This is a genomic window from Flavobacterium gillisiae, from assembly GCF_900107635.1.
Classification (GTDB): domain Bacteria; phylum Bacteroidota; class Bacteroidia; order Flavobacteriales; family Flavobacteriaceae; genus Flavobacterium; species Flavobacterium gillisiae.
On record NZ_FNRD01000013.1, the window covers coordinates 1 to 115,343 of the forward strand.

Sequence of the window (115,343 nt, forward strand, 5' to 3'; positions counted from 1 at the left end):
TGGCACAAATCGAACCGGAATAGTGGCACAAATTGACCGAAATGGGTGGCACGGTCTAACCGAAATCAGTGGCACAAATCGAACCGAGATATCCATCCATAAATTTCATCGTTAAACTCTTTAAAGAAAGTAAATCTTTCCAATGCAATACCGCCTGAATACAAATCAATAATATAGTCGTAATATTCATCTCGTAATTCAGGTATAGGTGTAAAATTTCTTAGTGGAGGCCTTCTATCTCTTAATCCGCTAATTATAGTACGTGGTTCACTAATTGTAAATAATTTCGAATCTAAAAAAAAATCATCTGGGGTTAAATTTGACTGCTGGTATGTTGTAAAGTCAAGATAGCCGAAATATTTCATTTAAAATGTTTTTGAATTTTCCTGTTAGAGGATAGGATTTGACATTGAAGTCCTTCCGTTCGATTCTCTTCCTGTTTTGTGGCAATAGTTCTCTCTGTAATTCCAGTTTTCAAAAATAGCCCAAGTTTGATAAGCCTCATAACAGTAAGGACGTCTAGGGTCAAATGGTATTTGTTCACCTGTTCTTATACAAAAACCTGATTCTGCCTGTTGATTTCTTCTGTTGTAGTTGTTCTTAGGGGTATAACTAGAATATTGTTTTTTTTCTACAGTTTTCTCCTCAGGAACAAACTCTTCTCTCGATGGTTTATTGTCAGACTCTATTGTGTCAAAATCATTAAAATATTTTTTTTCAAAATCCCTGTTCCTATATAATGCATCAGTCATATCATATAAAATTCTTGACTCAACGTATTTTCGCGATAATCCTAAATTTGTTTTTTTGAATATTGGAAGTTTCACAAATACACATGGGTTATCAGTTATAACGCTATTTGTGTACTGGTAAGAATCAGTATAGAGTTTGTCTAAATTGAGTTTAGAGTTTTGAAAACAGATTCCATACTCGACATTTCCTGTCATAGATTTGCCTAAAAGATTAAGTGAAGTTAAAAGCGCTTCACTTTCATTGGCATAATATTTTGCGTGTAAGTTGTTGCAATAAATAATAGTAATATTGCTGAATTCTTTGAATATCTCTAAATCAGATGGAGTTAAACTTCTTTGAGTTTCACCTTCATTTTTACCAAAAACGATAATCACTTCTAGTTCAGGATTGTTTTTTAATTTTTTAAATATGCTTTTGCAATAATCATCAAGCCTTATGAAAGGGGAAAGAATGATAAGTTCTTTTTTTGCCTCCCAAATAATATCAGTTAATTTTTCATCTAATGCTTTGCCTGTAAGAAATTCTGCCATTGTTAAAGAGTAAAATAATAGTTTTTAATTTTTTGAGCCATAAGTTTTCTACGTTGAATCAAGAAATCTTGATAATCTTCGATTTCCATATTCATTATAGACTCAGGTATACAATTTGATTTTAAATTTTCGAAAAGTTCTGTGTGATTAGAAATTCCGCTTACTAATTTGTTATCGTCTTCAATTTGTTTATTGATTAATTCAAAGTAATTTTTAGGAGGTTTATTACCAACTTTAATATTAATTTCAGATTGCATATAAACATAGTTAGCAATTTGATTGTATTTTCCTCTTTCTAGACCATTTTTTCTTAAATAATCTTTTGGGAATAGGTGATGAATATCACCTCTCAAAGAAATTAGATCACCAACTAAAACATCTTTAGATAGAAAACCTTTATCGTTTGCTTTTACTTGCGACGCTAGGAAAACATTAAAATAAGGACTACTCGCTACAGAAGTATCAAGACTTTGTGGTAATGAAGCATTCCAGAAAGCATCTGATAATTCTCCTTCTTCTTTTTCTTTCAAATATTCATCAAACGGTCTATTATTGATCTGTTTAATGTCAAAATCAAAAAAGGATTCAGCAGAACCAGAATACCTTCCTGTTAATACCGAATACACGAACCAGCGTCTCACATAGCTTTCTATCGCAACAGAATTTACATTAAGTTCTTTCAGTTTCAAATAAAGAATGTAAGCAAAGTTTAAAGCATTTTGTGAACGTATTAATTTTGGGGAGATAAAACCTGCCGACTTGATTATCATCAAGAATCGTTTAAAATTGGTTTCATTCATAAAATTCATAATACCCACTTTAAATTTTGCAAAGGATTGTTCAGCTATTGCGTCTTCAAAGGTTCTGGTTTCAAAGTTCCTGCCTGAAAGCAAACTGACCAAATCTGAAAGTTTACCTCTGTTAAATTGCGAAGTAAAAGCAACACGAATCATATCAGTATAACTTGGATCGTATAAGTCTTCACTTTCAGATTTTAACCATTTCATTTTTTGAAAGAATTCCGTTTTTGCAAATTCTTTGTCGTTGTCTTCAATGTGTTTGTAAAAGTCTGGAGAGATCGCCAGATGACAGAAGTAATCAATTGCTTTTCTTAAGATATTCCCATTGTAATCTGTATTAGAAGCAATTTTACTCATAGCAAAATCTGCCTGACTTAAAACAACACCTTTTGAGTTGATCCGGATAAATATCTCCGTTACTGTTTCAATATCTAAATCGTGAGCCAGTTCAATAATACCAATTTGTTTTTTTGGAATATTGATAAGATTGGTAAATGATTTTTCAACTAAATCTTCATCAGCTTCGGGATTTTGAGCTAAATATTGACGTACTAATTTCAAAATACTAACTTCACCATTAATAGCTTCTGAGATATTGGGTAACCAACTGTTATCTTTTAAAATAGCTGGATTTTGCACTTCGAATTTTTCCAATAATGGATTGAAAGCAATTTTAATTTTTACTCTTTTATAGGTTTTATCAATAACATACTCACCAAGAATTGCAGCTGTCAAAGCGGTAACCCTTTGCTGACCATCTATTAGAATTTTCTTACCCTCGCTCATACTGCCATCCTTCAAGCGGACATTGGGATTTCGCCAAGCGATAACGTAGCCAATAGGAAAGCCTTGATATAAGCTGTCCATTAAATCTCTTACTTTTGAACTGTCCCACACAAAAGGTCTTTGTATTTCTGGTATGGCGATTTCTCCTGATTTTACCCAAGTTAAAAGCGTTTCTATTAAATGTTGATTGACTGAATATTTTTGCATTATTTATTTTTTATTTAAATCGTTTGCTAGTCGTAGTAAATATTTAGTTTACTGTTTTTACGATAATAATTCTCAAAGAATTCACATTCTGACCATAAAATCTCCCCATTATACTATCTATTTCAATTCTGTCTTTAGTAATCCTATTTTCAATGAGTTCATAATCGAAATTTCGTCCCAAAAGCATTTCATTTTCCAAGTCACCGAATTGTGGATTTGATTGCAAAGGTGCCATATTGGTGTTCGGGACACATTGAAATTGAATATATACTGGGTTGTTGACATTGGTAAAATGACTTTCAATACTTTCAAGATCGGTTGCGGTAGATAGAAATTCTGGATTGGTATATAAATTATCATTTAAAAAAGGCAATATTAATTCCTCAATTGTTGCTCTATGAAGAACAATTTCATCATTATAGGTATATTTTAATATAATTTTATCAAGAATTTTAGTTTGAGTTAATTGCTCATTAGTCAAAGTGTTTGATCGTAAATTGTCGTTTAGATTATAACAGAATGAGTTCTCATTTGATTTATATTTGTTGAATATAATTTTTTCTTCTTGTGTAAGTTGTGTATAGAAATTTTCTTTGTCCATTATTGATTTTTTTGCTTATTACTGTTAGCTATGACATCTTTTTAAATTGTAATTTATATTTCAATTATCTCCCATTTATCCCTATCTATGCCTGATAAATGATTATTGAATCTAACTTTATGTATAGCAATACAAAGAAAATTAGTAGGTCTTGAAAAACCTACATATGCCATTTTTGTTGATTGAATTATTTTATCGTGACTGTTTGGTATTGTTGCGAGTGTTTGGGTAATTGTTTGAGTCCCTATAAATTGATTACGTAACCTTTCAGACTCATAATTCCCGTAACCCCTGTCAAAAAAAGATTCTAAATATAATGTTGCACAGTGTGTCTGTCCTTTTACAGCGTGTACACTTGTTATCTCGATCTCTAAATCGGCCTCTTTATAAATGTTTGTAGTTTCTGGTTCTTCAACATTTTCCATTAAAATATCTTCTACATCTGCGGATATAAAATTCAAGCTGGTTGAAAGAGGAGTAGGTGAGAAAATATTTGAAAAAGTAGGAGCAAATTCTTTTATCTCATCCCAAACACCATTCGTTTTTCCTTTTATTATACCAATAGACCAATTGTAGATATTTAGACTAAATTGTTCATAAAAAGTAAAGTCTTTTTGCTTAATAAAATCTATTAATTTTTTCTTTGTATAGGTTCTCCCATCTTCACTATTTAAATTTTCTAAACGCAATATTTTTAAAAAAGCATTTAGTATATTTTTACGAATAGGTTCTAATGTCAGTTTATTTTTATCATAAAATAAAAGATAGCTTTTTAGACAATTGTAATCTTGTTTAGGTTTTTGATTATCTTTTTTGAAGCCATTAAAATAATCCACAAGTCTTAGTTTAGTAATATTATCTAAATCAGCTTGTGTTTTCCATTCAGTATTCCACGCTATTACTTTAGTAGGGTATTTATCAAAATCAATTAAACTGCCATCTTCTTTAAAAGTTCTCAATAGTTGAGTGAAATGTGGAATAATGTCTTCAATTGATGAATTATCAAAAACTAAAATATGAGGTTTTATTTCACAGTCATTCAATCCAACAATTTCAAATTCATCAGTGGTATGTAATGCAAAATTGCACACTATATCTGATATTGGCTTGCTTAGTCTTTGACTTCCACTTAATCTTAAAATTTCTAATCTATCACTCCAAATTTCACTAGCTTTAACAGAGTTATAAATTGCTTGATTTTTATCGCCTATTCGTTGAAAAATTGAAAGACTATTTCCTTGATCAAAAAATAACTTTTCTAATAAATCATATTGATGCGTATCCATATCTTGCATTTCATCCACATAAACATTGGAAAAACGTTTTTGTAAAATATTCTTTATATCAGGAAAATATTTTAAGTAAAGTTCAGCTAAAAAATATGCATCATCATAATGTAGAAACCCTGATTTTAATATCTTAGTTTTAATTGTAGTGAACGTTTTATATGTTTGGGAATTATTTTCACGACTTAGACAAATTTCTCCGTTCATTCCTTTTATTAAATTTAGGTTTACATCAAATCTTAAATTTTTAAAAAAGTCTTCTGGGTTGTGCTGTTGATTTAGCCAATTTTTAGCTCCTGAATTTGGTAAATTTCTGTAATAACTACCTGCTATTTCATCAAAAATCTCACTATCGATTCTAATAGGTTTCTTCTTAAATTTAGATGTATAGAAAGGAATCGCTAAAAAATCATCAACAAAACTTTGAATTGTACCAATGAAATTTGGGTAAGAAAATAATTTTGGGCAATGCTTTTGTATTTTATATTTTATTTCATCAATTGCGGCGTTTGTGTGCGATAAGACAAGTATTCCTGATCCATCAGCAAATGGTAATTTTCTTTCTAGTATTAAGAGTTTTGCCAATAAAACCGTGGTTTTACCACTTCCCGGCACAGCTTGTAAATCTAAGGTGTTAAGATTGCGAATAAAATCCTTTCTTTCATCGTCAAAAGTTTTTCCTTCCGGAAGAAGAATCTTTTCAGAATATAAAATGTCGTCATCAGTAATACTAATTTCCTGTAACATAGTTTATAGCTTTTACAAGATAATTAATACTGTCTTCTTCGTCATTAGTTGCAATATTTATTGTTTTTGCATCTATTTTTTTCTCTTCAAAGTTTTTTAAATCTTCATCAATTGCATTTGCAATTCTGTAAGCAATTTCTGTTTTTTTTAACCCTTTATTAATCAGTTTTTCAGCTAATGATTTTTCAAAATCAGTTTCCCAATCTGTTCCTGTATGAATTGATTTAGCATTAATTTGTAATGTACTTGTTAAGCTATTTGATTTAAATAATGAATATTCTAAAGTCCAATTGGGAGCAATAAAATATAGTACATTATTTTCTGATTTAGCTTTTAACTCAATGATTTTCTGGTCAGTTTCTGCTTGTATTGTTGCTAAATCTCTCTTTTGATATACTGCTTCACCCGCAATTAATACTTTCTGATATTCCCTAATATCGGAATCGGTAAGAATAGCTATTGGTATGGACATAAAAGGACCTTGCTTTCTAAGAAAAATATTTGCATATCTATTATATGCAAGACTTCCAACATTAACAATTGAAATTCCTTTCTCAGTTAAATTAACACCTATATTTTTTGAAATACTTGGAATAAGTATTTCTTCCGCCCATCCTTCAACTAAAATAATTCCTTTTGCAAAAAATAAATTAGCCTTTGTAGTGTCAAGAAATTTTTCCAAAAACTTATAATCAGCTGGATTAAGTTTTGTATAGTCTGCGCCCATTGGAAAAGCATTACCATTATTGCAAATAATTAGGTTTTCGAGTTTTAATTTAGATGCTAAATTAGGGCTATGTGTAGTGAGAATTAATTGTATTGCATTTTGTTTTTGAAGGGATTCTATAACTTGCATTTGGGCTTGTGGATGAAGGTGCGCTTCCAATTCTTCTACTAAACCTAATCTTAAACCACTCCAATTTGATTTGTTCAAGTGAAGTAATTCAGCGGCCATAAATAACCTATTAAGCGTTCCTAATCCAGGATTTAATTCGTCTTTCAAGAATAAAGTTAATTTTTCAAGAATACTTTTTATATCATTTGATGAAGCAATAAATTCAGTTTCATATTCATTACTATAAAAGTCTTTAATATATCCGTCGATTTTATTCTTAATAATCTTTCCTTCTTGTGGTAAAAATAGCACTTCTTCACCTTCATTGTTATTTGTTGAAACTTCAAATTGACCTTTAAAATATTTATCAATTTCTTTACTTAAGTTTTCAAATATAATGACAAGTTCATGGTCATTCTCTTTTCCTTTAAATGCTGAATCTCCCAAAAGAATTTGAGATAATCTTGAATTGCGTTTTGCAATCAATTCGTTTTCTGCATCCCTAAGCGGTTTTAAATACGTTGCTTTAAGATATTCTCTAGCTTCTGCAGTTAATTGATATCCATCTTCATCTGCACCTGCCTTTAAATCAGTTGGTAAAATTTTTTCCCCTTGTCTTTTTACATCGTAATTTATTTTCAAATATGGCTCCGCATTTTCTCCTATGCCATTCCATCCAAGCCATTCAGTAAAATTTTTTGCTTCATCTGGAATTAATCCATTAAAAAGCAGTTCAATTCTAAAACGATTTGAATTGCTAAAAAAGTCTTTATCCTCAACCCTAATGTAATCATAGCTATGTGTTTTAAGAGCAAGTTTTATAGCATCTATTATTGCTGTTTTTCCTGAATCATTTTCACCAATAATCACATTTAGACCTTTTGTAAAGTTTAAATTTAAATTAGGGTTTTCTATATCAAATTCTACATCGGAACCAAATCGTCTAAAATTCCAGAGTTTTATATTTTGTAAATACATATAAAATAATAGTTTTGTTCAATAATCTTTATCTCTTTCTTACTGAAATCATAAACCATTTAATTATTTTTCTTCATCGTTTTTAGGTTTAACTATAATCTTTGGCTTCAAAGAGTTTGATGGTGTAGGAACAACTCTTCCGGCGGTAATTTTAGCGCCCAAATGTTCTATATTTTCTACTTTTTTTGATGCGTCATTTAAGAGACTATTTATTTTTTTTTCCATCTTGTTTTATTTTTTCGGATTATAGGTAGGTCCGTTCTGTGGCGGAGGAGGAATTGTTCTTCCTTTTTCTTCTGTTTGAGGTTTTGGTTGCTGCGGAGTCGGGCTGTTACCTTTGTTTGTATTATCCATACTATAAATATTAATTGTTACAAATGTTATTAATGATACTATCCCAATAATTAGTGACCAAATTGACACTCTATTTAATCTGTTGATTATCCTATTTCTTACTTCAATATTCCTAAAAATTGTTTCGAATTTTTCATTATCGATCTCTTTAATCGTCGAATCAGAATCTAAGATTGATTTATGATGGGAATAAAGATTAGAAAGTAAGGTTACAACCATTAAAAACATCCCTGTTATTACAAATGGTTTATAGATTGCTTTATCTAATGGAACTATTTTTTCAAAAAAAGTTAATGAAAGAACAAGTCCTCCCGAAGCTAATATGTTAATATATTTCTCGAAATCATCTTGACTTTTGCTTTTGTTTTCTGTTACTGCATTTCTATACTCAATCCATTCTTGACGAATAGTTTCCTTTCTAATTTCTTCTTCTGGATTTTCCATATTTATTAACTCCCCTCCACAATTTTTATTTCTTCCTCACTCAAACCATACAACTCATAAACCATTGTGTCGATTGCTGCCTCTAAATCGCTGGTGTCGGCTTGTGGATTTTCGGATTTCAATAAAAGAATTTCATTGACTCTTTCTATAAAGGGTTGTTGATTTGAAATAGATATTTTTTTTATAGGTATCAGTGCTAGGTTTACACCTTTCACTTGAGCAAATGTACGTCCAGCCTCACCAACTAATTTTTGATAGAAAAAATTAATTATTTTAGAATTTATCAAAGCCAGTAAATAATTTAGGTGAAAAATATTTTCATTTGACAAAAGAACGAATACACTTTTCCAAGCATATAGTTTATTTTCATCAATTGTAGAAATTATACGATCTCCTGTTTGTCTTATTAAAATTTTTCTTGGTTCTATGAATAATCTTTCTTCTCTAGCTCGATGTAATAATTCTCTTTTATATTCAACGTATTTAGGGTCATTTTCAAATTGAATTGAATATTTATTGAAATTCCTACCACGAACTAATGGTTTGCTAAATTCAGTAATTGGTTTGTCTGAAATGAAATTAGGTGTGCATTCTATCCCTATTTTTACTTCGCAAATTTCATTTAATTGTGATGAGTAATTTTTAATTTTTTGTATAATCGCTCTCTCATCAGCATTTATTTGAATATTAAATGATAAATTTTCATTTTCTTTAAATGATTCTTGGCTAATTTGTTTGTAATCTTGATTTAAATTATCTGGTCTGAATAAAAAATTAACTAAATGATTTGTATTCTGTTTCTTCACAAGAACAATAATTACAGTTGGTACAACTGCTTCTTCAAAGGCTCCAAGTCCTAAGTCTATTATGAATTCAATACTATAATCTTTTAGTATAAGTTCTCTAATTTTTTTTCCAAACTTTTGAATTAATAAATTGTTTGGAACAATAAATGCTAATCTTGAATTTGATTTTAAAAGCGAAAATGATTTTTCAAAAAAATATATATATGAATCAAAATCACCTTCCATTGAATAATAATTTGATTTAATGAATGATTTTTCTTCTTGTCTGAAATTAACCCCATAAGGCGGATTCCCAATCACGACATCAAATCCTTCAAAATCCCCATTATCATTCAATACATCAGGAAATTCAAACCGCCATTCAAAAGCATTTTCATAAATGGCATTGCTTCTTATTTCTTCAATTTCAATGTCTAAAGTTTTAATATCAGTGGCGAGAACAGTTACTTTTTTGTTCCAATCGGTTTGCTCTTTTTTGCTTCGCTCAAAAAGTCCCGTTTGTTGGGTTTGGTTAAAGAGTTCGCCTTTTAGCTTTTCGAGTTTTAGTTTCTTCGGGTCGTTTGTGCCAATTTCGCTTCTAAAATTTCCTTTTATATCACTAATCAAGCGTTCCATTTCTTTTTTTTGCTCTTTGCTTTCGGCATTTCTATAGGTTGAAACCGCAAGTTTGTAGCTTTCAATATTCCATTTGCTTTGCTTCAATGCTTTTTTCAAATTGGCATCCAATCCAAAACGAGAAATTAAGGAGTTGCCACATTTTATATTGATATCAATGTTAGGTAAGGTTTCCAGTTCATTGCTGTCGGTTTTGTAATAAGCATTTTTCAATAATTCAATCCACAATCGCAAACGGCAAATTTTCACGGAATTTGGGTTGATATCCACACCAAACAAACAGTTCTCGATAATGGTTTGCTTTTCGTTAAATAAAGTTTCTTGTATGCGTTGGCTTTCTTTATTCTTTGGATTATACTGAAATGGTATTCCATCTTCGTCAGTAACAATCAATTCATCATTGACTACTTCAAAATGATATTCTTTCAGTCGGTTGCCATTATGGTCTTGCAAAACCCGTAAATCATTTTTAATAGCAACAATTTCATTCAGGGCAGACACTAAAAAGTGTCCTGAACCTACAGCAGGATCACATATTTTCAGGCTATTAATAATGGTATTGGCTTCTTTTCTGTCCTCAATTTTATCATAAAGGGAATCAAAATCTTTACAATCCCAATTTTTGGTTTCGTTGAATTTTTGAACTACCGCTCTCCGAATCGTTTCTTTACACATATACATTGTAATAAAACTAGGAGTAAAGAATGAACCGTCTTTGTAGCCATTTATTTTTTCAAAGATTAATCCAAGAACAGAAGCATTAATCAATGTTTTATTGTCTTCCTGTATGTCTTCACTTCCTTCGCTTGCAAAATCATAAGCATCAAGGAAAGAGAAGAAATAGTTCAAGGAATCTTTTGTTCCTGTTTCCTTCTTGCCTGTTGCGTTTTTAATTACGGTCGAGCTTAATAATTTTAAGGGAATATGATCTTCTAATTGAGAAACAAATAAGGTATCATGTTCTAAATCTGTAGGTTCAAATAACGAGCTATTCAAGTAAGGAACTTTTGCAAAATCAGCGGTAACTCGGTCATTACGTTCACTTGGTTTCTTTGCCAAAACTTGAAAAAACAAACTGTTTAAACTATCATAATCGGCAATTAAATTGGCATTAAGGAAAGAATAACTCTTGTCTCCCTTATGGTAAGTAATAAGTTGTGCTTCGAGTAATTTTAAAAACAAAATACGATTTACCCAAGTAATAGTTAGTTCTAGAGCTACTGTAAACAATCGTTCCTCATTAGTATCGCCATATTGTTTAGGGTTTTGCAAACGCGAAATTTTATCTAGACTGTCCAATTGGATAATGGCATTCTCTAGTAACGAGCCTGAATTTCGATCTTCTTTTTTATGCCGTTCTATTAGTTTTTTTCCACCTTGCTTTACTTCGGTTAAACCAATAATGTGCAACAACTCACTGTAAAAATTTTTGTCTAATGTATTACTGTCATTTGCAAAAGATAATTTGAGTAAATGCTCAGGAGAAAGTAATTTGTACAAAGCAACAAGTTTTCTGTCGTCTTCTTTATCTTCATTTCGTAATGGTTTGTCATATTTGCGTATGTCAAAATGGGTGAATTCGATTGTGGTAACGATGGAAGCTATAAAGGGTTTAGCAATTTCGTTATAGAAATAATCAGTTTTATGTCCCGACGAACGTTTTTCTTCAAAATCAATAAATTTCTTTGTAAAGGATTTGTCTTCGGCAAATAACTTATTGAATAATTGTGCGTCAAAAACAAACCACTCATAAATATTGGTAACTACAAGGTGTTTTAATTCGGTATTTTTATGTGTAATACGTTCTCTCATGTAATACAAAACCAATTCCTGTAATGCTTTACCGTTTAAGTTAGCAACGGTAATCATTTCGGACTTGTTTGTGAGGCTTTTTGCTTCTATAATAACACCTACATTGGTTTTGGCATCTTTACCGTTATGTATAACTAAATCATTTTTCCCTTTAGTATTTACAAAATAGTTAGGATCGTAATAAGTTTTTTTTAGAAAATCAATCACTAAGTTTTTATGAAACTCTTCACCTTCACCTTCGTTAATAGCATCTAAAATTTTTATCAAATTGGTTTTGAAATTCTCAATATCAGAACGATTAGGTTTAATTTTTAAAAAGGCTTTATTTAGTGCTTTACGAGGTTCAAGAAGTAGTGTATTCATATTCTTATATTGAAAAATTCTTTGTTTATCAAACCTACCACTAAAAAACGACATCTACAATTGTAAGATAAGTTCACTTGGATATTTGTTTAACGCACAAATTTAGAAGTTAGCAATGAATCTTTTTTACGGTTTTCCTCAATTTAAAAGGTTTGTTTATTAGGGGGCATTTATCAATATTGAAATTACTATATTGTTTTACAATGCATTTTGCAAAGCTGTTACAAATGTTTAATTCAACAAATGAGAGTAATCTTCAGGTAAAGCAGCATCAATATCTCTTAAATATTTTTCTAAGGCTTCCATAGTTTGATGTCCTGTTATTTGCATCAATCTACTCTTTGTTTCATAAGGTGTCAGTGTTCTAGAAAACTCTTTATACAAGTTGGTTATAGAAGTGTGTCTGAAACTATACAGCCCGTAATTCTTGTCTAAATTAAAATGGTCTTTGACCTCTTTAAATCGTTTAGAGAAGTAATCTCTCCTGTTATTCTCTTCGGTTTCCCATTCACCTCCAATTTCAGTTGGTGTAAAGAGAAAATGGTCTGGTCTAGCATTACATAAGTCGGGAAGTAGGTCAATTAATTTCTGCGGTATGATTTTTACTTTAACGGCTTTGTTTTTAGCTCGGACAAATAATTTCTTTCCTTCTAAATCTAAATCCGAAATTCGTAGTCTACAAACTTCTACTGGGCGTAGAAAATTATAAGTGATAAATTGGATGAATAGAAGCAGTATTTTGTCATTGGCTTCTAGATAGCTCAATATGTCTGTTTCTTGCGTTACAGAGTAGGTCTTGTTTCTCTCAGGAGCTGATTTCAAAGTATTAATACTCGAGACGAAGTTTTCCTTCATCAATTCATTATCTACTAATGTTTGGATTAATGAACTTAAGTCGGCTTTGGTATTATTACGATTACGTGCACTAGAGTTTATTAGTACAAAATTCAAGTAGTTGATGATTGATTTTTTAGATAAAGTGGAGATAGAATTAGCCGATGCTCCATTGTCTTCATCCATCCAAGTTAGAAAACGTTTAATGCGTCCTTGTAATCCACTATAAGAAGTTTTACCTATGGAACTCTTTTTTAATTTCAAGCCAAATTCAAATGCTTCCCTAATACATAGTATATTTTCCTGCGTTTCTGCAACGTCATTTTCTTTTTTTGGGATAGATTCTTCAATACTAATTGTAGATCGAATAGGTTCTGACTGTTCATTTGTCGATTTTCCGAATATTTTTGCTTCTAAATCTTCATTTTCAGTGTAAGGGTTGAATCCTTTCTCTAATAAATAAACAAGATCAATTTTAAGTTTTTCGAGATAATTAAAACGTTCCGCAGCAGTCTTTAATTTGTTTACTCCGTTCTTAATATTTGGTTGGCGAACTAAAAAACCAGTTTTTGGGTTTCTACAGGAATAATAAAGATACCAGCTTTTGCTAAGAGCAATCTCTTGTTCTTTTTTAGAGAGCTTATTCCATTGTCTTACGTCGACACCACCAGTAAATATTGTAGGTTGAGAAAAATGAGGTTTCATTGGCAAATCGTGTACTCTAGCGTGTACTGTTTGTAAAAGTAGAGAAATTTTTGACATAAAAAAACGGATTAGTGTAGACTAATCCGTGATTTTCAAAACTTTAAGTTCGTAGCGAAGACGGGAGTTGAACCCGTGACCTCAGGGTTATGAATCCTGCGCTCTAACCGACTGAGCTACCTCGCCAAATGTTCAAAGAATAACAATCCCTGAACGCGGGTGCAAATATAAAAATTATTTTAGAGCAAACAAGCAAAAATCAAAGAAAAAAAAATATTTTTAAAAACGTTTTTTTTATGGCATTATATTCTATATATTCGAAAAAAATATAAATGTAGCTCATGGATTTAAAAGTACGTTACGAAATAGAGTTCCCCATAAACTCTTCTCCTCAATTATTGTATCAATATATTTCGACTCCATCTGGATTGTCGGAATGGTTTGCAGATAACGTGAATTCTCGAGGTGAGTTTTTCACTTTCATATGGAATGATTCAGAGGAGAAGGCTAGGCTTGCCTCAAAGAAATCAGGCGAAAAAGTGAAGTTTAAATGGGTGGACGGTGACGGTAAGGATACAGAGTATTTTTTTGAACTTCATATTTTAGTTGATGAATTAACCAAAGATGTTTCGTTAATGGTAGTTGACTTTGCTGAAAAAGATGAAGTTGATGAAGCAACGCAGTTGTGGGAAAATCAAATATCAGACTTAAAACATCTAATTGGATCTGTATAGTAAAATTGTATATTATAACTTACATTTGCCCTAAACTAAATTTAGGGCTTTTTTTATGATTAATTTTAATGGAACTATAGTATCTCAGGATAGTAATATATTGACACAGAATCGTGCTTTTTTATATGGCGATGCCGTTTTTGAAACGGTTAAAATCGTAAACTCTAAAATTCTTTTTTTAGAAGACCATTATTTCAGGTTAATGGCGTCCATGCGTGTCGTTAGAATGGAAATTCCGATGAATTTCACTATGGAATACCTTGAGGAGCAAATTCTCTCTTTAGCGGCTAATAATTCGTTGTCGAACTCCTCGCGTGCTAGAATTACTGTTTTTAGAAATGATGGCGGGTATTATTTGCCACAAATAAATACAGTCTCTTATTTGATTCATACAATCGGAATAGAAGAAAAGCTCTATTCATTCAGTCAGCAGAAATATGAAGTAGATTTGTTTAAAGATTTTTATGTGACTAAACAATTGCTTTCTTCAATAAAAACAACAAATAGAATTCTAAATATTACCGCAAGTATTTTTGCTAGTGAAAATGGATATGATAACTGCTTACTATTAAACGATAGTAAAAATGTTGTAGAAGCAATTCAAGGGAATATTTTTATGCTAACGGGCAATAAATTGATTACTCCGCCAGTTTCTGAAGGTTGTTTAAATGGCGTTATGAGAAAACAGATTTTGGAATTCGCTAAAAAGGTGGGCAACTTAGAGGTGGTAGAAGAGGTGATTTCCCCTTTTGATTTACAAAAAGCAGACGAGTTGTTTATTACAAACGTGATAAAAGGAATACAGCCTATAACAAAATACAGAAAGAAAGACTTTGATGTTGTCTTGGCAAAAGTATTATTGGAAAAATTAAATGAAGTGGTAAGTGCGACTTAATTTAAATAGGGGTTTTCTGGAGCGTTAGACCAAATCATGTAGTCGCCTCCTAATTCTAATATTTGTTCTTTCCAGAAATGTGCTGAGGACTTGCCGATGATTTTGTTTTTATAACTATTTGGAGCAATAATCCATGAGTTTGACATCATTTCCATCTCTAATTGATTCTCTTCCCATCCTGTGTAGCCTAAAAAGAAACGAATATTATTTTTGTTTATTTTTCCGTTATTGATTAGTGCCTTAGTAGACTCAAAATCTCCTCCCCAATAGATGCCATTAGATATTTCTATGCTATTTGGTATCAATTCTGGGATATTGTGGATAAAATAAAGGTTGTCTTGCTCAACTGGTCCTCCGTTATAGATTTTAAAAGAGGCATTAATTTCTGGAAGTAGATCATTGATCGTGTATTTCAGTGGTTTGTTTATGATAAAACCTACTGATCCGTCCTTATCGTGGTCTGCTAATAAAATTACAGATCTATTAAATGATAGATCTCCAATTATAGAAGGCTCTGCTATAAGTAGTTGTCCTTTTATTAATTTTTCTGAAATCATAATACCGTAATTTTTTTAATAAATTTAAGAATAAATAAGAGAAAAAACCAAATAAAATCGTTTAAAGACAAAAAAAAACCCCCCATCAGGAAGGTTTTTATTATAATAGGTTTTAAAACTTACAATTAGTTTACTGCACCTTCTAATTCTGCACCTGCTTTGAATTTTACAACGTTCTTAGCTGCGATTTGAATAGTTTTTCCTGTTTGAGGATTTCTACCATCTCTTGCTGCTCTTGCTGAAACTGACCATGATCCGAAACCTACTAGAGATACTCTACCGCCTTTGTTCAAAGTTCCACTTACATTTCCTAGAAATGACTCTAAAGCTAATTTTGCAGCTGCTTTTGTGATTCCTGCATCAGCAGCGATAGCATCGATTAATTCTGATTTGTTCATAATAATAGTTATTAATTGTTGGTTATAAAAAATTGTTAATACACAAATTTAGCAGGAAATCCCTTCCTCGCAAGTGTTTCAGTGGATTTTAGTACGTTTTGTTGATAACTTATTTTTTTTGTTCATAAAACCACTGTTATTTGTTGTGATTTGTAAAAACCACCCTATTTTATTGAGGTTAATAGACTTTTGCGTCGGCAGAAAACGTGATTCCATTGAGGAATTCAGGTGTTGTCATCTTCTTTTTGCCAGGAAACTGTAAACTTAGAACCTGAATAAAGCCATTTTCTACTGCAATTTTCATTTCTTTCTTGGTGCAAACCATACTACCGGTATTTAAATCATGATCTTCAAGTAGTATTTTAGCATCATAGATTTTTACATTCCATTCTTCATTTTTGTCTGAAAACACACACCATGCAGTCGGATACGGACTCAATCCTCTAATTAGGTTATTGATTTCTGAAGTTGATTTTGTCCAATCGATTTTACAGTTTTCTTTGTTAAGTTTAAATGCTGATTTGATATCAGAGGAATCTGTCTGAATGGTGGTTGTTACATTTCCTTTTTCGATCAACTCTAAAGTGCTGATAACAGTTTCGCTTCCCAAATGCATTAAACGGTCGTGTAATTGTCCCGCATTTTCATTTGAATCAATTTCAATTTCTGAGCTCATAATCATCGCGCCGGTATCAATCTTGTCGTCAATGAAAAAAGTTGTAACTCCTGTTTTAGTTTCACCATTAATTATTGCCCAGTTTATTGGCGCAGCCCCACGATAATTGGGTAGAAGAGATGCGTGTAGGTTAAAAGTTCCTAATTCGGGCATTTCCCAAACTACTTTTGGTAGCATTCTAAAGGCAACAACAATTTGCAAATTAGCATTCAGAGATTTCAATTCTTCTAAGAACGATTCCTCTTTAAGGTTTGTTGGTTGTAATAGTCTTAAATTGTTAGCTAACGCATATTCTTTTACTGCTGAATATTTTAATTTTTGGCCACGACCTGCTGGTTTATCGGCGGCAGTAATGACGCCGACAACTGTATATTTGTTTTTTATTATAGTATCCAAAATGCCAACGGCAAATTCTGGTGTTCCCATAAATACGATTCTTAATTTTTCCATTATAGTTTTAAGGTATATTTATTATTTGACTTTATCAGTATACGTTCATTTTCTAAAAGCTGTTGCAGCACAAAGATAATATCGTCTGATTTTTTATTTGTTTTATTTTCAATCTCTCTCGAATTTAAATCGGCAATTTTTAGTAAACTGATTATTTCTTTAGAAAGACTGGAACTATCTGTTTTCTTGTTTTTTTTAGTAATGCAGTAGGAGCAAATGCCGCAGTCAGTATTTGTTTTTTCGCCGAAATAGCTCAAAATCAATTTGCTTTTGCAGACTTTTTCTTCACTAATGTAATGCAATACTGATTTAAGTTGGTCTTTTTTAAGTTGATTTTGGTTTTCTAAATATTTAGAAACTCGGGAAATAGTTCTTTCGTCTTCCCTAATCTCATTAAAAATTAAAGAGGCGTCATTGTTCTTTGATTGGTAATCAACAATGTCTTTTTCTTTTAATTTTTGTAAAACAGCCAGTACTTGAGCTTCAGTATGCTTTGATTTTTTTGCTATTAATTCTAAGTTAAAGGCAGTTTGCGTTTCGTAAATTCCGGCGTAGGTTCTGAGAATGGCCAAAATGATTTCCTCATCGTTGCGATTCAAACTCATGTATCGAATTAGCTCTTTAGAAGGGATAATGAACTGTAACAAAATCTTTTCTGAAAATTCTTGTGACAGTGTAATGATTCCTTGTCGGTCTAAAAACTGCATTGCGTTGTATGTTTTTAGAACTGGAAATTTATATTTTAAACAAAAATGATTCAAATTAAAAGAGAATCTTTCATTGATTCCTTCTCCGTATGCAATCTGGAAAAAATTACATAGTTTGTTATACATTTCATTTAGAAACTTTTTGTCAGGGAGAATGTGGATAAACTGATTTTCGGCCTGTTTAATATCTGAAGGGTTTGTGAGTAGCACGGCAAATGCTTTTTCTCCATTTCTACCAGATCGTCCTGCTTCCTGATAGTAGTTTTCAAGATTTTCAGGTAGCTGAATGTGAATTACGGTCTTGACGTCTGCTTTGTCAATTCCCATCCCAAATGCATTTGTAGCGACAATAACTTGTGCTTTGTCTTCCATCCAAAGCTGCATATTCTTATCTTTCTCTCTTGAGGTCAGTCCGCCGTGATAATAAGTAGCTTTAAATCCTAAGGATTGTAATTGTGATGAAATTTCGATACAGGATTTTCTGTTTCGAACATAGATTATTGAGGATTGCGGATTTTTCTTTAGAATTTGCTCGATTCGAAAGAGTTTATCCTCCACTTCAAAAACCATATAAGCAATGTTTTTCCTTGCAAATGATTTTTCAAAAAGCTGCGGCTCTTCTAAACCGAGTTCCGTGATAATGTCTTCTTTTACTTTTGGTGTTGCGGTTGCGGTTAAAGCTAAAAAGGGAACTGTAGGGAAATGTGTTTTTAAGTTGGAAATTTTTAAGTAGGCTGGCCGAAAATCATGTCCCCATTGCGATACACAATGTGCTTCGTCGATGGTTATCAAATTGATGGGCAGATTTTTTATTCTGTCCAAAATCCAGTCTGACTGCAGGCGTTCAGGAGATAAATAGAGAAATTTATAATTTCCAAATTGGCAATTATCTAGCAGGTCAATCATTTCATCTGATTTTATTCCGCCTGTCAATGCGATTGCTTTGATGTTTCGCTTTTGCAAATTGGCAACCTGATCTTTCATTAAAGCTACCAAAGGAGAAACTACTAAACAAATTCCTTCGTTCATCATCGCAGGAATCTGAAAACATACTGATTTACCTCCGCCAGTTGGCATCAATGCAAAGGTATCCTGACCGCTTAAAACGGAATCGATGATTTCATTTTGCAGCGACCTAAAGGAATCGTGTTTCCAGTATTTTTTTAGGATTTGTAATGCTTCTGACATCAATTATGAATTTTGATTACAAATTTCGAATTACAAATCAGAGATTCATAGTTCCTAACTCAAACAACTAATTACTTAGAAATTTCATCTAATATAAAAAGAATTCTGTTATCTATAGTGTCTTTGGGAACTTCTGTAAGAGAATAACCATAGCCTTCATAGGTTTCTATCAGGTGATTTTGGATTAATTTAGCTTGTTCGTAGTTTTCATAGCGGGCTTCATCACTCACGTAAATTTCTTCCCAGGGAGGAAGAATGAAAATTTTACTATAAACATGTTCTCTGCAAATCGCATCAAAAGAAGCAGGGTAACTGTCTCCAATATAATGCATATATGCCAAAACATCAGGAATTCCGCGGTCAATAAAAACAACATCATGCGGTTCATTCTGTGCATCAACGAATTGTTTTTTTCTTCCTTCAAGAAGTAGTTCGCTGAACAATAATGGCTTTTCGAGAAATAATTGCTCGATACCTTGTTTTTTTGCCTCTAAGGTTACTTCTCTGGAAATTTCTGGGTAACAACAAAAGCCTTTGTCTATTAATCCATCGATAATAGTACTTTTTCCTGTTCCCGGACCGCCGATAATTACTATGATTTCTTTCTGCACTTTTTGGAAATAAGGCGCAAAAGTACTCAAACTTATTGGAAATCGAAAAAATCATTACCATTAAAATAATAGTTTTCGGTAAAATTTAATAATTGATAATTCGTAATTTACATTTGAAACCGTATATTTGCTATTATTATTTTAAATATAAAATGGATAAAAATACCGAAGAATTTTATACTAGATTAAAAGTGGAGTTGGATATGAGTAATACTTGGCCTGCTTTATATTTGTTTAAATTTATTGTGCCTTCTGAAAATGATAACATTGTTCGAGTAGAACAGGCTTTTGACTGTATGGGCGCCGTTATTAAAACGACAAAATCCAAAACAGGAAAGTTTACCAGTATATCAGTTGATGTTCAGGTTAAGGATTCTCAAGAAATAGTTGATAAATACCTAGAAGTTTCTACAATTAAAGGTATCGTTTCCTTATAGATAGGGAAGAGACTGATTAAAGCAAATACAAACACTTAATTTGTTCTTTGTTTATATCAGGCTGTAACATAGATTCAAAATTAAATTCACTTATGAATTCAAAATACCAAAAAGAAATCGCGAACGATGTCGTTCACCATTTAGAATATAATGCAGAGCGATCGCATTTAATTATTCCTGAATATGGTCGTCATCTACAAAAACTTATTGAGCAGGCAACTGCAATTGAGGATGCAGAAGAGCGAAATAAAGCTGCAAAATATATCATTCAAGTAATGGGTAGTTTGAATCCCCATCTGCGTGATGTATTGGATTTTCAACATAAATTATGGGATCAACTTTTTATTATGTCTGATTTTAAATTAGATGTAGAGTCACCGTATCCTATACCATCACGTGAAGTTTTACAGCTAAAACCGGACGTGTTACAATACCCTCAGAATTTTCCGAAATACAGGTATTATGGTAACAACATTAAGTACATGATTGATGTTGCCAATAAATGGGATGATGGAGACATGAAAAATGCGTTGGTTAAAGTGATTGCAAATCACATGAAAAAATCGTACTTAAGTTGGAATAAAGACACCGTTAAAGATGACGTGATTTTTGAGCACTTATATGAACTTTCGGATGGTAAATTAAATATGATTCAAAGTACGGAGGAATTGATCAGTACATCTGATTTATTGCGAACGAACAAGCGAATATCTAATAAGATTTTGCCGGTTGGCCAACCAAAAATTCAAAGCAATAAAAACACAAAAACGGGCAAATCAAAAACATATACAAAAAACAATAATAATCAGAAATAGTAGTGCTTTAAAATAGGGCACGGATTGGGGAGCATCTCTTTCATTAAATTCGAGCAGTTTTAAATGTATTACATAAATCTTACTACAATCATATGGGAATTTTCAAAATAGAAGGAGGCATTCGACTAAAAGGTGAAATCACTCCACAAGGAGCAAAAAACGAAGCATTACAAATTTTATGTGCTGTTCTTTTAACCCCTGAAAAAGTAATAATTAATAATATTCCAGATATTATTGATATCAATAAATTGATAACACTTCTAGGCAATTTAGGTGTGAAAATCCAAAAAAATGGTCCTGGTTCTTATACTTTTCAAGCTGACGATGTTAATGTTGACTATCTTGAAACAGAAGCATTTAAGAAAGAAGGAGGATCACTACGTGGTTCTATCATGATTGTTGGTCCGTTTTTGGCCCGTTTCGGAAAAGGGTATATTCCTAAGCCGGGTGGTGATAAAATTGGAAGAAGAAGATTAGATACACACTTTGAAGGTTTTATTAACTTAGGTGCAAAATTCCGTTACAATAGAGAAGATCATTTTTATGGTGTTGAAGCTCCAGATGGTTTGACAGGTACTGATATGCTTCTTGACGAAGCTTCAGTAACTGGAACTGCAAATATTGTTATGGCTGCTGTACTGGCAAAAGGTATAACAACGGTTTATAATGCTGCTTGCGAACCTTATTTGCAACAGCTTTGTAAGATGTTAAACTCTATGGGTGCTAAAATCACTGGAGTTGGATCAAACTTATTAACTATTGAAGGCGTTGAAAGCCTTGGTGGATGTGAGCATAGAATTCTCCCTGATATGATTGAAATTGGGAGTTGGATTGGATTAGCCGCAATGACCAAAAGTGAAATTACTATTAAAAATGTAAGTTGGGATAACCTGGGAGTAATTCCAAGTACATTTAGAAAAATTGGTATTACATTAGAACGTAGAGGAGATGATATTTATATCCCGTCTCATGAAAATGGATACGAAATTAAAACAGATATTGACGGTTCTATTCTTACCGTTGCAGATGCACCTTGGCCAGGATTTACTCCTGACTTACTAAGTATTGTTTTAGTTGTGGCAACGCAAGCTAAAGGAGATGTTTTAATACATCAAAAAATGTTTGAAAGTCGATTATTCTTTGTCGATAAATTAATCGATATGGGGGCAAAAATTATGTTGTGTGATCCACATAGAGCTGTAGTTATGGGGCATGATTTTCAATCACAATTGAAAGCGACAACCATGTCTTCACCAGATATTCGTGCGGGGATTTCTTTATTGATTGCAGCGCTTTCAGCAAAAGGAACAAGTACGATACAAAATATTGAGCAAATTGATCGTGGTTATGAAAGAATTGACGAACGATTAAGAGCTATTGGTGCTAATATTGTTCGTGTTGAATAAAAAAATGTAACAACAAGTAATGACGAATGAACAAACTGCTGTAAAAGCAACTTACTTTAGTATCATTGGAAATGCCTGCTTAGCCCTTATTAAAGGGATGGCAGGCTTTTTTGGCAATTCATATGCCTTAATTGCTGATGCTATTGAGTCTACGACAGATATTTTTGCTTCGTTTTTGGTATTGTTTGGAATCAAATATTCTAGCAGACCAGCGGATAAGAATCATCCATACGGGCATGGTCGTGCCGAGCCATTAATCACCTTTATAGTGGTTGGCTTTCTAATAACTTCGGCTACTATTATTGCTTATGAAAGTATTTCAAATATTCGAACGCCTCATGAATTACCACAGTCTTGGACACTTCTGGTTCTGGGAGCAATTATTATTTGGAAAGAATATTCTTTTAGGTTAGTGATGAGAAGAAGTATAGAAACTAATAGTTCATCATTAAAAGCAGATGCCTGGCATCATAGGAGTGATGCAATTACTTCTGTTGCCGCGTTTGTTGGGATTTCTATCGCACTATTATTAGGAAAAGGATATGAGTCGGCAGATGACTGGGCTGCACTTTTTGCTTCAGGATTTATTCTGTTTAATGCGTATCTTATTTTTAGACCAGCTCTCGGGGAAATAATGGATGAACATGTATATGATGATTTAATTGAAAATATTAGAGAAGTGTCAACTCAGGTTGAAGGGGTTATCGATACTGAAAAATGTTTCATCAGAAAAGCCGGCATGAAATATCACGTAGACTTACATGCGATTGTAAGTGGCAATATTTCAGTTAGAGAAGGACATGATATATCTCATAAGTTACAAGACAGACTCTTAAAAGAACTTCCTGAATTAGGACATGTCCTGATACATGTGGAACCGGATAAATACAAGTAAGGATTTTCTTGAAATGATTAAAGACCGAGCCCTATTTTTAAAATGGAACTTGGTTTTTTATTTATCCAAAAGTTTTTTTTTTATTTTAATACATCCAGAGATTTCAATCCAAAAACTACTCCGTCTCCATTAACCCCATTTAGATACGAGCTTCTATAATCAACTATAAATATTTTAAACTTACCAAAACCAAGATTGTCAAGACCAACTGTGAATTCAGAATACGGTTTTGTGTTTGGTATGGCTAGTGCATTAATTATTGTTAAATATTTATAGGATTTTTTTGATACTTACTACAGAAACGAGTGTACAGCTAATTCGTAACTTTGTAGTCCAAACCCTAGGATAACTCCTTTTGCATTTCCTGAAATATAAGATTGATGTCTAAAACTTTCACGTGAGAAGGTATTTGAAATATGTACTTCGATAACAGGAGTCGTGATAGCTTTAATAGCGTCACCAATGCCAATTGAAGTATGTGTATAGGCACCAGCGTTTAAAATAATTCCGTCATAGCTAAAGCCATATTCCTGAATTGTATCGATTAGCTCTCCTTCAATATTACTTTGGAAATAGCTAAATTCTATAGTTGGAAATTTTATCTGTATTGTGGTGAAATATTCTTCAAAAGTAAGACTGCCATAAACTTCAGGTTCTCTTTTTCCTAATAGGTTTAAATTTGGGCCATTAATAATGCAAATTTTCATCGTTCTTGTTTTTGTAAAAATAAAAAAACCGTTCTAATTATAGAACGGTTTTTTGAAAATTGTTTTAATTCTTTTAGAAAAGGAATCCAGCTGAAACTTGTACTACTGAATTTTTTACCTGTGCGTCCTTAGAAGCGTCGGTCAATCCTAAGCTATAACGACCTTCAAGGAAGAAACTCTTAGTAATTTTGAAGCCAAGTCCCGCATTAGCAGCAAAGTCAAATGTACTGGCATCCTTCACATCAAAATTATTTCTTTCGCTCAATAAAAAGGAAGCTTGTGGTCCTAATTCAAGGCTGACTACTTTATTCAAATAAATTTTGGCCATAACCGGAATCGATAAATAGCCTAGTTCGTTTTGAAATTCTTCTACAGCATTTTTGTAGGTAGCTCCTTGTGTAGAGTACAATAGTTCAGGTTGTATTGAGAAGCTGTCTACCAGTTTAATTTCCGCCACTAAACCCGCATGATAACTAGTAATTGCAGATGTTTGATAATTAGTGCTGTTGATGGTGATATCTGAACCATTTTGATTAGCGTAATTTAATCCGCCTTTAATTCCAATTTTCACTAATTGGGCTTGAACGGAAGCAGACATAGCGAGTAACACTACGGCAGCAAAGATTGTTTTTTTCATAAAATTGTATTTAAGTAATAATTTCTAATTTGAAGCTGCAATTTATAACACTTTAATAATATAAATATTGCCTTTCACTTTTCTTTATTTTTTTGTTGTTATAACAGTGTCGCTAAATCAAATACTGAGCCGTAAATTAAAAAAGGATTGTACTATAGTTTTTCAAATGACTGTTTCGGTATTGTAAAAATGGTTGCTAGGAATTGTTAGTTGTTGGTATCTAGTGTTTTATGATGTAAAAATAAAATTTATATTTTTTAGGTTGCTAAATTTTAAATTATTAAAAATATGCTGAGTAGTAGGTTGAAGAGGTAAATTGTTTTTGGTCGTGTAAGTTTCATTTATCGAAATCTTAAACGCTATAAGCATTGTAAATAAAGTTGTATCAGCATTTATAATTCCCTTTCGATTATTAATTCGTTTTTTGGATTAGTTATTTAGTCGCCTCTATATTTGGTTGGTTTTTTTATGTGTAAAAAAGGCTTTACTTTGTAATATGAGTTGGAGTTCCTATATTAAAAGTTATCAGTCCTATTTGAAGATTGAACGAGGTTTGTCAAAAAATACGATAGAAAATTATTCTTTTGATGTCGAAAGGTTGTGCTTATTTCTCAGTGAAAATAAAATAGAAGTTTCGCCACTTAAGATCGGGGAGGAAACGGTGCAGCAATTTATATATGCAGTTTCAAATCAAGTTAACCCGCGCTCTCAAGCTCGGATTATATCAGGTCTAAAAAGTTTTTTTGGCTACTTGATTTTTGAAGATTATCGAATGGACAATCCTTTGGAATTAATTGAATCACCGAAAACGGGTAGAAAGTTACCAGATACATTGTCTATTGAAGAAATTGATGCCTTGATCAAGGCAATTGATTTAACTTCAAATGAAGGAGAGCGCAATCGCGCGATGCTAGAAACTCTTTATGGTTGTGGTCTTCGAGTTTCAGAATTAGTGTCTTTAAAGATTTCCGATTTATTCTTTGACGAAGGTTTTATTAAGATCACAGGGAAAGGAAATAAGCAGCGTTTTGTGCCTATTGGTGCCTTAGCACAAAAATACATTCATATCTATAAAGACACCATTAGAATTCATCTGAATGTAAAGAAAGAGCATGGGGATGTTTTATTTTTGAATAGAAGAGGAAGCCAACTCACAAGGGCCATGATTTTTACAATTATCAAAGATTTGGCGGTTAAAATAGACTTACATAAAAAAATAAGTCCACATACCTTTCGTCATTCTTTTGCGACTCATCTTCTTGAAAACGGTGCCGACTTGCGTTCCATTCAGTTGATGCTTGGGCATGAATCAATTACTACAACAGAGATTTATTTGCATCTGGATAGGAAATTTTTAACGGAAGTGATTAATAACTTTCACCCCAGAAAATAAAAAATTCCAAAAACCATTTGACTGGAATTTGGAATTTTGATATTGGAAATTAAAGTTTTACTTAGCAATATTTACTGCTCTTGTTTCTCTAATTACTGTTACTTTAACCTGACCTGGATAAGTCATTTCTGTTTGAATTTTTTGTGAAATTTCAAAAGATAGTGTCGCTGCATTATCGTCAGATACTTTTTCACTTTCTACAATAACTCTTAGTTCTCTACCAGCTTGAATTGCATAAGCATTTTTAACACCAGTGAATCCGTAAGCTACTTCTTCTAAGTCTTTCAAACGTTGAATATAAGAGTCTAATACTTGTCTTCTTGCACCCGGTCTTGCACCTGAAATGGCATCACAAACTTGGATTATTGGAGACAATAGAGATTTCATTTCTATTTCATCGTGGTGCGCTCCGATAGCATTACATACTTCTTCTTTTTCACCATATTTTTCAGCCCATTGCATTCCTAATAATGCGTGAGGTAAATCACTTTCTGCATCTGGCACTTTACCGATATCATGTAATAAACCAGCTCTTTTAGCTAATTTTACATTCAGACCTAATTCTGCTGCCATAATTCCACAAAGTTTAGAAACTTCACGGGAGTGTTGCAATAAATTTTGTCCGTAAGAAGAACGGTATTTCATACGTCCCACTACTTTTATTAATTCAGGGTGTAATCCATGAATTCCTAAATCTATAACGGTACGTTTTCCAACTTCTATAATTTCATCGTCAATTTGTTTGGCTGTTTTAGCAACAACTTCCTCAATACGGGCAGGGTGAATACGTCCGTCTGTTACTAATTTGTGTAAAGCTAAACGTGCAATTTCTCTACGTACAGGATCAAAACAAGAAAGGATGATAGCTTCCGGTGTGTCATCTACAATGATTTCTACTCCAGTTGCTGCTTCTAGTGCTCTAATGTTACGTCCTTCGCGACCAATTATTCTACCTTTAACATCGTCAGATTCTATGTTGAATACAGATACACAATTTTCTACCGCTTCTTCTGTTCCAACTCTTTGTATAGTATTAATGATGATTTTCTTAGCTTCTTGCTGTGCCGTTAGCTTAGCCTCTTCAATTGTATCTTGAATATGAGACATGGCCTTCGTCTTAGCTTCTGCTTTTAGACCTTCTACTAATTGATTTTTTGCGTCTTCAGCAGATAAGCCTGAAATTACTTCAAGTTGTTGTAATTGGCTTTTATGTAGTTTGTCAACTTCTACTTGTCTTTTGTCTAAAACTTCGATTTTAGCAGTGAATTCGGTTGTTTTTGCTTCAAAATCATCGTTGACTTTCTTTACCTTCGATAATTCATTAGAAACTTGTGATTCTTTGTCTCTGATTCTTTTTTCAACTTCAGCTACTTTTTTGTCTCTTGTCAGAATTACTTGTTCGTGCTCTGATTTTAATTCAATAAATTTTTCTTTTGCTTGAAGGATTTTATCTTTCTTTATATTCTCAGCTTCTAGGTTAGCATCTTTTAAGATGGATGAAGCTTCTTTTTTTGCGTTTTTAATAAGATTAGAAATATTGCTTTTTTCTATAATTTTAGCGATTCCAAAACCCGCTGCAATACCTATAATTCCTGAAATAACGATCGTTAATATGTCCATGTTTGTTAAAATTTATATATAAAAAAAGCCTACATTAAGTTGATTGAATAAACTCGAAAATGACAAGTTTTGAGCTAACTCACTGTTCAAGTTTCCTCGCCTAGGCGTGGCATGCTTTAGTAGTGATGATTTGCTCATTCTAAATTATTAGTGTTGAGTTTACCAAATGTGAACTAATGTAGGCAGTATCTTAGTTTCTGTAAAGAACGTTTAATTGTCGAGATATTGATCTAAAAGTGCATTCAATTTTTTAATTCTTTCAATAGTCTCATCTCCATTGATAGTATTATCTATTTGTTTTTGTTCTACTTGAGAAGCAAATTGCAAAGCGCACATGGCTAATACATCTTGTTTGTCTCGTACCGCATAGTTTTCTTCAAATTGCTTCATCATTACATCAATCTTTTTAGAAGCACTTCTAAGTCCTTCTTCCTGAGAAAGGTCTACCGTTAATGGATAGACTCTGTCTGCGATTGATATCTTAATTTTAAGCTTTTCGTCCATATGTTTTACTAATCAGATAGCTGTGCTATACAGTAATCAATTTCCCGAATTAATGAATTTATTTTAAGCTTCGTATCTCTTTTATTATCGTCACTGCCTAATAATGAGTTGGCAATCTTAAGTGTCTCATATTGCGATTTTAACGCTTCAATCTCGTTTGACTGAGTTTGTATGATGTGTGCAGACTTTGTTAATTCGATTTTTAATTCTTGAGTATTTTGATCTAAACGTTTAATTTTTAGAATCAGTTTTTCAACTTTATTTTCAAGAGTATCAATTATTTCTACAATTACACTCATTATTTATCCTATTCATTACTTAATATTACAAATTTAGTATTACTTTTTATTATTACAATATATTATTCGTTTTTTTATTAGAAAATAATCAAATTGTTGTAATGTAAATGGTTACAAAATGTATTATTTTATAAAGAAGAACAAATTACTTTTTTTATCTTAGCAAAAATGAATACCATGAGATTTTTACTTTTTTTTCTGTTGTTTTCGGGCGCTATTCTGGCACAAACAGAGTATCCCAAGGACTATTTTAGCCCTCCATTAGACATTCCTATGCAGCTTTCAGGTAATTTTGGAGAATTGCGGCCCAATCATTTTCATGCGGGTTTTGATTTTAGGACTTTGCAGCGAGAAGGCTTGGAAGTTCACGCTGTTGCTGACGGCTATGTATCTCGAATAAAGATTTCGACCTACGGGAATGGTAAAGCAATTTATATAACGCATCCAAATGGATTTACATCTGTTTATTGTCATCTTCAAAAAGGTGTTGGTGCCATCGAAAATTATATTGAAAAAGCACATTATAAAGAAAAATCATTTGAGATAGAAATGTTTTTGAAACCGAATGAGTTGGTTGTCAAAAAAGGACAAACCATTGCGTTGACAGGTAATACTGGATCTTCAGAAGGGCCTCATTTGCATTTTGAATTTCGCGACAGCAAAACAGAGAAAATTATCAACCCGATGCTGTTTGGTTTTGATAAAGATGTAAAAGACACTAAAAAGCCATCGGTTTCAGCCGTTTATGTATATCCTGTTGACAGTAAAACTTCGGTAAACCAATCGAAACGCCCGTTATTGTTAAATTTATCTTTGCAAAAGGATGGAAGCTACTTAGCAAATAAGGTGGCGGCTAATGGAAAAATAGGTTTTGGTATCACAGCTGTTGATTATGATAATGTTTCGGGTAATAGAAACGGAATTTATAAATTGCAAACGTACTTGAATGGAAAACCTAGCTTTGGTTATCAACTAGACACGTATTCATTTGACGATATGCGTTATGTCAATGCCTTAATTGATTATTCAAGATATAAAACAACTTCACAAAGGGTGCAAAAACTATTTATGGTGAATCCTTATAAATTGAGTTTTATAAATACAGATGATGCAAACGGTATTGTTACAGTAGTTCCTAACTTAACGTCTGTTTATCGTATTGAAGTTTCCGATTTTCAGGGGAATACAACAAAGATTTCAATTCCTATTAGTTATGACTTGTCGTCAACCATTATTGATAAGGAGCCAGTAGTTTCTAATTATTTCGTAAAGGTGAATAAAGACAACAATTTCACTAAAAATAATATGTCGGTTTTCTTTCCTGCTGGAACATTTTACGAAGATTTTGATATGAATTTTAATGTTAAAGACGATACCCTATATCTTCATGATGAGACGGTTCCAGTTCACTCCAATTTTACAATTACAATCGAGGATAATAAATACACGGAGAGTCAAAAGGAAAAAGTATTCATTGCAGATATTAGTAAAAGTGGACGAGTAGGCTACAATAGTACTTCTAGGAAAGATAATGTATTTACGACCAAGGTGAGATCATTGGGTAAATACACATTAGCAATGGATACTGCTGCGCCTACAATTTCTATTGGAAGCGCTATTGAAGGCAAATGGCTGAGTACCCAAAAAACGATTCAACTTTCAATTAATGATAGCGGTTCAGGAATAAAGAGTTACAATGGTTATTTAAATGGAAATTGGATTTTATTTGAATATGATAATAAAACTAGGCGAATTACGCATAATTTTAGTGATGGTATTGTGGCAGAAGGTGCTAATGATTTAAAAGTGGTTGTCACGGATAATGTAGGAAATTCTACTATCTTTGAAACTCAATTTTTTAGAAGTCAAAAATAATAATATACAGACATCTTGAGTATCAATAAAATAATCATTGTTTTTATTACTTTTTGGATTAGTTTGCCTTTGTTTGCGCAATCCGCACGCATTAAGGGAGTTATTCTCGATGTAAATAATCGACCGGTAGAAAATGTAAATATTACCGCTTCAGGAAGTAGAACACAATCTAATGAAAACGGATTTTATCTTGTCAAGGTGCCTTTAAACCAAAGAGTAGCTATCGTTTTTAGCCACGTTTCTTTAAAGAAAGCAACGGTATATCTTACCCTAAAAACAGATGAGGACTACGAGTTCAACTTGGTTATGAATAATCGGGAAGAGCAAATGGGTGAAATTATAGTAACTACAAACAATAGGAAGCAAATTCAAGGAATTACCACGATCGAACCTGAGGTTATTCGAAAAATTCCCGGAGCCAATGCCGGTATCGAAAATATTTTAAAAACACTTCCTGGAGTTAATTCGAATAATGAATTAAGTACGCAGTATGCTGTTCGAGGTGGAAATTACGATGAGAATTTGGTTTATGTAAATGAAATCGAAATTTATCGCCCTTTTTTAATTCGCTCTGGACAACAGGAAGGGCTGAGCTTTACCAATACTGATTTGGTTCAAAACGTAGAATTTTCGGCAGGTGGTTTTCAAGCAAAATTTGGGGATAAATTATCTTCGGTTTTAGATATTACGTATCGAAAGCCTACGCAATTTGGCGCTACAGTTGAAGCGAGTTTTCTTGGCGGAAGCCTGTCAGTAGATGCTATTTCAAAAAATAAAAAGTGGACAGCAATTACCGGAGTTCGCTATAGAAATAACAGTCTTTTAGTCAATAGCCAGGATACGCAAACTAATTTCACTCCCGCCTTTGTCGACGTGCAAACGAATATCAATTATCAGGCTTCAGCAAAATGGCAGTGGAGTTTTCTAGGGAACATCTCTCAAAATAAATACCAATACCAGCCCTTAACACGAGAAACCAAATTTGGAACCATAGATAACCCGATGGCGCTTACGGTGTATTATGAAGGTCAAGAAAAGGATAAATACGATACTTATTTTGGTGCTTTAAAAACAACATTCAAAGCAGCAGATACTTTTACATTAAAGTTTATTGGTTCTATTTTTCATACCTTGGAACAAGAACATTTTGATATTTTTGCTCAATATCGTTTAGGCGAAGTGGATTCAAATATTGGATCAGATACCTATGGCGACGTAGCTTTCACCCGAGGTATTGGTAGTCAACTTAATCATGCTCGAAATGATTTGGATGCGTTAATCATAAATACCGAAATAAAAGGATTTCACGACTGGAGAAAAAACCAATTGGAATGGGGAGTTAAATATACCCGTGAATCGATTCGGGATAGAGTAGTGGAGTGGGAAGTAATTGATTCTGCTGGTTTCTCTATAAACCCTCCAATTATTGATTTACCTAGAAATGACCAACCATATTCTCCTTATACTGGGCCATTAGTTCCGTACCAAAATGTACGAGCCACCAATTTTAATACAATCAATAGGTTTTCGGGTTACGGGCAATGGAGTAGAAAAGACAAGATAGGCAACAGTGAAGTTTGGTACAATGCTGGAGTCCGAATCCATAATTGGGAAGTTACAGGCGGGAATGTCAATGGGTCTGCTCAAACGACCTTTAGTCCCAGAGCACAATTTGCTATAAAACCAGATTGGGAAAAGGATATGGTTTTCAGGCTTTCAGGGGGTGTGTATCATCAGCCGCCATTCTATAGAGAACTCAGAGATGCTGACGGTGTGGTTCAGCCTAATGTAAAAGCGCAACAATCCATTCATTTTGTACTAAGCAACGATTATAGTTTTAAAATGTGGGAACGCCCTTTTAAACTGGTTTCAGAGTTGTATTATAGGTCACTTACGGATGTAAATACCTATACAATTGATAATGTTAGAATACGTTATGCTGCTTCTAATGTGGCCAAAGGGTACGCACAGGGACTTGATTTTAGGTTGAACGGAGAATTTGTTCCCGGAACTGAGTCTTGGTTTAGCTTTGGTTATCTAAAAACAGAAGAAAACAGCGAGAATAGAGGTTATATCGCTAGGCCTACTGATCAGAGATTGAAATTCGGACTTTTGTTTCAGGATTATATGCCTAATATTCCAAGTGTTAAAATATATTTGAATTTGGTTTACAATACTGGATTGCCGGGAGGTTCTCCTTCTTATGCTGATCCTTATTTGTATCAAAATAGATTAAATGATTATCGTAGGGTAGATGTTGGGTTTTCAAAAGTGCTGTTGGATAATACTATAGGAAAACCAAAAACAAATTGGTTAGGAAATTTTAAAGAGCTTGCCATAGGATTAGAAATCTTTAATCTATTTAATAATCAAAATGCGATTACCAATACCTGGGTGCGTGATGTTTATTCTAAGAACGAATATGCAATTCCCAATTATATGACTACGCGTGTTTTTAATGTTAAGTTGAGTGCTAGATTATAGGGTAGGATGAATAGTCATTAGGATAACCATTCGTTTTATCATATAAAATAGTTATAAATATCAGAACCGTTTTTAAAATTCATTACATTTGGATTTATTTTAATAGTACATCATCATGAAAAAATTACATATAGCATTATTAAGTATCACCGTTTTGCTTTTAGCAAGTTGTAAGCAGGAAGTGGAAAAACCTAAAGTAATTTATGATGCTGCCAATAAAGGAAAAGGAATTTCTAAAGTGGACTCTACTCAAGTAGCTATTTCTGATTTACCTATTCAAATGGAAGGCACTGATTATTTGATTCATCCTGTAGGAGATTTGAGAGTTTATGAAAGAGGAACGAAAGCAAGATATGGCTCTTCGAGTGTGATTGATTTGAGTTTTACGATTTCTAATTATGGAGAAAATGAGATTACGGGCTATTTGCAAAACTTAAAGTTTCAAAAGACTGATTCTGATTCGATACGACCATTAACGGATAAACCAGCTTTAATACAAACAGCTACTTATTTGAAATCTGTTTCTGATAGGGCCAAAAAACAAATTATGGTGTACACCATGTTTGATACGGATACAAATAGGGATGGGAAATTAGATAGTAGTGATATTAAATGCTTGTACTTAAGTGATATTAGCGGCAAGCGCTTTACAAAAGTGTCAGAGGATTTTCAGGAACTGATTGATTGGAATTTAATAGATTCTAAAAACCGTTTGTATTTTAGAACGGTTGAAGACACTAATAAAAATGGACAGTTTGATAAGAATGATGTGGTGCAGTACAATTACATCGATCTGTCAAATAATGAATGGAAAGTAATTAATTACGAGCCAATTTAGAATATAGGTAAACCCCTAAATCAGTATATCGCTCTCTAAATCTGATTTTTCAATAGTAAAATCAAAGCCAAGTTGTTTTACTAAATTGATGACAAGGTCTTTATACCAGTTTTCTGATTTTGGATGGATGTAAATTTTTTCAATCAACTGATCTATGTTTACATTAATTTTAAGTCCATCATTAAGTGAAATGTTGTTTTCGGATACATCAGATAGGATTCGGACTTCACGCTCGTACTGAAAGCTTTTTCGTTTGAATAAAAAAGGGAAAAACATATCGTCAAAAGGGATATATTCTTTTTTATAATCAATATAATTCACCTCGCCAATATACTGTTTGTAATTGTTTTCAGGAGTTAGTGCGTTTTGCAATCGACCAATTGTAGATTGTATGGCTAGTCCCTCACTGTTTTGGGTGAATATTTGCCACATAGCAAAAGATTCATATTCATTGATATGCCAACTGCTGATGGCTACCTTTTCACGGTGTATTTTGTAAAATTTTAAAAAATCAGGATTGTCGATCGATAATTTTCTGATTTCTTCAAAAGTAGGTTCGCTAAAAGTACCTTCATATTGATCCTCAAATTTATCAGAACGTGACATAAAAAGTTTCTGAGACATTAACAAATCCAAAAATTTAGACAAATCCAAATACTTCCAGACAATGGTGTCAGGATCTTCTGGAAGTTTTATATTTTGATTGTCTAGATACATTTTAAATAGATTTCGGAAATCGCATGGAATATTGACCAACAAAAAAAGCAATTAGAATCCAAATTACAATAAATTTAGAAATATACTCTTGTACAATCTGCTCTCCAAAAATATAATCGAAAGCAAATATAAAGCTAACAGAAACTATTATAAACAGCATTCCAAAATATTCTCTTTTCATGTTATTTTTTTATAAGTCTAAAAATAAATTAGTTATGTTTGAATTATTATTCAAATGACTGCAAATTAACTAATTTATTATACATTCCGTTTAAAGCAATTAATTCGTCATGATTTCCTTGCTCTACAATTTTTCCTTTTTGCATCACGATAATAGTGTCTGCTTTTTGAATGGTTGAAAGACGGTGTGCAATGACAATTGATGTTCTGTTTTGCATCATGTTTTCCAAAGCTACTTGTACAAATTTTTCACTCTCTGTATCCAATGCTGATGTAGCCTCATCCAAAATCATAATTGGAGGGTTTTTCAATACGGCACGAGCGATAGAAAGTCTTTGTTTTTGACCACCAGAAAGTTTATTACCACTGTCGCCAATGTTAGTGTGGATACCTTTTGGCAACTCATTTACGAATTCATAAGCATTAGCGATTTTCAGCGCCTCAACAATTTCGTCGTCAGTAGCATCTAGTTTTCCTATTGAAATGTTCGCTTTTATAGTGTCATTGAATAAGATACTATCTTGTGTAACTAGTCCCATTAATCCACGAAGCGACTGCAAGTTCATGTCTTGTATGTTCGTGCCGTCAATAGTAATAGTTCCTTCGTTAACGTCATAAAAACGAGTCAATAGATTAGCAATGGTACTTTTCCCGCTTCCGGATTGTCCTACCAGTGCTACGGTTTGCCCTTTTTTAACTTGAAGTGAAAAGTCTTTCAATACATTTTCATCTTCGTATTTGAAATTGATATTTTTAATTGTGATATCAGACTCAAACGTATTTTTTACAATGGCATTTTCTTTGGATGTGATTTCGTTTTCCACTTCTAGAACTTCAAAGACGCGCTCTGCAGCTGCTAATCCATTTTTTACGGAATACGACGCTTTAGAAATTGCTTTTGCCGGGGTAAGGATGTTAAATGCCAATGTCAGATAGACAATAAAAGCAGATCCATCTAAGGTTTTTTCGATAAGAACTAAATTACCACCATAGAAAAGTAAAACGGCTATGGTTGTTACTCCCAGAAACTCACTTAATGGCGTGGCTAAATTATTTCTACTTCCTATACTGTTCGTTAAGTTTAATAAGCGGGTTACTGAATCATCGAATCTGTTTTTAAAATTAGGTTCGGCATTATAGCTTTTGATTACTTTTAATCCTCCTAAAGTTTCATCTACAATAGAAATCAGGAATCCACTTTCTTTTTGCGCTTCTAGTGATTTAGCTCTAAGGTTTTTGGCTAGTTTTGAAATAATCCATCCTGAAATAGGCATGAAAATTAAAACAAATAAAGTCAGTTTTGTGCTTATGATAAACATCGTTGCTAATGCAAAAATAATAGTAAGCGGTTCTTTTACAACTAATTCTAAAATAGAAAAAAAGGAATTCTGCACTTCGTTGACATCACCAAGCATACGAGCCATGATATCTCCTTTTCTTTTTTCAGAATAGTAAGATATAGGTAATTCTATAATTTTATTATACATTGATTTTCTCAAATCTCTTAAAACACCATTCTTGAGGTGCATAATATGATGTGATGCCAAATAGTTGAATAAGTTTTTAAGTAAAAATGTAGTAATTACCATTAAAACAACAAATAACAAGGCAACTTGAATGCTGTTGTCTTTTGTTAATGATGAAATTTGAAAATACATATAATCAGTACCAAACTGTTTTATATCTCCTATTCCAGTATACACTGGTTTAGCTAGTACTGCTTTTGTTTTACCAAAAAGTACTTCAAGCACTGGGAGAAGGGTAAGCATAGAAATAGTACTAAACAATGCGTATAAAACATTGTAGACTACATTCCAGATGATATGTGACTTATATGGTTTTGTATAAGGAAGTAATTTTAATAAACTTTTATCCATTATTTCAATTGCATTGCAGTAATTATATTTTTAATTTTTTGATCTAAAACAGCTTCTACTTCCTTGAAGTCTGCAACATCATCTAATATTGTATTGACACTGATGTAGAATTTTATTTTTGGTTCCGTTCCACTTGGTCTTGCGCAAATTTTAGATCCGTCTTCTGTGTAATAGATTAGTACATTCGATTTTGGAATGTCCATTGCGCTTTCTGAACCGTCTAATAAGTTCTTAGCTACAGAGGATTGATAATCTTCGACTATAATTACTCTTTGTCCGTTTATTTCTTTTAATGGGTTTTCGCGCAAGTCAATCATCATTTGATTTATTTCTTGCAATCCTTCCATTCCTTTTTTAGTAATAGAGACTAAGAATTCTTTGTAAAATCCATTTTCTACATACAATTGCAGTAGCTCTTTATAAACAGTACTTCCTTTCGCTTTAGCTTGCGCAGCTACTTCACATATTAATAGGGTAGCGGCAACGGCATCTTTATCGCGCACTGCGTCACCTACCATGTATCCAAAACTTTCTTCACCACCACCAATGAATTCCTGCTCTGGGAAATCTTTGATCATTTTTGCAATCCATTTAAAGCCGGTTAAACCCACTTTACATTCTACATCGTAGTTTGTAGCCAGTTCCATCATCATCGGAGTAGAAACAATCGTTGATCCAACAAATTGTTTTCCGTTTATTTTACCTGCATTTTTCCATTTTTCTAATAAAAAAGCAGTCATCAAAATCATGGTTTGATTTCCGTTTAATAAAGTCATTTGACCTTCATTATTTCGAACAGCAATACCTAAACGGTCACAATCAGGATCAGTACCAATAACTATATCAGCATTTGTTTTATCAGCTAAAGCTAACGCCATTGTCAAAGCTTCCGGCTCTTCTGGATTTGGAGACTTTACAGTTGGGAAATCACCGTTTGGAACTCTTTGCTCTTCTACAATATGCACATTGCTGTAACCAGCTTGTGATAAAGTGTCTGGAACTAAAGTTATAGAAGTTCCGTGTAATGAAGTAAAAACGACATTTAAGTTCTCTTTAGCTTCAGCGGGAGTATTAAAACTTGCGTTTTCAATAGATGACTTTATAAAAGCGGCATCGACTTCTGCACCTATATAATGAATTAAATCTTCATTAGCTTCAAACTTAATTTGATTGAAGTTTAGCTTTTCGATACCATTTATAATAGCTTCGTCTTCTGGAGGAACAATTTGTCCGCCATCTTCCCAGTATACTTTGTATCCGTTATATTCAGGAGGATTATGTGATGCTGTAAGTACAATTCCGCATTGGCATCCTAAATGCTTAACAGCAAATGACAATTCTGGTGTAGGTCTCAATTCTGAAAATAAATACACTTCGATACCATTGGCAGAGAAAACATCAGCAACTAGTTTTGCTAAAGTATCACTATTGTGACGACAGTCATAAGCGATAGCAGCTTTCAAAGGCTGGTTAGGAAAAGCTTTGTGTAGGTAATCAGAAAGTCCTTGCGTACTTTTTCCAAGGGTGTATTTATTGATTCTATTGTTTCCTACGCCCATTACACCTCGCATTCCACCAGTTCCAAACTCAAGGTCTTTGTAGAAACTTTCTTCTAGTTCTTTTGGAGAACCAGCTATTAATTCTTTTACTGCTAGCTGTGTTGCTGCGTCAAATGTTGGAGTTAACCATTCGTTCACCGCATTTAAAATGTTTTGTTTAATTTCCATTTCTATATATTTTTAAGTTTTTAGTTCAAATTTAGGAGCTGATCCTGCTATCCGTTACAATCTTTTATGCTGAACCCCAGCATAAAAGGATTCCTACTTCTATCAGGGCTAGGGCAAATTATAAATTAACCTCGCTTGAAATTTTATAACGCTCTTCGTTGCTTTTAGTACGTAAAATTATTTCGCCAAGAAATCCTGCCAAAAATAATTGGGTACCTAATACCATTGTGGTTAAGGCAATAAAAAACCAAGGGTTGTCAGTTACTAAGTTATAGCGCATATTAGTATACATATGGTATAGTTTTGAAACTCCAATGTATCCCGCCAATAAAAACCCAATGATGAACATTAGCGATCCCATGGCTCCAAATAAATGCATTGGTCTTTTTCCAAATCGTGAAAGAAACCAAATCGTAATTAAATCCAGGAATCCATTGATGAAACGTTCCATTCCAAATTTGGTTTCCCCATATTTTCGAGCTTGGTGTTGCACTATTTTTTCTCCGATTTTTCCAAAACCAGCATTTTTTGCCAAAACAGGAATGTATCGGTGCATTTCACCCGAAACTTCAATGTTTTTTACCACTATATTTTTATAGGCTTTTAGCCCGCAATTGAAATCATTCAGTTCTACACCAGACGTTTTTCTGGCTGCCCAATTGAATAATTTTGAAGGAAGATTTTTAGCAACCACTGAGTCGTAGCGCTTCTTTTTCCATCCAGAAACTAAATCAAAATTTTGGGTAGTAATCATATTGTACAAGCCCGGAATTTCTTCAGGACTGTCTTGTAAGTCGGCATCCATTGTAATAATGACATCGCCTTTGGCTTTAGCAAAACCAGCATGTAAAGCCTGAGATTTACCAAAGTTTTTCATGAAACGAATTCCCTTTACATTTGGGTTTTCGGCCGCAAATTCTTCGATAATCGACCAGGATTTGTCGGTGCTTCCATCATCTAGAAAGATGATTTCATAGGAATAATTGTTCGACTGCATCACTTTAATAATCCAAGTATAAAGCTCTTTAAGTGATTCTTCCTCGTTAAGAAGGGGTATAAGTATGGATAAATTCATTAATTACAGGCTTTGAGGATTTTCGTTTTTTACAATTGCACCAACAATCATTGAATATATTAATCCGAAAAACGAATACATCGCAAGTGTTACCGGAAGGACAATTAAAGGGTTCATGAATTTTTTCATCATTGCAATTCCCACTTCCATATCCTTACTAGAAATATTAGGAGTTTGTTTGAGCATCTCATCTTTAGAAATAGAAATCATCTCGTTTATGAATTCTGGAAACATATAGTTGAATATAATGTTAAAGGTACCATAGATAAAAGCAGCGACAAAGGTGATAGAAACGCCTGTTTTTAGACATTCACCAAAGGAGATGAAGCCATTATTTAGGTTCTTTTTGTAATTAGTACATCCCAAATAGATGAATAGAAGGGGTAGTACGAGGTAATTAGCAATATTTACGATCACTCCGGCACTTGTGCCTACTAAGGATCGCATTCCTATTATGTACATAATAACGAATTCCAGAACCATTATAACACCAAACAATACACCATATACTAGTCCAGACTTAGCTGGGGATACACTTTTTTCCATAGAGACTTTATTTATTAATCCACAAATATAACAATTCCCAATATATTGGGCTACAAAAAACAGTTTTTACGATTTAATAAAAAAAATGAAACAAAGATTTGTTTATTGAAAAATAATTGTAAATTTGCACACTCAAAATAATAGTGTAAAACAAAAAGTTATAATGAGTTTACACCTTTTCTGTCGAAAGAAAAGCTTCAAAACAAGTTATAACCAAACAAATAAAAAAGATGAAAAAAGGTACGCACCCAGAAAATTACAGATTAGTTGCATTTAAAGACATGTCAAATGAAGACGTTTTTATCACTAAATCTGCTGCGGATACAAGAGAAACAATTACAGTTGATGGTGTTGAATACCCAGTTGTGAAAATGGAGATCTCTAGAACGTCTCACCCTTTTTACACAGGAAAAAACAAACTTATCGATACTGCAGGACGTATTGACAAGTTCAAAACTAAATACGCTAAACACGTTAAATAATCTTAGCTTGTTTTCAAATACACTAAAGCCTTCCTTATCGGGAGGCTTTTTTTATTTTTATCTATTTGAAAACTTTGTAACTTTGCGCTTTATTTAAAACAAATTAATGTACGGTCAAGTCGAGACTTGATTCTTCACAAATAAATATTTTATGAATTATATACTTTTTGACGGACCCGCCCGAAATGCCTTATTGCCTTTTACATTTACACGTCCTGTAGCTGATATTCTTATTGGGATTATGACGATTCGTCAAAAATGGGAAATGCATTTGGGGTCTACTACCACAACATTAACGGAGGAATATTTATCAGATAAATATCCGATGGTGGAGTTAGAAGAGAATGTGATGATTAATGCTTCTTTTCTTCCTAATTATGTTTTGGTTGAAATGGTGAGTAACTTAGGGCCAAATCAGGTTATTTTTAAAGGAGAAGAAGTTGTTGCATTTTATACAGATGAAAATCAGGAAGAGGTAGATTTCGACTCATACGAGATTATTGAGTATAATGAGGACTGTATAACAGTGATGCATACTTGGGATATTTTCTCAAAAAATGATGCAGCTATACGGGAAGATTTCGACTTTTTAACTGCAGACAGAAAATCAAAACCAATTCCGAAAAGTGTCAATGTACTTGGACATGAAAATATATTCATCGAAGAAGGTGCTAAGTTAGAGTTTGTGACTTTAAATGCTACTTCAGGGCCTATTTATATAGGGAAGGATACTGAAATTATGGAAGGCTCTGTAATTCGTGGGCCGTTTGCATTGTGTGAAGGCGCTGTGGTTAAAATGGCGGCTAAAATATATGGTGCTACTACCGTAGGGCCTTATTCAAGGATAGGTGGAGAGGTAAATAATTCGGTCATTTCAGCTTATTCTAATAAAGGACATGATGGATTTTTAGGAAATTCAGTGCTTGGAGAATGGTGTAACATTGGCGCAGACAGTAATAACTCTAACCTGAAAAATAACTACGAAGAAGTAAAATTATGGAGTTATGAAACGGAAGGTTTTGCTAAAACAGGACTGCAGTTTTGTGGTTTGATGATGGGAGATCACAGTAAGTGTGGGATTAATACCATGTTCAATACAGGAACTGTAATAGGGGTTAGTGCAAATATTTTTGGCAGTGGCTTTCCACGTAATTTTGTACCTAGTTTTTCTTGGGGTGGTGCTTCGGGTTTTTCTACATACATCACTAAAAAAGCATTTGAAACGGCAAGAATCGTTATGAGTCGCAGGAATGTAGATTTTGATGAGAAAGAAGCTGCTATTTTAGAGCATGTTTTTGAGGAAAGTAAAAAATGGAGAAAAGAGTAATTGCTTTGATAGATTAAAAAATAGTATAAATGCTTCATTATATAGTAATGAAGCATTTTTTTGTTGTGGTCGTGGTTGGTTTTTGATAATTGTTTTAATATTGTGGGTAATTACTGTTAAAAAACAGATTTTTGTTTAAAAACGGCTCTTTTTATTAGTGCTTGATTTTTAGTTAAATAATCAGTTTTTGTTATTTTATATAGCTGTTCGTTAGTTTTTTTTGCTGATATGTTATAGTTTTATAAAAAAAAAGTCGCAAAACGTTTGTTTTGCTATTTTTTTGATAATTATTAATGTAAAATATATTTATGGAAGAGATTATTGGAGTATTAAATGATATTGTTTGGAGTAATGCTTTAATCGTTTTGTGTTTAGGAACGGGGCTTTATTTTTCTATAAGAACACGTTTTTTGCAAGTGCGTCATATCAAAGAGATGTTCCGATTGTTATTTGATGGTAAAAGTTCTGAGTCTGGAGTTTCTTCTTTTCAGGCATTATCAATGTCTCTAGCAGGTAGAGTAGGTACTGGGAATATTGCTGGGGTAGCTACGGCGATTGCCTTTGGAGGACCTGGAGCTTTATTTTGGATGTGGATGGTTGCTTTTTTAGGAGCAAGCACTGCTTTTGTAGAAGCAACTTTAGCACAAATTTATAAAGAGAAACATTTAGGTGAATTCCGTGGTGGACCTGCTTTTTATATTGAAAGAGGGTTAGGCGTGAAATGGTTTGGTATCTTGTTTGCGATAGTTTCTATTGTTTCTGCTGGTGTATTGTTACCTGGTGTTCAAGCTAATTCTGTTGCAGACGGAATACAGAATGCTTTTGAAATAGAGACTTGGAAATCAGGAGTAGTGGTAGCGTTAATATTTGGAGCTATCGTATTTGGAGGTGTAAAAAGAATCGCCAAATTTACTGAATTCGTGGTTCCGATAATGGCTATTGGTTACATTCTAATAGTATTGGTAATCATAGCGATCGATATCGATCAACTTCCAGGGGTTATTGCCTTAGTTTTCAAAAGTGCTTTTAATATGGAAGCTGGTTTTGGAGCTGTTTTTGGTTTAGCCATTCAATGGGGTGTAAAAAGAGGGATTTATTCTAATGAAGCGGGTCAAGGGACAGCGCCACATATTGCTGCCGCAGCAAATGTTTCGCACCCTACTAAACAAGGTCTGGTGCAATCATTCTCGGTTTATATCGATACTTTATTAGTTTGTTCGGCGACTGGATTTATGTTGCTGATTACTGGTAAATACAATGTTCAAAATCCTGTGTTAGGAGCCAATGGTGCTACGCAGTTTTTATATCAAGGAGCAGAAAACGTTTCTGCAGGACCTGGGTTTACACAAAGCGCGATGGATAGTGTTTTTCCTGGTTTTGGTTCTTACTTTGTAGCTATTGCGTTATTTTTCTTCGCATTTACAACGATATTAGCCTATTACTATATAGCAGAAACAAATATCGCTTATTTGACAAGGAATTTAAATTCTCCTATTTACAGTCACTTACTTAAGGTATTGATGATGGTAGTTATTATGTATGGTTCTATTAATCAGGCAAAATTAGCTTGGAATATTGGAGATTTAGGAGTGGGATTAATGGCTTGGTTTAATATTATTGCTATTATTCTGCTGCAAAAACCAGCATTATTGGCCTTGAAGGATTACGAAAAACAACGAAAGGCAGGCAAAGACCCTGTATTTAATCCAGAAGATATTGGTGTTTCAAATGCGCATATATGGAATACGATAAATAAAAATAAAGAAGAGTAGTTCATATTTTGCTACTGCCTTTAAAAGCTTCTAGAGATCAGATTTTATTCTGTTTCTAGAAGCTTTTATTTTATTGTAGACAAATTACTTAATTAATCTATCTTTGCACTTTTTAAAACAAATCGGTTTTCAATGTAACGAATAACCGAATCTACAAATTTACAATTCAATGATTACAGTTAACGATATTTCAGTACAGTTTGGTGGAACCACCCTTTTTAGCGACGTCTCTTTTGCTATTAATGAAAATGATAAGATTGCCTTAATGGGTAAAAATGGAGCGGGTAAATCAACGCTTCTTAAAATTATTGCAGGGCAAAGCAAACCGTCAACAGGGAATATTTCGGCACCTAAAGAGGCTGTAGTAGCTTATTTGCCTCAGCATTTGTTGACTACTGACGGAGCTACTGTTATGGAAGAAACTTCTAAAGCATTTGGTGAAATTTTCGGTATGAAAGCGGAGATAGATGAGATCAACGAGCAATTGACGATTCGTACAGATTATGAAAGTGATGCGTATATGAAGTTGATTGAGCGTGTTTCTGATTTAAGCGAGAAATTCTATGCAATTGAAGAAGTAAATTATGAAGCTGAAGTAGAGAAAATACTAATCGGTTTGGGTTTTGTTCGCGAAGATTTTACAAGACAAACTTCTGAGTTTTCAGGAGGTTGGAGAATGCGAATTGAGTTGGCTAAAATCCTTTTGCAAAAACCGGATTTAATATTACTAGATGAGCCTACGAATCATATGGATATTGAAAGTATTCAATGGTTAGAAGACTTCCTGATTAATTCGGCGAAAGCAGTTGTTGTAATTTCGCATGATAGAGCCTTTGTTGATAATATTACGAATCGAACTATAGAAGTTACTATGGGACGTATTTATGATTATAAAGCGAAGTATTCTCATTATTTAGAATTGCGTAAAGACAGACGTATTCATCAGCAAAAAGCATATGATGAACAACAACGTATGATTTCAGACAATAGAACTTTTATTGACCGTTTTAAAGGAACGTTTTCTAAAACGGATGCTGTTCAGTCACGTGTTAAGATGTTAGAAAAGTTGGTTATAGTACAGGTGGATGAAGTAGATACATCTGCATTAAAATTAAAATTTCCTGCAGCGGTTCGTTCGGGACAGTATCCTGTAATTGTAAAAGACTTGTCCAAAGCATATGGAGATCATGTGGTTTTCAAGGATGCTAATATTGTTATTGAAAGAGGTGAGAAAGTAGCTTTTGTTGGAAAAAATGGCGAAGGTAAATCGACTATGATTAAAGCCATCATGAAAGAAATTGGTATTGATGCAGGAAGTCTTGAGATTGGTCATAATGCGCAAATTGGTTATTTTGCTCAAAATCAAGCTTCTTTATTAAATGAAAATGCTACTATTTTTGAAACCATTGATGATATTGCAGTAGGAGATGTTAGGACTAAAATAAAGGATATCTTAGGAGCTTTCATGTTTCACGGAGATGATGTGACTAAAAAAGTTAAAGTCCTTTCAGGAGGAGAGAAAACACGTTTAGCAATGATTAAATTATTGTTGGAACCGGTTAACTTGTTGATTCTGGATGAACCTTCAAATCACTTGGACATGAAGACTAAAGACATAATTAAAGATGCACTACGTGATTTTGATGGGACTTTGATCTTGGTTTCTCACGACAGGGATTTCCTTGACGGACTAGCGACAAAGGTTTTTGAATTTGGAAATAAAAGAGTAGTAGAGCATTTTGAAGATATTACAGGTTTCTTAGCACACAAGAAAATGGATAGCATGAAAGAAATAGAAAAATAATTTTTTATAAAATTATAAAAAAGGCATAAGTTGATTCTTGTGCCTTTTGTTGCTAAACTAGACATTAGTAAAAAAAAGCGGCTAAACATACTAAATGATACAGCCGCTTTTTTCTTAAAGCCTAATTCCTGGGGGAAGTAATTCTTTGTAAATAGGGTTTTTTTTAAAAAAAACCACGATTTTTGGAAGTATTGGAACTACTTTTAATTTTCGTTCAATGGCAATGGCCATTATTTCAGATAGTAACTGAGAGACAAACTCTTCGTTGTCAAATTCATCTGGAGTATTTATTTTTGTCAAAAATATCTTTTTTTCTTGAAAAGAGTATTCAACTGAAACTAACCCTTCCTCTACTGTAGTTTCAAATTGTCTTGCGAAAGTATTGTCTTTGATTTCCATGATAATAGATTGTTCCATATTGTTTGTTTAAGTATTTGTGACCGGACTAATATTCGCCCAATTTTATTATTGAAGATTCATTGGCGTTTCAACCAATAGTATTTTAATTTTAGTGTTGGTTTTATTTCAAATTAAATATATCCATGATTATCTATCGCTATTATAATACGCTTGTACCATTTATTCACTACAAGTGAGAAAACAGATAAGCACTCTCCTTCGTGAAGTCAACATTGTGTGTTATGGTTGTGGTATTTTCGAAAATTTGCAGATAAATAAAGGGGTTTTGTTAATGAACCTATATTACGTTTCTGGTGTTTTTTTTAGTGAGGCAACCTTTACAAAGGTATTGATTTGATTATCAGTATCAAATCATTTTAACGTCTATGTTGGAGGCGCTCTTCTCTTTGTCAGTAAACAATAGTCGTTGCACGTTAATTTTGGTTTATACAGCTACAGTTTCGTTTAGGTATTCATGGAATGAGCGGTCTGTCTCTGTTCAATTTTGTCTTCGGTTGTAAAGTTTCGGTATTTTAATCCATGTTAGACCCAAAGGGCAATAATCTTCGACGGGAAAGTAGAAAATGACTCTATAGCTGTTGCGACCACAGTTTTAGATTTGTAAAGTGGAACAGTCATAATTTAATGCTAATATAAAGGTAGATTCGAAGCTGGTTTCAATAAAAAAATTAATTTTATCAGAAATTTGTAATAATTAGATGGTAATCTGTTGTAAAATATCGAAGCACAATTATGAGTAAAATACCAGTTTATTTTATGCCTGGATTAGCGGCTAGTGCTGCTATTTTTGAGAGAATACAACTTCCGGAAGCTGATTTTGAAATACATCTTCTAGAGTGGGAGATTCCTTTGGTTAAGGAATCTTTGGACGATTACGCCAAGAGAATTGCTCTGAAAATCAAAAAGGAGAATCCTGTTTTGATTGGCGTTTCATTTGGTGGTATTTTGGTTCAAGAAATGGCAAAACATATCGATGCGAGAAAGGTAATCATCATCTCGAGTGTAAAAAGCAATTTAGAATTCCCCAGAAGAATGAAAATTGCTAAGACCACTAAAGCTTACAAACTCATTCCGATGAGTTTGATATTAAATTTGGAGAATTTAGCTAAATTTTCTTTTGGTGCAAAAATTAATCATCGATTGAAATTATATGAAAAATTTCTGTCGGTTCGTGATATCGGTTATTTAGAATGGGCGGTAGAGAAAGTGATTCTTTGGGATCGGACAGTCGTTGACGAAAGTGTAATCCATATTCATGGTGATATGGATGATGTTTTTCCAATAAAGTATATCAAAGAATGTAGTGTGGTAAAAGGCGGAACTCATATCATGATTTTGAATAAATACAGGTGGTTTAATGCTAATTTGGGCGCTATTATTTTGGGAACAAATACAACTGTGGACTAATTTTTGCTGCCTAATATACATGCTAAAAATGAGAAAAATGAAAAGAATAGAAAGAATAAGTATCCTCCTTACGGTAGTTTTTGCTAGCGGTCTGTTGATTTTTGCAACTACATATGAGTCGAAGGACAAGCTGGATAAAGAAAAAGAATATGTATCGCCCTATTTTCCGGTTACGGCTAATTTTGCCGGGGAAACTACACCATTGAAAATTTCGGATGTCAAAGAACGCTTGGATCGGGAATTGATCGTCAACATAAATCTTCATGCTTCTACTATTTTAGCGATAAAAAGAGCAAACCGCGCTTTTCCTGTTATAGAGCCCATTCTTAAGAAAAACGGAATTCCGGATGATTTTAAGTATCTAGCAGTGATAGAAAGTGGTTTAGTCAATGCGGTGTCCGGTGCTGGCGCTAGGGGGGTATGGCAGTTTATGCCGGAAACAGCTAAGGAAAGAGGGATGGAAGTGAACGAGATTGTTGATGAACGCTATGATTTAGAAAAATCAACACAAGCTGCTTGTAGTTATTTTTTGATTGCTAAAGCAAAATTTGGAACTTGGACTTTAGCTGCTGCTTCTTATAATGGCGGAATGGGAGGAGTTAACAAGCAAATGGATATCCAAAAAGAATCCAATTACTATGATTTGTTACTTACCGAAGAAACATCTCGCTATGTATTCCGAATTTTGGCACTTAAAGAAATTATGAAAAATCCTGATAAATTTGGTTTCTCCTTGGCAGATGAAGAATTGTATGCCATGTTGCCAACCAAAAAAATCGCTGTAGATACTACGATTAATGACTTAGCTGATTTCGCGAAAGCGCAGGGGATAAACTATAAGATTTTGAAAATTCATAATCCATGGCTCAGAGATAAAAAATTAGAGAATCCAACGAATAAAAAATATACAATTGAAATTCCATTGAGCGGATATTAATCTAAAACGACATGAAAATGACAGTTCAAACTATAATTATGTTAATGTGCATTGGCTTGACCGCTGGTGTTTTGAGCGGATTAATTGGAATTGGTGGAGGAATTATAATGGTTCCACTATTGTTATTGATGGGGTTTACACAGCAACAAGCTCAGGGTACTAGTTTAGCGGCTTTATTACCGCCAGTTACTTTGCTTGCCGTACTTAATTATCATAAAGCGGGGTTTATAGATTGGCGTTTTGCAATTATAATATCATTAGTGTTTGTAGTAGGTGGTTATTTCGGAAGTAAATGGGCTATTCATATTGATCAAAAAATATTAAAGAGAGTATTTGCAGTGACTTTATTGGTTATTGGAGGATTTCTTCTCTTTGAAAAATGACGAAAGTAAACGGTGGGAGAGTATTTTCCTTTTAGATTGTATAAAAAAAACGCAGCTTCGCAATTACTATTTTTCAATAGACCTGCGAAGCTGCGTTTTTTAATACTTTTTATTTGCTGATGAAAGTATAATAAAAAAGGGCAAATAAAATTATTTACCCTTTTTTGAATTATATTTTTTTCATTTGACCTTTCATCATGGTGATCTGTTCTTTCAGCATACCTTGTTTGTCTAGTCTTTTTGCTTCGTTTAGAAGGTTAGTCGCTTCTAGCTTTCTTCTTCTTGACATCGCAACTCCTGCTAGATTTAATTTGGCAACAGCCAAATCCATATCCATAGACAATCCTAACTCGATTGCTTTCTTGAAATATTTCTCTGCTTGATTGATGTTAGTTTGCGAAAGCATGATTCCATGTAGGTAATTGAAGTACCCTTGTTGTTTTCTTACTAAGGCTGTTTCTGGGTTTTTAATGAAAGACAGCCATTTTTTTGCTCCTTCAAAATCCTGTTTTCTTAGTTTTAAGAATGCTAAAAGGATCAATTCGTTTTTGAAATAAAGGAAAATTGGAATTGCAGTCAATAATATAAGGAAAATTCCATTGCCGATATTGTTTTCAGTAAATTGCCAAATGCCAGTAATTACGAGAAGTCCGGCGATAATAAGTTTAATATTCTTGTGAAACATAGTAAGTTTGTTTTATGAACGCAAATATAGTAAAATGAATTGAAAATATTTTTACAAAACTACTTGTGAGAAAAAAAAGTCTTTGTATATTTGCACTCGGTTTTAGGGTAACAGATACTCAAAAACGGGAAGACATATAAATAAGATTTTAAAGATACAAAGCAATGAGCAAAAGAACGTTTCAACCATCGAAAAGAAAAAGAAGAAATAAGCACGGATTCATGGACAGAATGGAGACTCCGAATGGAAGAAAAGTTCTTGCTAGAAGAAGAGCTAAAGGAAGACATAAATTGACTGTTTCTTGCGAACCAAGACACAAAAAATAATGTTTGTATAAACATAAATAAGGCGTTACTTTTTTTAGTATCGCCTTTTTTTATACCTTGTCGTTAAATTATTATTTTTTTTAGAAGCATATCCTGATTTTTGTAACAATTAAAAGCGCTATTTAGCTGATTTACAGTAAAAAGGATTAGAGAAGAACTACAACAATAACTACACATAATTTTAGTAAAATGCCGAAAGATACTTCCATAAAATCAGTCTTAATTATAGGTTCAGGACCTATTGTTATTGGTCAAGCATGTGAATTTGATTATGCAGGATCACAATCAGCTCGTTCTATCCGTGAGGAAGGAATTGAGGTTATCTTGATAAATTCGAATCCCGCAACGATTATGACCGACCCATCCATGGCCGATCATATTTATTTGAAACCCCTAACGACTAAGTCGATCATTGAAATTCTAAAAGCGCATCCTCAAATCGATGCCGTTTTACCTACTATGGGTGGACAAACGGCTTTGAACTTGTGTTTAGAAGCCGATGAAAAGGGAATTTGGCAGGATTTCGGAGTAAGAATGATAGGTGTTGATGTAAACGCCATTAATATTACTGAGGACAGAGAGCAGTTTAAACAATTGCTTAAGAAAATTGGAGTACCATCTGCACCTGCAGAAATATGTACTTCTTACCTTAGAGGTAAAGAGATTGCACAGGAATTTGGTTTCCCATTAGTAATCCGTCCTTCTTTTACTTTAGGGGGGACTGGAGCGGCTATTGTGTATAAAAAAGAAGATTTTGATGAACTTTTAACCAGAGGTTTAGAAGCATCACCTATTCATGAGGTGTTGATTGATAAAGCTTTAATGGGTTGGAAAGAATATGAGTTGGAACTTTTGAGAGATAAAAATGACAATGTTGTGATTATCTGTTCAATCGAAAATATGGATCCTATGGGAATTCATACTGGAGACTCCATTACAGTGGCGCCAGCGATGACGTTATCTGATCCAACTTTCCAAAGAATGCGTGACTATGCGATTTTGATGATGCGTAGTATCGGAAATTTTGCTGGAGGTTGTAACGTGCAGTTTGCCGTTTCGCCTGACGAAAAAGAAGATATCGTAGCAATCGAAATTAATCCTCGTGTGTCTCGTTCTTCGGCATTAGCATCTAAAGCAACTGGTTACCCTATTGCAAAGATTGCTTCAAAATTAGCTTTGGGATACAACTTAGATGAATTGCAAAACCAAATTACCAAATCTACTTCGGCTTTATTCGAACCGACTTTGGATTATGTAATTGTAAAAATACCACGTTGGAACTTTGATAAATTCGAAGGAGCTGACAGAACTTTAGGACTTCAAATGAAATCGGTTGGTGAAGTAATGGGAATTGGACGTTCGTTTCAAGAAGCCTTGCATAAAGCCACGCAATCATTAGAAATAAAAAGAAATGGTCTAGGTGCTGACGGTAAGGGATATACAAACTACGAACAAATTATCGAGAAACTGACTTTTGCAAGTTGGGATCGTGTTTTTGTGATTTATGATGCGATAGCCATGGGGATTCCTTTGAGCCGTATCCATGAAATCACTAAAATCGATATGTGGTTCTTGAAACAATACGAAGAGCTTTATACCTTAGAGAAAGAGATTTCAACGTATAAAGTAGATACTTTGCCAAAAGAATTATTGCTAGAAGCGAAACAAAAAGGTTTTGCCGACAGACAAATTGCACACATGGTAGGTTGTCTTGAAAGTCAGATACACGCTTTGCGAATGAAAATGAATGTCAATCGCATATTCAAATTAGTGGATACTTGTGCGGCAGAGTTCAAAGCAAAGACACCTTATTACTACTCGACTTTTGAAGCCGAAATTGAAAAGGCTGACGGAACACGTTATGTAGATAACGAAAGTATCGTTACTGATAAAAAGAAAATAATTGTTCTTGGGTCAGGCCCAAATAGAATTGGACAAGGAATCGAATTTGATTACTCTTGTGTACACGGAGTATTGGCTGCTCAAGAATGTGGTTATGAAACTATTATGATCAACTGTAATCCAGAAACGGTTTCGACTGATTTTGATACAGCCGATAAATTGTACTTCGAACCAGTTTTTTGGGAACATATCTACGATATTATCCAACATGAGAAACCTGAAGGTGTAATTGTACAGCTAGGTGGACAAACAGCTTTGAAATTAGCAGAGAAGTTATCTAAATATGGAATAAAAATTATAGGAACTAGCTTTGATGCTCTGGATTTAGCCGAAGACAGAGGACGTTTCTCTGAATTGCTAACGGAATTGGAAATTCCTTTCCCACAATTTGGAATTGCAGAAACAGCTGATGAAGCTTCTGCTCTTGCTGATGTACTAGACTTTCCATTATTGATTCGTCCTTCTTATGTGTTAGGTGGTCAGGGAATGAAAATTGTAATCAACAAGCAGGAACTAGAAGAGCATGTTGTCAATTTATTGAAAACAATTCCAGGAAATAAATTGCTTTTAGACCACTATCTTGATGGTGCGATTGAAGCAGAAGCAGATGCGATTTGCGACGGAGAAAATGTGTATATCATAGGAATTATGGAGCACATCGAACCTTGCGGAGTGCACTCTGGTGACAGTAATGCAACTTTGCCACCTTTTAACCTTGGTGAGTTTGTAATGCAACAAATAAAAGATCATACTAAGAAAATAGCGCTTGGTTTAAGAACTGTAGGTTTAATCAACATACAGTTTGCGATAAAAGACGATACCGTTTATATTATTGAAGCAAATCCTAGAGCATCTCGTACGGTGCCGTTTATTGCGAAAGCATACGGAGAACCGTATGTGAACTATGCAACTAAAGTAATGTTAGGTCATAATAAAGTAACCGACTTTACTTTTAACCCGCAGTTGAAAGGATATGCTATCAAGCAACCGGTTTTCTCCTTCAGCAAGTTCCACAATGTAAACAAAGCATTAGGGCCAGAGATGAAGTCAACTGGAGAAAGCATCTTGTTTATTGATGACCTGAAAGACGATCAATTCTACGAATTGTACTCTAGAAGAAAAATGTATTTGAGCAAATAAGCTTGAATTGAATATATTGAAAAAGCCACTCGATTTGAGTGGCTTTTTTTATGGGCTGTGATTTCGAAAAAATAGGAATCAGTTTTAATATTTAATATCAAAAGAACCTTCAGTGATTTTATGAGAACCACTACCTAGAAGGGAGGTAGCCGTAAAATTGAATGTACCTACAACTCTTTTGTTTGCAGTGTCATGAGATGATATGGTAAGCGTTCCAGAATCAGCAGCAAAACCAGGGTCTCCTGCCGTTAGAGTGTATTGACCCACATAATCTCCAAACGCTGAGAAACTATAAGTTCCAGCTGTAATATCAGCACGGAAGTTAAGACCAATTGCTTCAGCGCCACCGCCTCTATTAGCGACGATAGAAATCTTATTAGATAAGCTGATTTTTTGAGCATAAAGTATGGTTTGTACAAACTGAACACCGTCTAGTTTAGCAAAAAACGAATTGTTTGAAGGTGTGGATGAGGATGTTGTTGTTGTTGTAAATGTAACTTGATTTCCATAATAAGTACCAATGCTATTCGTGGCGTAGGCTCTTACATAATAAGTTGTATTTGCTAATAATAATGTGATTGATGAGGTGAAGCTTCCAATTCCAGTTCCATTTGTTGTTTTCGAATTTGCTGTAGTTGGATTTTGACTTGTACCCCACACAATACCACGAGCAGTAATTGAAGCACCGCCATCTGAGGTTATGTTACCACCACTAGTACCAGAATTAGGGGTGATATTATTCATAGCTAAGGTTGTTAATGTAGGAATTGAACTCGAGCCAGAAGTTATTGTTTTGAAAGACACTTGATTACCGTAGTAAGTGCCATTACTGTTTGTAGCATAAGCTCTAACGTAATATGTAGTGTTTTCAGTTAATGATGTAATCGAAGAGTTAAAGTTTCCGGTTCCAGTTCCATTATTTGTTTTTGAATCTGCCGTAGTTGGGTTTTGAGTTGTGCTCCAAACAATACCTCGAGCAGTTATTGGTGTCCCGCCATCTGAGGATATATTTCCTGCTCCGTCAGCTAAATTAGTCTTAATATTGCTTATTACAGAAGTTGTTATAGTTGGAATTGAACTAGAACTAATCGTTTTGAAATAGACTTGATTCCCATAAGCAGTACCAATGCTATTTGTAGCGTACGCCCTAACATAATATGTTGTATTTACGGTTAAAGATGTAATTGAAGAACTAAAGCTTCCAATTCCAGTTCCATTGGTAGTCTTTGAATCTGCCGTAGTTGGATTTTGACTTATACCCCATACAATTCCACGAGCAGTAATTGAAGCACCACCATCTGAAGTGATGTTTCCTCCAGTAGTTGAGGATGTAGCATCAATATTTGTAATTGGACTGGAAGTTAATGTTGGAATTGTCGTGGTTGTATCTGAACTGGAACCGATAGGTTCATTACTACAATTAAAAAATAAAGCACAGATTGTTAGTGATATACTTAAGATAATAGCTATTTTTTTCATTTTTTATTTAGTTGTTAGAAGTTTTTTATAATAGTACATTTTCTATTTTTGACTATTCAAATGTAGTATAATTATTCCCAAAAAAAATCAAACGAATTACTGCTTTTCTTATGTTTTTATTTACTATTAAAATCTAAAGAAATTCGATCTTGTTTTTTTGATTCAATACTTTTAACAAAACCCAATTGTAAGTTCTTTTTTTATTAAATGCCAGATTGTATACAAACCTCTTGAGCCAGAAATGAAATTAGTATGAGAAAGGCTCTTGTTTATTAATGACCTGAAAGATGATTAATTCTACGAATTGTACTCGAGAAGAAAAATGTATTTGAGTAAATAAGGTTGAGTTGAATATATTGAAAACAGCCCCATGATTGGTTTTTTTTGTGGGGTGAAAAATGGTTTTTTTACAATTATGTTGTTGTCCCTGATTATAGTTTATGGTTGTCGATAAAAACGGTTGTTTTGTCATTCTGACGTAAGGAGGACACGAGGGCTTACCCGAACTGGAATAGCAATTACATCAAACTGCTCACGTAATGAGATTCCTCCTTCGTCGGAATGACAAGTTTGCGGTAAATGATTTTACAGCAGTATAACAGCCGAAAACTTTTGGTTTTCAGCTGTTATACTGCTTTTGTATTATGGTATTGCATTTATTCTAACTTTTAATCAGCTATACTAATTCTCATGTGTTCATGAGGAATGCCTACTTCCACAAACGGTTCATCATAGATTTCGAACCCTAAAATCAAATAAAAGGGAACGGCATTGTCGCGCGCATGACAAACCACTTCTTTAATTCCGTTAGACATACAAAAAGACAGCAATTCCTTTACTAATAATTTCCCGATGCCTTTTCCTTGCTGATTGGTTTCAACTGCCATTTGCATGAGTTGTGTTTTGGTTTTTTCAGGGTTTAGTGGGTTTAATACCACACATCCAATAACAACATCGTTTTCAACTGCCACAAAATGCCAGGCCTTTTTATCGTGCATTTCCCAAGCATGGTCTGGAACACCAATTGGTCTCAGTAAAATGTGGTTTCTTAGATCTTGTTCTAGTAGATAGAGTGAATTTGTGGTATTTATTAATTGTATGGAAATCATTATCTATAATTTGTTAATCGTTACTCATCCTGTGATTGTAATTAAAATTAAGATTTATTTAGTTCCGCCTCCATTTGAATTAGGTTTTTGATATATTGGTTTTCTGTTTTTGACCATTTCTTAGTTTCAATTTTCCAAACATTAAATTGAGTTTTGTCTTTAGTTTTGAAATATTCGAACGCTAAATTATAGGCTGTTTCTTGTATGAAATTGGTCTCCTTACAGTATTTGACCATGACATCATAGGTAGCGATTACTTTATCAATTTGTTCTAATTTGGTATAGGTATAAGCTAATTCTTTATAGGTGTAACAATCCATAGGATTGTTAGCAATTGCTTTTTTTAGACTTTTTTCAGCTTTATCATAAAAACCGATTGCATTATATGAAAAAGCCAATTCAGTTTGTAAGCCTTTAAAATTTGGATCTATTTTTTCTGCTTTCTCTAAAAAAGTCAATGCTTTTTCAATTTCATTCCATCCATTGTACATAAAACCCCAAAGATACAGTCTGCCGACGGAACCTTCATCAACTTTGTAAATTGCAAGCCATTCCGGATTTTTTTGAATATTAAGTTCACTAAATTTTTCTTCAGGTAGGACTGCAATTGCAATTTTATTAGGTTGCAATCGAATTTTTATAAATGCAACATCCTTCTTTTTATCGGTGTCAACTTTGTAAAAGGTGCCTTTTTTATCAATTTTGAAACCTCCTTCGTAGTGAAGTGTCAAACCTGCTTGCGGGTCTATGTAAATAAAGCCATAATGATAAATACTGTCTTTATCCATTTGATACACTATCCATTTGTCTTCACATTGAAGATTAGTTTTGTCAAATGTTAGACTTTTCTGAGCGTTTAAATGAGTTGATAATAGTACTAATAGTAGTAAAAAGGATTTCATATTGTATTATTTTGAGTACTGCTTTGCCTATTTTTTTTATATGTTTCAAACTAGCCTTTATTTATAGTATCCAGATTTTCAACAGCATCGTTTTTCTTACCAAATATTTTTTTGAATCCTTTTACGACCACCAGTGCTATGATTCCGCCAACTAGTCCAGCAATGATTTCTCCTACTATCGAAGGTAAGTTTTGTAGTAAATGATGCAATGGTTCAATATTATGCATGAATATTCCCCCTGCTACCAGAATCAATGCGATTGTTCCTATAAAGGCTAGGCTTTTTATCACTATGGGTAGTAATTGTATCAATCCGTTACCGATTAATTTTGAGGTTTTGCTTTTGTGAGCTGTTAGTCGGATTCCTAGGTCGTCCATTCTAACAATTGCAGCTACAATTCCGTAGACTCCTACGGTGGCTAAAACCGCCACAAAAGTAACTACCATAATTTGAGTCGAAATAGGTTTTCCTAATACACTACCCAAGGCAATAATCACGATTTCTACAGATAGTATAAAGTCAGTTATTATGGCTACTTTTATTTTTCCTTTTTCGAGCGTTAATACTTCTTCTTCGCTAAGGATCGTGGCTTCAATTGTAGTAATGGCATGTTCATGAGGGACTACATATTCGTATATTTTTTCAGCACCTTCATATGCTAGATAAATAGCACCTAATATAAGTACGACTGTAATTAACCAAGGTATAAAATAGCTTAATAGAAAAGCCAGCGGTAGGATGATTAATTTGTTTAAAAATGAGCCTTTTGTTATGGCCCATAGCACGGGGATTTCTCTAGAGGAAACAAATCCTGATGCCTTTTCAGCATTAACAGCCAAATCATCACCTAATATTCCTGCTGTTTTTTTAGTTGCTATTTTACTCATCACCACAACGTCATCCATAAGTGCTGCAATATCGTCCAGCAGTGCAAAAATTCCTGATGCCATAATCTCCTATTTGTTTAGTTTTTCTTTAAAAAAATTAATTGTTCGTGTCCATGATAATGTAGCTGCAGCTTCATCATATCTGGGCGTTGTGTTGTTGTGAAAGCCATGATTGACTCCAGGATAGGTGTATGCTGTATTTTCTACTCTATTCTTTACGAGAATGGTTTCATAGGCAGGCCAACCTTCATTTATTCGGCTGTCTAAACCTGCATAGTGCAGTAATAGCGGAGCTTTTATTTGCGCGGCTTCTTCGGCGGTAGGCTGCCCGCCGTAATAAGGTACCGCTGCCGATAAAGTTGGAATTTTTACCGCCATCATATTGGCAATCCAACCTCCAAAACAAAATCCTACAACACCCACTTGACCATTACAATCTTTATGGGATATGAGATAGTTATAAGCTGCAATGAAGTCTTCAAGCATTTCTTCACGTGTTCGCTTTTTTTGTAATTCTCTTCCGTCGTCGTCATTTCCAGGGTAACCGCCTAATGGGGATAAAGCATCGGGTGCAAGAGTGATGAACCCTTCTACGGCAGCTCTTCGGGCTACATCTTCGATATAAGGATTTAGTCCGCGGTTCTCGTGTACTACGATTATTCCGGGCAGTTTTTTTTTCGTTTCTGTTGACTGAGATAAAAGTGCCTTGATCTTCCCTCCACCTTTCGGAGATTCGTATGTGATGTATTTCGATTTTAACCTTGGATCACCAGGTTTAATCAAAATGGAATCCAAATAATTAGGCGTCATAAAACTAAGTAAGGAAGGAACAGTAAGAGCTCCTACAGCAAACAAGGATAATTTTTCAACGAACCTTCTTCTGTCAATTTTGTTATGAGCGTAGTCATCGTATAGGTCAAATACTTCCTGACTAATATCTTCTTTAGTTAGTTTCTTCATGGTCATAGCTTTTGTTAAAGGTACACTTTGTTTCAATCAATAGAATACACAAATGTCTTCGAGTGCTTTTCTTTGTAAATCAGGAACCCAGCATTCTTCGGCAGGATAACCCACGGGAATCAATAAAAAAGGTTTTTCATTTTCTGGTCGGTCCAGGGTTTTGGTCAAGAAATTCATTGGACTAGGAGTATGGGTTAAAGAAACCAAACCAGCATTATGTATTGCTGCCAACAAAAATCCTGCCGCAATGCCTACACTTTCTTGAACATAATAGTTGTTTTTCTTCTTGCCGTCAGCACCAAATTCATAAATACGTCTAAAAACGATGATGAGGTAAGGAGCGGTTTCTAGAAAAGGCTTTCGCCAATCTGTTCCTAAAGGTTTTAAATCTTCCAGCCAATCACTAGACATGCGGGATTCATAACTTTGTAGTTCTTCCTCTTCGGCAGCGATACGGATTTGTTTTTTAATTTCGGGATTTTCAATCACACAAAAAGTCCAAGGTTGCTTGTGCGCGCCAGAAGGAGCGGTAGAAGCTGTCTTTATAATGTTTTCAATTACTTCGCGAGGAACTGGTCTATCTGAAAATTCTCGCGCCGAGCGTCTGCTGTCCATGGCTTCATAAAAAGATAGAGAACGTTCAAGCATTTCTTCGGCAGAAAGAATGGGTTTGCTGTAGCGGATATATGGATGGTCTTCAATTAATTTTTTTTCGTGCATTTTGAATGTTTTTTTTCCTAATGTCAAATATAAAAAAAATTATGAGTCTATCGCCCAGATGTAGTACTCAAGTCGCTGTTTCTGTTATTGCCAAAAAAAAATCCCTCAATGGGGATTTTGGTAGCGTTGTGGCTTAGTGATATTCCTTTTTATGGACCAAATGTTTTTTATACCAAGTAATTGCTAAATCAGCCACTTCTGAGAGTTTTCCTGGCTCTTCGAATAGATGGGTTGCTCCGGTAACAACTTTCATTTCTTTTGTGCAAAGTAATTCGTCATATGCCGTTTTATTCATTTCGATTACAGGCATATCATCGCCGCCTACAATTAGTAATGTTGGAGCTGTCACTTGGTGAAGAGCGCTTAAAGCTAAGTCAGGTCTGCCGCCGCGAGTGACCACCGCTTTTATAGTGTCACCAAAATAGGCCGCTGCCCGCAATGCCGAAGCCGCTCCAGTACTAGCTCCAAAATAGCCGATGGGTAAGCTCTTCGCTTCATTATAATTCATAAGCCATTCCGTAGTTTCAATCAATCGGCTAACCAATAAGTCAATGTTAAATCTGTTTTCGTAAACGCTGTCTTCCTCAACTGTCAGTAAATCAAATAGTAAAGTGCCTATTTTTTGTTTTCGAATGAGTTCAGCCACCATCCTGTTTCTGGTGCTAAACCGACTACTACCACTTCCATGGGAGAACACAATAATTGCTGCTGCCTCTTCGGGAATTATTAAATTTCCTTTTAGTGTGACATGAGTTAGAGGGATGTTTAGTTCTAGTTTTTTCATGATTTCCATTCTTTGAATAAGTGAATTGTATGGCATTTATGCAAGGGGGTAGGTGGCTTCCAGCATTTGGATTACTTCGTCGTCTTCTACTTGCTGAAAATTTTCGAAAAAACTACCTACACCCCTGAAATGTTTTGAGGCTATCAAATAGATAAGTTCGTCGGTCTGTTTTTCAAATATGGGGACAGTATCGTAGGGTAAGACTGGAACGGCAACGACAATTTTAGCAGGGTGCCGTTTTCGCAGCATTTCTATACTTGCTAATAGCGTATTCCCTGTCGCTATTCCGTCATCTACGAGAATAACATTTTTATCTTTAATCTCTAAGGGCTCTCGATCACCTCTATAGAGTTTGTATTTTTCGCGAAGTACAGTTCGGAGTCTAGTAATTTCATTTTCTATGTATTCCTTAGCTACATCAGGATGTTTATCTAGAATGGTAGAATCTAATGAAACAGCGCCAATCGCAAATTCTTTATTGGTTGGATGTCCAATTTTTTTAGAAAGAACAATGTCTAAAGGGAGTTGTAAGTTTTTTGCAATTTCATAACCAAGGGGTACGCCTCCTCTGGGTACTGCGAAAACAACCGAATTGCTGTTTTTGTACTTTTTTAATTTTTCCGAAAGTAAAATGGCCGCTTCTTCTCGGTCTTTTAAGATCTCGCTATACATGTCTCACTATTTTAAACGATAAAATACTACAACTTACATAAAGATACTGATTTTCAGTCGTTTACGAAATATATAATGAAAATTTATTTGCTATAGGAGTTAGAAAAATTCTTCAGCGGCCAATTGTGATAGGCCTGTGGGATCGGTATTCGATTTCCTGCGCCAATCGGGTGGTCTTCTGAAGGAACATAATATTTGGATGCTAGTTAATTTTATCTAATTTTGGTTTTATATAAGACATAGGAAATGGCATTATTAGAGAGAATAAACCTTCGGGCAAAAGCAGATAAAAACACAGGATTTGGGACCAACGCTAGCAGCTATGGCGGTCGTTTTGTAAATAAAAATGGAAGTGCTAATGTAGAGAAGCGAGGGATGCCTATTTTGCAGCGCATCAGCTGGTATCACACGATGATTGATATGGCAGTTTGGAGGTTTATGCTGATTATTCTTTCTTTTTATGTCGGAATCAATTTTATATTTGCCTCTATTTATTATGTAATTGGGATCGAACATTTAGACGGAATTACAAGTACAGACAGTGAATGGGTAAAATTTGGGCAGGCTTACTTTTTTAGTGCACAAACGTTTACCACTGTTGGTTATGGCCACATCAGTCCCACTGGTTTTTTGACCAGCTCACTTTCTGCTGCAGAGGCTTTAATTGGTTTGTTGAGTTTTGCTATTGCCACAGGTTTATTCTTTGGAAGGTTTAGTAAACCCACAGCTTTTTTAAAATTCTCGCACAATGCGGTGATCGCGCCTTACGGAGATATTTCAGGGCTGATGATACGTTTAACGCCTTATAAAAATACCAATTTTACTGATGCAGAAGCTAAAATAACTTTGGGGATGAGTATTGAGGAAAACGGAAAGAAAGTTAATAAATTCTATTCGTTGGAATTAGAATTGGAAAAGGTAAATGCATTGCCCTTAAGTTGGACCTTAGTGCATCCCATTACTGAAGAAAGTCCACTGTATCAATTTACAAAGGATGATTTCGCCAATACGCAAGGTGAAATTCTCGTTTTTGTAAAAACGTTTGATGATATGTTCAGTAATACTGTTGCCACTCGTACTTCTTATACTTTTGAGGAAGTAATTTACGGAGCTAAATTTGAACCGATGTACACCCGAAGTACAGACAATTCGAAGACAATTTTGTATTTAAATAAGCTTAATTCATTCAAGGATGCCCCACTAAAAGCATAGTTTTTAACTTATTTTCAGATTTATAACAAATAAATAAACTACATTTGTTTAATAAATATGAATAAATAATGAACAATATAAAAAATGTTTTTAGCATAAAGGACCTGGAAAATCTTTCCGGTATAAAAGCACACACCATACGTATTTGGGAAAAAAGGTATAATGTGCTGCAACCAATGCGCACAGATACTAATATCAGATTGTATGATTTGGCGAGTTTGCAAAAACTGTTGAACATTACTTTATTGCACGATTATGGATATAAAATATCTAAAATCTCTGCTTATCCAGAAGATCAGATCCCAGTGATGGTAAGAGAAATTGTATCTTCAAAGAGTGCAAAAAATCATGCTATCACCGCTTTCAAAATGGCTATGATGAATTTTGATCAGGAGCTTTTTTTTAACACGTACAATTGGCTTACTGAGGAAAAATCATTCAAAGAGATATTTAATCAGGTATTTATTCCATTGCTGGAAGAGCTAGGTTTGTTGTGGCAAACAGATACAATTACTCCTGCTCACGAGCATTTTATTAGTTATTTAATTAAACAAAAAGTATTAGTCAATACGGAAAAACTTCAGACGGTCAAGCCTACTAAATTAGAGCGGGTTTTTGTGCTTTCGCTTCCTATGAATGAAATACATGAGCTGGGGTTGATGTATTTGAATTACGAGATTTTGTTAAGTGGTCATAAGACCGTTTATTTAGGGGAAAGTATGCCCATTGATAACTTAAAAGATCTGAAAAAACATTTCGAATCCATTGTTTTTGTGTCTTATCTAACGGTTCAGCCGGAGAGAAGTGCCATTGATGACTATATAGGACAAATGACAGATGAACTATTAGATGATACGACAGAACTCTGGTATACAGGCTGGTTAACTCAGTTTATTGATAAAGAAAATCTTTCTGAAAGAGTAGTTGTTTTTGATTCTATTGCGGAATTAGTGGAAAAAATTTAGGTTTTGTTTAATCATTTTGTATATTTGCTAAACAAATGAAAAAGAAAATTACAATTATAGGTTCTGGGTTTTCAGCATTATCTGCTGCTTGTTATTTAGCAAAAGCCGGTCACGAGGTCGTGGTTTTTGAAAAGAATGCTACCATTGGTGGAAGAGCAAGGCAATTAAAAAAGGATGGTTTTACATTTGATATGGGGCCAAGTTGGTACTGGATGCCAGATGTTTTCGATCGTTTCTTTGCTGATTTTGGTAAAAAAACAACAGATTATTATGAGCTCATAAAATTATCTCCTGCTTATCGGGTGTACTTTGGAGTAGATGAATTTATTGCAATCGCAGATAATTTAGCAGAAATTGAAGCTACTTTCGAAGCTATCGAAAAAGGAAGCGGAAAAATTTTGCACGAGTTCATAACAGAAGCAAAAAGCAATTATGATATTGCTATCAAAGACCTGGTATACCGTCCTGGAGTTTCGCCATTAGAACTTGTAACGGTCGAAACAACAAAGAAGATTGGGCAGTTTTTTAGCAATATCAGTCGAGATGTTCGTAAGAAATTTAAAAACGAACGTCTAATTCAAATTCTTGAATTTCCTGTATTGTTCTTGGGAGCAAAACCGTCTGATACGCCGTCTTTTTATAGTTTTATGAATTACGCTGATTTTGGAATGGGTACTTGGCATCCAAAAACTGGAATGTTTGATGTGGTGCGAGCCATGGAAAGTCTTGCTAGAGAACTGGGAGTAACGTTTCATACCAACTCGAATATTGAAAAAATCATAGTCGAAAATAAAACCGCAACAGCGATCATAGTTAATGGCGAAAAGATTGATTCTGACTTAGTTTTAAGTGGCGCTGATTACCATCATACTGAAACATTATTAGACAAGGAATTTCGTGCCTACTCAGAAAAATACTGGGAAAGCCGTGTTTTTGCTCCTTCATCTTTACTGTTTTACGTTGGATTTAATAAAAAAATTGAAAACATATCACATCATGCTTTGTTTTTTGATGTTGACTTTTATCAGCATGCTAAAGATATTTATGATGAGCCGCAATGGCCAAAAGAGCCTTTGTTTTATGCTAACTTCCCTTCTTTGACAGACAAAACTGCCGCTCCCGAAGGAATGGAGTCTGGTTTTTTTCTTATTCCATTAGCTCCTGGAATCAATGATTCAGAAGAGCTGAGGGAGGAGTATTTCAATAAAATAATAGATCGTTTTGAGCAGTTGACACAGCAAAGTTTAAAAAATAATATTATCTTTAAGATAGCATTTTGCAAAAATGATTTTGTAAAAGAGTATAACTCATACAAAGGGAATGCCTATGGAATGGCTAATACTTTATTACAAACGGCTTTTTTAAGACCAAAGCTTAAAAGTAAAAAAGTACGTAATTTATATTTCACAGGACAATTGACCGTTCCTGGGCCGGGTGTGCCACCAGCATTAATTTCAGGAAAATTAGTGTCAGATTTAATTAATAAACAATTTTTAGACCAATAATTATGAAGCAATTATTTGACGACGTATCATTCAAATGCAGTAAGCTGGTGACAAAAAACTACAGCACTTCATTTTCCTTAGCGGTATATATGCTTGCGCCAAGTATTAGGGATGCTATATACAGTATCTATGGTTTTGTTCGATTTGCGGACGAAATAGTGGACTCTTTTCATGGTTTTGACAAAGAAGATTTGATTAATGATTTCGAAAAAGAATATTATAAAGCCTACAATTCAGGGATAAGTTTGAACCCAATATTAAATTCCTTTCAAAGTACCGTGAAAGAATATAATATTACGGATGATCTTATTCAGGCTTTCTTAAAAAGCATGAAACTGGACTTAATCAAATCAGATTATAACAGTCTTGAAGAGTATAATGAGTACATTTATGGATCTGCTGATGTGGTAGGTTTAATGTGTCTTAAGGTTTTTGTAGCTGGTCAAGACCAGAAATATGAGCAACTAAAAGGAGAGGCAATGCGCTTGGGGTCTGCTTTTCAAAAAGTAAATTTCTTAAGGGATTTAAAAGAGGATAACCTGGTGTTGAACAGAAATTATTTTCCTGGAATCGATTTGAATTCTTTCGATGAAAAGGCTAAAAATGCTATTATAAAAGAAATTGAAGAGGATTTTAAGATTGCCTACGAGGGAATTGTTAAGTTGCCTATTGAAGCTAAATTTGGGGTTTATACCGCCTATGTCTATTATAAAAAATTATTAAAGAAATTAGAGAATACTCCTTATCACCAAATTGGAAATGAAAGAGTACGGGTTTCTAATTATACTAAAGCGGCATTATTAGCACAGTCTTTCGTGTCTTATAAGTTGAAGTTGGTATAAGACTATAAAACCCATTTCCAGCAGTTAAAATTAATTAAATACAAACAACAATGATTTCTTTTTCTATTTTCCTTGGCGTTTTTCTGTTTATGGAATGTGTGACCTGGCTAACCCACAAGTACGTGATGCACGGATTGATGTGGTATTTCCATGAAGATCATCATCAGCCTAAATATGCGCATCCATTTGAACGCAACGATATTTTCTTTGTGATTTTTGCTATCCCTAGTATCGTGCTTTTTTACTATGGCGTTGAAGGAGGGATTAACTATTTGTTCTTCATTGGACTCGGAATCACGGCATATGGTTTTTCTTATTTTATGATTCATGATGTGTTAATCCACCAGAGATTCAAATGGTTCAAGAACACAAAAAACAAGTACCTTGTTGGTTTACGCAAAGCCCATAAAGTACATCACAAACATCTAGGTAAAGAGCATGGCGAATGTTTCGGTATGTTGTTTGTCCCTTTTAAGTACTATAAAATATAATAGTTTTATTTGGGCGTGACCACTTTGAAAAAACATTTTTTTTGTTTTTTCAAAGTGGTCGGGCTTTACACTCCCGCTTTTATGATCTCGTTTTAAGAACGAGACCATAAAGAGCTCCGCTGCAATCCCTCACGCACAACAGTAGCTAAGACTACAATTTAATCCAAAAATAATCATGAAAATATATAAAAAAGAAACTGTTCAACACGTAAATGCAACAGTAGAGGAATGTTGGGAATTTTTTTCCAAACCAGGTAATTTACAAAAAATAACACCAGAAACGATGGGATTCGAAATCACTGATTTCGATAATAAACCCATGTACGCTGGACAAATAATTCAGTATAAAGTTTCCCCACTTTTGGGTATAACAATTCCTTGGATGACAGAAATCAGTTTTGTTAAAGAAAATAGTTATTTTGTAGACGAACAACGTTTTGGACCCTATGCTTTATGGCATCACAAACACTTTTTTGAAGCTACTGAAAACGGTACTAAAATGACGGATATCGTTCATTATGCTTTGCCGTTAGGCTTTTTAGGTAGAATAATGAATACCTTGATGGTTAAGAATAAATTAAATGAAATTTTTGAACATAGAGTAGTAAAGGTAAACGAAATATTCAATTCAAAATAATGGCAAAAGAGACAGTATCTTTTTTTTGGTTTAGACGCGATTTGCGTTTGGAAGATAACATTGGTTTATTTCACGCTCTGGAATCTAATTATCCTATCATTCCGTTATTTGTTTTTGACGATTCTATCTTAGATAGTTTGCCAAGAAACGATGCAAGAGTTGGATTCATCCATGAATCATTATCTACTATTAATGAACAACTAAAACAAATAGGAAGTTCGCTATTGGTTAAAAAAGGAGAAACTACTGCCGTATGGAAATCGCTTATTCAGGAATTTGACGTTAAAGAAGTATTCTTTAATAAAGATTATGAGCAGTATGCCATCAAAAGGGATGATGTTATCTGTGAACTTTTGCAAAGCGAGAATATCATTCCGTTTTCTTTTAAAGACCAAGTCATTTTTGAAGAAAAGGAAATCACAAAAGCAGATGGATTGCCGTACACTATTTATACCCCGTTTAAGAATAAGTGGTTGGATAAATATAATGCTATGGCGCCAGTACGTGAGTATACAGGCTCAGATACTTCTTCTAATTTTCATAAATCAAATTATATTTTTCCATCCTTGGAAGAAATAGGGTTTGAGGAAAGTAATATTAAAGTGCTTCCGTACAATCTAAAACAGATTTCTGAGTATCAGGAGATACGTGATTTTCCAGCTATAGACGGTACGTCCTATTTATCACCGCATCTTCGTTTTGGAACGGTAAGTGTTCGAAAGATGGTCAATTGGGCGGCTAAAACAAATGCTGTTTTTTTGAGTGAATTGATATGGAGAGAGTTTTTTATGCAAATTCTGTTTAATTTTCCAAGAGAAGTGACGCATAATTTTAAACCGGCCTACGATGGAATTCAATGGCGAAACAATGAAGCCGATTTCAAGCGCTGGTGTTCTGGTACTACAGGATATCCCATGGTCGATGCCGGAATGCGCCAACTCAATGAAACTGGTTATATGCATAATAGAGTGCGTATGGTTGTAGCGAGTTTTCTATGCAAACATTTATTGATAAACTGGCAGTGGGGTGAAGCCTATTTTGCCGAAAAATTGCTGGATTATGAAATGGCGTCCAATGTGGGCAATTGGCAATGGGCAGCAGGAACCGGCTGTGATGCCGCTCCTTACTTCAGGGTCTTCAATCCTGAAATCCAACTGAAAAAATTTGACGAAAAAGGAATTTACATCAGGAAATGGATTCCTGAATTTGATTTAGGATATGGTCAACCTATGGTAGAACATGCTATGGCGAGAGATAGAGCTATAGCGACTTACAAAGCAGGAATATTGAAATAACCTTTTTTTTGTCATTTCGACGAAGAAGGAATCCTATGTACGGGAGTCGTTTGATGAGATTCTTCCTTTGTCAGAATGACAAGTTTGAGTTTATGTATTATTGAAGGATATTTAAATATTAAATATTTAAATAGTTTTACTTTATCAACTTACTCAGCATCCCATTAAAAATGAAGCCGTGAAAAGGCAATACAGAATACCAGTATAATTTCCCCCAAATACCCTTAGGCTTAAACGTTGCCGCTTGGTACAATGTATTATTTATTATTTTGAATTCGAGCCATGCCTGACCAGGTAGTTTCATCTCGGCATACAGCACTAGTTTTCCTTCTTCTTTATTGGCATACAAAACCCGCCAAAAATCCAAAACGTCTCCTGAGTGAATCTCATGTCTGTTTGTTCTTCCTCTTCGAGAGCCTACACCTCCAAAAAGTTTGTCGATAAAACCTCGAATTCCCCAGAGCCAATCTCCATAATACCAACCGGATTCGCCGCCTATGGACCAGATTTTATCAATCGTATATTCTCTATTTATAATTTCTTTTTTACGGCGGTCAATAAAACAGTCTTTCTTTGGAATTTTTAAATATTCAGAAATATTAGTGCTAAACCTTCCGCTTGCTAAGGAATCTTTCCAACTAGAAACTACTTTATCTTCACCTACTTTGATTAATGCAAGAGAAAGTGCTTGTTTGTATGACATGGGCTGTATACCAAGCAGTTCGTTTATTCTGGTGTCCCTGCAAACTACTTCAACCTTCATACTGCTTACTAATGCTGAAGCTAATTTATAAGAGGTAGAAGTAACAAAATAAAGCCAATAAGAAGACAATTTAGGAGTCATTAAAGGCACTGTATAAATCCATCTTTTTAAGTTTTTAGCTTTGGCAAAGCCTAATAACATCTCTTTATAGGTAAGTATATCGGGCCCTCCAATGTCAAAATTTTGATTGTAGGTTAATGGATTTAATAAGGACTTTGATAAGAATTCAAGGACATTACGGATGGCAATAGGCTGACATCTAGTATTGAGCCATTTTGGGGTAATCATGATAGGAAGCTTAAGTACCAGATCTCTAATAATTTCAAAGGATGCGCTTCCTGAGCCCACAATGATTCCCGCTCTTAAGGCTGTTAGTGCAAAAGTACCAGTGTTTAATATGTCTTCTACATTTTTTCTGGATGCAAGGTGTTTCGAAAGAGAATCGTCATTTACAATTCCAGTTAGGTAAATAACTTGTTGTGCATTAGTACTGTTTACCCTATTGACAAAATTAGTGGCTGAGGTACTTTCTAGTTCATCATAATTATCCTTTGAACTTGCCATGGAATGGATGAGGTAATAACCGGCATCAATATCATCGGGAATGTTTTTTAAAGTTTCTTCTTTTAGAAAATCAACTTCAATTACAGTGATGTTTTTTTCGAATTCTTTTGGCGTATAAAACCTGTTTTTATCTCTCACGCAACAAATTACATCATGGCCTTGCCCGATTAAAATGGGTAAAAGCCTTTTTCCAATGTATCCTGTTGCGCCGGTTAAGAGAATTTTCATAGATTTTATTTTGAGTATTAAATTTAACTAAATTTATTGGAAATCAGACTAATAAACTCTTTTCTTGTTTTGTCTTTCTCAAATGCACCTGTAAATGAGGAGGTAGTAGTTACTGAATTCTGTTTTTGAATTCCTCTCATCTGCATGCACATGTGTTGTGCTTCAATCACTACTGCAACACCTAATGGGTTTAAAGCCTCTTGGATACAATCTTTTATTTGATCTGTTAATCTTTCTTGTACTTGCATTCTTCTGGCAAAAGCATCCACTATTCTGGGAATCTTACTAAGCCCTACAATCTGTCCATTCGGAATATAGGCGACATGTGCTTTTCCGAAAAAAGGCAACATATGATGTTCACACATGGAATAAACTTCAATATCTTTTACGACGATCATCTGCCTGTGATCCTCTGTGAATAATGCCGATTTTAAAATTTGTAGCGGGTCAAGGCCATATCCATGCGTTAAATATTGCATCGCTTTGGCTGCTCTGACTGGTGTACTCACAATTCCTTCTCGATTTACATCTTCGCCTAGATTGTTTATTATTTCTTTATAATTTTCAGCGATTGCGTCTGTCATTTCAGTGTCATAACGTTCTACTTTTTCGTAACTTTTCATTTCTTTAGCTATCATATTCTTACCGTATTAACTCTTGATTTTATTTATATTTTAAAGGATACGATACCGTAATCCATTTCAAAAACTTGACCCGAAATTGATTTGGCTTTTTCAGAGATTAAAAAATCAGCCATATCTGCAACTTCTTCTGGTTTTAAGTATCCTTTCATCGGGTGACGTTCTACCATGTTTTCCTTCATTCGATCATTTCTTAAAATTCCTGCTGATAAAGAGGTTTCGGTAATCGTGGGAGCAATGGCATTGATGCGTACTACCGATGCCAACTCGGCTCCCAACGATTTAACTAATCCTTCGACTCCTGCTTTTGCTGTAGCAATACTAGCGTGAAATGGCATTCCTAGTTTTGCTGCAACTGTACTAAATAATACAATCGAAGGATTTGCTCCCTTTTTTAAAACAGGTAAATATTTCTGAATGACTTTTACAGCTCCTATTACGTTGATTTCAAAATCGTTTCTAAAATCATCTATACTTAAACTCCCTATTGGTTTTAAATTAATTGAACCGGGACAGTAGATCAGTGTGTCAATCATTTCTATCTCAGGCAATAGATCGTTAAGTACGTCTAAGGGATAATGGATTAAGTTAGGGTGTGTTACATCAGGTGCGGTGCGGCTGATGTTAAAAATTTTATTTTGTTCTAATTGTTGCATTAAAATAGCACTTCCTATTCCTTTGCTTCCGCCTATAATAAGTATGTTTTTCATTTAAAGTAGGTGTGAATATTTATCTTTTCGAAATTTTAGTATTATTTATTTGTCTTTGGCGTGTACATTTAAACCTGCCTTTTTCAAAATCACGAAGCTTTTCATGTTTTGTTTTTCTACCTTGAACACGTTCGCGCCACATTCTGAAACTGGATGGTTTCATTTCGGTTCGCATCAGGTCAATTACTTCTTGCTCTTTTAGACCAAATTGCATTTGGATTGCCTCAAATGTGGTTCTGTCTTCCCAAGCCATTTCAATTACGCGATCTTTTTCTATATCAGATAGATGATGTTCTGCCATTGTTAGTATTTTAGATATTCGGTCACTGTAATTTTGGCTTTTAAATCAAACATTAAATTATAGAGGCCAAAAAACGTTCTGTTCATATAGATAAAATGTTTAGAACCACGGTTTCCATTCATTTTTCTAAGGTTAGTGTCACTGGCAAATCGTTCACCTAATTTAGCTATACTTTCAAAGAAAACAGCGTCTGAAAAATCGAAAGTTTCTTCTTGGAACGGCTTCGTGAACAATGATAATAGATCATAAAATATAGATGTGAAATAAGCTATTTCTTCTTTAGAATCATCAGCCCTTAGGATTTCTAGTTCGAACAACTTTTCGCTAAAAAGCTTTTTGTTGTCAATTACTTTTGGATCTATCAATTCAAAATAAGGAACGTAAAACTCATTTGGTATAATTTTCATACATCCAAAATCAATCGCGATTAATTCGTTTTTATCATTGACCAAAAAGTTACCTGGATGAGGGTCAGCATGTACTTTTTTCAGAATATGGATTTGGTACATGTAAAAATCCCACAAGGCTTGCCCAATTTTATTGGCGATTATAGGATCTGAATTTTTAAACTCAGAAAGGTGAACTCCGGTCATCCAGTCCATCGTTATAATCTTCTCAGAAGAATACTCAGGATAGTACTCCGGGAAAACAAGATTCTCTATTTTCTTGCAGGCATTAACGACTTCTTGGCTTTGTTTTAGTTCCAATAAATAATTGGTTTCTTCAATTAGTTTGTCTTCAACTTCTTTAAAGTACTTGTCAGAGTCTTTTCCTTGTAGGTTAAACATTCTAATAGCAATTGGTTTTACCAAAGCTAAATCAGAAGAGATACTGTTAGCAACTCCAGGATATTGAATTTTTACCGCTAGTTTTTTATTGTTTTTTACCGCCGAATGGACTTGACCGATACTGGCAGCATTTACAGAATTAGCGTTAAACTCATCAAAAATTTCATAAGGCGTTTTGCCAAAATTATTTTTGAAAGTCTTTAATACTAACGGCGCCGAAAGTGGCGGTACAGAAAATTGAGACAAAGAGAATTTTTCTACATAAGCCTGTGGTAAAAAACTTTTATCCATACTTAGCATTTGAGCGACTTTCAAGGCGCTTCCTTTTAAGCTTTTTAAGCCGTCGTAAATGTCCTCAGCATTGTCCTCATTTAGTTTATCACGTGTCAAGTCTGAATTCACGATTTTTTCTCCGTAATATTTAAGGTAATTGACGCCTACTTTTGCACCTGTTTGTACAAGTTTTGTGGCTCTTTCAATTTTTGACGTTGGTATATAATCTATCGTTTTCATTATTTGTTTTGTATTTTTTCTTTGAAAATGAATTTTCCAAAGTCAATTAAACTATCTATTGGTGCAATATTCATCAACTCAAAACTCAGTTTCACCGATTTTTCAATGTAGATATCTGTTTTCTCAAATGATGGGGAGTCGTCGTCCAGCCAGAATTTTAGAGTTAGCAATAATTGAATCCAAGCACTTTCTTGAATTGCTTTTTTCTGAAAGTCTTGAAACTTTTCCTGCTTAATGCGATATTCATCAGTTATAATTTCACCAACATATTTCTTAAAAGCAGTTCTCAGACTTGAAAGCTGCATTAGATTTTTAAGTTGGTTATCGTGCTCCTTTAAAATCATGCTGACATAACTTCTATTAGCAGAAAGTAATTCGAAGAATGTAAAGTAGAAACTTAACATCTTTGTTTTCATATCATAGTCTGAATAGTTGTTATCTTTATGGAGTAATTCGATTGTCATTTCGAGAAATGTTTTAAAGATTTCTTTTTCGACACTTTCGATAGTTCCAAAAAAGGCATAAAAATCGGTTTCAGTAAAGCCATTCGATTTTGCGAAAAGATATACTGATTTGGGTTTTTCGCCATTCTCTAGTATATAGTTCATATACATAGAAACTATTTTCTCTTTTGTAATTGCAGTTTTCTTCGTAGCCATTTTCAATTAATTAATAAATTAGAGTATAAAGGTAAGGAATGTTTAACGAAATAATCATAAAGTTAAACAAAAATTAGTTGTATCTTTGATTTAGATGAATTGAACGATTAAATATACTGTTATGAAAAAGAATGTATTACTCACAGGAGGTACTGGTTTTGTTGGGAAGGAACTAACAAAGCTTTTGATAAATAGCGGATATACCGTTTCTATACTCAGTAGAAGTAAGAGAGAAAATACTGAATCTATTTTTTACTATACTTGGGACATACAAAAACAAACCATAGAAAAAGAGGCGGTACTCAATGCGGATTATATAATCCATTTAGCTGGTGCTAATATTGCTGAAAAACCATGGACTAGTAAGCGAAAAGAAGAAATTATTAATAGTCGGCAACAGTCAGCTCAACTGATTTATTCTGTTTTAAAAAAGAATGATAAAAAATTAGACGCCTTTGTTTCTGCATCGGCTGTTGGTATTTATGGAGCGGTGAATGGGGAAGAAATTTGTACGGAAAGCACTGCTTTAGGTGAAGATTTCTTAGGACTTACATGTCAAAAATGGGAAGCCGCTGCAGATCAGTTTAAAAAATTGGGAATACGTACAGTGAAAGTACGTACCGGTTTAGTCTTAGGTAAGAACGATGGTTTTCTAAATAAATTAACGCCTATCTTTAAATGGAGATTGGGTTCTGCATTGGGTTCTGGAAAACAATACATGCCTTGGATTCATGTGGAGGACTTGTGTGCAATCTATCTTGAAGCGCTTAAGAACCCAAATATGGAAGGGTCTTATAATGCCGCAATAAGCGATTCTACTACTAATGCTGGTTTTTCTAAAACATTGGCAAAGGTGTTTGGGTACAAAATCTGGCTTCCAAATGTCCCAGGTTTTCTGATTAAAATGGTATTAGGTGAAATGTCTAAAATAGTGTTGACAGGAAGAAGGGTTTCTTCGGCAAAAGTACAGCAATTAGGATTTCAATTTAAATACGAAAATCTTGAGGAAACGCTACGAGTATGCCTTGGTAAATGAAATTAGCTGAGGGGATTATCGTAGTAGAAACTTAGATTTAATGTTGATTTTTTTAGATAGTTTATTACTGACCACTTTTGGTATTGTTATATCGAAGTCATCAGTATTCACAATGAAATTTGTAATGACTTCGATAATATCTCCATTTCTTCTAAGTAATGCCGTTGTATTAATCTCTTTCGACTTTCCATGTAAGTCTAATTTACCCTTCATTTCATATTCTTTAAGTGTACTACCAAGTTTATCGATATTAAAATCTTTTAGCATACCCTTGAAAATCGCCTTTGGGTACTTATTACTTTCAAGATAATTTTCATTAAAATGTTCTTCCATCAAGGCGACTTTGAAGCGAAAGCCTTTAATTAAAGCAAGGCTAGCTATTTCACCAGTTTTCGCGTTTAAAATACAGCTCACAGATGTATTAGTTGCTGCAACTTCCTCAAATGAGGGCACTGAAGCTTCAAAATTCACCTCGCCTGTTTTTGTTACTTTCCTGTCTTGAGCCATTATTAAAGTACTAAGAAATAGAAAGTAGAAAGAAAATATTTTAATTAGTTTCATCTTTTTTATTGCTGCTATTTACACGGTTTTATATTTGATTATTCTACATAACCACTGTTACTCCAGCTTACAACCATATCTATTGTACTTTGAGGTAATCTGCTTCTGCCCTGTGGCATCATTCCAGAAGTACCTTGAGCTCTAGATATCCTTTCTGCTAAATTATTTTGTGTGGAAGTTTTTACTCTGGCGTAGGTGTCTAATGAGATGCTTGCTCCATTTGAAGGAGTACTGCCGTGACAGGAAGTGCAATTTGCCGTCATGATTCCCTTTATCGTATTGGTATAGGTTATTGAACTAGGTGTTGGATTCGGATTTGGATTGGGATTCGAGTTTGGTGCCGGAGCAATATCTGATTCAGAACCTGAAGAGCAGCTTAGCGCAATTATTGCAGACATAGCTAAAACGATTAGATTTAATTTTTTCATGGTCATTTTATTTTGTGTTTATAAAGTTAGGTTATTAATAACTGATTGTGAATAATATTACATTATGTTTGTTAAAATATTGTGAATATAAGTATGGCTAAATATAAAATTGTAATTGCATTGTTAATTTTTTTAGTGGTCTCAATAGGCGGATATTTGTTTGTTTATCAAGGACACAGAGATATTTCTAATGAAAAGGAAAGCTTTTCTGTAAACGTTGATACCTTATATACGGAATTTATGTCTGATGAGTTTCAGGCGAATGAAAAATATTTAGACAAGACCATTTCCGTCTCTGGAAGAATTACTAAAATTGACTATAAAAACAAATCAATTGTTATAAACGAAAAATTATTTGCGTTGTTTGATAATGATTTGCCAGCATCTATTAAGCCTCAACTTGAGGTAGAAGTAAAAGGGCGACTTTTAGGATATGATTCTTTATTAGAAGAGATAAAGTTAGATCAATGTGTTATTGTAAATTGAAATATTATAAATTATGAAAAAAATATTACTGACGTTTTTATTCCCACTAGTGGTACTAGGGCAAAATGATTTATTATCCGAGATAGATGATAAAAAAGTTGATAATACGGAACTTTCAGCATTTAAATCATTGAAAATAGTCAATTTTGAATCTACCAAATTAGTTGGAAAAGGAGATTTGTATTTTGTTGTAGCCCATCGTTTTGATTATTTAAATCGAGGTTTTGATGATTTTTTTGGATTAGATAATGCTAATACTCAATTGAAGTTTGCATACGGGCTTCTAGATAATTTGACCATTCAAGTGGCTAGAAGTGGTTTTCAGGAAACCTACGAGGCGGGAGTTAAATATGTATTGGTTTCACAAAAGACAGAAGGTTTTCCCATTACCATTGCGGGGTTTAATAGCTTGGCCGTAAATACAGAGTTCAAGAAAGCTAATTACCCAAACATTCAGTTTCAGGATCGATTAACTTATGTCACTCAACTTTTAATTTCTAAAAAGGTAAACGAAAAATTATCATTTGAGCTTGCACCAACATTTTTCCATGAGAATACAGTTAGGGATATACTAGATAGTAAAAATAATGTAATTCTTCCCAATCCACAAAGCAATAGTCAATATGCCATCGGAGTAGGAGGGAGATATAAATTTGCGAAACGGTGGTCTGTGAATGCTGATTATGGAGCACATTTAAATCGCGCTAACGAATCGATTTATAAGAATCCGCTTTCTATTGGTGTGGATTTAGAAACTGGAGGTCACGTGTTTCAGATGCATTTTACAAATGCAAAAGCAATGCACGAGTCCGGATTTTTAGGGCAGACTACTGGTGATTGGGTAAAAGGAGAGATCGCGTTTGGCTTTAATTTAGTAAGAGTGTTCTAGATTATAACTTGTTAGAAATTAAGATTTCTAAAAGGAACTATTTTAATGTTAGCATAGTTGTTCTATTATAAAACAGCTTTAACCTTTACATTTACGTTTTTCGATATTTTACTCCTAACGATATATGGAATTTCGATATTATAATCATCAGAGTTTAGGGTGAAATTAGATATTAATTCTATTCCTGCGGCTACTTTTTTAATTTTGGCAAGGACTCGAATGTTTTTTGATTTGCCATGCATGGTTATTTTTCCTTTGATATAATACTCTGTTGCATCAGGAGCAATATTTTTTAAATCGAACTTTTCAATTAATCCCTTAAAGGTAGCTTTAGGGTATTTTTTACTTTCCATATAATTTGCGTTGAAATGCTCCTGCATTAAACTTCTTTCAAACGAAAAACGGTCGATATAGACTACAAATGTGATGATTCCTTTCTTTGTATTTAAAATAAGATTTACCCCATCGTTTTTGGCTTTTACCGGCTCAAAAAAAGGCACCGATGCTTCGAAAACAATTACCCCCTTAGTAGAGGTTCTTTTTTCTTGAGCATCAATGATGAATGCAGTTAACAGCAAAAAAAGGAGTAGTTTTTTTTTCATTTTAGAGTCTGTATGATACTACTTAAAGTTACGATTTTTATTTCAAATAACTAGTAAAAAACAGCTGCTAAAACAGCAAACATGACCTAGAAAAGGGATTTTTAGGCCTCATTATAGATTTTAGACGATTTTATCTAAAATAAGGGGTTTAAAACAGTAGAATTAGCCTAATTCGACAAGAACATTATACTTTTCTAAGCTGGCTAATGTTTCGATGGAACTGTAATTAAATACTTCTTCATGACGGTCCTTTTCTTTTTTTAGGGAAATTTGCTTTAAGCAATTGCAGAAACGACGCACTTCTTCTAAATTAGAAAGAATCAAACCTGGAACTTTTTCATTTTTCCCCTCTTTGTCTTTAGAAACCATGGTGAAATAGGAGGAGTTACAGTGTTTTACCACTCCTGTTTGGATATTTTCAGATTCTACACGGATCCCTATAATCATAGAACTGTTACCCACATAATTGACACTGGCTTTCATAGTGACTAATTCTCCCACTTCAATGGGTTTTAAAAAATCTACTGTGTCCACGGAGGCTGTGACACAATAATTCCCGGAAAATTTTGAAGCACAGGCAAAAGCAATTTGATCGAGTAGCGAAAGAATATAACCTCCATGTATTTTACCGCTAAAGTTAGTGTGCGACGGCAACATTAATTCTGAAATGGTAATATTTGACGCGGCAACAGTTTTGTATGTGTTATTCATGTTTATTTTGATTTAAACGGAGATTCTTCTTCTTTTACTGCGATCACGAAATATTTTGTGTCGCCCCACCATGCGAATGTTTTGTATCGTTCTATATAAGACAGTTTCACATACTGTCCTTCCAGCTCTTTTAAATCACTAATAACTTGTTTGTCTTTATCCAATACAGAAAAAGCAAATATTTGTGAACCTGATATGCCTTGGCTTATTTCTCCTTCCCAGGTTTTGAAAGCGACTCCTTTATGGCTAAACTTGATTAGTTGGCCAGATCGAATACCTTCACTATAGGTGGCATAATAGACAAACGTAAAATAGCTAACTATGGACAGTATTAACACTGCCGCAATAATTCCTAAAAATTTTTTCATTTTATTTTAGTTTAATTGTTGGTTTTCATCTCTTTCGGCTCTTGCCAAAACACTCTCAGGAAGCGATTTTTTAGCTTTTGCGCCCATCTTTTTTAATTTTTCTACGCTGGTAATTAGGTTTCCTTTTCCTTCTACCAGTTTATTCATGGCACCGCTATATTCTGTTTTAGTTTCGTCAATTTTCTTGCCAATTTTTATTAAATCAGCTACAAACCCTTCAAACTTATCATATAAGGCACCGGCTTGTCGCGCTATTTCAAAGGCGTTTTCTTGTTGTTTTTGGTTTGCCCACATGCTGTCAATCGTTCTTAATGTAGCTAGCAGGGTAGCAGGAGTTACAATAACAATGTTTTTTTCGAATGCCTTATTGTACAAACTAGTGTCCTCATTAAGTGCCATAGCAAATGCGGGTTCTATAGGGATAAAAAGCAATACGAAATCAGGACTTTCTATTTGATATAAATCCTGATAGTTTTTATTTCCTAATTGTTCTACGTGACGCTTGATTGAATTGACATGCTCTTTTAAATAACCACTTTTTAAATCGTCGTCTTCTTCGTTGATGTATTTCTCATAAGCGGTCAAGGAAACTTTTGAATCGACAATCATCTTCTTACCGTCAGGTAAATTGATCACAACATCAGGATAAACGCGGTTTCCTTCATCGGTCGTAAAGCTTTGTTGCACTTCGTATTCGCGTCCTTTTTCCAAACCTGATTTTTCTAATACTCGCTCCAGTACCAGTTCACCCCAATTTCCCTGCATTTTGCTGTCGCCCTTTAATGCTTTGGTTAGGTTGATGGTTTCCTTACTCATTTGGATGTTCATTTCGCGCAAGCCTAAAATTTGTTGGCGCAAAGCCGCATGGTAATCGATGCTTTCTTTGTGGGTGTCTTCGACTTTTTTTTCGAATAACTGAATCTTGTCTTGCAAAGGAGACAGGATATTTTTCATGTTTTCTTTATTCTGTTCCGTGAATTTATTAGATTTTTCTTCTAATATTTTATTGGCAAGATTCTCAAATTCCTTGGTGAACTTCTCCTGTAGTTTTTCTACTTCGTTTTTTTGCTCTTTATTTCGTTCCCATAGATTCTCAAAATCAACTTCTTTTTTAGAAAGTTGGATTGCCAAGCTGTCTTTTTCATTACGAATGGCTTCTTTCTCAGTCGCACTATTTTCTATTTGTTTTTCAAAAGCAGTTTTGTCATTTGAAAATTGTTCCTTTAATTGATTGAATTGTGAATTTGACGCAATTAATTTTTCCTCTAAACTGATCTTCTCAGATTGGAATCGGGCAGAGAAAATGAGTTTTCCAATGAAAGTCCCAATAGCAAGGGCAATAATAAACAAGGATAAAAAAGGAAGCATGTTTAGCATAGAAATACTGATTGTTGTAAAAAGTAAAAGTAAGTAATTATATCAATTTTTAAGAGTAAACTTCTTTGAAAGAAGCGCAGTTAATGTAATATTTTCTCTTCCATCATTATTTATAGCTTATAATATAATTTCTTAACATAGGTGAATAAGAGGAAATAATATCTTTACTGAAAATTAAAGATTGAGAAATGAAAAAAATAATTGTATTGACCTTCTTCTTCCTTTTTGCCTATGGTTGTTATGCACAGCATAATGAGAAACCTTATGTTGTATTGGTTTCGCTAGATGGATTTCGTTGGGATTACAATAAATATTTCGACACACCAAACCTAGATGCCTTAGCTAGTAAAGGTGTAAAAGCGAAGTCGATGAAACCGTCGTATCCAACTAAAACTTTCCCGAATCATTATAGTATTGTAACCGGCTTGTATCCGGATCACCATGGAATTGTCAATAATAGTTTTTATGACCCGAAGCTTAAAGAAGCTTTCTCTTTAGGGAGTAGTGCTAAAACTGATGCTCGTTTTTATGGAGGCAATCCCATATGGAATGTTGCTGAGGAACAAGGTGTGAAAACGGCTTCGTTCTTTTGGCCGGGTTCTGATACTGGTGATAGAAGCCCAAGTATATTTAAGAGATACGATGCTTCAGTACCCTATGACAGCCGAATAGAAACTGTGATGGAATGGCTTAAATTGCCAGAAAAGGAACGCCCCCATTTGATTACTCTTTATTTTGACGAACCAGATTATACAGGACACACTTTTGGTCCTTTGTCTAATGAAAACAAGGTTGTTGTGCATAAAATGGACTCTATAATCGGCAGTCTTTCTAGAAAATTAGATGCATTAGCAATAGGAAAGGAAATCAATTTAATAATAGTTTCTGATCATGGAATGACAAATATTAGTGATGGAAAAAAAGTAAAAATTTTAGATTATTTAAAACCCAATTGGCTAGAATATGCCGAAGTAATAAACCCTATAATGAGTATTAGTACTAGCCTTAATAGTCAAGATTCGATATCTAAAGCACTTAGAAAAGTACCACATATTAGGTATTGGAAAACGGGTAAATTACCCAAAAGACTTCATTATGGTAATAACGACAGAACTTTAGATTTTGTAATAGAAGCTAAAAAGGGATATAGTTTAGTGAAAAATAGTAGTCAGAAAATAAAGGAAGGAACACATGGATATGATAATAAAGTAAAAGATATGCACGCCATATTTTATGCGAAAGGACCTGATTTTAAAGTAAATAAAAGGCTAAGAACGTTTCAAAATGTGAGTGTTTATAATCTTATTGCGCAAATTTTAGGGTTAGAAATTGAAGCAGTTGATGGTGATTTTAGCGAAGTAAAAGGTATGCTCAAAGACTAACGGTTTTATTAGCTGATTTTTTTGATAGGATAAAAAAGGAAAACCTAAATTTGCACCTCATTCCAATACGTATTTTATATGTCCCATCAGCACTTCATTCTTCACAAACCATATGGATATTTAAGTCAGTTTATCTATGAATTGAAACGAAAAAAGAAACTGCTAGGTGAATTGTACGATTTTCCAAAAGGAACGATGGCAATAGGACGTCTAGACGAAGATTCGGAAGGATTGTTGTTGTTGACCACGGATGGCATGATGAGTGAAATCATTCGCTCTAAAAAAGTAGACAAAGAATATTATGTACAAGTAGATGGCATTATTCATCAGGAAGCGATTGATAAACTGAAGGCTGGTGTCGAAATAGGTTTCAATGGAACCAAGTACATCACTAAAAAATGTGATGCTTCTTTGATAACTGAAATTCCTGCTTTTGGAGCGAGAGGTAAAAAAATACGAGACGAACGTCATGGACCCACTTCCTGGGCTTCGATAACGGTAAATGAAGGTAAGTTTCGTCAAGTACGTAAAATGACAGCTGCTGTCGGATTTCCCACTCTTAGGCTGGTTCGTGTCCGAATAGGAAATGTCTATCTAGACGATTTACAAGCTGGAGAAGTGATTGAAGTTGAAAATTTGCAATAGCAAAAATCAATAGCAATAACAAAAATCAATGGCAATGTCAATAGCAAAAAAGCAATTACAAAAATCAAAAATCAGCAATCGTTAATCATCAATCTTAAATCTTTTTAAATGTTAAACATCGTTTTAGTTGAACCCGAAATACCAAATAATACCGGAAATATTGGTCGATTGTGTGTAGGTACTGAAAGTCACCTGCATTTGGTTCACCCTTTCGGTTTTGTCATCAATGATAAAAACTTGAAACGTTCTGGACTGGATTACTGGGTGCATCTTGATGTTACTGAATATCAAAATGTAGCCGAATGGATTGCTCAAATTCCGGATGCTTCACGTGTTTTCTTAATGAGTTCTCATGCTGAAAAATCTTATTTGGAGATTGATTTTCAAGACGGAGATTGGTTGGTTTTTGGGAAAGAAAGCAAAGGACTAAGTGAAGAAGTTTTGGGGCAATTCGAGAATCATCTAAAAATTCCAATGTCCAATTTGATTCGGAGTTTCAATATTGCCAATTCGGTGGCTTTTGTTATCGGTGAGGCCAAAAGACAGATTATGCTCAAGTAAGACCTTAGCGCTAGGAGTTGTAAAGGAATCGTATTGTTACCAAGGAATTTTATATATTTGAGTACCGCATTTGTATTTTTAGCAAATAGCACTCATTTTAAAATTTCCTTTTTATGATCGATAAAGTCTCTCTACGAAGTACAATTTTCAGACATTTAGATGGTTTAGTGACTGCTCCGGTGGCTTATTCCCTGCATAAAAAAGGAGTTTTGTCTTTTTTGCTTGATAAAAAGGAAGCCACACTGGATGAACTTACTTCTCATTTTACGGCAAACGAAGGCTATCTTAATGTAGGCTTGCGAGTCTTATGTTCCCAAGGATTTCTCCATTATCATATCAATAACACTACAGACGAAATTAAATTTACAATTACTGAAAAAAGTGAAATGGCTTTTTCCTTATTTCATCTTTATGAAGACGTGGTAGATTTATTACAGTTTTCTATGCAGTTCCATCCTCGGTTATTTGAAGAGGCTCCTTTTGAGCGGTTGCGGGTGATTTTCGAAAAATATAAAAAAAAGTATGAGGTCAAATTCTCCAATGACCCATTAGAGCGAGAGATACAACATCAGGTTTTAATGCATATTGAGGGCGCTTTGGTTGGTCCCACTTTGGTGCGATTAGGTATGAACGGGATGTTTCATAAATATTTTATGGAGATATCTTTCCGCCCCGAAGAATTTCATAAGTCGCCCGAAAATTTCAAAATCATATTGGATTTCTTTGCCCATTTAGGTTGGTTTACACAAAAGAACGGAAATTATCAATTCACGGAAACGGGACTATTTTTTGCAAAAAGAGCTGCGGCTTATGGTGTGACGGTCTCCTATTTACCAACTTTTAGTAAAATGGACGATTTGCTTTTTGGCAACGCTGCTATTTTAAGGGCGATTGCTGATGGCGAAGATGAGGTTCATGTAGACCGTGAAATGAACGTTTGGGGAAGTGGCGGTGCACATGAAACCTATTTTAAAGTGGTGGATGAAATCATAATAAAATTGTTTAATTTACCTATAGAAGACCAGCCAAAAGGAATTTTGGATATGGGTTGCGGAAACGGAGCGTTTTTAGAACATGTCTTTACCGTAATCGAAAGACAAACGTTAAGGGGAAGAATACTTGATGATTATCCGTTATTTCTTGTGGGTGCCGATTATAATCAAGCAGCTCTAAAAGTGACTCGGGCTAATTTGATTAAAGCTGATATTTGGGCCAAAGTTATTTGGGGAGACATTGGTCGTCCGGACTTACTTGCAGATGATTTAATGGAAAATTATGGTATCGATTTGAAAGATTTATTGAACGTGAGAACCTTTCTAGACCACAATAGGATTTGGGAAGAACCAAAAAACAGTACAAAGGATAGAGTAAGTCAGTCCACCGGGGCTTTTGCTCACAGAGGGAAGCGAGTAAGTACTAATTTAGTGGAAGATAATTTAGTAGAACATTTTAATAAATGGTCGCCCTATGTTAGGAATTTTGGTTTACTGATGATAGAATTACATACGATACCACCCAGTGTGACAGCTGCTAATATTGGAAAGACCGCTGCAACAGCCTACGATGCCACTCATGGTTTTTCAGATCAATATATTGTGGAAATCCCCGTCTTGCATAAAGTAGCTGCCGAAGCAGGATTGTATCCGGATACGCAGTATTTTAAACGATTCCCGGATTCGAATAGTGCTACCGTGAGTATTAATTTATTGAAAGGAAAGTGATAATAGAAGCAAATGAGGAAGATGTTCTTCCTCATTTGTTTTAATTTCTAGCCACAAAATCACTTAGGGTAATGTAAATTTTCCCGGTAGACTGATCATGATATATGTTATACTTCGTTGGATAATTCCCCGCTTTTTCAAAATATTCAGGCTGAGAATAATTGAGGCTTGCTTCTTCATTTGAGAGTAAATATTCTGTAGTGATCATCGGTTCGATAAAATTTACTTTTCCATTATAGGAGCCATAAATCATAATTTTTGAAAAAGGTAAATAATCACCTAAGTTTACAGGAAGCCAGTGTTTTCCCATTTGACCCTCAGCTGTACCTGCGCCAGGAGGGGTGAAATAATCTGCCGGTAAATAACCAAGAGGAGGATAAAGATTAAATGCAGCATCTGTACTTGGAGACCATTCTGGTATTGTTAATTGTTCTGCAATTGAAATCATGTAAAAATGAATGTCAAAGTGAGGAACATTAAAAACGCCTTCAGGTTCATGACCATGAGGATTCCAATTGAGTCCAATGTGATCAAAAGGAGTAGCTTGTGTTGCTTTTAAATGCATAGGGATATTTATTGTGATGCCTGCAGCAGAAGATTTCTTTTTATCTCTTTCGGGATTCAGTAAGGCGTCTTTCGTCATTTCGATTCCTATCTCATTAGGAAAACCATTAGAATACATACTAATCCAAGAACGTACTTTTCCATATCCTACGGTAATCTCTGGACCTTTAAATACGTTAAGCTTATCGCTACTTTTTTTAGATGTTACAAACTGAGGTGAATTTTGTGGTAAATCACTATTAACCATTTCGTCTTTACTACAAGAATAGAGAAGAAGAAATGCCCCCAATAGAATGATTTTTTTTGATACAGTAAACAGATTTTCCATAATTAAAATTTTAAAATTTTGTTCTAATAATGTAGATAAGTTGATCTGGGGGAAACTAAATTTAAAGCAAGTAAAAATACAAAATAAAAGTATAATGTGCTGAAGTACAGTAGTTTTTGTGTGTTTTTTAGCTTTTAATTGCTGTTTATAATTTAATTCTGAATGTTGTAGGGAAAATATTGACTATACAATCACAAACTTCCCTTTTTCTGAGTCAAAAACAATATGTTCGTCTTTGAATATCGTATTAAAAGTTCCTTTGGAAATAAAATTGCAAGGCTCATCTTGAACAACAGTTTCAGGAGTCATAATGATCATTTCATCGCTCAATTGTATGGCCATATCGATATCATGAGTTGAAAACAGAATGCATTTATTCGTTTCCTGAGTGAGTTTTTTCAAGAGTTTGAAAAGTGCTACTTTATGTAATAAATCCAAATGGGTAGTAGGTTCGTCTAAAATTATTAGCGGAGTGTCTTGTGCTAATGCACGTGCAACTAATACTTTTTGTAATTGACCATCACTGATTTCGTAATGTTTTTTGGTTGTCAAATGACTGATTTGAGTTAGTTCCATGGCTTCGTGAACCTTAGTGGTGTCTTGATTGGTTATAGTTCCAATCCAATTGGTATAAGGTTGCCTACCCAATGCGACCAATTCAAAAACGGTCAGGTTGCTTGGAGGTAGTTTTTCGGTCAAAACAATACTTAGGTTTTTTGCCAGTTCCAAAGGTTGATAGTCACTAATTTTTTTGTTATTCAAAAAAACAGCGCCTTCTAGTGGTTTCTGAATTCCAGTAATCGTACGCAACAAAGTTGATTTCCCCACACCATTTGCTCCAATTAAAGCAATCAATTTCCCTTGTTTTAAAGTCAGATTGAGATTTTTGGCAATAGTAGTAACCTCACTTTTGGTTTTGTAACCAATGTTTAAGTTTGTCGTAATTAGGATATCTTCAGTTGTACTCATTTTATTCTTTTATTGAAAACTGCAGTTCATTGTATAAAATTAACCCATCATTTTCCGTTTTCGTACCAATAACCAAATCACTATTGGCGCTCCAAGTAAAGAGGTTATCGCATTTATAGGTAAGGTAATGTCAAATCCAGGCATTTGTGAAACCACATCACAAATTAGCATTATTCCAGCCCCAATGAGAAGTGTACTCCAATATAAAACCGAATGATTGCTGGTTTGAAATAGTAGTTTTGCAATATGAGGCACCGCCAAACCAATAAAAGCAATGGGTCCTGCATAAGCGGTAATGCTTCCAGCAAGGATGCTGGTGGCAAGGATAATGATTAATCGCGTTTTTTTGAAATTAAGTCCAAGGCTACGAGCGTAATTTTCACCGAGCAATAAGGCGTTTAGCGGTTTGATACTAAACAAACTTAAAAGCAATCCTATAAAAACAGAAATAGATAAAATAGTAATGGATGTCCATGATAAATTTCCAAGTGTTCCCATAGACCAGAAAGTAAATTTTTGCAATTGCTCCGCCGTACTAAAGTAGGTAAGTGTCCCTACAATGGCGCTGGTAAAACTACCAAACATTAAACCTACAATTAAAATAGCCATAGTGTCACGCAAGCGATGTGAAATCAGTAAAACTGCCAATAAAACAAAAGAGCTTCCTAAGGTTGATGCAAGCACAATTCCGTAAGAGGATAGTAATATTGAACTGATGAATGCAGGCATAAATGCTGCTCCCAATATAACAAAAGCTACTCCTAAACTTGCACCAGAACTGAGTCCCAATACATAAGGACCCGCTAGTGGATTCCTAAACAAGGTTTGCATTAATAAGCCACTAATCGAAAGTCCCATACCTACTAAAACTGCCGTAATTGCTTTGGGTAACCTGTAGTTAATGATGATGTATTCCCAAGTTGATTTACTCGCCTGCCCACCTGTTAAACTGCTGTACACTTCCTTAAACGGAATCGTAATCGAACCCAAGCTAATGTTGATAAAAAACAAAGCAATAAGCCCTAATCCGAGTAAGGAAAATAAAAATAGGTTACGTTTTCTATGGGTCAATTTAATTCAGTTTTTGTGCAAAGGTAAACGTATAATTGGGAAGTAATTCAGGATGAAAGATTTTGATATAATCTTTTAGCACTAAATCTGGTCGGCTTGGAGCTGTTTCATAATAAATAGTGCCTCCTGTGGCGCCTGTTTTTCCTTCAAAAGTATAGACTTGTTTGGTTTTAAAAGCATCAAATTGACTGTAATGTGGGTTAATTGCATTCAATTCGGCAACCGTTTTATAGGATCCCGAAGCTATCCAGTAATTGGCTGATTTGGCTTTTTCTAATACTTGTTCGAATGATAATCCTATGCTTCCTGTTCCTGCCACATCCGACCATAAATAATTGGCTTTGGCATCTTTAATAAATTGTGCTACCCAGCTGTTGGCTTTGGCCACATACCATTGGTCTTGGTACATCGATCCATACAATACAGTTGCCGTTGGTTTTTTGGTGGCAACCAAAGCTAGGGCATCCTTGTAATTTTTGACAATAGTTTCAAATTGATTTTTAGCTTCTTTTTCTTTGCCAAAAAGCGCTCCGTAAAGTTTAATCCATTCGGCTTTTCCAAGTGGAGATTGCTCCATCCAATCGGCCTGAATGAGCACTTTTAAACCACTTTTGGTCAAATTGTCCAGCATGGGGTTGTTGTTGTCGATACCAAAAGTCACAATAAGTTCGGGACTCCTATCGATCAACATTTCCATATTTAGTTTTTCGTTTTGGCCTACATTTTTGACAGTTCCGTTGTCAATTAATTTTCTGGTTTTCACCGAAGAAATAAAGTCGGTATGAGGGAATCCAACTAATTTATTTTCGACACCAAGCATTTCTAAATAGGGAACAATTGTGGTTGAAGTAACAACAATTGACTCCAAAGGCACTTGGATGGTATTGTATTTTATTAAGCTATCAGGGACTGTAGCATTTTTTTCTTTTAGGATATAAGTAAAATCTTTTTCGGCATTAGGCCATGGATTAATTACTTTAACGATCGAATAACCATTTTGTTTGTAAATGGCCAAGCTTGTCGCATATTCAATTTCGTTTTTTGTATTCGAAATAGTTTTAGTGTCTAGTTTTTCTGTTTTTTTACATGCGGTTAGCGTTAAAAAAATAAAAACAAAAAGAATGCGGTAGGAATTGATTTTCATGCTGCGATTTTAGAAGTAGCACAAAGGTAGAAGAAAATACAAAAAATCTTGTTTATTTTTTGTTCAAAAAAAATCAACAAATACTATCTTTACCAAATGAATGCTATAAAAGTGAAACAATGTTCTAGTTGCTCAACTCCTTTTGACTGCGGTGACACAACTGCTCAAAGTTGCTGGTGCAACAATTTTCCACCTTTATTTGTAGCAACTACCGCCGTCGATTGCCTTTGTCTTGAATGTTTTAAAAAAGCAAGTTCGGATAAAATTGATGATTATATAAATAGTTTAACTCCCGAAACGATTCTTGACAATAAAGTAACTGCATTACCAAAAGCAGCCCAATTAATCGAAGGAATTGATTATTATTTAGAAAATGGTAATTATGTTTTTAAGTCTTTTTTTCATCTAAAAAGAGGGAGTTGTTGCGGTAATGGTTGTCGGCATTGTCCTTATTAATTTAGAAAAATAAATTCATGATATATTTAATTACAGGAGGCGAACGTTCAGGTAAAAGCGGATTTGCTGAGCATTTGGCTAAAGAACTAGCGCCTAAACCGATGTATGTTGCTACAGCGAGAAAATGGGATGATGACTTTCAGAAAAGAATTGATCGCCACCAAAAAGACCGTGACGAACGCTGGGTAAATGTTGAAAAAGAAAAGTACTTGAGCGAAATTGATTTTTCAGGAAATGTAGCGATCGTAGATTGTGTCACTTTGTGGTTGACGAATTTTTTTGTGGATACTAAAAATGATGTAGCCCTTTCCTTGGAACAAGCCAAAGCAGAATTTGACAAAATTGAAACTCAAGAAAATACAACGATTATTATTGTGACCAACGAAATAGGAATGGGCGTTCATGCCGATACACACATTGGTCGGAAATTTACCGAATTGCAAGGTTGGATGAACCAATATATTGCCAAAAAAGCAGAAAAAGTAGTATTAATGGTTTCGGGAATTCCGGTAACGATAAAAGGGTAATTATGAATTTCTTGACTTCTTGGAGCGGTGGAAAAGACAGTTGCTACGCGATGATGCAGGCCATTGATCAAGGATTGGTTCCGCAAGTTTTGCTCAATATGATGAATGAGAATGGAAAGGTATCGCGTTCGCATGGACTGCCGTTATCCATTTTAAATCAACAAGCTCAAAAAATGCAGTTGCCACTCGAAGGGATTCCAGCAACTTGGGGCGATTATGAAGCTAAGTTTATTAGTACTTTGAAAACGCTTAAAGCAAAATATACTTTGGATGCCGCAGTTTTTGGTGATATCGATTTGCAAGCGCACAAAGATTGGGAAGACAAAGTATGCATAGCATCAGATTTAAAAGCAGTTTTACCTTTATGGCAACAAGATCGACTTGTTTTAGTCAATGAAATGATTGATAATGGAATCGAGACGATGATTGTTTCCTGTAATACAACCATGGGTGAGGGGTATTTAGGAAGGATTTTATCGAAAGAATTAGCAATTGAGTTACAACAAAAAGGGATAGATCCTTGTGGCGAAAACGGAGAGTTTCATACCTTGGTGCTTAATTGTCCGCTTTTTTCGGAACGCATTATACTACCTGAATTTTCGGTAAAAACCTATAAGGAGTATTGCTTTATAGTTTGGGAAGATTTTTGTTAGCAATAAACTCAAATTGAAATTTTAAATAAAAAACAGGATGACTAATTTAGATGAAATTTTACAAGCACGTCGTGATACTCGTCATTTTACAAATGATGAAGTGCCAGACGAGGTAATCAACAAAGCATTGCAGGCGGGGCATTGGGCGCCTTCTGTGGGTTTGACCGATGCTACAAAATATTATCTAATCAAGTCGGATGAAATAAAAAAAGCCGTTAAAGCGCTGTTTGTAGACTACGACAACAAAGCCGCCAATCAAACGGATAATGAGCAACAAAAAGCAGCTTATAAAGCATTAAAACTAGAAGCAATCGAAGAAGCACCCCTTGGTTTGGTTATTTGTTATGATCGTTCGGTATTGAATAATTTTACCATCGGAACAGTGGGAAGTAATGAATCTATTAAGTTCAGTGCCGTTTGTGCCGCTCAAAATATCTGGCTGTCCTTGACAGAGCAAGGTTTTTCGATGGGGTGGATTTCGATTTTAAATTATTATCAATTCAAGCAACTATTAGGATTGCCCGAACATATGGAACCGCTGGGGTATTTTTGCGTAGGCAAACCCGCTACTAATTATGACAACCAACCCATGTTGCAGCAACTAAATTGGAAACAAAAATCAGAATTTCCTTTTGTAGAGGAAATAAGAATCCTGCATCCAGTAGCTGAAATAAAGAGGGATAAGGAAATAAATAAAGATTGCTCAATTTCTTTATCAGAAGCCTTGCAATACAAAATTGATCATAAAACCAAGCCCACTGGTGCACTTGGTGTTTTGGAAAAATTAGCCAAACAGATAGGGGAGCTGTTCCAAACATTGAAACCAAAAATTATCCTGCCACACATTGTCGTTTTTGCTGCGGATCATGGTATTGCTCAGCATGGTGTGAGTGCCTATCCGCAGGATGTAACCCGACAAATGGTTTCTAATTTTCTAGAAGGTGGCGCCGCGATAAATGTGTTTTGCAAACAAAATAACATCAATCTTTCTATTGTAGATGCCGGAGTGAATTATGATTTTCCACCAAATGCAAAGCTAGTTTCGGCTAAAATCGATAAAGGAACGAAGTCGTTTATAGCAGGGCCAGCAATGAGTAAAATGCAAATGGAACTTTGCTTTACAAAAGGAAGTGAAATTGTTAAAACGATTGCGAAATCAGGCAGCAATTGTGTTGGATTTGGCGAAATGGGAATTGGTAATACTTCCACAGCCTCCGTTTTGATGAGTGTCTTGTGTGGTTTTCCAATCGAAGACTGCGTAGGAAGAGGTACTGGGGTAAATGACGAAAAGTTAATTGAGAAGCAAATGACCCTCAAGAAAGCTCTCGATAATTATAGTGGTTTACTGGATTTAGATAGCCAGTTGGCCTATTTTGGTGGATTTGAAATCCTGCAGATGGCAGCTGGAATGCTGGAAGCTTATGAAAACAGGATGCTTATTTTGGTTGATGGGTTTATTTGCAGTGTCGCTTTTTTGGTAGCAAGCAAAAAGAATCCTTTAATCATTAAAAATGCTGTTTTTAGTCATCAGTCGGCCGAGCAGGCACATGGAAAACTATTAGATTACCTTGAAGCTTCCGCTATTCTTAAACTCGATTTGCGTTTAGGAGAAGGTACTGGTTGCGCTATTGTGTTTCCCATTATAGAATCGGCAGTGGCTTTCTTGAATGAAATGGCAAGTTTTGAAAGTGCCGGAGTGAGTAGTAAATGATTTGGCTAAAGCCAAATACAGCTATAATTTGCTTGCCTTTAGATAAGTCAGGAGTTAATTTTGAAAACAGTATATTGAATTGCCAATAGCTTTAGCTATTGGATACTAAAAAAGAGCTTTAGATTGGCTTTAGCCAAGTCACACAAAAAATATTTTATTAAAAAATGAAAAAAGAAATCCATATATTTTTTACTGCGTTAATGTTTTACACTCGGATTCCATGTCCAAGAAACATTGATCATAATCCCGATTATTTGAATAAAGCGAGTCGGTACTTTCCTCTTATTGGATGGATTGTGGGGAGCGTGGCTTTTGGTATTTTTTGGTTGTTTAATTATTTGTTAGGTCCTGAAATTGCCGTTATCTTTTCAATGATTGCATCGGTACTGCTTACAGGCGCTTTTCATGAGGACGGTTTTGCCGATGTCTGTGATGGTTTTGGAGGAGGTTGGACTAAAGAAAAGATTTTGATGATTATGAAAGACAGCGCGATTGGAGCCTATGGTGCAATTGGTGTTGTATTGCTATTATTACTGAAATATCATTCACTTTCTCGAATTGTCTCTTCAGAAATACCAAATCTTAATTCGGAAATCCTAATTTTTATATTGTTTGTTTCCGCACATTCTTTGAGCCGATTGGCAGCAATTTCGATTGTTTTTACGCATGAGTATTCGCGAGAAGACGCTACTAGTAAAAGCAAACCCATAGCGCAAAATTTTTCTTGGCGAGAAGTGGTTGGCGCCTTCCTTTTCGGACTACTGCCACTTGTCATCTTGATTTGTTTTCAATGGCAATTCGTACTAGTCTTAGTTCCAGTTTTCTTGACCCGATTTTTCTTAGCGCGTTATTTCCAGAAATGGATTGACGGTTATACTGGGGATTGTCTTGGAGCAACCCAACAAGTGTGTGAAGTAGTATTTTATCTAGCAGTTATCGTCCTATGGAAGTTTATTTAATTCGTCATACCGAGACGGTGTGTGAAAAAGGAATCTGCTACGGACAATCGGACGTGAAGATTCAAGAACCTTATTTGGAATTGTTTGCGGAAATCAAAAATCAAATTCCAAAAGATTCAATAGTATATTCTAGTCCTTTGTTTCGATGTATAGAGTTGGCTAATTATGTGGCATCGTCTCCAATTATTAGGGATGATCGTTTGATGGAAATGAATTTTGGAGATTGGGAAATGGTCAATTGGGACGCTATTCCTCCAGATGATTTTGCGCCTTGGATGAATGATTTTGTGAATGTTGCTGTTCCTAACGGAGAGGCTTTTACCGATTTGTATGACAGAGTTGTAGATTTCATGGAAGATGAACTACAAAAAGGGCATACAAAACCGATCGTTATAGTTGCCCACGCTGGCGTAATCCGTAGCGTATTATGTAAAATTTCAAATTTACCATTAAAAGACGCTTTTCAAAACAAAGTTGATTTTGGAGCTGTGATTAAAATCGAAATTTAATAATAACTATGCTATTTTAATTTTTTTTCTAAATTAAGTATTACTTTTGCCGCCGTATTGAGGTTGTGCATTTGCTTTTTGCAAAACACATTAAAAGGGAATCAAGTGAAAATTTAGGAATTACGAATTTAGATTCAGGATTTTAAATCCGAAATCGTAAATCCCAAATCAAAAATCTTGAGCTGTACCCGCAACTGTAAGCTATCAAGCTTGTTGTTATCTACAAAACCACTGTTTCGTTCTATAAACGAGATGGGAAGGTAAACAACAAGACGCAAGCCAGGAGACCTGCCTAATACATAATTATTAACAAACTTTCGGGAGATAAGGTTTAGAAATTATGACTGCTAAAAAGCTACTAGTATTTTATTTTTTATTATTGTGCCAAATTATTTTGGCTCAAAATGATAGTGTTCATAAGTTAAAGGAAGTTATAATTTCAGATAGCAATCTCAAGAAATTTTCTAGTTCTCAGTCGGTTATTCATTTCAATGATTCGATTATTAATAAAAACGAAGCCTTATTAACGGATTTATTAAACTTCAATACCGTGCTTTATTTTAAGGAATATGGTCGCGGAATGTTGTCTACAGTTGCGTTTCGAGGAACAACCGCCTCGCAGACAGCAGTAATTTGGAACGGAATAAATATAAATTCCCAAATGAATGGAAGTACAGATTTCAATACGATTTCATCTGCCAATTTTAATTCGATCAGTGTAAAAGCGGGTGGAGGAAGTGTGATTTATGGCAGTGGAGCAATAGGAGGAACGGTTCATTTGAATAATGATTTGGTGTTTAAGAATCAGTTTGTCAATAGTTTAAAACTCGATTATGGAAGCTTTAATACCATAGGGGTGAACTACAAAATGGAGGTAGCTAATGAACAATGGAGTACTCAGCTTAGTTTTACTAAAAACAGTTCTACCAATGATTATCCCTATTTGAATTCTTATAATTGGAAAGGAATACAACGTTGGAACCAGAACGGGCAGTATGACGTTATGGGTTTGAATGCTAATCTAGGCTATAAAATTAATAACAACAACACTCTGAAATTATACAGTCAAACGTCCAATACTGATCGCAATATTTCATTAATTTCCGAATCGGAAGCAAAGACAAAATATGTCAATGGTTTTAGTCGTAATTTGTTGGAGTATGTTGGGTTTTTTGGTGGGCTTACCGCCAATGCAAAAGCGGCTTATGTCTTCGAGAGCTATAATTATTTTCCGGATATCGAGAGCAACGATCATAGTTTTGGAGAAACAGGAAGCCTAATTACTAAAGCTGATCTTGGCTATCAATTCAAAAAAGCATTCGAATTAAAAGGAGTTTTCGAATACAATAAAACGAACGGTTCGGGCTCTGGATTTGGAACTCATTCGAGAGAAATAAGTTCGGGAGCGCTATTAGCGAAGCATAGTATCAGTAAAAGATTGTTATATGAATTGGGTGTTCGAAAAGAATTTACTACCAACTATAAATCACCAGTTTTGGCTTCCTTAGGGTCAACTTATGAATTTAGTAAAATGTACAGTTTGAAAATGAATTTTTCTCGAAATTTCCGTATTCCAACGTATAATGATTTATACTGGGAGGAAGGAGGGAATCCCAACTTAAAACCCGAAAGTTCCTATCAAGCAGAGCTAAGTAATGTGTTTTTATATCATGATTTTACGCTTTCGCAAACGGCATACTTCATTAAAATTGATGATTTGTTAAGATGGATTCCTGGTGATAAAGGAATATGGTCGCCACAAAATACAGATAGGGTCAATACCTATGGAACTGAGTTTCTTTTAGGATGGGCACATAATAAGGGGCAGCATTATTTTAATGCAAATGCAACCTATGCGTACACCGTTTCGGAAAATAGAGAGACCAAAAAGCAACTTTTTTTCGTTCCATTTAATAAAACAACAGCGTCGCTGGGATATTCATACAAGAGGGTTGCTGTCAATTATCAGTTTTTATATAATGGATTTGTTTTTACTCGATCAGATAATGATCCCAATGAAATTATTAAATCATACACCGTTTCTAATGTAGGGGTTGATTATGATTTTACTTTTTTATCTTCTTTTAAACTGGGTTTCCAAGTTTTAAATGTCTTTAACGAGAACTATCAAAGCTTAGAAAATAGGCTAATGCCAGGAAGAAATTTTAATATGTACTTAAACCTTAAATTTTAATATAATGATGAAGTTATCAAGATTGTTTTTAATTGCAATAAGTGTTTCGCTTTTTGTATCGTGTTCAAAGGATGATGAGCCAGCAGTGCCAAAAGGCTTATACGAAAATGGAATTTTCGTTTTGAATGAAGGAGGTTCTGGATCAGGATCTGTTTCTTACATAAGTAATGACTTAACAGGCTTTACTCAAAATGTTTATAGTACAGTAAATGGTACTGATGTTTTAGGAAAATATGTACAATCTATGTTTTTTGATGGAGACAATGCTTATATTATTGTAGGTGGTTCAAATGTGATTAGTGTTGTTAATCGATATACCTTTAAGCTAATTGCTAAAATTGAAACAGGTTTAAAAACGCCAAGATACGGAGTTGTAAAAGATGGAAAAGCGTATGTAACCAATGCAAATACGTATTCGTACTCTAATCCAGCTACAGGAAATACAGATGATTATATTGCGGTGATTGATTTACTGACTAATACTGTAGAATCTAAAATTGATTTGAACGCAACTGCCAATAGAATTTTACTTGAAAACGGTAAACTTTATATCACAGAGCCTTACAATAATAACAAATTATTAGTTGTTAATCCTATTACAAAAGCGCTTGAAACGCCTGTTGCAATTGGATCGGATGCAAATACAATGGAAGTAAAAGATGGTGTTTTATATGTTTTGAGAAGCCCATACGGAGGAAGAAGCGAAATGGTAAAAGTAAAATTATCAGACAAAACAATGACAAAGCTTGTTTTTCCTCAAGCCTTAGACGGGGTTGGGAATTTAGATATTTATGATAATAAAGCATATTATACTTTAAATACATCGGTTTATGCGATGAACTTGAATGCATCTGAAGCTTCAACTACTGAAATTATGAAATACACATCAACTTCAGCTTACGGAAAAATGTATGGTTTTGCAGTAAGAGACAATCGTATTTACATTGCTGATGGAGGAGATTTTTCGGCAAATAGTAAAGCGTATGTGTACTCATTGACAGGAACGATTCAAAAAGAATTTACTGTAGGTGTTGGTCCAAATGGTTTCTATTTTAATGAATAGATAATTCATTGTTTTATACAACTAAAAAAGGCTTTCAGTGATGAAAGCCTTTTTTAGTTTTATGTTTACCGTTTATGAATTATTCCAAGGCTTTCAAGATGCCTTCAGGTGCTTTTTCTAAATACATTTGGTTTTGTATACCATTCAATGATTTTGTGTCACTAAAATAGTTGAAGTCTTTCTCTGGACTTTGTTTCAGCATTTTACCTGTTCCTGTAATTTTTCCTATAGCTGTGCTCAATAAAGGTTCGGTAGAATTTCCAAGGACATCCAGATTGCCGTAATTTTCTTTTAGCGAGTAATCAGGTGTTAGTCCATTGAAGTAATCTCCAAAACCTGCTGCATTTACAATTTTTAAAACAATGGGCTGCATGGCATAACGGTGATTTGGGTTTCTGTTGTCCTTGCCAAAAGTAGGGGAGTCATATAAGGTAACCGATCCAACATTTTTTCCTGTCGTTATATCTCCTATTTGAACTACAGTCATATAAGGTTTTAAACCATTGATGACAAGTTCACTTGCTGAAGCCGTGCTTTTTGTGGTAAGGATATAAATTTTACTTAGATTCAAACTGTTTACTGCAGTAGTTCCTATCTTATCTGTAAAGTTGTTTTTTAGCGCTTCTGGATTGTTAGATTCAAAGTAGCTGTTGATTTTTGGATTCCATTGCTGTTTTGCAAAAACTTTTCCGGTATACTGTCCTGTAATCATGCTGGCTAGACGAGTAGCGGTAAGTACTGATCCACCTCCATTATATCTTAAATCTAGTACTAAATCAGTAATTCCTTGTGATTTTAAGCTTCCGAAAGCATCGTTTAATTGATTGTCGTAATCCGCATAAAAACCATTATACAATAGATAGCCAATTTTATGTGTCCCATTAGTGATGACTTTATTGATTAATATTGGGTTTTCAGACAGTACCGTTTTCGTTAAAGCAACGGTTTTATTATTAGGTGTAATGGCTCCTGAATTGTAATCAGCAAGGTTTAAAGTGAAAGTATCATTAGCTAATAAAGACTGATAATTACTTATGGTAAGTTGGGTTCCATTAATACCATAAAAGATGGCTCCGCGTTTAATATCTTTAGTTGCTGCATCAGATCCTGGAATGATGTAACGAACATATCCAAAAATATCTGTAGTGCTTCCTGGTTTGTAAACTAATCCAAACTCAATACCACTATTTTTTGTAATTCCTTGAAGTGCGCCTTCAAGTTCCAAATAATCATCTACAATCCAACTAAATCTATCGATAGACTTATCGACTCTTAGCGCGTCAAATAATTCTTCAGGAACTGGATATCCTCGCAGGAAAACGTTTAGTATGTCTTGCGATGCAAAACGGTCATCGGATAGGTTAGGCACATCTGGTTGCCATAAATAATATTGGTTTAGTCCTTTCCAAATAAAATCCTGTACTTCCAGGTTTATAGGTGCTGCAGTATCATCATTATCTTGACAGCTTTGGAAAGAAAAAACTACTAAAAGAAGTAATAGCGCAAATTTGAGTGTAGGTTTCATATATTGAGGTAATTTATATAATGAACGTAAAAATAGTATCTTTAGTTTTAATTTTTAGTGTTTTTTGTAACAAAAATAAAACTGTCTCGTCTTGATACTATAAGCTGGACTAATAATGTATTGATTTATGAACCAAATAGAGTTTTTGCAGATTACAGCTTCATTCAAAGACAAAGTCTTTCGATTAGCAAAAAGGTTGCTCATAAGTACAGAGGAAGCTGAAGACGCTACTCAAGAGATTTTGGTTAAATTATGGAGCAAAAATGAAAGTTTGGTTGCTATTAATAACGTAGAAGCTTTTGCGATGACAATGACTAAAAATTATTGTTTAGATCAGTTGAAGTCAAGAAGAGCAGGAAACGTCAAGATCAGTCATGATAATTTTACTGATAAATCAGCAAGATTAGATAAAATACTGGAAGACGGAGACAGTTTGAATTGGGTTGAGAAAATAATTAATCAATTGCCTGAACAGCAAAAGTTGATAATTCAGATGCGGGACATTGAGCAATATGATTTTGAAGAAATTGCAAAAATATTAGAAATGAATGAAACAGCTATTCGGGTGGCACTTTCAAGAGCAAGAAAAACAATTAGAGAAAATATGTCAAAAATCCACAGATATGGAATTGAATAAAATAGAAATGTTACTAGAAAAATACTTTGAAGGTCAAACTAGTATACATGAAGAGAAAGAGCTGCAAAAATACTTTAGCTCTGCAGATGTTGCGCCTCATTTGGATCAGTACACGCCAATTTTCGGGTATTTTTCACAGGCTGCTACTCTGGAGTTGAAACAAGAGACTCAGGTACCGACGATAGTTAAGGGTAGGAAAAGAACAAAAGTATGGCTGTCGATTGCCGCTTCAATTGTTGTTATGCTGGGTGCCGGAACCTATGTGTATTTTGATAAAGAAGTTGTCAGTCAGGATCTGGGGACGTATGACAATCCGGAGGTAGCGATGAAAGAAACACAAAAAGCATTGGCAATGTTGTCAAGCCATGTGAATGTTGGCATAGAAAGTGTTATATGTTTGGAGCAATACGAGGATTCAAAAAAATTAATTTTTAAACAATAATAAATATAAAAGAAATGAAAAAAGGTATAATCACATTAGTATTTGCATTAATTACAAGCCCATTTTTTGCGCAAGCTGCTTTCGATAAATTTGACGGACAAGATGATGTTACGTCCATTATCGTAAATAAAAAAATGTTTGAGTTGATGAGTAAGGTTAAAGTTGATGCTTCTGATAAAGAAACTCAGCAATATATGAACTTGATAAAAAAGTTGGACAATTTAAAAGTCTTTACGACTAGCAGTACTAGAGCAACTAATGAAATGAGATCAGCTGCTGAGAAGTATATAAGAACTGCTGGTTTAGAAGAATTGATGCGTGTGAATGACAGCGGTAAAAACATAAAAATATTGGTGAAATCTGGAGCGACAGATTCTCAGATAAAAGAACTTTTGATGTTTATCGAAGGGGGAAGTAAATCTGACGAAACTGTTTTAATGTCATTAACAGGTAACTTTGATTTGAATGAAATTTCGATTCTTACTGATAAAATGAGAATACCTGGTGGAGACGATTTGAAAAGAGCAACCAAAGGAAAAAAATAAGATGAAAACGATTTATAGCTTTGCGATTTTTCTAAGTCTGTTAGTTGTTGGTTGTAACACAGAGCCTACGCTGCAGAAGTACTTTGTAGAAAATACTGAAAATAAAGACTTCATTGTATTAGATGTTTCGCCGAGTATCTTGAATTTAGACAAAGCGAAACTATCTGCAGAGGAAAATGGAGCTTTGGAATCATTTGACAAAATGAATGTTTTAGCGTTCAAGCTTGATGAAACCAACAAAGTACTATTCGAAACAGAGCGTGCGAAGATTAACTTGATTTTAAAGGGCAAAAAGTACCAACAGCTGATGAAGTATGGTTCTGGTTCGGCTGGAGCTTCAGTGAGTTATGTAGGCTCGGATGAGCACATAGATGAGTTTGTGCTGTTTGCGAATAGTAAAGATGCCGGGTTTGCCGTCGTGCGGGTTTTGGGTGACGATATGAACCCTAATAACATTATGACGTTGATGTCTGTTTTGAAAAAATCTAATATCGATATGGAGCAATTGAAGCCTTTGCAGGAAATGTTTAAAAAATAAAATTAAATACTTTTAATTATGAGCGTCCCGGCAGTTTGTCTGGGCGCTTTTTTTATGGACCCTATTTTGGTGTAGATAGTAAAAGTGTGTGTTTGGTATCTTTTTCTGTTATTGAGAATTTTTATTTGAATGGTGCGGATTGGTTTTGGGGAACAGTAGTTCTAAGGTTTTATAAAGTCTATAATTTCCTATTTATAGGTCCAAAATTGATTCGTAACATAATCCTGTTTTATTGTTGAAAATTGGGGTTTATTTAAAAAATCACTAAAAGTTGGTATTGCGAAAGAGGCGTAATAGGCGTTCCTTTACTTTACTGTAGGAACGGTCGTTACTGTACTGTTTACGGGATTAAAATAAAAAATAAGATGATGATTGACAAGAAATATAGAGAAGCTAATTTAGAGCTATTAAGATCGGAACATAAAAACGACAGATTGTTTTTGTGTATAGGTACTTTCGTAATTATAGCAATTGGTTTTTCAATATCATTTTTACTAATTATGTTTTTTTTAATGAAGCTTGGAGGATAGTTTTAGAAATAGCGTTTGATAAAAAAGGAGCTTCAGTAAGCTTCGCTATATTTCATGGATTTATTCTTGACCAGGGCGGGACTGACTTCGTCTTTCCCAACAAAGCTCTGCTTTGAAAAAAGAAATGCTTTTAAAATAATTTCAAGCAAGCTTGATTATTTTAAAAGCATTTCTTTTTATTCGTGACCACGGTGGGAACTAAGCCCGTGTATTATCACGGAACTACAATTTCCATAAAGTGCCGTTAATAAAGGGATTGTTAAAATATCAGTTCGTAATAATTTGTAATAATTCGTAATAATTCGCTTTATGTTGACTAAATGTTGACTAACTATTATTTTTGATTACATTTATACTGTTCAAAAATTACTACAAATGGCAACTATTAAATTCATACTTCAAAGCAAAACGGACAGTTCAAATATTTATGTTCGTTATTCCATAAGCCGAACTATAAACCTAAAACGAAAAACGGGTTTAATAATTGATGCTAAAGATTGGAACGAGAAAAAAGCACAGCCAATTTTAAGAAATGAAGATTTAAAAGGATTAAACTATAAACTCGATGATTTGGCAAAACATCTCGATACAGCTTATAACAATGCAATAAGTGAGGGAATAGAGCTTACAGGCGATTGGCTACAACTACAAATTGATATATTCAACAATAAAACACCCATTGTGGAATTAGATGTTTTAACTAACTATATTCAAAAATACATAGATGATGCACCATACAAACAAAACCAAAAAAAAGAACTGGGTTTGAGTGCTGGACGTGTTGCCAATATTAGACTATTCAAAAAAACCATTATACGCTATCAGGATGCAGTGCTGAAAGGTAAAAGTGTTTTAATTAAAAATATTAATTTGAAATTTGTTGAAGATTATAAACTTTGGTTATTTGGAAAAGGATATTCAACTAATTATGTAGGTAAGAACATTGCAAACATTAGAACCATTTGCCTCGATGCTTCAAAGAATGATATTGAAATCTCGACACAGATAAAAAATATTAAAGGACTTTCTGAACAGAAACCGCCCGAACAGATTATTTATTTAAGTGAAGCAGAACAGGAACTAATAAAAAATACAACCTTAATGCGTGAAGCTTTAATAAACACCCGCAAATGGTTGTTGTTAGGTTGTTTAATTGGGCAACGTGGAGGCGATTTGTTGAATATTACTGATAAAAATATAAAAGAGTTAAACGGTATTAAAATAATCGAACTTAAGCAACAAAAAACAGGCAAACTTGTTGCAATTCCTTTGCTACCTGATGCACTTGAAATAATTGAAAATGGTTTGCCTTATAAAATTTCTTTAACTAAATTTAACGAGTATCTAAAAGACGTTTGCGAAATTGCTGGACTGATAGAGCCGACAACAGGACGCAAGAAAGAAAAAAACAACGCACCAACAATAAAGAAAGTGTTCCTTAAACACGAATTGATAAGTTCCCACGTTTGCAGACGTTCCTTTGCTACTAATTTTTACGGACGTATTCCAACACCTGTATTAATGAATATAACGGCTCACGGCTCAGAGCGGATGTTTCTTTCTTATATTGGAAAAACTACTTATGACAATGCATATCAAATGCTTGAATATTTCAGTAAATTAGCACCTAGAGAAAAAACACCTCAAATGGAGGTTATAAGAAACACAGGCATTAAATAAACCATATTCAAATGTTAATTAACAGAATTGATAAAATAGAACTTGAAATTTTTAAATCATTATTTGATTATGAAAAATTAAATATGACGAATTTTGAATCTTTCGACGATAGATTTAAATACCCTATAATTGAAAACAATATGAATAGGATAAAAGCATATTTAAGAACATTAAAAAAAGATAAATATTTTGCAGAGTATGTTTATGCGTTAAATATGCTTAAAAATAAAATTGAAGTATTAAATGATGACCTTAAAAAAAATAATCTACTAGAAAGTTATGACCAATATTTATTTGATTTTGAGCCGATAAAAAACAAAGAGCTAATTAATGATTATTTAATAAATTTTATTGAAAGGTTTGTTCGGATTGCTGTTTTTAAACATTTTGATGAAATTTTAGAATATCAAAAAAAAATAAATATTGAATATTTTATAAATAGGCATCCAAAATTAAGGGATAGATATAAAATATTGAAAAAAAATATTGAAGCAATTAATAATGAAATGGCATTTGGAACTAGCAAAAACATTGTTTTCGGAGGTTTTGATATGCATACATATTGTAATGATTTGTTTTTGATTCCATTGATTGATAAAAAAGAAATTTTTGAAATCGAACTTGATAAGATAATTTTAAAAATTGAGCAAAAAGGAATTATTGTCAATAAATTAGTTGAGTCTTTACTAGATTTAAGCGACTCAACAGCCACAGAAAAAATAATCTATTTACAAAAGCTAGGAGTTATTGATTTTTTAAGAAAGAAAAATAATATTTCAATTAATGGTTTGGCTAGTGCTTTAAGTGCTATTACAGGAGAAAAAGCAACAACAATTCAGTCGGCTATAAATCCAATAATTAGTAAAGATGCTGGCCAAAAAAATAATCCTTTGAATACTGATAAGACAGTAAAAAAAGTTGAAAAACAGCTTATAAACATTGGTTTCAACTTAGATGAAACGATTTAGGGAATCCCTAAAAATACCCTAAGATTCATTTGTACTTCACTTTAAATAGTAAGTACAATGACTTCACAAATTTTAATTCAAGGCTACACAATAGAGCAATTAGCCGAAGCTCTAAAACCATTGTTTGAAACTCAAACAGCAACAGAGTCAAAAGAAACCGAAAATCCATTACTCACAAGGGATGAGGTTTGCAAATTATTATCTTTCAATAAAACTTCACTTTGGAAGCATACAAAAAGCGGTAAGCTGAAAAGCTACGGCATAGGAAACAAAGTCTACTATAAGAAGGTAGAAGTATTGGAAGCCGTGAAACCTATTAATCATTAATATTATGAAAAATAGGAACACACAGGCACAACAGCACATTGACTTTGTTAGAACCAGCGTTTTGAAATTTTACATTAGTGATTATTCATTTTTTAAAACACTTCCCGAAACAACTATTTTCTATAAAGCATTAAAGGTAAATCCCGAAACAAAAAAAGCGATTTGCACCGCCTTTGAATTGAATATCGAGGCAATGTGTCGGTATAAACGCCAACTAGAAAAACAAGGTTTGCTGGAGCAGTCAGATAAAAAAGTATACTGTAAATTCACAGGACACCGCGCACATTTATTGACTACCAATACATTTTTATTCAAAGCAAATAAAAAAGAATAGGTAATGAACACGGCAACAACACCAGCCGTGTCAAAAACCTATATTGCTGAATGGATTAAGTTAGATTTTTTTAATAATTCTAATTTAAAGACCGACATACAAAAACGTATTTCGGACAATATCGACGTTGTTTTTATTAATGCTTTAAATAATTTGAAAGGCGATAATAAGAACAACAGCGGTATTCCGTTTTCAGAGATAACACTTTTGGCAATGGCTTATTTTTATTCTGAGATATTCACGGATGAAATAAAAAACGAATATTATACGCTCGAAATGGTTAAAGGTTTTCTCGATGCAAACAACCTGACACCATACACCGCAATTCACGAAATAGATGTAGTTTTTTGTACAATGAAAGACGCACCTTATTTTAAACATTGCTGGTTAATTATACAAAGTGCTTGGTTTTTTAATTCTCAATATTTTGGCCACCACCAGCATATTGACTATGTAAATCACTACATAAAGACAGGCGAAAAGCTACCAACTGACAACTATAAATTTGATCAAAATTATTTAGAAAAAAAATATAATGATATAGACAGTAGAAAAGAAAAACGTATTCCTATAAATGGTTTCACATTGGTTAATCAATGGTATTACGGTATATTGTTTTTAGTATGTAATGAATTGAAATTACCAACTAAGAATTTTAAGAATTCAATAAAAGATGATAGGGAATATAATCCTTTGGTTAAGACTTCACGGCAATTAAGACCATTAGCACCGTTTAAAATTATTGAATGTGATATTAAGAGCGCGTTCCCTACTTTCTTAGACATAAAAGCTGGAGCAACTTTAAAAGACCACGTTTATAATAATTTGATGAAATCAAAAGGAATCAAACGAGGCGAAGCAAAGATTTTATTTAATACCATTTGCAATAGTGGGAAATATAAAAGCAAACAGGAAACAACCGCCTTTTTTATTGAATGTGGTTATACACCTCAACAATGCGAAAAGCTTATTTCGTTAACACACAACAGTAACAGAAAATTTATTTTCTCTATGACAGAATATGAAGCTTTGGCGATTACAAATTTTGTAACTAAGAATGATTTAAAACAAGGTGCGAGGCTACACGATGCAATTATATTTATAGATGATAAAACCAAACCGCAACTTTTACAAGTTCCGCCAAATTGCGATTTTGGGATTAAGGAATTAAACCGCCCACAGGTTAAAGAAAGTTTTGCAGTTGGTACGAAACGGTTAAAGTTTGCTTATATCAATTCGATACCTAAAGGATTAAATCTAATTTCAAAAGTCGAATATAAAAAACCCGAAATTAAAGGAATAGCAAACGGCTTTAAATTTTATTTAGGTAAATATGAATATCATAGCGCGAGTTATAATTTAAACGACTATACAGCCGATTACAGCCGATTTATAGGTAGTTGCAACGTTATGTTTAGCACGTTGAGAACATTGAATAACAGGCCGTTACAACCGTTTGAAAGACTTTTTATACTACAACATATTCGCCAAAATTCAAATTACATTTTTAATGTTCGTGCTTTATATTCAAAGTATAAACAAGTGAATTCTACATTTTTAATTTCAAAAAGTAGAAATTGGAATGTTACTGAAAATATGAACTTTAAAAGAAATATTGATTTTATAACAGCAAGAAGCGAAGCCGAAAAGCTGGTTAATATTCAATGCAACTACAAAGATTTATTTGATTTGTTAGAGGAGCGTATAAGTAATAATGACTTTGGTTATATTTATGAGTTAAGTTTTAAAGGCCGTAAAGATTTGAATAAATTGAGTTTTGCAATAGTTCAGTACTATAATTTAATATGTACAGGACACCACAGAAAACAACGAAAACAAGTTAGCAGTAACACCCTTTATAATAGCAGTATAAAGGATGTTACTATTAAGTCATTATCGTTACCAAAACAACGACAAAATGCATTTGTACAAAAGAAAATTAAGGTTTATGAAAGGGAACTAAAAGCGTTTAATCGATTAGTAAACAATAGACCAAAGGCAAAACAAATGCTTTTTATATTAATTGATATTACAGGCTTTAAAACTGATATTAGACTTAGTCGAAATGAATTTTTAATGAATGAAATAAAAACGGAATTGCTTAATATTATGGATATAGAAAATAAAACCAATAGGGCAAACGAGTTTAACGAATTATATCCAAAGCTTTCAACTCAACAAATACCTATTATAAATGACTTGAATACTATTTTTGATACTGATATACAAAATAGTATTTTCAATCAAATTGACATACAACAGGCGAATGACAGAGGCGAACTTTTCTTTCGAGAATATTTAAGGTTTCACGAAGTTGATGAGGTTAACGAAACCCCAATTTCAACGGGTGAATTGAAAGAAAAATATAAATTTCCTGAGATTGATTTTGAATAAATTACTAAAAATGAGGAAAACCGTAATAGTAATGCTGGTATTAATATTAGATTTGATAAAAAAATTATGAAAAAATTATTTTCCCTTTTAGCTTTAGTAATGCTTTTTAGTTGTGCTAAAGAATCCCCTTTTGAAAAAAGTATTTCTGAACATGTTAAAACAAATTTTAAAGACCCAGCAAGTTATGAAAAAATTTCAATTGAGATTTTAGACACTGTAACGGTAGAGAAAAAAATAAAAGTTTATGAATCAAAGGGAATGACACACGAACAATTTGACAATGAGCCAAAGGATAAATTTCTGTACTATACAATAAGTCATAAATACCGAGCAAATAATTCGTATGGTGCGAAAGAGTTATACAATGACATTGTATCTATGGATAAAGACTATAAAATAACAGGAAGTCACGCAGTAGAAGAATAATTTTAAAAAAAAAAGTAAATCAAAAAAACTAACCTAAACAGAATACCTTTTATTTGATTTAAAATATCACTAAAAGTGGGTGTTGTTTTATTTAGGGTTAAGTTGTTTATTGTATAGAATTAAAAATTGAAATTATGAAAAAAACAGCATTAATATTGTTGCTTATTACTGGATTAATAAACGCACAAGAATTTACAAACGAAGCTAAGAGTATAACGGGAGTCTTTGAGGCAAAAGATAAGACAAAATCTGAAATATTCTCATCAGTTAATAAATGGATTGCGATAAATTATAATTCCTCAAAGAATGTCATTCAAATGAATGATTTGGAATCAGGCACTATAATTATAAAAGGAATTAATGAGGTTCAGCAAAAAAGTTCTACAAAAATCCTATGTCCTAATATGAAGAATATTCCAGAATATTCCACTGTAAAATACAACCACACGATAGAAATAAACATTAAAGACAATAAATACAGAGTAATTTATACTTTGGTTAATATTGCATCCGAGAAAGACTACGGCTATGATGATTTAAATTTTAGATGCGTAAACCTTAATGGCAATATAGACACCCAAGTTAATGAGTTTAATGAAGTAATGGAAAAATTTTTGAAACAAGGTTTGATTGGCGAGAAAAAAAGAGAGCTAGTTAAAGAAGCTAATAAAGAATCTTTTAAAGAGCTAAATACAAATCTTGAAAAAGAAATAAAATCAACAATGGTAAATATTGAAAATAGCATAGTATCTGTTTCTAATGATGGTTGGTAGGATTTTGGATTTAGTATAAAAAACATAAAAGGCACTCCGCAATGGAATGCCTTTTTTTTGTTCAAATAGTATTACACAGGCATTGTATAAAACCAATACAAATATAATCAAAAACAATGCTGTTTTAGGATTTAATAAATTATATTTATACTTCGATATTCCTTAGTAATTTAGGTTTCACAGAAAAATACAAACTATGCCACGACCAGCAAATTATAATAAAACCGTTGATGATTGTCTAACAATCAGTATGACCAAATTAAAAGAGTGGGAATATTTAAAGAGAGGTTGTAAGTCTGGAGTTATTAGCTGGAGCAGAAACGGAGACACACACTCTAAAATCAATATCGAAGTTAGTTTCTTAGAATTTGAAAAATACATTGTATTAAATTACATAGCAAGTGGAGAGCCAAAAAATTATAAAGTTAAAATTATCGAAGTTCCTTCAAACTTAGGTAAAGGATATTTGTACTATTTTAAATGCCCTGTAACACACAAACTTTGTAGAAAGCTATATTTAGATAGTGGAATGTTTTTGCATCGTACAGCGTTTAATATGATATACGAAAAGCAAACGGAATCTAAGAAATGGAGAAGCTTAACAGCCGTATTCGATAAAGCCTTTGTTCCTGATGCCGTTTATTCAGAAAGATATAAGAAGTACTTTAAAACGCATTACAGCGGTAAACCTACAAAGCGATATTTAAAACTTGAAAAGAGGATTAAATTAGCCGATAGTTTTCCTAGTGGTACATTAGAACGTTTAATGATTATGTAATTCATTAAATTCATTAAATTAATTAAATAGCATAAAGTAGAGTAAAGTAGACTTGTATTAAGTAATATAAAGTAACACAAAAAGAAACGCCTTAAATCATAAGAAATAAGGCGTTTTTTGTATTTGTTGACTAAATGTTGACTAAAAAAGGCGTTAAGCCAATGAAATCAATACTAATAGTGACCACGGTGGGATTTGAACCCACACGCCCTTGCGAGCACCAGCCCCTCAAGCTGGCAAGTCTACCGTTTCTCCACGTGGCCTGAAAATAAAAAAGGTCAAGTAATAAATTACTCGACCTTTTGTGACCCGACTGGGGCTCGAACCCAGGACCCCATCATTAAAAGTGATGTGCTCTACCAACTGAGCTATCGAGTCATTGCATTCAATTTGAAATATTAGGTGTTGATCACTTAATTGTGACCCGACTGGGGCTCGAACCCAGGACCCCATCATTAAAAGTGATGTGCTCTACCAACTGAGCTATCGAGTCTTGTATTTCATTGCTTGAATGCGGGTGCAAATATAAGGACTTTATTTGATGTTTTCCAAAGTTTTTTGCTTTAAATTTGTCTTTTTTTAACAATAAATTTTAACGTCTTAGTTTACAAGGTTTTATTCTATGAAGAAAATTATATTATTAGGTTATATGGGTTGCGGTAAGTCAACAATCGCTAAAACACTAGCGAAAATCAATGGGCAACCATTTGTCGATTTGGATACATATATTGAAAAAAAAGCGGGTTTGACTATAAATGCTATTTTTGAACAGCACGGAGAAATCAAATTTAGGAAGATGGAGCATGAAGCGTTTGTTGAATTATTAGACGCTCCCGGGCAAATGATAATTGGTCTTGGTGGCGGAACTCCCTGTTATGCGAATAACCATGAGTTGTTAAATCGGGATGATGTAGTTTCTATATATCTGAAAGCGTCAATTGAGACCTTATTCAATCGACTTGTCGTTAATAAAAGCAAAAGACCCCTTATCGCCAATAAAAATGAAGAGGAGATGAAGGAGTTTATTGCTGTGCATCTTTTTGAAAGAAGCTATTATTACAATCAGGCGCAACATAAAGTTACTGTAGATGATAAAACTGTCGATCAAACAGTTCTGGATATTGTTGCGATTTTAGCTTAAATAGGCATAACTATTTTCGTTTTCATCAAAAACAACCTGAACGTGCTCTAGTAGAGACGTGGATAGAGAGATTCCTTTGAAATCAGCCTTTACTGGATACTTCTTATGATTTCGGTCTACTAGAACTGCTGTTTTGAATTTTTTCAAGGGAACGTCTAAAAAGTGTCTTATGGCGTAGATTAAGGTCGTGCCCGAGCTTAGGACGTCATCGACAAGGATTAGGCCCTTGTTTGCGTATTCTTCTTTTGTCAAAGAAGTGTGTATAGGTAATTCTGGGTTGACCTTGTTGATTTTAACTTCGCATAGCGAAACTTTTAAGGTCGCAATGTTTTGTAGTTCTTTGGCGATTTTTTCTGCAAAAACGAATCCATTGCTTGCTATCCCTGCAAGAACAACTTCATCTTCATCGACAAAGGTCTCATAGATCTGGTAGGCTATTCTTTTTATTTTATGTTCAATTTCTTGATTCGTTAAAATGATATTTTTGCTCATTTTTTTAGTTTAAAGTTTAGTTTTTGAAGAGTAATAGCGTTAAGACTAGTCCTCTTGCTCTTCGTCGGTTTTGATTTCATTTCCAAACTCATCAATATCCCTTCTGTCTTTCTTGGTAGGTCTTCCGGTACCATTTTTTCGATAGTGCTCCTTTGATAATTTCAACAGTTCTAGATGCTGGTAGGCTTCGGCTGGAGTATCATTTCTTCGATACATATCAACCAGTTTCGCACCTAAACGGCTTTCTGGAATATCTAAAACCGTAATGATTTGTGTAATCTGGTCTTTTCTGAACGTGATTTTATCAGTAGGAAAAACCTCCTTTGATGGTTTTGCTACAAGTCCATTTACAGTAACATGATTTTTTTTACATGCTTCTGTTACCATATTTCTAGTCTTGTAATATCGGACACACCATAAATATTTATCTATTCTCATAAAAATTCTAAAATCAGAGTTAAATTGTTTACAAAAATCAATCAATATTGTATCTTGCGCACTTAAAAATCAGCTATAATGAACAAATTTAAGTATTATTTTATTTTATCAATTACAACCCTCTCTTTATTTTCATGTTCGAAGAATGATACTACTGAAATTACACCTCCTAGAGACTACGCAGTACAATATGCTACTGATATTACTGATATTGAAGAATATTTGAATACCTATTATATAACGGTTTCAGATAAGCCTGGTTCTTCTGATGATCAGGATGTGGTATTTACTAAGATTCCTGTTGGAGGAACTCAACCTTCCGTAATGTCTTATAAAGGCAAAACAACTTTTCCTAAATTGCTAAGTAGAGATGTATCTTTGCACGATATTACTTATAAATTATATTATTTAGTACTAAGAGAAGGAACTGGTACTGCGCCTTGTAATGTAGATGCCGTTTTAGCATCTTATAAAGGTGATTATTTAGAGCAAACATTGGCATCAAGCGTTACTACATTAACCGCGACGCAGTTTGAAGAAGTGAAGTACCCTCAACAAATGTTAAGTTTGTATAGCGTTATTGCTGGCTGGAGCGAGATTTTCCCACAGTTCAAAACGGGAACTTACACTACAAAAGCAGATGGAACAGTAGCGTATAATGATTTTGGGGCAGGGATTATGTTTATTCCTTCAGGATTAGGATATTTTGCCTCTGGAAGTGCTGCTATTCCACCTTATGCACCTTTAGTTTTTAGCTTTAAGCTATATGAGTTACAGCGATTGGATCAGGATGGTGATGGTATACCATCATACTTGGAGGATTTAAATGGAGATGGTTATATGAGAATTTTAGCCACTGGTGTTGTGAATCCTGATGATACTGATGGCGATGGGATTCCTAACTTTTTTGATGTCGATGATGATGCAGATGGTTACGGTACAAGAATCGAAATTACAAATAATGGTGTTGTTTATCCTTTTGCTGCTATTCCAAGTTGTGATGGTAATACAAGTAACACGGCAAGAATTAAAAGGCATTTAGATAAAACCTGTCATTAATTAAGTATACACTGAAAACAAAAAAATCCCATTCTAAGCGAATGGGATTTTTTTTTGGATATGTATGTGAATTATTTTCTTTTAATAACTCTTTCTACAGCTTCAACAATTGCTTGATTGTTTAACTTGTATTTTTCCATTAATTGTTCAGGTGTTCCTGATTCTCCAAAGCTGTCATTAACCGCAACAAACTCTTGTGGAGCAGGATTGTTCAATGCTAATACTCTTGATATGCTTTCGCCAAGACCACCAAGGATATTGTGCTCTTCGGCAGTAACGATACATTTTGTTTTAGCCAAAGATTTCAGAATTGCTTCTTCGTCCAATGGTTTGATCGTATGTATATTGATTACTTCCGCAGAAATTCCTTTTGCTTCTAGTGCTTCAGCAGCAATAAGTGCTTCCCAAACTAAATGTCCAGTCGCTACGATTGTTACGTCAGCTCCTTCGCTAAGTAGGATTGCTTTTCCAATAACAAATGGCTCGTCAGCTGGCATGAAGTTAGGCACTACTGGACGTCCAAAACGTAAGTAAGCTGGTCCGTGATGATCAGCAAGTGCTAATGTAGCCGCTTTAGTTTGATTGTAATCGCAAGTATTGATTACAGTCATTCCTGGTAACATTTTCATTAATCCTATATCTTCAAGAATTTGGTGTGTTGCACCATCTTCACCTAAAGTTAAACCTGCGTGTGAAGCACAGATTTTTACGTTTTTCTCAGAGTAAGCTACTGATTGGCGAATTTGGTCATATACTCTTCCTGTAGAAAAGTTAGCAAAAGTTCCTGTGAATGGAATTTTACCTCCAATAGTTAATCCAGCTGCAATTCCAATCATGTTTGCTTCAGCAATTCCAATTTGGAAAAAACGCTCTGGGTGATTTTTCTTGAAATCGTCAAATTTTAACGACCCAATTAAATCAGCACAAAGTGCAACTACGTTTTCATTCTTTTGACCTAATTCAGTCATTCCCGCTCCAAAACCTGAACGAGTATCTTTACTTCCTGTATTTGTATATTTTTTCATTTTATGCTGAATTTATTTCAGTATCTTTTTACTTATTAGTAATCACCTAAGGTTTCTGGATTTTGAGCAAATGCAGTTTCTAGTTGTGCATCATTAGGTGCTTTACCATGCCATGCATGAGTATGCATCATAAAGTCAACTCCATTACCCATCTCAGTATGCAATAGCACACAAACTGGTTTTCCTTTTCCTGTTCTAGATTTTGCTTCTGTCATTCCTGCGATAATTGCTTCGATGCTGTTACCTTCTTTGATATCAATAACATCCCAGTCAAAAGCTTCAAATTTAGCACGGATACTTCCCATTGCTAATACTTCGTCTGTTGTTCCATCAATTTGTTTTCCGTTTAAATCGATTGTAGCAATAAGGTTGTCTACTTTTTTTGCAGATGCATACATGATTGCTTCCCAGTTTTGACCTTCTTGCAATTCACCATCACCATGAAGGGTGTAAACTAAATGATTGTCATTGTTCAGTTTTTTAGCTTGAGCAGCTCCAATACCTACAGACATACCTTGTCCAAGAGAACCAGATGCAATTCTAACTCCTGGTAAACCGTCGTGAGTAGTTGGGTGTCCTTGTAGTCTTGAATTGATTAGACGGAAAGTAGCTAATTCCGAAACTGGAAAATAACCACTTCTTGCCAAAACGCTGTAGAAAACTGGTGAGATATGTCCGTTAGAAAGGAAGAAAAGATCTTCTCCAATTCCGTCCATATCAAAACCTTCTTTGCGGTCCATTAGGTTTTGGTATAATGTTACCATAAATTCTGTACAACCAAGTGATCCACCTGGATGACCTGAGTTGACTGCATGTACCATTCGAAGGATATCTCTTCTGACTTGGATAGTTAAATCCTTTAATTGTTGTGTGTTAGGCTTCATTTTGTGTGTAAAAGTTAAACTGTGCCAAAGGTAATTTTTATTTTGCCGTAAGACAAATGATTTTTGATTTTGTTATTAGGGCTATTTGTGGCACAATTGACAAGGAATAAAGGCTGCAGCAGTATTTATTTAAGGATTTCCTTTTTACAGGTTGATCCTTTTTACAATTGGTTTTTTTAATTGATTCAGTAATTATTATCTTGCGAACATGTATGAACAATTAGCAAAAAGCATTGGAGATAAAGTAACACTAACCGAGGCCGATTTTGAGGTGTGTAAGACTTTTTTTATTCCAAAAAAAATACGAAAGAAGCAGACTTTGCTGTTAGAAGGCGATGTTTGTACCTATAACGCTTTTATTGAAAAAGGAATTTTACGTTCCTATACTACCGATGAAAAAGGACAGGAACACATTATGCAGTTTGCTTTTGAAGGCTGGTGGATTACTGATTTATCGAGCTTTTTAATGGGGGTGCATTCCACCTTTACGATTGAAGCTATTGAAGATTCAGAACTGTTGTTGTTAACAGCGACTGCAAGGGAGGAATTAATGGATGCACTGCCGGTTTTTGAACGCTACCAAAGGCTTTTGTTGCAAAATGCCTATATCGCCTTGCAGACAAGAGTCAACTCCGCACTAACAGCCACCGCTGAAGAAAAGTATACAAAACTCACTATCTCTTATCCTGATATCATTGCGCGTGTACCCCAGCACATGATTGCATCCTACCTTGGTCTTACTCCAGAAACACTAAGCCGGGTGCGAAAACAAATCAATCTTCGAAAATAAAATTGATTTAGATCAATGGTATTTCTTGTTCTAACTCAATGGAAATAAGCTGTTTCTTACTGTAGTTTTGCAATAGTAAAAACAAGGACAATGGAAAATGTAAGAACGATTGCCGTTATTGGTGCTGCTGAGAAAAGAAATTTTGCAGTACTCAAAGAATTATCTGAACAGTATCAACTTTTATTATTCGATAAAAACCAAAAAGCACTTTCAGATATTCATGAAAGTCTTTTGGCGCACAATCGCCATGGCTATATTGAGAAAATGGATTGTGCTGTAAATGCCAGTTGGGAAGCAGATATTATTATTCTTTCTGGTTTTTGTATCAATGATGCAGTCGTTGTTGAAAAAATAAAAGAAGTCGCTACCGCAAAAATCATCATTATTATGGAAAATGAAGATGAGTTTACATCGTCGATAAACAACCAACTGAGTTTTGATCTTATTTTTCCTCATTCTAAAATAGTAGAAATCATCAATATCTCTACAGATAAAAATTTAGAGAAAGAATTTCTGTTGGAAGGTCATAACTCAAAAGCTTTGGATACTGTTTCTAGTATTTTCGAAGGATGTGGTTTTACGACTTACTTATCTCAACTAAATTAATAAATAATACCAAAACGAATAATTCCATTTTATTAAGTTCGTTTAAACATAGTACGAGTTGCTAGCCTAATAGTAATGGAGCTATGGCCTATGAGAAAAAGCCAGGTAGCTAATGAAGATGATTAGCGACAACACTGTGGCTATATATTATGCTGGTTGTGCCGATGTTTGTTTACTGTCAAGGGAATGGTTTTCTAAAAATGGACGCCTAAATTTTATCTGAATATTTAATTTGTTGTAAGGTTTATAGTTTTTATAATCAAATACTAATGATGCAATACGAGTATTTGTTTGTATTAATTTTTAAACCTTAATAAAATAAAAAGCCCCAAATTGGGGCTTTTTATATGCTGTAATTCTAATTTATTTTGTTGTTATTTCTTCATATTCGACATCTTCCACGGTGTCATTATTCTTTTTCTTCAGTGGCACTGAACAACCATTCGCTCCACCGCAGCCAGAATTTGTAACGACTTGGTATAATAGAAAACCGGCTAAAAGCCCTGAAAGAATGCTTTGGGTTTGAAACGCTTGTATACCGATATAAACTCCAAGAGCAAGACGGATAAAACGCATGAAATGCCAATCATTTAATAGATTTTGTACAATCATTATATTTTGTTTTGTAAGCTACTCCAGCCTCCGCCGTTATGAACTTGTGCAAAACCACTCGATTTTAAGATGCTTTTTGCAGAAGCACTTCGAATTCCTGATGCACAACAAGTAATAATAGTAGCGTCTTTTTTTAATTTTGGAATATGTCTCGAAAGATCATTTAATGGAGCATTTATCGAACCTTTTATATGTCCCTGTTTGTATTCTCCTGGGCTACGAACATCTAAAATTACAGCTCCTTGTTTTACTAAATCGGCGTAGTCTACTTTTGGTCCGATGCCAAATAGTTTTTTTAATGTGTTTATCATTTTATTTTGTTGCTTGTGATTTATAATAATTTACGTCTAACCAAGATCCCCCGTTATAACACTCTATTCCAAGTTGAGAAAGGAAATGTTGTGCTTGTCCGCTTCTGTTTCCAGAGGCGCAACATAGTACTAAAGGGGCTTTCAGTTTTTTTAATTCTTCTACTCTTTCTGGTATTTCATTTAGCGGAATATTAAGGGAACCTATTACATTACCTCCCATAAACTCACCGTAAGAACGGACATCTACAATGGTTCCTTCGTTTTCTTTGATTATTTTTTCTACGCTCATTTTGTTTAATTTATAAAGTTAGAATTGGTCTCAAAAGGAGCACTGTTATTCAATCGTATGTATCGTGTACTCTAATTTGATAAGGCAAAAGTAGTACAAAGGAAAAGCTTTGTCAGTAACTTTTGTTACACAAGCAAATATTTAACGTTCAACATTTAAAATGCTTATTTCCTAAAATAGAAGTCACATAAAAAAAGCCTGTACGGAACAGGCTTCTTAAATAATTTATTTTTGGATCAAGAATTACATCCGTGGGTTTGAAATAGCATCGGCTTTAAAAGCTTTGTTGTTAATCGAAGCCATCGCTAACTCAGTTAATCCAGCGTCGGCTTTTTTATGCTCGTCAAGGGTCATAGCTAATAGATCAGCTGCTTTATTTTCTCCCATTGTTTTTGCAAAAGCATGTAAAGTACCATAAGTTGCAATTTCATAATGTTTTATCTTTTGTTCAGAGGCAATTATACTAGCGTCACGAACAATTCCTTGATCTGTTTTATTGATCATTTCGTCACTCTCTTTTAGAATACCTGTTATTGCTTCGCATTTTTTTGCTGCAGGTTTGATACCGGTAACTTCAAATATTTTTTCCAATCGGGAAATGTGTTCATTAGTTTCCGTTAAGTGTTTATTTAGAGTAGTAGTTAATTCTGGAGTTGAAGCATTTTTTGCCATTTTAGGTAGTGTTTTGCTCAGTATTTTTTCTGCATAATAAATATCCTTCAATCCCACTTCGAATAAATCTCTTAATCCATGAGCCGAATTTGTTTTTGCTGTTGTAGTTTCTAGTGTTTTTCCTGTTGGAGTTGCCATGATAATTGAATTTAAATATTAATATTTTGCTTTTTGTTTCTATTAAAATTAAAAAAAATAAGCTCATAAAAACTGTTAATTAACTTAAAATCAATAAAATAGGTATTTTTTAACTAAAAATAATAGGGTGTTTCTTTGTAATAACAATATGTGGTTTTTCT

At 34.0% G+C, this 115,343-nt stretch carries 117 protein-coding genes, 4 tRNA genes, 1 other RNA gene and 1 riboswitch; of the genes, 57 read left to right on the top strand and 65 right to left on the bottom strand.

The window, feature by feature from the left end; genetic code table 11:
• Positions 1–389: 389 nt before the first annotated feature.
• The 10 genes from BLV35_RS15635 to BLV35_RS15675 form a co-directional block, all read right to left on the bottom strand.
• Positions 390–1,283 (bottom strand): phospholipase D family protein, encoded by an 894-nt coding sequence (locus BLV35_RS15635; protein WP_091092394.1) that lies wholly within the window; start codon positions 1,281–1,283, stop codon positions 390–392.
• Positions 1,284–1,285: 2 nt separating this feature from the next.
• On the bottom strand, positions 1,286–3,076 hold the full coding sequence (locus tag BLV35_RS15640) for a GmrSD restriction endonuclease domain-containing protein (protein ID WP_091092397.1): 1,791 nt from the start codon (positions 3,074–3,076) through the stop codon (positions 1,286–1,288).
• A 43-nt stretch (positions 3,077–3,119) separates the two neighbouring features.
• A complete protein-coding gene (locus tag BLV35_RS15645; RefSeq protein ID WP_091092399.1) occupies positions 3,120–3,677 on the bottom strand; it encodes a hypothetical protein in 558 nt (185 codons plus the stop codon).
• Positions 3,678–3,730: 53 nt separating this feature from the next.
• On the bottom strand, positions 3,731–5,710 hold the full coding sequence (locus tag BLV35_RS15650) for a UvrD-helicase domain-containing protein (protein WP_091092401.1): 1,980 nt from the start codon (positions 5,708–5,710) through the stop codon (positions 3,731–3,733).
• The gene (locus BLV35_RS15655; protein ID WP_091092404.1) at positions 5,694–7,523 is read right to left on the bottom strand and encodes an ATP-dependent nuclease; all 1,830 of its coding nucleotides are present in this window, start codon (positions 7,521–7,523) and stop codon (positions 5,694–5,696) included. The genes BLV35_RS15650 and BLV35_RS15655 overlap by 17 nt, the downstream gene beginning before the upstream one ends.
• Before the next feature lie 63 nt (positions 7,524–7,586).
• Complete coding sequence (locus BLV35_RS19320) at positions 7,587–7,748, bottom strand: hypothetical protein (RefSeq protein ID WP_176980636.1); 162 nt, start codon at positions 7,746–7,748, stop codon at positions 7,587–7,589.
• A gap of 6 nt (positions 7,749–7,754) precedes the next feature.
• Entirely contained in the window at positions 7,755–8,321 is a 567-nt protein-coding gene (locus BLV35_RS15660) for a hypothetical protein (protein WP_091092406.1), read from the bottom strand.
• Between the two features lie 5 nt (positions 8,322–8,326).
• On the bottom strand, positions 8,327–11,917 hold the full coding sequence (locus BLV35_RS15665) for a DUF7149 domain-containing protein (protein ID WP_091092409.1): 3,591 nt from the start codon (positions 11,915–11,917) through the stop codon (positions 8,327–8,329).
• A 231-nt stretch (positions 11,918–12,148) separates the two neighbouring features.
• Positions 12,149–13,513 (bottom strand): tyrosine-type recombinase/integrase, encoded by a 1,365-nt coding sequence (locus tag BLV35_RS15670; RefSeq protein ID WP_091092411.1) that lies wholly within the window; start codon positions 13,511–13,513, stop codon positions 12,149–12,151.
• A gap of 52 nt (positions 13,514–13,565) precedes the next feature.
• Positions 13,566–13,639: transfer RNA gene (locus BLV35_RS15675), tRNA-Met, on the bottom strand.
• Between the two features lie 155 nt (positions 13,640–13,794).
• On the opposite strand from BLV35_RS15675, the gene BLV35_RS15680 reads away from it, so the two are divergent.
• Positions 13,795–14,187: an START-like domain-containing protein gene (locus BLV35_RS15680; protein ID WP_091092413.1), complete on the top strand. Its 393-nt coding sequence runs from the start codon at positions 13,795–13,797 to the stop codon at positions 14,185–14,187.
• Between the two features lie 55 nt (positions 14,188–14,242).
• Positions 14,243–15,082 carry an aminotransferase class IV gene (locus tag BLV35_RS15685; protein WP_091092415.1) on the top strand — a complete coding sequence of 280 codons (840 nt, stop codon included), beginning with the start codon at positions 14,243–14,245 and terminating at the stop codon, positions 15,080–15,082.
• Here BLV35_RS15685 and BLV35_RS15690 read toward each other — a convergent pair.
• The 5 genes from BLV35_RS15690 to BLV35_RS15710 all read right to left on the bottom strand — a co-directional run bounded on the left by BLV35_RS15690 (position 15,079) and on the right by BLV35_RS15710 (position 19,669).
• Positions 15,079–15,639, bottom strand: coding sequence for a YqgE/AlgH family protein (locus BLV35_RS15690; protein WP_091092418.1), 561 nt, complete (start codon positions 15,637–15,639; stop codon positions 15,079–15,081). The two genes, BLV35_RS15685 and BLV35_RS15690, sit on opposite strands and share 4 nt — an antisense overlap.
• Positions 15,640–15,764: 125 nt before the next feature.
• Positions 15,765–16,037, bottom strand: coding sequence for an HU family DNA-binding protein (locus BLV35_RS15695; protein WP_091092421.1), 273 nt, complete (start codon positions 16,035–16,037; stop codon positions 15,765–15,767).
• 178 nt (positions 16,038–16,215) lie between these two features.
• Positions 16,216–17,163 (bottom strand): methionyl-tRNA formyltransferase, encoded by a 948-nt coding sequence (fmt, locus tag BLV35_RS15700; RefSeq protein WP_091092424.1) that lies wholly within the window; start codon positions 17,161–17,163, stop codon positions 16,216–16,218.
• A complete protein-coding gene (locus BLV35_RS15705; protein ID WP_091092426.1) occupies positions 17,163–19,058 on the bottom strand; it encodes a RecQ family ATP-dependent DNA helicase in 1,896 nt (631 codons plus the stop codon). The genes fmt and BLV35_RS15705 overlap by 1 nt, the downstream gene beginning before the upstream one ends.
• Positions 19,059–19,129: 71 nt before the next feature.
• Positions 19,130–19,669: an AAA family ATPase gene (locus BLV35_RS15710; RefSeq protein WP_091092749.1), complete on the bottom strand. Its 540-nt coding sequence runs from the start codon at positions 19,667–19,669 to the stop codon at positions 19,130–19,132.
• A 152-nt stretch (positions 19,670–19,821) separates the two neighbouring features.
• On the opposite strand from BLV35_RS15710, the gene BLV35_RS15715 reads away from it, so the two are divergent.
• The 4 genes from BLV35_RS15715 (at position 19,822) to BLV35_RS15730 (ending at position 23,222) form a co-directional block, all read left to right on the top strand.
• Entirely contained in the window at positions 19,822–20,106 is a 285-nt protein-coding gene (locus BLV35_RS15715; protein ID WP_091092429.1) for a DUF493 family protein, read from the top strand.
• Between the two features lie 92 nt (positions 20,107–20,198).
• The gene (locus tag BLV35_RS15720) at positions 20,199–20,921 is read left to right on the top strand and encodes a DUF4290 domain-containing protein (RefSeq protein WP_091092432.1); all 723 of its coding nucleotides are present in this window, start codon (positions 20,199–20,201) and stop codon (positions 20,919–20,921) included.
• Between the two features lie 92 nt (positions 20,922–21,013).
• Entirely contained in the window at positions 21,014–22,327 is a 1,314-nt protein-coding gene (gene murA, locus BLV35_RS15725) for a UDP-N-acetylglucosamine 1-carboxyvinyltransferase (protein ID WP_091092436.1), read from the top strand.
• A gap of 19 nt (positions 22,328–22,346) precedes the next feature.
• Entirely contained in the window at positions 22,347–23,222 is an 876-nt protein-coding gene (locus BLV35_RS15730) for a cation diffusion facilitator family transporter (RefSeq protein WP_091092438.1), read from the top strand.
• Positions 23,223–23,515: 293 nt separating this feature from the next.
• Here the strand turns inward: BLV35_RS15730 and aroQ are convergent, their stop codons facing one another.
• The gene (gene aroQ, locus BLV35_RS15735; RefSeq protein ID WP_091092440.1) at positions 23,516–23,929 is read right to left on the bottom strand and encodes a type II 3-dehydroquinate dehydratase; all 414 of its coding nucleotides are present in this window, start codon (positions 23,927–23,929) and stop codon (positions 23,516–23,518) included.
• A gap of 73 nt (positions 23,930–24,002) precedes the next feature.
• Positions 24,003–24,566, bottom strand: coding sequence for a porin family protein (locus tag BLV35_RS15740; protein WP_091092443.1), 564 nt, complete (start codon positions 24,564–24,566; stop codon positions 24,003–24,005).
• Positions 24,567–25,062: 496 nt separating this feature from the next.
• On the opposite strand from BLV35_RS15740, the gene xerD reads away from it, so the two are divergent.
• The gene (gene xerD / locus BLV35_RS15745) at positions 25,063–25,959 is read left to right on the top strand and encodes a site-specific tyrosine recombinase XerD (RefSeq protein ID WP_091092445.1); all 897 of its coding nucleotides are present in this window, start codon (positions 25,063–25,065) and stop codon (positions 25,957–25,959) included.
• Positions 25,960–26,016: 57 nt separating this feature from the next.
• Here xerD and rny read toward each other — a convergent pair whose 3' ends face one another.
• From rny to BLV35_RS15765, 4 genes are all read right to left on the bottom strand, one after another.
• On the bottom strand, positions 26,017–27,579 hold the full coding sequence (gene rny / locus BLV35_RS15750; RefSeq protein ID WP_091092447.1) for a ribonuclease Y: 1,563 nt from the start codon (positions 27,577–27,579) through the stop codon (positions 26,017–26,019).
• Between the two features lie 49 nt (positions 27,580–27,628).
• Positions 27,629–27,738, bottom strand: a non-coding RNA gene (gene ssrS / locus BLV35_RS15755) — 6S RNA.
• A gap of 51 nt (positions 27,739–27,789) precedes the next feature.
• Positions 27,790–28,083 (bottom strand): cell division protein ZapA, encoded by a 294-nt coding sequence (locus BLV35_RS15760; RefSeq protein ID WP_091092450.1) that lies wholly within the window; start codon positions 28,081–28,083, stop codon positions 27,790–27,792.
• A gap of 8 nt (positions 28,084–28,091) precedes the next feature.
• Positions 28,092–28,382: a hypothetical protein gene (locus BLV35_RS15765; RefSeq protein ID WP_091092453.1), complete on the bottom strand. Its 291-nt coding sequence runs from the start codon at positions 28,380–28,382 to the stop codon at positions 28,092–28,094.
• A gap of 177 nt (positions 28,383–28,559) precedes the next feature.
• Here BLV35_RS15765 and BLV35_RS15770 point away from each other — a divergent pair, with 177 nt between their 5' ends.
• From BLV35_RS15770 to BLV35_RS15780, 3 genes are all read left to right on the top strand, one after another.
• The gene (locus BLV35_RS15770; RefSeq protein ID WP_091092455.1) at positions 28,560–30,257 is read left to right on the top strand and encodes a M23 family metallopeptidase; all 1,698 of its coding nucleotides are present in this window, start codon (positions 28,560–28,562) and stop codon (positions 30,255–30,257) included.
• 15 nt (positions 30,258–30,272) lie between these two features.
• Positions 30,273–32,741, top strand: a complete 2,469-nt coding sequence (locus BLV35_RS15775) for a TonB-dependent receptor (protein ID WP_176980637.1) — start codon at positions 30,273–30,275, stop codon at positions 32,739–32,741.
• A 115-nt stretch (positions 32,742–32,856) separates the two neighbouring features.
• A complete protein-coding gene (locus BLV35_RS15780; RefSeq protein WP_091092457.1) occupies positions 32,857–33,579 on the top strand; it encodes a hypothetical protein in 723 nt (240 codons plus the stop codon).
• A 15-nt stretch (positions 33,580–33,594) separates the two neighbouring features.
• Here the strand turns inward: BLV35_RS15780 and BLV35_RS15785 are convergent, their stop codons facing one another.
• The 6 genes from BLV35_RS15785 to BLV35_RS15810 form a co-directional block, all read right to left on the bottom strand.
• Positions 33,595–34,296, bottom strand: coding sequence for a DUF2971 domain-containing protein (locus BLV35_RS15785; RefSeq protein WP_091092459.1), 702 nt, complete (start codon positions 34,294–34,296; stop codon positions 33,595–33,597).
• 1 nt (position 34,297) lies between these two features.
• Complete coding sequence (locus tag BLV35_RS15790; RefSeq protein WP_091092462.1) at positions 34,298–34,477, bottom strand: hypothetical protein; 180 nt, start codon at positions 34,475–34,477, stop codon at positions 34,298–34,300.
• A gap of 46 nt (positions 34,478–34,523) precedes the next feature.
• Positions 34,524–36,353: an ABC transporter ATP-binding protein gene (locus BLV35_RS15795; RefSeq protein WP_091092465.1), complete on the bottom strand. Its 1,830-nt coding sequence runs from the start codon at positions 36,351–36,353 to the stop codon at positions 34,524–34,526.
• Entirely contained in the window at positions 36,353–38,080 is a 1,728-nt protein-coding gene (locus tag BLV35_RS15800) for a phospho-sugar mutase (RefSeq protein ID WP_091092467.1), read from the bottom strand. The genes BLV35_RS15795 and BLV35_RS15800 overlap by 1 nt, the downstream gene beginning before the upstream one ends.
• Positions 38,081–38,198: 118 nt before the next feature.
• Positions 38,199–39,155 (bottom strand): glycosyltransferase family 2 protein, encoded by a 957-nt coding sequence (locus tag BLV35_RS15805; protein WP_091092470.1) that lies wholly within the window; start codon positions 39,153–39,155, stop codon positions 38,199–38,201.
• A 3-nt stretch (positions 39,156–39,158) separates the two neighbouring features.
• On the bottom strand, positions 39,159–39,701 hold the full coding sequence (locus tag BLV35_RS15810; protein WP_091092472.1) for a DUF4199 domain-containing protein: 543 nt from the start codon (positions 39,699–39,701) through the stop codon (positions 39,159–39,161).
• 230 nt (positions 39,702–39,931) lie between these two features.
• On the opposite strand from BLV35_RS15810, the gene BLV35_RS15815 reads away from it, so the two are divergent.
• The 4 genes from BLV35_RS15815 (at position 39,932) to BLV35_RS15830 (ending at position 45,086) form a co-directional block, all read left to right on the top strand.
• Positions 39,932–40,183, top strand: coding sequence for a type B 50S ribosomal protein L31 (locus BLV35_RS15815; protein ID WP_091092475.1), 252 nt, complete (start codon positions 39,932–39,934; stop codon positions 40,181–40,183).
• Positions 40,184–40,334: 151 nt separating this feature from the next.
• On the top strand, positions 40,335–41,510 hold the full coding sequence (locus tag BLV35_RS15820) for a GlmU family protein (RefSeq protein ID WP_091092477.1): 1,176 nt from the start codon (positions 40,335–40,337) through the stop codon (positions 41,508–41,510).
• A 308-nt stretch (positions 41,511–41,818) separates the two neighbouring features.
• Positions 41,819–43,282 (top strand): alanine/glycine:cation symporter family protein, encoded by a 1,464-nt coding sequence (locus BLV35_RS15825; protein ID WP_091092480.1) that lies wholly within the window; start codon positions 41,819–41,821, stop codon positions 43,280–43,282.
• Between the two features lie 169 nt (positions 43,283–43,451).
• Positions 43,452–45,086 carry an ABC-F family ATP-binding cassette domain-containing protein gene (locus tag BLV35_RS15830; RefSeq protein WP_091092483.1) on the top strand — a complete coding sequence of 545 codons (1,635 nt, stop codon included), beginning with the start codon at positions 43,452–43,454 and terminating at the stop codon, positions 45,084–45,086.
• Positions 45,087–45,200: 114 nt separating this feature from the next.
• Here BLV35_RS15830 and BLV35_RS15835 read toward each other — a convergent pair whose 3' ends face one another.
• Positions 45,201–45,485: a GNAT family N-acetyltransferase gene (locus tag BLV35_RS15835; RefSeq protein WP_091092755.1), complete on the bottom strand. Its 285-nt coding sequence runs from the start codon at positions 45,483–45,485 to the stop codon at positions 45,201–45,203.
• 753 nt (positions 45,486–46,238) lie between these two features.
• Between BLV35_RS15835 and BLV35_RS15840 the strand changes: the two genes are divergently transcribed.
• The 3 genes from BLV35_RS15840 to BLV35_RS15850 are packed head-to-tail and all read left to right on the top strand — an operon-like array spanning position 46,239 to position 48,233.
• A complete protein-coding gene (locus tag BLV35_RS15840) occupies positions 46,239–46,913 on the top strand; it encodes a lipase family protein (RefSeq protein WP_091092485.1) in 675 nt (224 codons plus the stop codon).
• 37 nt (positions 46,914–46,950) lie between these two features.
• Positions 46,951–47,850 carry a lytic transglycosylase domain-containing protein gene (locus tag BLV35_RS15845; protein ID WP_091092757.1) on the top strand — a complete coding sequence of 300 codons (900 nt, stop codon included), beginning with the start codon at positions 46,951–46,953 and terminating at the stop codon, positions 47,848–47,850.
• A gap of 17 nt (positions 47,851–47,867) precedes the next feature.
• Positions 47,868–48,233: a sulfite exporter TauE/SafE family protein gene (locus tag BLV35_RS15850; RefSeq protein WP_176980638.1), complete on the top strand. Its 366-nt coding sequence runs from the start codon at positions 47,868–47,870 to the stop codon at positions 48,231–48,233.
• Positions 48,234–48,402: 169 nt separating this feature from the next.
• Here BLV35_RS15850 and BLV35_RS15855 read toward each other — a convergent pair whose 3' ends face one another.
• The gene (locus BLV35_RS15855; RefSeq protein ID WP_091092490.1) at positions 48,403–48,918 is read right to left on the bottom strand and encodes a hypothetical protein; all 516 of its coding nucleotides are present in this window, start codon (positions 48,916–48,918) and stop codon (positions 48,403–48,405) included.
• A gap of 164 nt (positions 48,919–49,082) precedes the next feature.
• On the opposite strand from BLV35_RS15855, the gene rpmH reads away from it, so the two are divergent.
• Together rpmH and carB are read left to right on the top strand one after the other, a co-directional pair.
• Positions 49,083–49,244 carry a 50S ribosomal protein L34 gene (gene rpmH, locus BLV35_RS15860; RefSeq protein ID WP_074723512.1) on the top strand — a complete coding sequence of 54 codons (162 nt, stop codon included), beginning with the start codon at positions 49,083–49,085 and terminating at the stop codon, positions 49,242–49,244.
• Positions 49,245–49,433: 189 nt separating this feature from the next.
• Positions 49,434–52,286, top strand: coding sequence for a carbamoyl-phosphate synthase large subunit (carB, locus tag BLV35_RS15865; RefSeq protein WP_091092492.1), 2,853 nt, complete (start codon positions 49,434–49,436; stop codon positions 52,284–52,286).
• 84 nt (positions 52,287–52,370) lie between these two features.
• Here carB and BLV35_RS15870 read toward each other — a convergent pair whose 3' ends face one another.
• From BLV35_RS15870 to BLV35_RS15905, 8 genes are all read right to left on the bottom strand, one after another.
• Positions 52,371–53,765 (bottom strand): hypothetical protein, encoded by a 1,395-nt coding sequence (locus BLV35_RS15870; RefSeq protein ID WP_091092495.1) that lies wholly within the window; start codon positions 53,763–53,765, stop codon positions 52,371–52,373.
• Between the two features lie 668 nt (positions 53,766–54,433).
• Positions 54,434–54,874: a GNAT family N-acetyltransferase gene (locus tag BLV35_RS15875; protein WP_091092497.1), complete on the bottom strand. Its 441-nt coding sequence runs from the start codon at positions 54,872–54,874 to the stop codon at positions 54,434–54,436.
• A gap of 47 nt (positions 54,875–54,921) precedes the next feature.
• The gene (locus BLV35_RS15880; protein WP_143031872.1) at positions 54,922–55,776 is read right to left on the bottom strand and encodes a tetratricopeptide repeat protein; all 855 of its coding nucleotides are present in this window, start codon (positions 55,774–55,776) and stop codon (positions 54,922–54,924) included.
• Positions 55,777–55,826: 50 nt separating this feature from the next.
• Positions 55,827–56,726: a DUF808 domain-containing protein gene (locus BLV35_RS15885; protein WP_091092502.1), complete on the bottom strand. Its 900-nt coding sequence runs from the start codon at positions 56,724–56,726 to the stop codon at positions 55,827–55,829.
• 6 nt (positions 56,727–56,732) lie between these two features.
• Positions 56,733–57,623, bottom strand: coding sequence for a dienelactone hydrolase family protein (locus tag BLV35_RS15890; RefSeq protein WP_091092760.1), 891 nt, complete (start codon positions 57,621–57,623; stop codon positions 56,733–56,735).
• A 36-nt stretch (positions 57,624–57,659) separates the two neighbouring features.
• Complete coding sequence (locus BLV35_RS15895; protein WP_091092763.1) at positions 57,660–58,343, bottom strand: nitroreductase family protein; 684 nt, start codon at positions 58,341–58,343, stop codon at positions 57,660–57,662.
• Positions 58,344–58,476: 133 nt separating this feature from the next.
• Complete coding sequence (locus BLV35_RS15900; protein ID WP_091092765.1) at positions 58,477–59,127, bottom strand: dienelactone hydrolase family protein; 651 nt, start codon at positions 59,125–59,127, stop codon at positions 58,477–58,479.
• A gap of 36 nt (positions 59,128–59,163) precedes the next feature.
• Positions 59,164–59,799, bottom strand: a complete 636-nt coding sequence (locus tag BLV35_RS15905; RefSeq protein ID WP_091092504.1) for a phosphoribosyltransferase — start codon at positions 59,797–59,799, stop codon at positions 59,164–59,166.
• A 246-nt stretch (positions 59,800–60,045) separates the two neighbouring features.
• Here BLV35_RS15905 and BLV35_RS15910 point away from each other — a divergent pair, with 246 nt between their 5' ends.
• From BLV35_RS15910 to BLV35_RS15940, 7 genes are all read left to right on the top strand, one after another.
• On the top strand, positions 60,046–61,011 hold the full coding sequence (locus BLV35_RS15910; protein WP_091092506.1) for an ion channel: 966 nt from the start codon (positions 60,046–60,048) through the stop codon (positions 61,009–61,011).
• A gap of 68 nt (positions 61,012–61,079) precedes the next feature.
• Positions 61,080–61,976, top strand: a complete 897-nt coding sequence (locus BLV35_RS15915; RefSeq protein ID WP_091092509.1) for a MerR family transcriptional regulator — start codon at positions 61,080–61,082, stop codon at positions 61,974–61,976.
• A gap of 35 nt (positions 61,977–62,011) precedes the next feature.
• Positions 62,012–63,481: a phytoene desaturase family protein gene (locus tag BLV35_RS15920; protein WP_091092511.1), complete on the top strand. Its 1,470-nt coding sequence runs from the start codon at positions 62,012–62,014 to the stop codon at positions 63,479–63,481.
• A gap of 2 nt (positions 63,482–63,483) precedes the next feature.
• Positions 63,484–64,323: a phytoene/squalene synthase family protein gene (locus BLV35_RS15925; protein ID WP_091092514.1), complete on the top strand. Its 840-nt coding sequence runs from the start codon at positions 63,484–63,486 to the stop codon at positions 64,321–64,323.
• A gap of 50 nt (positions 64,324–64,373) precedes the next feature.
• Entirely contained in the window at positions 64,374–64,814 is a 441-nt protein-coding gene (locus tag BLV35_RS15930; protein ID WP_091092516.1) for a sterol desaturase family protein, read from the top strand.
• Positions 64,815–64,989: 175 nt separating this feature from the next.
• Entirely contained in the window at positions 64,990–65,451 is a 462-nt protein-coding gene (locus BLV35_RS15935; RefSeq protein WP_091092518.1) for an SRPBCC family protein, read from the top strand.
• Positions 65,451–66,746: a cryptochrome/photolyase family protein gene (locus tag BLV35_RS15940; protein ID WP_091092520.1), complete on the top strand. Its 1,296-nt coding sequence runs from the start codon at positions 65,451–65,453 to the stop codon at positions 66,744–66,746. Before BLV35_RS15935 ends, BLV35_RS15940 begins: the two co-directional genes overlap by 1 nt.
• A 136-nt stretch (positions 66,747–66,882) precedes the next feature.
• On the opposite strand, the gene BLV35_RS15945 is transcribed toward BLV35_RS15940, so the two are convergent.
• From BLV35_RS15945 to BLV35_RS15970, 6 genes are read right to left on the bottom strand one after another with little or no spacing between them, the layout of a single operon-like run.
• Positions 66,883–68,301: an SDR family oxidoreductase gene (locus tag BLV35_RS15945; RefSeq protein ID WP_091092523.1), complete on the bottom strand. Its 1,419-nt coding sequence runs from the start codon at positions 68,299–68,301 to the stop codon at positions 66,883–66,885.
• Between the two features lie 23 nt (positions 68,302–68,324).
• Positions 68,325–68,939, bottom strand: coding sequence for a GTP cyclohydrolase I FolE (folE, locus tag BLV35_RS15950; protein ID WP_091092525.1), 615 nt, complete (start codon positions 68,937–68,939; stop codon positions 68,325–68,327).
• A 29-nt stretch (positions 68,940–68,968) separates the two neighbouring features.
• Complete coding sequence (locus BLV35_RS15955; RefSeq protein ID WP_091092527.1) at positions 68,969–69,652, bottom strand: SDR family NAD(P)-dependent oxidoreductase; 684 nt, start codon at positions 69,650–69,652, stop codon at positions 68,969–68,971.
• Between the two features lie 19 nt (positions 69,653–69,671).
• Entirely contained in the window at positions 69,672–69,953 is a 282-nt protein-coding gene (locus BLV35_RS15960) for a TIGR03643 family protein (RefSeq protein WP_091092533.1), read from the bottom strand.
• Positions 69,954–69,955: 2 nt separating this feature from the next.
• On the bottom strand, positions 69,956–71,254 hold the full coding sequence (locus BLV35_RS15965) for an ABC1 kinase family protein (protein WP_091092536.1): 1,299 nt from the start codon (positions 71,252–71,254) through the stop codon (positions 69,956–69,958).
• Complete coding sequence (locus BLV35_RS15970) at positions 71,254–71,913, bottom strand: TetR family transcriptional regulator C-terminal domain-containing protein (protein ID WP_091092539.1); 660 nt, start codon at positions 71,911–71,913, stop codon at positions 71,254–71,256. The genes BLV35_RS15965 and BLV35_RS15970 overlap by 1 nt, the downstream gene beginning before the upstream one ends.
• A 121-nt stretch (positions 71,914–72,034) precedes the next feature.
• Here BLV35_RS15970 and BLV35_RS15975 point away from each other — a divergent pair, with 121 nt between their 5' ends.
• Positions 72,035–72,949, top strand: a complete 915-nt coding sequence (locus BLV35_RS15975) for a TIGR01777 family oxidoreductase (protein ID WP_091092541.1) — start codon at positions 72,035–72,037, stop codon at positions 72,947–72,949.
• Between the two features lie 15 nt (positions 72,950–72,964).
• Here the strand turns inward: BLV35_RS15975 and BLV35_RS15980 are convergent, their stop codons facing one another.
• Together BLV35_RS15980 and BLV35_RS15985 are read right to left on the bottom strand one after the other, a co-directional pair.
• Positions 72,965–73,456 carry a YceI family protein gene (locus BLV35_RS15980; RefSeq protein WP_245712090.1) on the bottom strand — a complete coding sequence of 164 codons (492 nt, stop codon included), beginning with the start codon at positions 73,454–73,456 and terminating at the stop codon, positions 72,965–72,967.
• A 92-nt stretch (positions 73,457–73,548) separates the two neighbouring features.
• Complete coding sequence (locus BLV35_RS15985) at positions 73,549–73,938, bottom strand: c-type cytochrome (protein WP_091092547.1); 390 nt, start codon at positions 73,936–73,938, stop codon at positions 73,549–73,551.
• A gap of 93 nt (positions 73,939–74,031) precedes the next feature.
• Between BLV35_RS15985 and BLV35_RS15990 the strand changes: the two genes are divergently transcribed.
• Both BLV35_RS15990 and BLV35_RS15995 read left to right on the top strand, forming a co-directional pair.
• Positions 74,032–74,424: an OB-fold protein gene (locus tag BLV35_RS15990; RefSeq protein ID WP_091092549.1), complete on the top strand. Its 393-nt coding sequence runs from the start codon at positions 74,032–74,034 to the stop codon at positions 74,422–74,424.
• Between the two features lie 13 nt (positions 74,425–74,437).
• Positions 74,438–75,313, top strand: a complete 876-nt coding sequence (locus tag BLV35_RS15995; protein ID WP_091092551.1) for a DUF5777 family beta-barrel protein — start codon at positions 74,438–74,440, stop codon at positions 75,311–75,313.
• Between the two features lie 65 nt (positions 75,314–75,378).
• Here the strand turns inward: BLV35_RS15995 and BLV35_RS16000 are convergent, their stop codons facing one another.
• The 4 genes from BLV35_RS16000 to rmuC form a co-directional block, all read right to left on the bottom strand.
• The gene (locus tag BLV35_RS16000) at positions 75,379–75,915 is read right to left on the bottom strand and encodes a YceI family protein (RefSeq protein WP_091092553.1); all 537 of its coding nucleotides are present in this window, start codon (positions 75,913–75,915) and stop codon (positions 75,379–75,381) included.
• A 162-nt stretch (positions 75,916–76,077) separates the two neighbouring features.
• Entirely contained in the window at positions 76,078–76,626 is a 549-nt protein-coding gene (locus BLV35_RS16005; protein ID WP_091092556.1) for an acyl-CoA thioesterase, read from the bottom strand.
• 2 nt (positions 76,627–76,628) lie between these two features.
• Positions 76,629–76,994, bottom strand: coding sequence for a 6-phosphogluconate dehydrogenase (locus BLV35_RS16010; protein WP_091092559.1), 366 nt, complete (start codon positions 76,992–76,994; stop codon positions 76,629–76,631).
• A gap of 6 nt (positions 76,995–77,000) precedes the next feature.
• Positions 77,001–78,371 carry a DNA recombination protein RmuC gene (rmuC, locus tag BLV35_RS16015; RefSeq protein ID WP_091092561.1) on the bottom strand — a complete coding sequence of 457 codons (1,371 nt, stop codon included), beginning with the start codon at positions 78,369–78,371 and terminating at the stop codon, positions 77,001–77,003.
• Positions 78,372–78,559: 188 nt separating this feature from the next.
• On the opposite strand from rmuC, the gene BLV35_RS16020 reads away from it, so the two are divergent.
• From BLV35_RS16020 to BLV35_RS16035, 4 genes are all read left to right on the top strand, one after another.
• Positions 78,560–79,753 (top strand): alkaline phosphatase family protein, encoded by a 1,194-nt coding sequence (locus BLV35_RS16020; protein ID WP_091092563.1) that lies wholly within the window; start codon positions 78,560–78,562, stop codon positions 79,751–79,753.
• 78 nt (positions 79,754–79,831) lie between these two features.
• The gene (locus BLV35_RS16025) at positions 79,832–80,398 is read left to right on the top strand and encodes a pseudouridine synthase (RefSeq protein ID WP_091092566.1); all 567 of its coding nucleotides are present in this window, start codon (positions 79,832–79,834) and stop codon (positions 80,396–80,398) included.
• A 108-nt stretch (positions 80,399–80,506) separates the two neighbouring features.
• The gene (locus BLV35_RS16030; protein ID WP_091092568.1) at positions 80,507–80,959 is read left to right on the top strand and encodes a tRNA (cytidine(34)-2'-O)-methyltransferase; all 453 of its coding nucleotides are present in this window, start codon (positions 80,507–80,509) and stop codon (positions 80,957–80,959) included.
• A gap of 113 nt (positions 80,960–81,072) precedes the next feature.
• Positions 81,073–82,680: a class I SAM-dependent methyltransferase gene (locus BLV35_RS16035; RefSeq protein ID WP_091092570.1), complete on the top strand. Its 1,608-nt coding sequence runs from the start codon at positions 81,073–81,075 to the stop codon at positions 82,678–82,680.
• A gap of 40 nt (positions 82,681–82,720) precedes the next feature.
• Here BLV35_RS16035 and BLV35_RS16040 read toward each other — a convergent pair whose 3' ends face one another.
• The 4 genes from BLV35_RS16040 to BLV35_RS16055 all read right to left on the bottom strand — a co-directional run bounded on the left by BLV35_RS16040 (position 82,721) and on the right by BLV35_RS16055 (position 86,756).
• Positions 82,721–83,572 (bottom strand): hypothetical protein, encoded by an 852-nt coding sequence (locus BLV35_RS16040; RefSeq protein WP_091092572.1) that lies wholly within the window; start codon positions 83,570–83,572, stop codon positions 82,721–82,723.
• A gap of 183 nt (positions 83,573–83,755) precedes the next feature.
• Positions 83,756–84,541, bottom strand: coding sequence for an ABC transporter ATP-binding protein (locus BLV35_RS16045; protein WP_091092575.1), 786 nt, complete (start codon positions 84,539–84,541; stop codon positions 83,756–83,758).
• 39 nt (positions 84,542–84,580) lie between these two features.
• Positions 84,581–85,612, bottom strand: coding sequence for an iron ABC transporter permease (locus tag BLV35_RS16050; RefSeq protein WP_091092578.1), 1,032 nt, complete (start codon positions 85,610–85,612; stop codon positions 84,581–84,583).
• Between the two features lies 1 nt (position 85,613).
• On the bottom strand, positions 85,614–86,756 hold the full coding sequence (locus tag BLV35_RS16055) for an ABC transporter substrate-binding protein (RefSeq protein WP_091092580.1): 1,143 nt from the start codon (positions 86,754–86,756) through the stop codon (positions 85,614–85,616).
• 96 nt (positions 86,757–86,852) lie between these two features.
• On the opposite strand from BLV35_RS16055, the gene BLV35_RS16060 reads away from it, so the two are divergent.
• The 8 genes from BLV35_RS16060 to BLV35_RS16095 all read left to right on the top strand — a co-directional run bounded on the left by BLV35_RS16060 (position 86,853) and on the right by BLV35_RS16095 (position 94,828).
• Positions 86,853–87,212 (top strand): C1orf53 family protein, encoded by a 360-nt coding sequence (locus BLV35_RS16060; protein ID WP_091092583.1) that lies wholly within the window; start codon positions 86,853–86,855, stop codon positions 87,210–87,212.
• A 17-nt stretch (positions 87,213–87,229) separates the two neighbouring features.
• Positions 87,230–87,739 (top strand): bifunctional adenosylcobinamide kinase/adenosylcobinamide-phosphate guanylyltransferase, encoded by a 510-nt coding sequence (gene cobU / locus BLV35_RS16065; protein ID WP_091092587.1) that lies wholly within the window; start codon positions 87,230–87,232, stop codon positions 87,737–87,739.
• A 2-nt stretch (positions 87,740–87,741) separates the two neighbouring features.
• Positions 87,742–88,392, top strand: coding sequence for a Dph6-related ATP pyrophosphatase (locus tag BLV35_RS16070; RefSeq protein ID WP_091092589.1), 651 nt, complete (start codon positions 87,742–87,744; stop codon positions 88,390–88,392).
• 37 nt (positions 88,393–88,429) lie between these two features.
• On the top strand, positions 88,430–90,103 hold the full coding sequence (gene cobT / locus BLV35_RS16075; RefSeq protein ID WP_091092591.1) for a nicotinate-nucleotide--dimethylbenzimidazole phosphoribosyltransferase: 1,674 nt from the start codon (positions 88,430–88,432) through the stop codon (positions 90,101–90,103).
• A 164-nt stretch (positions 90,104–90,267) separates the two neighbouring features.
• Positions 90,268–91,062, top strand: a complete 795-nt coding sequence (locus tag BLV35_RS16080) for an adenosylcobinamide-GDP ribazoletransferase (protein ID WP_091092593.1) — start codon at positions 90,268–90,270, stop codon at positions 91,060–91,062.
• Entirely contained in the window at positions 91,047–91,571 is a 525-nt protein-coding gene (gene cobC / locus BLV35_RS16085) for an alpha-ribazole phosphatase (RefSeq protein WP_091092595.1), read from the top strand. Before BLV35_RS16080 ends, cobC begins: the two co-directional genes overlap by 16 nt.
• Before the next feature lie 43 nt (positions 91,572–91,614).
• Positions 91,615–91,880, top strand: a riboswitch (cobalamin riboswitch).
• A gap of 31 nt (positions 91,881–91,911) precedes the next feature.
• Positions 91,912–93,765: a TonB-dependent receptor plug domain-containing protein gene (locus BLV35_RS16090; RefSeq protein WP_091092597.1), complete on the top strand. Its 1,854-nt coding sequence runs from the start codon at positions 91,912–91,914 to the stop codon at positions 93,763–93,765.
• Positions 93,766–93,769: 4 nt separating this feature from the next.
• Positions 93,770–94,828 carry a YncE family protein gene (locus tag BLV35_RS16095; protein ID WP_245712091.1) on the top strand — a complete coding sequence of 353 codons (1,059 nt, stop codon included), beginning with the start codon at positions 93,770–93,772 and terminating at the stop codon, positions 94,826–94,828.
• A 79-nt stretch (positions 94,829–94,907) separates the two neighbouring features.
• Here the strand turns inward: BLV35_RS16095 and BLV35_RS16100 are convergent, their stop codons facing one another.
• Positions 94,908–96,353, bottom strand: a complete 1,446-nt coding sequence (locus tag BLV35_RS16100) for a S41 family peptidase (protein WP_091092600.1) — start codon at positions 96,351–96,353, stop codon at positions 94,908–94,910.
• Positions 96,354–96,480: 127 nt separating this feature from the next.
• Between BLV35_RS16100 and BLV35_RS16105 the strand changes: the two genes are divergently transcribed.
• From BLV35_RS16105 to BLV35_RS16160, 12 genes are all read left to right on the top strand, one after another.
• Entirely contained in the window at positions 96,481–96,990 is a 510-nt protein-coding gene (locus BLV35_RS16105; RefSeq protein WP_091092603.1) for an RNA polymerase sigma factor, read from the top strand.
• Complete coding sequence (locus tag BLV35_RS16110; RefSeq protein ID WP_317040184.1) at positions 96,902–97,432, top strand: hypothetical protein; 531 nt, start codon at positions 96,902–96,904, stop codon at positions 97,430–97,432. The genes BLV35_RS16105 and BLV35_RS16110 overlap by 89 nt, the downstream gene beginning before the upstream one ends.
• Positions 97,433–97,446: 14 nt before the next feature.
• Positions 97,447–97,977 carry a DUF4252 domain-containing protein gene (locus tag BLV35_RS16115; protein ID WP_091092609.1) on the top strand — a complete coding sequence of 177 codons (531 nt, stop codon included), beginning with the start codon at positions 97,447–97,449 and terminating at the stop codon, positions 97,975–97,977.
• A 1-nt stretch (position 97,978) separates the two neighbouring features.
• A complete protein-coding gene (locus tag BLV35_RS16120; protein ID WP_091092611.1) occupies positions 97,979–98,515 on the top strand; it encodes a DUF4252 domain-containing protein in 537 nt (178 codons plus the stop codon).
• 905 nt (positions 98,516–99,420) lie between these two features.
• Positions 99,421–100,725, top strand: a complete 1,305-nt coding sequence (locus BLV35_RS16125; protein WP_091092614.1) for a phage integrase SAM-like domain-containing protein — start codon at positions 99,421–99,423, stop codon at positions 100,723–100,725.
• Between the two features lie 11 nt (positions 100,726–100,736).
• Positions 100,737–101,693, top strand: coding sequence for a hypothetical protein (locus BLV35_RS16130; RefSeq protein WP_091092617.1), 957 nt, complete (start codon positions 100,737–100,739; stop codon positions 101,691–101,693).
• A gap of 57 nt (positions 101,694–101,750) precedes the next feature.
• Complete coding sequence (locus BLV35_RS16135; RefSeq protein ID WP_091092619.1) at positions 101,751–102,020, top strand: helix-turn-helix domain-containing protein; 270 nt, start codon at positions 101,751–101,753, stop codon at positions 102,018–102,020.
• Positions 102,021–102,024: 4 nt separating this feature from the next.
• On the top strand, positions 102,025–102,354 hold the full coding sequence (locus tag BLV35_RS16140) for a hypothetical protein (protein WP_091092621.1): 330 nt from the start codon (positions 102,025–102,027) through the stop codon (positions 102,352–102,354).
• 3 nt (positions 102,355–102,357) lie between these two features.
• On the top strand, positions 102,358–104,748 hold the full coding sequence (locus BLV35_RS16145) for a hypothetical protein (protein ID WP_091092624.1): 2,391 nt from the start codon (positions 102,358–102,360) through the stop codon (positions 104,746–104,748).
• 66 nt (positions 104,749–104,814) lie between these two features.
• On the top strand, positions 104,815–105,174 hold the full coding sequence (locus BLV35_RS16150) for a hypothetical protein (protein WP_091092627.1): 360 nt from the start codon (positions 104,815–104,817) through the stop codon (positions 105,172–105,174).
• Between the two features lie 134 nt (positions 105,175–105,308).
• Positions 105,309–105,947: a DUF4468 domain-containing protein gene (locus BLV35_RS16155; RefSeq protein WP_091092629.1), complete on the top strand. Its 639-nt coding sequence runs from the start codon at positions 105,309–105,311 to the stop codon at positions 105,945–105,947.
• 196 nt (positions 105,948–106,143) lie between these two features.
• Positions 106,144–106,725 (top strand): hypothetical protein, encoded by a 582-nt coding sequence (locus BLV35_RS16160; protein WP_091092632.1) that lies wholly within the window; start codon positions 106,144–106,146, stop codon positions 106,723–106,725.
• 180 nt (positions 106,726–106,905) lie between these two features.
• Here BLV35_RS16160 and BLV35_RS16165 read toward each other — a convergent pair.
• The 3 genes from BLV35_RS16165 to BLV35_RS16175 form a co-directional block, all read right to left on the bottom strand.
• A tRNA-Leu gene (locus tag BLV35_RS16165) sits at positions 106,906–106,988 on the bottom strand.
• A 42-nt stretch (positions 106,989–107,030) separates the two neighbouring features.
• Positions 107,031–107,103: transfer RNA gene (locus BLV35_RS16170), tRNA-Lys, on the bottom strand.
• Between the two features lie 42 nt (positions 107,104–107,145).
• A tRNA-Lys gene (locus BLV35_RS16175) sits at positions 107,146–107,218 on the bottom strand.
• A gap of 129 nt (positions 107,219–107,347) precedes the next feature.
• Here BLV35_RS16175 and BLV35_RS16180 point away from each other — a divergent pair.
• A complete protein-coding gene (locus BLV35_RS16180; RefSeq protein WP_091092635.1) occupies positions 107,348–107,866 on the top strand; it encodes a shikimate kinase in 519 nt (172 codons plus the stop codon).
• Here the strand turns inward: BLV35_RS16180 and BLV35_RS16185 are convergent.
• The gene (locus BLV35_RS16185) at positions 107,858–108,358 is read right to left on the bottom strand and encodes a phosphoribosyltransferase family protein (protein ID WP_091092637.1); all 501 of its coding nucleotides are present in this window, start codon (positions 108,356–108,358) and stop codon (positions 107,858–107,860) included. The two genes, BLV35_RS16180 and BLV35_RS16185, sit on opposite strands and share 9 nt — an antisense overlap.
• Before the next feature lie 45 nt (positions 108,359–108,403).
• Positions 108,404–108,796, bottom strand: coding sequence for an RNA-binding S4 domain-containing protein (locus BLV35_RS16190; RefSeq protein ID WP_091092640.1), 393 nt, complete (start codon positions 108,794–108,796; stop codon positions 108,404–108,406).
• 78 nt (positions 108,797–108,874) lie between these two features.
• Here BLV35_RS16190 and BLV35_RS16195 point away from each other — a divergent pair, with 78 nt between their 5' ends.
• A complete protein-coding gene (locus tag BLV35_RS16195; protein WP_091092642.1) occupies positions 108,875–109,855 on the top strand; it encodes a BamM family beta-barrel-assembly machinery protein in 981 nt (326 codons plus the stop codon).
• A gap of 71 nt (positions 109,856–109,926) precedes the next feature.
• On the opposite strand, the gene BLV35_RS16200 is transcribed toward BLV35_RS16195, so the two are convergent.
• Entirely contained in the window at positions 109,927–110,880 is a 954-nt protein-coding gene (locus BLV35_RS16200; protein WP_091092645.1) for a transketolase family protein, read from the bottom strand.
• Between the two features lie 35 nt (positions 110,881–110,915).
• Positions 110,916–111,764, bottom strand: coding sequence for a transketolase (locus tag BLV35_RS16205; protein ID WP_091092647.1), 849 nt, complete (start codon positions 111,762–111,764; stop codon positions 110,916–110,918).
• A gap of 208 nt (positions 111,765–111,972) precedes the next feature.
• Between BLV35_RS16205 and BLV35_RS16210 the strand changes: the two genes are divergently transcribed.
• On the top strand, positions 111,973–112,554 hold the full coding sequence (locus BLV35_RS16210; protein ID WP_091092650.1) for a Crp/Fnr family transcriptional regulator: 582 nt from the start codon (positions 111,973–111,975) through the stop codon (positions 112,552–112,554).
• Between the two features lie 90 nt (positions 112,555–112,644).
• Complete coding sequence (locus BLV35_RS16215) at positions 112,645–113,160, top strand: hypothetical protein (RefSeq protein ID WP_091092651.1); 516 nt, start codon at positions 112,645–112,647, stop codon at positions 113,158–113,160.
• Positions 113,161–113,523: 363 nt separating this feature from the next.
• Here BLV35_RS16215 and BLV35_RS16220 read toward each other — a convergent pair whose 3' ends face one another.
• From BLV35_RS16220 to BLV35_RS16235, 4 genes are all read right to left on the bottom strand, one after another.
• A complete protein-coding gene (locus BLV35_RS16220) occupies positions 113,524–113,772 on the bottom strand; it encodes a hypothetical protein (RefSeq protein ID WP_091092654.1) in 249 nt (82 codons plus the stop codon).
• Positions 113,772–114,083: a rhodanese-like domain-containing protein gene (locus BLV35_RS16225; protein ID WP_091092660.1), complete on the bottom strand. Its 312-nt coding sequence runs from the start codon at positions 114,081–114,083 to the stop codon at positions 113,772–113,774. Before BLV35_RS16225 ends, BLV35_RS16220 begins: the two co-directional genes overlap by 1 nt.
• Position 114,084: 1 nt before the next feature.
• Positions 114,085–114,372, bottom strand: a complete 288-nt coding sequence (locus BLV35_RS16230) for a rhodanese-like domain-containing protein (RefSeq protein WP_091092663.1) — start codon at positions 114,370–114,372, stop codon at positions 114,085–114,087.
• Positions 114,373–114,615: 243 nt separating this feature from the next.
• Complete coding sequence (locus BLV35_RS16235) at positions 114,616–115,182, bottom strand: YciE/YciF ferroxidase family protein (protein ID WP_091092666.1); 567 nt, start codon at positions 115,180–115,182, stop codon at positions 114,616–114,618.
• Positions 115,183–115,343: the final 161 nt, after the last annotated feature.

Bases quoted from the DNA above. Each gene is read 5' to 3' on its own strand.
- BLV35_RS15635 (WP_091092394.1), bottom strand. From the start codon at position 1,283: ATGGCAGAATTTCTTACAGGCAAAGCATTAGATGAAAAATTAACTGAT.
- BLV35_RS15640 (WP_091092397.1), bottom strand. From the start codon at position 3,076: ATGCAAAAATATTCAGTCAATCAACATTTAATAGAAACGCTTTTAACT.
- BLV35_RS15645 (WP_091092399.1), bottom strand. From the start codon at position 3,677: ATGGACAAAGAAAATTTCTATACACAACTTACACAAGAAGAAAAAATT.
- BLV35_RS15650 (WP_091092401.1), bottom strand. From the start codon at position 5,710: ATGTTACAGGAAATTAGTATTACTGATGACGACATTTTATATTCTGAA.
- BLV35_RS15655 (WP_091092404.1), bottom strand. From the start codon at position 7,523: ATGTATTTACAAAATATAAAACTCTGGAATTTTAGACGATTTGGTTCC.
- BLV35_RS19320 (WP_176980636.1), bottom strand. From the start codon at position 7,748: ATGGAAAAAAAAATAAATAGTCTCTTAAATGACGCATCAAAAAAAGTA.
- BLV35_RS15660 (WP_091092406.1), bottom strand. From the start codon at position 8,321: ATGGAAAATCCAGAAGAAGAAATTAGAAAGGAAACTATTCGTCAAGAA.
- BLV35_RS15665 (WP_091092409.1), bottom strand. From the start codon at position 11,917: ATGAATACACTACTTCTTGAACCTCGTAAAGCACTAAATAAAGCCTTT.
- BLV35_RS15670 (WP_091092411.1), bottom strand. From the start codon at position 13,513: ATGTCAAAAATTTCTCTACTTTTACAAACAGTACACGCTAGAGTACAC.
- BLV35_RS15680 (WP_091092413.1), top strand. From the start codon at position 13,795: ATGGATTTAAAAGTACGTTACGAAATAGAGTTCCCCATAAACTCTTCT.
- BLV35_RS15685 (WP_091092415.1), top strand. From the start codon at position 14,243: ATGATTAATTTTAATGGAACTATAGTATCTCAGGATAGTAATATATTG.
- BLV35_RS15690 (WP_091092418.1), bottom strand. From the start codon at position 15,639: ATGATTTCAGAAAAATTAATAAAAGGACAACTACTTATAGCAGAGCCT.
- BLV35_RS15695 (WP_091092421.1), bottom strand. From the start codon at position 16,037: ATGAACAAATCAGAATTAATCGATGCTATCGCTGCTGATGCAGGAATC.
- fmt (WP_091092424.1), bottom strand. From the start codon at position 17,163: ATGGAAAAATTAAGAATCGTATTTATGGGAACACCAGAATTTGCCGTT.
- BLV35_RS15705 (WP_091092426.1), bottom strand. From the start codon at position 19,058: ATGTCAGAAGCATTACAAATCCTAAAAAAATACTGGAAACACGATTCC.
- BLV35_RS15715 (WP_091092429.1), top strand. From the start codon at position 19,822: ATGGATAAAAATACCGAAGAATTTTATACTAGATTAAAAGTGGAGTTG.
- BLV35_RS15720 (WP_091092432.1), top strand. From the start codon at position 20,199: ATGAATTCAAAATACCAAAAAGAAATCGCGAACGATGTCGTTCACCAT.
- murA (WP_091092436.1), top strand. From the start codon at position 21,014: ATGGGAATTTTCAAAATAGAAGGAGGCATTCGACTAAAAGGTGAAATC.
- BLV35_RS15730 (WP_091092438.1), top strand. From the start codon at position 22,347: ATGACGAATGAACAAACTGCTGTAAAAGCAACTTACTTTAGTATCATT.
- aroQ (WP_091092440.1), bottom strand. From the start codon at position 23,929: ATGAAAATTTGCATTATTAATGGCCCAAATTTAAACCTATTAGGAAAA.
- BLV35_RS15740 (WP_091092443.1), bottom strand. From the start codon at position 24,566: ATGAAAAAAACAATCTTTGCTGCCGTAGTGTTACTCGCTATGTCTGCT.
- xerD (WP_091092445.1), top strand. From the start codon at position 25,063: ATGAGTTGGAGTTCCTATATTAAAAGTTATCAGTCCTATTTGAAGATT.
- rny (WP_091092447.1), bottom strand. From the start codon at position 27,579: ATGGACATATTAACGATCGTTATTTCAGGAATTATAGGTATTGCAGCG.
- BLV35_RS15760 (WP_091092450.1), bottom strand. From the start codon at position 28,083: ATGGACGAAAAGCTTAAAATTAAGATATCAATCGCAGACAGAGTCTAT.
- BLV35_RS15765 (WP_091092453.1), bottom strand. From the start codon at position 28,382: ATGAGTGTAATTGTAGAAATAATTGATACTCTTGAAAATAAAGTTGAA.
- BLV35_RS15770 (WP_091092455.1), top strand. From the start codon at position 28,560: ATGAGATTTTTACTTTTTTTTCTGTTGTTTTCGGGCGCTATTCTGGCA.
- BLV35_RS15780 (WP_091092457.1), top strand. From the start codon at position 32,857: ATGAAAAAATTACATATAGCATTATTAAGTATCACCGTTTTGCTTTTA.
- BLV35_RS15785 (WP_091092459.1), bottom strand. From the start codon at position 34,296: ATGTATCTAGACAATCAAAATATAAAACTTCCAGAAGATCCTGACACC.
- BLV35_RS15790 (WP_091092462.1), bottom strand. From the start codon at position 34,477: ATGAAAAGAGAATATTTTGGAATGCTGTTTATAATAGTTTCTGTTAGC.
- BLV35_RS15795 (WP_091092465.1), bottom strand. From the start codon at position 36,353: ATGGATAAAAGTTTATTAAAATTACTTCCTTATACAAAACCATATAAG.
- BLV35_RS15800 (WP_091092467.1), bottom strand. From the start codon at position 38,080: ATGGAAATTAAACAAAACATTTTAAATGCGGTGAACGAATGGTTAACT.
- BLV35_RS15805 (WP_091092470.1), bottom strand. From the start codon at position 39,155: ATGAATTTATCCATACTTATACCCCTTCTTAACGAGGAAGAATCACTT.
- BLV35_RS15810 (WP_091092472.1), bottom strand. From the start codon at position 39,701: ATGGAAAAAAGTGTATCCCCAGCTAAGTCTGGACTAGTATATGGTGTA.
- BLV35_RS15815 (WP_091092475.1), top strand. From the start codon at position 39,932: ATGAAAAAAGGTACGCACCCAGAAAATTACAGATTAGTTGCATTTAAA.
- BLV35_RS15820 (WP_091092477.1), top strand. From the start codon at position 40,335: ATGAATTATATACTTTTTGACGGACCCGCCCGAAATGCCTTATTGCCT.
- BLV35_RS15825 (WP_091092480.1), top strand. From the start codon at position 41,819: ATGGAAGAGATTATTGGAGTATTAAATGATATTGTTTGGAGTAATGCT.
- BLV35_RS15830 (WP_091092483.1), top strand. From the start codon at position 43,452: ATGATTACAGTTAACGATATTTCAGTACAGTTTGGTGGAACCACCCTT.
- BLV35_RS15835 (WP_091092755.1), bottom strand. From the start codon at position 45,485: ATGGAAATCAAAGACAATACTTTCGCAAGACAATTTGAAACTACAGTA.
- BLV35_RS15840 (WP_091092485.1), top strand. From the start codon at position 46,239: ATGAGTAAAATACCAGTTTATTTTATGCCTGGATTAGCGGCTAGTGCT.
- BLV35_RS15845 (WP_091092757.1), top strand. From the start codon at position 46,951: ATGAAAAGAATAGAAAGAATAAGTATCCTCCTTACGGTAGTTTTTGCT.
- BLV35_RS15850 (WP_176980638.1), top strand. From the start codon at position 47,868: ATGACAGTTCAAACTATAATTATGTTAATGTGCATTGGCTTGACCGCT.
- BLV35_RS15855 (WP_091092490.1), bottom strand. From the start codon at position 48,918: ATGTTTCACAAGAATATTAAACTTATTATCGCCGGACTTCTCGTAATT.
- rpmH (WP_074723512.1), top strand. From the start codon at position 49,083: ATGAGCAAAAGAACGTTTCAACCATCGAAAAGAAAAAGAAGAAATAAG.
- carB (WP_091092492.1), top strand. From the start codon at position 49,434: ATGCCGAAAGATACTTCCATAAAATCAGTCTTAATTATAGGTTCAGGA.
- BLV35_RS15870 (WP_091092495.1), bottom strand. From the start codon at position 53,765: ATGAAAAAAATAGCTATTATCTTAAGTATATCACTAACAATCTGTGCT.
- BLV35_RS15875 (WP_091092497.1), bottom strand. From the start codon at position 54,874: ATGATTTCCATACAATTAATAAATACCACAAATTCACTCTATCTACTA.
- BLV35_RS15880 (WP_143031872.1), bottom strand. From the start codon at position 55,776: ATGAAATCCTTTTTACTACTATTAGTACTATTATCAACTCATTTAAAC.
- BLV35_RS15885 (WP_091092502.1), bottom strand. From the start codon at position 56,726: ATGGCATCAGGAATTTTTGCACTGCTGGACGATATTGCAGCACTTATG.
- BLV35_RS15890 (WP_091092760.1), bottom strand. From the start codon at position 57,623: ATGAAGAAACTAACTAAAGAAGATATTAGTCAGGAAGTATTTGACCTA.
- BLV35_RS15895 (WP_091092763.1), bottom strand. From the start codon at position 58,343: ATGCACGAAAAAAAATTAATTGAAGACCATCCATATATCCGCTACAGC.
- BLV35_RS15900 (WP_091092765.1), bottom strand. From the start codon at position 59,127: ATGAAAAAACTAGAACTAAACATCCCTCTAACTCATGTCACACTAAAA.
- BLV35_RS15905 (WP_091092504.1), bottom strand. From the start codon at position 59,799: ATGTATAGCGAGATCTTAAAAGACCGAGAAGAAGCGGCCATTTTACTT.
- BLV35_RS15910 (WP_091092506.1), top strand. From the start codon at position 60,046: ATGGCATTATTAGAGAGAATAAACCTTCGGGCAAAAGCAGATAAAAAC.
- BLV35_RS15915 (WP_091092509.1), top strand. From the start codon at position 61,080: ATGAACAATATAAAAAATGTTTTTAGCATAAAGGACCTGGAAAATCTT.
- BLV35_RS15920 (WP_091092511.1), top strand. From the start codon at position 62,012: ATGAAAAAGAAAATTACAATTATAGGTTCTGGGTTTTCAGCATTATCT.
- BLV35_RS15925 (WP_091092514.1), top strand. From the start codon at position 63,484: ATGAAGCAATTATTTGACGACGTATCATTCAAATGCAGTAAGCTGGTG.
- BLV35_RS15930 (WP_091092516.1), top strand. From the start codon at position 64,374: ATGATTTCTTTTTCTATTTTCCTTGGCGTTTTTCTGTTTATGGAATGT.
- BLV35_RS15935 (WP_091092518.1), top strand. From the start codon at position 64,990: ATGAAAATATATAAAAAAGAAACTGTTCAACACGTAAATGCAACAGTA.
- BLV35_RS15940 (WP_091092520.1), top strand. From the start codon at position 65,451: ATGGCAAAAGAGACAGTATCTTTTTTTTGGTTTAGACGCGATTTGCGT.
- BLV35_RS15945 (WP_091092523.1), bottom strand. From the start codon at position 68,301: ATGAAAATTCTCTTAACCGGCGCAACAGGATACATTGGAAAAAGGCTT.
- folE (WP_091092525.1), bottom strand. From the start codon at position 68,939: ATGATAGCTAAAGAAATGAAAAGTTACGAAAAAGTAGAACGTTATGAC.
- BLV35_RS15955 (WP_091092527.1), bottom strand. From the start codon at position 69,652: ATGAAAAACATACTTATTATAGGCGGAAGCAAAGGAATAGGAAGTGCT.
- BLV35_RS15960 (WP_091092533.1), bottom strand. From the start codon at position 69,953: ATGGCAGAACATCATCTATCTGATATAGAAAAAGATCGCGTAATTGAA.
- BLV35_RS15965 (WP_091092536.1), bottom strand. From the start codon at position 71,254: ATGAAAACGATAGATTATATACCAACGTCAAAAATTGAAAGAGCCACA.
- BLV35_RS15970 (WP_091092539.1), bottom strand. From the start codon at position 71,913: ATGGCTACGAAGAAAACTGCAATTACAAAAGAGAAAATAGTTTCTATG.
- BLV35_RS15975 (WP_091092541.1), top strand. From the start codon at position 72,035: ATGAAAAAGAATGTATTACTCACAGGAGGTACTGGTTTTGTTGGGAAG.
- BLV35_RS15980 (WP_245712090.1), bottom strand. From the start codon at position 73,456: ATGGCTCAAGACAGGAAAGTAACAAAAACAGGCGAGGTGAATTTTGAA.
- BLV35_RS15985 (WP_091092547.1), bottom strand. From the start codon at position 73,938: ATGAAAAAATTAAATCTAATCGTTTTAGCTATGTCTGCAATAATTGCG.
- BLV35_RS15990 (WP_091092549.1), top strand. From the start codon at position 74,032: ATGGCTAAATATAAAATTGTAATTGCATTGTTAATTTTTTTAGTGGTC.
- BLV35_RS15995 (WP_091092551.1), top strand. From the start codon at position 74,438: ATGAAAAAAATATTACTGACGTTTTTATTCCCACTAGTGGTACTAGGG.
- BLV35_RS16000 (WP_091092553.1), bottom strand. From the start codon at position 75,915: ATGAAAAAAAAACTACTCCTTTTTTTGCTGTTAACTGCATTCATCATT.
- BLV35_RS16005 (WP_091092556.1), bottom strand. From the start codon at position 76,626: ATGAATAACACATACAAAACTGTTGCCGCGTCAAATATTACCATTTCA.
- BLV35_RS16010 (WP_091092559.1), bottom strand. From the start codon at position 76,994: ATGAAAAAATTTTTAGGAATTATTGCGGCAGTGTTAATACTGTCCATA.
- rmuC (WP_091092561.1), bottom strand. From the start codon at position 78,371: ATGCTAAACATGCTTCCTTTTTTATCCTTGTTTATTATTGCCCTTGCT.
- BLV35_RS16020 (WP_091092563.1), top strand. From the start codon at position 78,560: ATGAAAAAAATAATTGTATTGACCTTCTTCTTCCTTTTTGCCTATGGT.
- BLV35_RS16025 (WP_091092566.1), top strand. From the start codon at position 79,832: ATGTCCCATCAGCACTTCATTCTTCACAAACCATATGGATATTTAAGT.
- BLV35_RS16030 (WP_091092568.1), top strand. From the start codon at position 80,507: ATGTTAAACATCGTTTTAGTTGAACCCGAAATACCAAATAATACCGGA.
- BLV35_RS16035 (WP_091092570.1), top strand. From the start codon at position 81,073: ATGATCGATAAAGTCTCTCTACGAAGTACAATTTTCAGACATTTAGAT.
- BLV35_RS16040 (WP_091092572.1), bottom strand. From the start codon at position 83,572: ATGGAAAATCTGTTTACTGTATCAAAAAAAATCATTCTATTGGGGGCA.
- BLV35_RS16045 (WP_091092575.1), bottom strand. From the start codon at position 84,541: ATGAGTACAACTGAAGATATCCTAATTACGACAAACTTAAACATTGGT.
- BLV35_RS16055 (WP_091092580.1), bottom strand. From the start codon at position 86,756: ATGAAAATCAATTCCTACCGCATTCTTTTTGTTTTTATTTTTTTAACG.
- BLV35_RS16060 (WP_091092583.1), top strand. From the start codon at position 86,853: ATGAATGCTATAAAAGTGAAACAATGTTCTAGTTGCTCAACTCCTTTT.
- cobU (WP_091092587.1), top strand. From the start codon at position 87,230: ATGATATATTTAATTACAGGAGGCGAACGTTCAGGTAAAAGCGGATTT.
- BLV35_RS16070 (WP_091092589.1), top strand. From the start codon at position 87,742: ATGAATTTCTTGACTTCTTGGAGCGGTGGAAAAGACAGTTGCTACGCG.
- cobT (WP_091092591.1), top strand. From the start codon at position 88,430: ATGACTAATTTAGATGAAATTTTACAAGCACGTCGTGATACTCGTCAT.
- BLV35_RS16080 (WP_091092593.1), top strand. From the start codon at position 90,268: ATGAAAAAAGAAATCCATATATTTTTTACTGCGTTAATGTTTTACACT.
- cobC (WP_091092595.1), top strand. From the start codon at position 91,047: ATGGAAGTTTATTTAATTCGTCATACCGAGACGGTGTGTGAAAAAGGA.
- BLV35_RS16090 (WP_091092597.1), top strand. From the start codon at position 91,912: ATGACTGCTAAAAAGCTACTAGTATTTTATTTTTTATTATTGTGCCAA.
- BLV35_RS16095 (WP_245712091.1), top strand. From the start codon at position 93,770: ATGATGAAGTTATCAAGATTGTTTTTAATTGCAATAAGTGTTTCGCTT.
- BLV35_RS16100 (WP_091092600.1), bottom strand. From the start codon at position 96,353: ATGAAACCTACACTCAAATTTGCGCTATTACTTCTTTTAGTAGTTTTT.
- BLV35_RS16105 (WP_091092603.1), top strand. From the start codon at position 96,481: ATGAACCAAATAGAGTTTTTGCAGATTACAGCTTCATTCAAAGACAAA.
- BLV35_RS16110 (WP_317040184.1), top strand. From the start codon at position 96,902: ATGAAACAGCTATTCGGGTGGCACTTTCAAGAGCAAGAAAAACAATTA.
- BLV35_RS16115 (WP_091092609.1), top strand. From the start codon at position 97,447: ATGAAAAAAGGTATAATCACATTAGTATTTGCATTAATTACAAGCCCA.
- BLV35_RS16120 (WP_091092611.1), top strand. From the start codon at position 97,979: ATGAAAACGATTTATAGCTTTGCGATTTTTCTAAGTCTGTTAGTTGTT.
- BLV35_RS16125 (WP_091092614.1), top strand. From the start codon at position 99,421: ATGGCAACTATTAAATTCATACTTCAAAGCAAAACGGACAGTTCAAAT.
- BLV35_RS16130 (WP_091092617.1), top strand. From the start codon at position 100,737: ATGTTAATTAACAGAATTGATAAAATAGAACTTGAAATTTTTAAATCA.
- BLV35_RS16135 (WP_091092619.1), top strand. From the start codon at position 101,751: ATGACTTCACAAATTTTAATTCAAGGCTACACAATAGAGCAATTAGCC.
- BLV35_RS16140 (WP_091092621.1), top strand. From the start codon at position 102,025: ATGAAAAATAGGAACACACAGGCACAACAGCACATTGACTTTGTTAGA.
- BLV35_RS16145 (WP_091092624.1), top strand. From the start codon at position 102,358: ATGAACACGGCAACAACACCAGCCGTGTCAAAAACCTATATTGCTGAA.
- BLV35_RS16150 (WP_091092627.1), top strand. From the start codon at position 104,815: ATGAAAAAATTATTTTCCCTTTTAGCTTTAGTAATGCTTTTTAGTTGT.
- BLV35_RS16155 (WP_091092629.1), top strand. From the start codon at position 105,309: ATGAAAAAAACAGCATTAATATTGTTGCTTATTACTGGATTAATAAAC.
- BLV35_RS16160 (WP_091092632.1), top strand. From the start codon at position 106,144: ATGCCACGACCAGCAAATTATAATAAAACCGTTGATGATTGTCTAACA.
- BLV35_RS16180 (WP_091092635.1), top strand. From the start codon at position 107,348: ATGAAGAAAATTATATTATTAGGTTATATGGGTTGCGGTAAGTCAACA.
- BLV35_RS16185 (WP_091092637.1), bottom strand. From the start codon at position 108,358: ATGAGCAAAAATATCATTTTAACGAATCAAGAAATTGAACATAAAATA.
- BLV35_RS16190 (WP_091092640.1), bottom strand. From the start codon at position 108,796: ATGAGAATAGATAAATATTTATGGTGTGTCCGATATTACAAGACTAGA.
- BLV35_RS16195 (WP_091092642.1), top strand. From the start codon at position 108,875: ATGAACAAATTTAAGTATTATTTTATTTTATCAATTACAACCCTCTCT.
- BLV35_RS16200 (WP_091092645.1), bottom strand. From the start codon at position 110,880: ATGAAAAAATATACAAATACAGGAAGTAAAGATACTCGTTCAGGTTTT.
- BLV35_RS16205 (WP_091092647.1), bottom strand. From the start codon at position 111,764: ATGAAGCCTAACACACAACAATTAAAGGATTTAACTATCCAAGTCAGA.
- BLV35_RS16210 (WP_091092650.1), top strand. From the start codon at position 111,973: ATGTATGAACAATTAGCAAAAAGCATTGGAGATAAAGTAACACTAACC.
- BLV35_RS16215 (WP_091092651.1), top strand. From the start codon at position 112,645: ATGGAAAATGTAAGAACGATTGCCGTTATTGGTGCTGCTGAGAAAAGA.
- BLV35_RS16220 (WP_091092654.1), bottom strand. From the start codon at position 113,772: ATGATTGTACAAAATCTATTAAATGATTGGCATTTCATGCGTTTTATC.
- BLV35_RS16225 (WP_091092660.1), bottom strand. From the start codon at position 114,083: ATGATAAACACATTAAAAAAACTATTTGGCATCGGACCAAAAGTAGAC.
- BLV35_RS16230 (WP_091092663.1), bottom strand. From the start codon at position 114,372: ATGAGCGTAGAAAAAATAATCAAAGAAAACGAAGGAACCATTGTAGAT.
- BLV35_RS16235 (WP_091092666.1), bottom strand. From the start codon at position 115,182: ATGGCAACTCCAACAGGAAAAACACTAGAAACTACAACAGCAAAAACA.